This window comes from Brevibacterium daeguense, assembly GCF_021729135.1.
In the GTDB taxonomy this organism is placed as follows: Bacteria; Actinomycetota; Actinomycetes; order Actinomycetales; family Brevibacteriaceae; genus Brevibacterium; species Brevibacterium daeguense.
In genome coordinates this window covers 1-89,255 of record NZ_JAJTWW010000002.1, presented here as the reverse complement: position 1 = coordinate 89,255, position 89,255 = coordinate 1, and the positions used below count along the sequence as shown (strand labels likewise).

At 67.2% G+C, this 89,255-nt stretch carries 71 protein-coding genes, 4 tRNA genes and 1 pseudogene; 25 read left to right on the top strand and 51 right to left on the bottom strand.

From position 1 onward, the window contains the following. Positions 1-38: 38 nt before the first annotated feature. The 5 genes from LXN01_RS03660 to LXN01_RS03640 all read right to left on the bottom strand — a co-directional run bounded on the left by LXN01_RS03660 (position 39) and on the right by LXN01_RS03640 (position 1,902). A complete protein-coding gene (locus LXN01_RS03660; protein ID WP_236863212.1) occupies positions 39-1,280 on the bottom strand; it encodes a DUF308 domain-containing protein in 1,242 nt (413 codons plus the stop codon). 240 nt (positions 1,281-1,520) lie between these two features. After that, positions 1,521-1,592, bottom strand: a tRNA-Val gene (locus LXN01_RS03655). Positions 1,593-1,637: 45 nt separating this feature from the next. Continuing rightward, a tRNA-Val gene (locus LXN01_RS03650) sits at positions 1,638-1,709 on the bottom strand. Positions 1,710-1,733: 24 nt separating this feature from the next. After that, positions 1,734-1,804, bottom strand: a tRNA-Cys gene (locus tag LXN01_RS03645). Positions 1,805-1,829: 25 nt separating this feature from the next. Further along, positions 1,830-1,902, bottom strand: a tRNA-Gly gene (locus LXN01_RS03640). A 141-nt stretch (positions 1,903-2,043) separates the two neighbouring features. Between LXN01_RS03640 and LXN01_RS03635 the strand changes: the two genes are divergently transcribed. Then, positions 2,044-2,514 (top strand): PGPGW domain-containing protein, encoded by a 471-nt coding sequence (locus LXN01_RS03635; protein ID WP_236863211.1) that lies wholly within the window; start codon positions 2,044-2,046, stop codon positions 2,512-2,514. Positions 2,515-2,565: 51 nt separating this feature from the next. Here the strand turns inward: LXN01_RS03635 and LXN01_RS03630 are convergent, their stop codons facing one another. The 10 genes and pseudogenes from LXN01_RS03630 to hrcA form a co-directional block, all read right to left on the bottom strand. After that, complete coding sequence (locus tag LXN01_RS03630; RefSeq protein WP_236863210.1) at positions 2,566-3,477, bottom strand: PPK2 family polyphosphate kinase; 912 nt, start codon at positions 3,475-3,477, stop codon at positions 2,566-2,568. Beyond that, entirely contained in the window at positions 3,474-4,490 is a 1,017-nt protein-coding gene (zapE, locus tag LXN01_RS03625; protein ID WP_236863209.1) for a cell division protein ZapE, read from the bottom strand. Before zapE ends, LXN01_RS03630 begins: the two co-directional genes overlap by 4 nt. Further along, positions 4,487-4,621: pseudogene (locus LXN01_RS16470) on the bottom strand (hypothetical protein); the annotation flags it as partial. The gene zapE and the pseudogene LXN01_RS16470, both read right to left, overlap by 4 nt. Positions 4,622-4,630: 9 nt before the next feature. Then, positions 4,631-5,569 (bottom strand): GTPase Era, encoded by a 939-nt coding sequence (era, locus tag LXN01_RS03620; RefSeq protein WP_236863208.1) that lies wholly within the window; start codon positions 5,567-5,569, stop codon positions 4,631-4,633. Continuing rightward, complete coding sequence (locus LXN01_RS03615) at positions 5,566-6,825, bottom strand: hemolysin family protein (protein ID WP_236863207.1); 1,260 nt, start codon at positions 6,823-6,825, stop codon at positions 5,566-5,568. Before LXN01_RS03615 ends, era begins: the two co-directional genes overlap by 4 nt. A gap of 3 nt (positions 6,826-6,828) precedes the next feature. Then, entirely contained in the window at positions 6,829-7,308 is a 480-nt protein-coding gene (ybeY, locus tag LXN01_RS03610) for an rRNA maturation RNase YbeY (RefSeq protein ID WP_236863206.1), read from the bottom strand. Next, positions 7,305-8,135, bottom strand: coding sequence for a PhoH family protein (locus LXN01_RS03605; RefSeq protein WP_425547682.1), 831 nt, complete (start codon positions 8,133-8,135; stop codon positions 7,305-7,307). Before LXN01_RS03605 ends, ybeY begins: the two co-directional genes overlap by 4 nt. 228 nt (positions 8,136-8,363) lie before the next feature. Next, positions 8,364-9,149 (bottom strand): 16S rRNA (uracil(1498)-N(3))-methyltransferase, encoded by a 786-nt coding sequence (locus LXN01_RS03600; protein ID WP_236863205.1) that lies wholly within the window; start codon positions 9,147-9,149, stop codon positions 8,364-8,366. Further along, positions 9,146-10,261, bottom strand: coding sequence for a molecular chaperone DnaJ (gene dnaJ / locus LXN01_RS03595; protein ID WP_236863204.1), 1,116 nt, complete (start codon positions 10,259-10,261; stop codon positions 9,146-9,148). Before dnaJ ends, LXN01_RS03600 begins: the two co-directional genes overlap by 4 nt. A 12-nt stretch (positions 10,262-10,273) precedes the next feature. Then, complete coding sequence (gene hrcA / locus LXN01_RS03590; RefSeq protein ID WP_236863203.1) at positions 10,274-11,284, bottom strand: heat-inducible transcriptional repressor HrcA; 1,011 nt, start codon at positions 11,282-11,284, stop codon at positions 10,274-10,276. Between the two features lie 251 nt (positions 11,285-11,535). On the opposite strand from hrcA, the gene LXN01_RS03585 reads away from it, so the two are divergent. The 3 genes from LXN01_RS03585 to LXN01_RS03575 all read left to right on the top strand — a co-directional run bounded on the left by LXN01_RS03585 (position 11,536) and on the right by LXN01_RS03575 (position 13,672). Then, positions 11,536-12,405 carry a DUF3097 domain-containing protein gene (locus tag LXN01_RS03585; RefSeq protein WP_236863202.1) on the top strand — a complete coding sequence of 290 codons (870 nt, stop codon included), beginning with the start codon at positions 11,536-11,538 and terminating at the stop codon, positions 12,403-12,405. A gap of 261 nt (positions 12,406-12,666) precedes the next feature. Next, a complete protein-coding gene (locus tag LXN01_RS03580) occupies positions 12,667-13,377 on the top strand; it encodes a DUF4870 domain-containing protein (protein WP_236863201.1) in 711 nt (236 codons plus the stop codon). 145 nt (positions 13,378-13,522) lie between these two features. Continuing rightward, entirely contained in the window at positions 13,523-13,672 is a 150-nt protein-coding gene (locus LXN01_RS03575; RefSeq protein WP_236863200.1) for a hypothetical protein, read from the top strand. Here LXN01_RS03575 and hemW read toward each other — a convergent pair. Further along, the gene (gene hemW / locus LXN01_RS03570) at positions 13,665-14,897 is read right to left on the bottom strand and encodes a radical SAM family heme chaperone HemW (protein ID WP_236863199.1); all 1,233 of its coding nucleotides are present in this window, start codon (positions 14,895-14,897) and stop codon (positions 13,665-13,667) included. The two genes, LXN01_RS03575 and hemW, sit on opposite strands and share 8 nt — an antisense overlap. A gap of 61 nt (positions 14,898-14,958) precedes the next feature. After that, positions 14,959-16,821 carry a translation elongation factor 4 gene (gene lepA / locus LXN01_RS03565; RefSeq protein WP_236863198.1) on the bottom strand — a complete coding sequence of 621 codons (1,863 nt, stop codon included), beginning with the start codon at positions 16,819-16,821 and terminating at the stop codon, positions 14,959-14,961. 122 nt (positions 16,822-16,943) lie between these two features. Between lepA and LXN01_RS03560 the strand changes: the two genes are divergently transcribed. The 3 genes from LXN01_RS03560 to rpsT all read left to right on the top strand — a co-directional run bounded on the left by LXN01_RS03560 (position 16,944) and on the right by rpsT (position 19,101). Further along, positions 16,944-17,768 carry an endonuclease/exonuclease/phosphatase family protein gene (locus tag LXN01_RS03560; protein ID WP_236863197.1) on the top strand — a complete coding sequence of 275 codons (825 nt, stop codon included), beginning with the start codon at positions 16,944-16,946 and terminating at the stop codon, positions 17,766-17,768. Positions 17,769-17,893: 125 nt separating this feature from the next. Next, positions 17,894-18,667: a type II toxin-antitoxin system PemK/MazF family toxin gene (locus LXN01_RS16080; protein ID WP_272902172.1), complete on the top strand. Its 774-nt coding sequence runs from the start codon at positions 17,894-17,896 to the stop codon at positions 18,665-18,667. Positions 18,668-18,840: 173 nt separating this feature from the next. Continuing rightward, positions 18,841-19,101: a 30S ribosomal protein S20 gene (gene rpsT / locus LXN01_RS03550; RefSeq protein ID WP_236863196.1), complete on the top strand. Its 261-nt coding sequence runs from the start codon at positions 18,841-18,843 to the stop codon at positions 19,099-19,101. A 140-nt stretch (positions 19,102-19,241) separates the two neighbouring features. Here rpsT and holA read toward each other — a convergent pair whose 3' ends face one another. The 5 genes from holA to LXN01_RS03525 form a co-directional block, all read right to left on the bottom strand. Continuing rightward, a complete protein-coding gene (gene holA, locus LXN01_RS03545; RefSeq protein ID WP_236863195.1) occupies positions 19,242-20,228 on the bottom strand; it encodes a DNA polymerase III subunit delta in 987 nt (328 codons plus the stop codon). A gap of 161 nt (positions 20,229-20,389) precedes the next feature. Then, on the bottom strand, positions 20,390-22,501 hold the full coding sequence (locus LXN01_RS03540) for a ComEC/Rec2 family competence protein (protein ID WP_236863194.1): 2,112 nt from the start codon (positions 22,499-22,501) through the stop codon (positions 20,390-20,392). Between the two features lie 383 nt (positions 22,502-22,884). Next, on the bottom strand, positions 22,885-23,706 hold the full coding sequence (locus tag LXN01_RS03535) for a ComEA family DNA-binding protein (protein ID WP_236863193.1): 822 nt from the start codon (positions 23,704-23,706) through the stop codon (positions 22,885-22,887). 267 nt (positions 23,707-23,973) lie between these two features. After that, positions 23,974-24,927 carry a DegV family protein gene (locus tag LXN01_RS03530; RefSeq protein ID WP_236863192.1) on the bottom strand — a complete coding sequence of 318 codons (954 nt, stop codon included), beginning with the start codon at positions 24,925-24,927 and terminating at the stop codon, positions 23,974-23,976. Then, complete coding sequence (locus LXN01_RS03525) at positions 24,924-26,234, bottom strand: UDP-glucose dehydrogenase family protein (RefSeq protein WP_236863191.1); 1,311 nt, start codon at positions 26,232-26,234, stop codon at positions 24,924-24,926. The genes LXN01_RS03530 and LXN01_RS03525 overlap by 4 nt, the downstream gene beginning before the upstream one ends. 106 nt (positions 26,235-26,340) lie before the next feature. On the opposite strand from LXN01_RS03525, the gene LXN01_RS03520 reads away from it, so the two are divergent. Then, complete coding sequence (locus tag LXN01_RS03520; protein ID WP_236863190.1) at positions 26,341-27,024, top strand: hypothetical protein; 684 nt, start codon at positions 26,341-26,343, stop codon at positions 27,022-27,024. A gap of 69 nt (positions 27,025-27,093) precedes the next feature. Here the strand turns inward: LXN01_RS03520 and nadE are convergent, their stop codons facing one another. Next, complete coding sequence (gene nadE, locus LXN01_RS03515) at positions 27,094-27,921, bottom strand: NAD(+) synthase (protein ID WP_236863189.1); 828 nt, start codon at positions 27,919-27,921, stop codon at positions 27,094-27,096. A gap of 133 nt (positions 27,922-28,054) precedes the next feature. Then, complete coding sequence (gene leuS / locus LXN01_RS03510) at positions 28,055-30,931, bottom strand: leucine--tRNA ligase (RefSeq protein WP_236863188.1); 2,877 nt, start codon at positions 30,929-30,931, stop codon at positions 28,055-28,057. Positions 30,932-31,206: 275 nt separating this feature from the next. On the opposite strand from leuS, the gene LXN01_RS03505 reads away from it, so the two are divergent. Beyond that, positions 31,207-33,018, top strand: a complete 1,812-nt coding sequence (locus LXN01_RS03505; protein ID WP_236863187.1) for an AMP-dependent synthetase/ligase — start codon at positions 31,207-31,209, stop codon at positions 33,016-33,018. Between the two features lie 175 nt (positions 33,019-33,193). Here the strand turns inward: LXN01_RS03505 and LXN01_RS16290 are convergent, their stop codons facing one another. Further along, positions 33,194-34,261 (bottom strand): FUSC family protein, encoded by a 1,068-nt coding sequence (locus tag LXN01_RS16290; RefSeq protein WP_236863186.1) that lies wholly within the window; start codon positions 34,259-34,261, stop codon positions 33,194-33,196. Between the two features lie 233 nt (positions 34,262-34,494). Between LXN01_RS16290 and LXN01_RS03495 the strand changes: the two genes are divergently transcribed. Further along, a complete protein-coding gene (locus tag LXN01_RS03495; protein WP_236863185.1) occupies positions 34,495-35,538 on the top strand; it encodes a glutathione S-transferase family protein in 1,044 nt (347 codons plus the stop codon). 122 nt (positions 35,539-35,660) lie between these two features. Here LXN01_RS03495 and LXN01_RS03490 read toward each other — a convergent pair whose 3' ends face one another. Beyond that, positions 35,661-36,428, bottom strand: a complete 768-nt coding sequence (locus tag LXN01_RS03490; protein WP_236863184.1) for a DedA family protein — start codon at positions 36,426-36,428, stop codon at positions 35,661-35,663. A gap of 172 nt (positions 36,429-36,600) precedes the next feature. Here LXN01_RS03490 and LXN01_RS03485 point away from each other — a divergent pair, with 172 nt between their 5' ends. From LXN01_RS03485 to glpK, 3 genes are all read left to right on the top strand, one after another. After that, positions 36,601-37,335 (top strand): DNA-3-methyladenine glycosylase, encoded by a 735-nt coding sequence (locus LXN01_RS03485; protein ID WP_272902171.1) that lies wholly within the window; start codon positions 36,601-36,603, stop codon positions 37,333-37,335. 177 nt (positions 37,336-37,512) lie between these two features. Next, a complete protein-coding gene (locus LXN01_RS03480) occupies positions 37,513-38,955 on the top strand; it encodes a glyceraldehyde-3-phosphate dehydrogenase (protein WP_236863183.1) in 1,443 nt (480 codons plus the stop codon). A gap of 2 nt (positions 38,956-38,957) precedes the next feature. Next, the gene (gene glpK, locus LXN01_RS03475) at positions 38,958-40,454 is read left to right on the top strand and encodes a glycerol kinase GlpK (protein WP_236863180.1); all 1,497 of its coding nucleotides are present in this window, start codon (positions 38,958-38,960) and stop codon (positions 40,452-40,454) included. A gap of 186 nt (positions 40,455-40,640) precedes the next feature. Here the strand turns inward: glpK and LXN01_RS03470 are convergent, their stop codons facing one another. The 7 genes from LXN01_RS03470 to dusB form a co-directional block, all read right to left on the bottom strand. Further along, positions 40,641-41,306 carry a hypothetical protein gene (locus LXN01_RS03470; RefSeq protein WP_236863178.1) on the bottom strand — a complete coding sequence of 222 codons (666 nt, stop codon included), beginning with the start codon at positions 41,304-41,306 and terminating at the stop codon, positions 40,641-40,643. Then, positions 41,303-42,178 carry a D-2-hydroxyacid dehydrogenase gene (locus LXN01_RS03465; RefSeq protein ID WP_236863177.1) on the bottom strand — a complete coding sequence of 292 codons (876 nt, stop codon included), beginning with the start codon at positions 42,176-42,178 and terminating at the stop codon, positions 41,303-41,305. Before LXN01_RS03465 ends, LXN01_RS03470 begins: the two co-directional genes overlap by 4 nt. After that, a complete protein-coding gene (locus LXN01_RS03460) occupies positions 42,165-43,859 on the bottom strand; it encodes an MDR family MFS transporter (RefSeq protein ID WP_236863175.1) in 1,695 nt (564 codons plus the stop codon). Before LXN01_RS03460 ends, LXN01_RS03465 begins: the two co-directional genes overlap by 14 nt. A 59-nt stretch (positions 43,860-43,918) precedes the next feature. After that, complete coding sequence (locus LXN01_RS03455) at positions 43,919-44,596, bottom strand: TetR/AcrR family transcriptional regulator (protein ID WP_236863174.1); 678 nt, start codon at positions 44,594-44,596, stop codon at positions 43,919-43,921. Between the two features lie 250 nt (positions 44,597-44,846). Beyond that, positions 44,847-47,021, bottom strand: coding sequence for a DNA primase (dnaG, locus tag LXN01_RS03450; protein WP_236863173.1), 2,175 nt, complete (start codon positions 47,019-47,021; stop codon positions 44,847-44,849). A 43-nt stretch (positions 47,022-47,064) separates the two neighbouring features. Then, positions 47,065-48,360 (bottom strand): deoxyguanosinetriphosphate triphosphohydrolase, encoded by a 1,296-nt coding sequence (locus LXN01_RS03445; RefSeq protein ID WP_236863172.1) that lies wholly within the window; start codon positions 48,358-48,360, stop codon positions 47,065-47,067. Continuing rightward, positions 48,357-49,490, bottom strand: a complete 1,134-nt coding sequence (gene dusB, locus LXN01_RS03440) for a tRNA dihydrouridine synthase DusB (RefSeq protein WP_272902180.1) — start codon at positions 49,488-49,490, stop codon at positions 48,357-48,359. Before dusB ends, LXN01_RS03445 begins: the two co-directional genes overlap by 4 nt. Before the next feature lie 468 nt (positions 49,491-49,958). On the opposite strand from dusB, the gene LXN01_RS03435 reads away from it, so the two are divergent. Next, complete coding sequence (locus tag LXN01_RS03435; RefSeq protein WP_236863171.1) at positions 49,959-51,545, top strand: L-lactate permease; 1,587 nt, start codon at positions 49,959-49,961, stop codon at positions 51,543-51,545. Between the two features lie 167 nt (positions 51,546-51,712). Here LXN01_RS03435 and LXN01_RS03430 read toward each other — a convergent pair whose 3' ends face one another. After that, positions 51,713-53,095, bottom strand: a complete 1,383-nt coding sequence (locus LXN01_RS03430) for a glycine--tRNA ligase (RefSeq protein ID WP_236863214.1) — start codon at positions 53,093-53,095, stop codon at positions 51,713-51,715. A gap of 465 nt (positions 53,096-53,560) precedes the next feature. Here LXN01_RS03430 and LXN01_RS03425 point away from each other — a divergent pair, with 465 nt between their 5' ends. Further along, positions 53,561-55,552, top strand: coding sequence for a DEAD/DEAH box helicase (locus LXN01_RS03425; protein ID WP_236863170.1), 1,992 nt, complete (start codon positions 53,561-53,563; stop codon positions 55,550-55,552). A gap of 180 nt (positions 55,553-55,732) precedes the next feature. On the opposite strand, the gene LXN01_RS03420 is transcribed toward LXN01_RS03425, so the two are convergent. The 4 genes from LXN01_RS03420 to LXN01_RS03405 all read right to left on the bottom strand — a co-directional run bounded on the left by LXN01_RS03420 (position 55,733) and on the right by LXN01_RS03405 (position 59,910). Then, positions 55,733-56,509: an isoprenyl transferase gene (locus LXN01_RS03420; protein ID WP_236863169.1), complete on the bottom strand. Its 777-nt coding sequence runs from the start codon at positions 56,507-56,509 to the stop codon at positions 55,733-55,735. Further along, entirely contained in the window at positions 56,506-57,234 is a 729-nt protein-coding gene (recO, locus tag LXN01_RS03415; RefSeq protein WP_236863213.1) for a DNA repair protein RecO, read from the bottom strand. Before recO ends, LXN01_RS03420 begins: the two co-directional genes overlap by 4 nt. 158 nt (positions 57,235-57,392) lie before the next feature. Beyond that, positions 57,393-59,153: a 2-isopropylmalate synthase gene (gene leuA, locus LXN01_RS03410; protein WP_236863168.1), complete on the bottom strand. Its 1,761-nt coding sequence runs from the start codon at positions 59,151-59,153 to the stop codon at positions 57,393-57,395. Positions 59,154-59,397: 244 nt separating this feature from the next. Further along, the gene (locus tag LXN01_RS03405; RefSeq protein ID WP_236863167.1) at positions 59,398-59,910 is read right to left on the bottom strand and encodes a DUF6636 domain-containing protein; all 513 of its coding nucleotides are present in this window, start codon (positions 59,908-59,910) and stop codon (positions 59,398-59,400) included. Positions 59,911-61,318: 1,408 nt separating this feature from the next. Here LXN01_RS03405 and LXN01_RS03400 point away from each other — a divergent pair. After that, positions 61,319-62,068 carry a L,D-transpeptidase family protein gene (locus LXN01_RS03400; protein WP_236863166.1) on the top strand — a complete coding sequence of 250 codons (750 nt, stop codon included), beginning with the start codon at positions 61,319-61,321 and terminating at the stop codon, positions 62,066-62,068. A 126-nt stretch (positions 62,069-62,194) separates the two neighbouring features. After that, on the top strand, positions 62,195-62,998 hold the full coding sequence (locus tag LXN01_RS03395) for a dihydrofolate reductase family protein (RefSeq protein ID WP_236863165.1): 804 nt from the start codon (positions 62,195-62,197) through the stop codon (positions 62,996-62,998). A 350-nt stretch (positions 62,999-63,348) separates the two neighbouring features. Here LXN01_RS03395 and LXN01_RS03390 read toward each other — a convergent pair whose 3' ends face one another. Further along, positions 63,349-64,593: an alpha/beta hydrolase gene (locus tag LXN01_RS03390; protein WP_236863164.1), complete on the bottom strand. Its 1,245-nt coding sequence runs from the start codon at positions 64,591-64,593 to the stop codon at positions 63,349-63,351. Positions 64,594-64,946: 353 nt separating this feature from the next. On the opposite strand from LXN01_RS03390, the gene msrB reads away from it, so the two are divergent. Continuing rightward, complete coding sequence (gene msrB, locus LXN01_RS03385; RefSeq protein WP_236863163.1) at positions 64,947-65,375, top strand: peptide-methionine (R)-S-oxide reductase MsrB; 429 nt, start codon at positions 64,947-64,949, stop codon at positions 65,373-65,375. A gap of 361 nt (positions 65,376-65,736) precedes the next feature. Further along, the gene (locus tag LXN01_RS03380; RefSeq protein ID WP_236863162.1) at positions 65,737-66,285 is read left to right on the top strand and encodes a GNAT family N-acetyltransferase; all 549 of its coding nucleotides are present in this window, start codon (positions 65,737-65,739) and stop codon (positions 66,283-66,285) included. Positions 66,286-66,606: 321 nt separating this feature from the next. Here LXN01_RS03380 and LXN01_RS03375 read toward each other — a convergent pair whose 3' ends face one another. From LXN01_RS03375 to hemE, 4 genes are all read right to left on the bottom strand, one after another. Continuing rightward, complete coding sequence (locus LXN01_RS03375) at positions 66,607-68,262, bottom strand: HNH endonuclease signature motif containing protein (protein ID WP_236863161.1); 1,656 nt, start codon at positions 68,260-68,262, stop codon at positions 66,607-66,609. A gap of 345 nt (positions 68,263-68,607) precedes the next feature. Further along, positions 68,608-69,318: a hydrogen peroxide-dependent heme synthase gene (gene hemQ, locus LXN01_RS03370; protein WP_236863160.1), complete on the bottom strand. Its 711-nt coding sequence runs from the start codon at positions 69,316-69,318 to the stop codon at positions 68,608-68,610. A 260-nt stretch (positions 69,319-69,578) separates the two neighbouring features. Continuing rightward, entirely contained in the window at positions 69,579-71,009 is a 1,431-nt protein-coding gene (hemG, locus tag LXN01_RS03365) for a protoporphyrinogen oxidase (protein ID WP_236863159.1), read from the bottom strand. Beyond that, positions 71,006-72,136: a uroporphyrinogen decarboxylase gene (hemE, locus tag LXN01_RS03360; protein ID WP_236863158.1), complete on the bottom strand. Its 1,131-nt coding sequence runs from the start codon at positions 72,134-72,136 to the stop codon at positions 71,006-71,008. The genes hemG and hemE overlap by 4 nt, the downstream gene beginning before the upstream one ends. Positions 72,137-72,346: 210 nt before the next feature. Between hemE and LXN01_RS03355 the strand changes: the two genes are divergently transcribed. Together LXN01_RS03355 and LXN01_RS03350 are read left to right on the top strand one after the other, a co-directional pair. Next, the gene (locus LXN01_RS03355; RefSeq protein ID WP_272902170.1) at positions 72,347-72,991 is read left to right on the top strand and encodes a DUF3000 domain-containing protein; all 645 of its coding nucleotides are present in this window, start codon (positions 72,347-72,349) and stop codon (positions 72,989-72,991) included. Further along, the gene (locus tag LXN01_RS03350; protein WP_236863156.1) at positions 72,988-74,208 is read left to right on the top strand and encodes an HRDC domain-containing protein; all 1,221 of its coding nucleotides are present in this window, start codon (positions 72,988-72,990) and stop codon (positions 74,206-74,208) included. The genes LXN01_RS03355 and LXN01_RS03350 overlap by 4 nt, the downstream gene beginning before the upstream one ends. A gap of 132 nt (positions 74,209-74,340) precedes the next feature. Here LXN01_RS03350 and dxs read toward each other — a convergent pair whose 3' ends face one another. The 3 genes from dxs to acnA form a co-directional block, all read right to left on the bottom strand. Then, on the bottom strand, positions 74,341-76,281 hold the full coding sequence (gene dxs, locus LXN01_RS03345; RefSeq protein WP_236863155.1) for a 1-deoxy-D-xylulose-5-phosphate synthase: 1,941 nt from the start codon (positions 76,279-76,281) through the stop codon (positions 74,341-74,343). Positions 76,282-76,494: 213 nt separating this feature from the next. Then, positions 76,495-77,745 (bottom strand): SLC13 family permease, encoded by a 1,251-nt coding sequence (locus LXN01_RS03340; protein WP_236863154.1) that lies wholly within the window; start codon positions 77,743-77,745, stop codon positions 76,495-76,497. Positions 77,746-78,315: 570 nt separating this feature from the next. Further along, positions 78,316-81,000 (bottom strand): aconitate hydratase AcnA, encoded by a 2,685-nt coding sequence (gene acnA / locus LXN01_RS03335; protein WP_236863153.1) that lies wholly within the window; start codon positions 80,998-81,000, stop codon positions 78,316-78,318. A gap of 377 nt (positions 81,001-81,377) precedes the next feature. Here acnA and LXN01_RS03330 point away from each other — a divergent pair, with 377 nt between their 5' ends. Further along, positions 81,378-81,584, top strand: coding sequence for a hypothetical protein (locus tag LXN01_RS03330; RefSeq protein ID WP_236863152.1), 207 nt, complete (start codon positions 81,378-81,380; stop codon positions 81,582-81,584). A 21-nt stretch (positions 81,585-81,605) separates the two neighbouring features. Here LXN01_RS03330 and LXN01_RS03325 read toward each other — a convergent pair whose 3' ends face one another. Both LXN01_RS03325 and LXN01_RS03320 read right to left on the bottom strand, forming a co-directional pair. Continuing rightward, positions 81,606-82,916 carry a class I SAM-dependent RNA methyltransferase gene (locus LXN01_RS03325; protein ID WP_236863151.1) on the bottom strand — a complete coding sequence of 437 codons (1,311 nt, stop codon included), beginning with the start codon at positions 82,914-82,916 and terminating at the stop codon, positions 81,606-81,608. Between the two features lie 234 nt (positions 82,917-83,150). Next, positions 83,151-85,067: an APC family permease gene (locus tag LXN01_RS03320; protein ID WP_236863150.1), complete on the bottom strand. Its 1,917-nt coding sequence runs from the start codon at positions 85,065-85,067 to the stop codon at positions 83,151-83,153. Positions 85,068-85,206: 139 nt separating this feature from the next. On the opposite strand from LXN01_RS03320, the gene LXN01_RS03315 reads away from it, so the two are divergent. Further along, positions 85,207-85,875: a potassium channel family protein gene (locus LXN01_RS03315; protein WP_236863149.1), complete on the top strand. Its 669-nt coding sequence runs from the start codon at positions 85,207-85,209 to the stop codon at positions 85,873-85,875. Between the two features lie 33 nt (positions 85,876-85,908). After that, entirely contained in the window at positions 85,909-86,571 is a 663-nt protein-coding gene (locus tag LXN01_RS03310) for a potassium channel family protein (protein ID WP_236863148.1), read from the top strand. A gap of 120 nt (positions 86,572-86,691) precedes the next feature. Here the strand turns inward: LXN01_RS03310 and LXN01_RS03305 are convergent, their stop codons facing one another. From LXN01_RS03305 to dut, 3 genes are read right to left on the bottom strand one after another with little or no spacing between them, the layout of a single operon-like run. Further along, positions 86,692-87,057: a single stranded DNA-binding domain-containing protein gene (locus LXN01_RS03305; protein ID WP_236863147.1), complete on the bottom strand. Its 366-nt coding sequence runs from the start codon at positions 87,055-87,057 to the stop codon at positions 86,692-86,694. A 20-nt stretch (positions 87,058-87,077) separates the two neighbouring features. Further along, positions 87,078-87,935 (bottom strand): DUF3710 domain-containing protein, encoded by an 858-nt coding sequence (locus tag LXN01_RS03300; RefSeq protein ID WP_236863146.1) that lies wholly within the window; start codon positions 87,933-87,935, stop codon positions 87,078-87,080. A gap of 33 nt (positions 87,936-87,968) precedes the next feature. Further along, entirely contained in the window at positions 87,969-88,415 is a 447-nt protein-coding gene (gene dut, locus LXN01_RS03295; RefSeq protein WP_236863145.1) for a dUTP diphosphatase, read from the bottom strand. A 211-nt stretch (positions 88,416-88,626) separates the two neighbouring features. On the opposite strand from dut, the gene LXN01_RS03290 reads away from it, so the two are divergent. Next, positions 88,627-89,079: a DUF3093 domain-containing protein gene (locus LXN01_RS03290; RefSeq protein WP_236863144.1), complete on the top strand. Its 453-nt coding sequence runs from the start codon at positions 88,627-88,629 to the stop codon at positions 89,077-89,079. The last annotated feature ends 176 nt before the right edge of the window (positions 89,080-89,255 follow it).

Here is an 89,255-nt window from a genome sequence, read left to right as displayed (position 1 = left end):
CCCCCCCCCCCCCCCCCGACCCTCGGAGCTGCGCGCTCTCAGCCCTGGGTGAAGACGTACGGCGCCTCGTAGCCGTTGTCGGATCCGTCGATGTAGAACTCCAGCTCCATCGAATCGATCTCGCCGTGCGGCACCCCGAAGCCCATCTTCACCTCCAGGCTCTCGCCCGCGGGAACTGGCTCGAAGCCGAGGGCGCCGCTGTAGTCGCCGCCGTCGAAGATGTCCTCGCAGCTGCCACCGGAGTAGGAGCACTCCACCAGCGGGAACCCGGGATCGAACGACGAATCGCTGTCATTGGTGATGGTCACGACGACCTCGGCGATCTCGCCATTGGTGGCCTCCGCGCCCACCGCGTAATCCGGAACAGTGGCCTCGCCCACCGACACCTGCATCGACACTCCCTCAGTGAGGGTGACTGCCTCGCCCGAGGCGGCGTCCGGCTCAGCATTCGGCTCCTCCACAGGAGCCGTGTCCTCCGGGTCGGCCTCGCCGGCGGGGTCGGTGTTCGGTCCGCCTGGTGCGGTTGGCACGGTCGGTGCCTCGGCGGCCTCGGAATAGGCGGATTCAGCCTCGTTGACGATGTTGACGCTCCAGATCGAGCTGAGGATCACGAAGATGATCGACAGCAGGATCGACAGGGCGCCGAGGATCAGCCCGGTGAGACTCAGGCCCTTGTTCGAGGCTCTGCCCTTCTTCGCGGCGTTGAGCCCGACGATGCCGAAGATCAGGGCGAGGACGCCGATGACGAATGCGATGATCCCCAGCACGGGGCCGACGAACGGAATCAGGCCGAGGAAGGAGCCGAGCAGCGCGAGGATGCCCGCGACCAGGGCGAGAACGCCCCAGATGTTCTTCTCCTTGGGGTTGTCACCGCCGTAGCCGTAGCCGCTGCCGTAGGCGCCGTACTGGTGGTCCGCTCCGTACGCGGGTGTGAACTGGTCGGATGATCCCTGCTCGTAGGCTCCCGCGGTCTGGTAGGCCGGCGGCTGCTCACCATAGCCACCCGGCTGCGAACCGTACTGCGGCTGACCGTAGCCGGACTGGTCCCCGTAGCCGGGCTGGCCCCCGTATCCCCCGGGCTGCTCACCGTAGCCGCTCGGCTGTGAACCGTACTGCGGCTGACCGTAGCCGGCCTGGTCGCCGTGATCTCCGGGCTGCGAACCGTACTGCGGTGCCTGGGGACCCTGGTCCGAGCCGCCGTACCGGGAAGAGCCGCTCGAGTCGTCTGCACCGCCGTAGGGGTTGTTCGGATCCGAGCCGTAAGGATGGGATGAAGACATCTGAGAAGTCCACTTCTCTTGCAGGGGAATGTGTCTGACTTGTCCAGCCTAGCGGCTCCGGGGCGAGCGGCTCAGGGGAGCGCGTTGCGAAACGAGCACATCTCGACCACCGCGCCTGCCCGCCGCACCCGACGTCGGCGACTGACCCGCCGCGTCACCGACCGGTCGCCGCGTCACCGGCCGGCACTGTCATGTGAATGAGCGAAGTGCCGGATGTGAACATCCGGCACTTCTGTCGTGTGCGCGATACTGGGATCGAACCAGTGACCTCTTCCGTGTCAGGGAAGCGCGCTACCGCTGCGCCAATCGCGCTCGTGCCACCGGAGTGGCTGTGCACTGAAGGCCCGAAGGCCTTCGTGCGCGATACTGGGATCGAACCAGTGACCTCTTCCGTGTGAAGGAAGCGCGCTACCGCTGCGCCAATCGCGCCCTGCCCGCGAACGGGCCGAACTGAGGTGGAGACGGGATTCGAACCCGCGTATACGGCTTTGCAGGCCGCTGCCTCGCCTCTCGGCCACTCCACCGTGAGACGGTTTTGACCTATCCCCGAGCGGACGACGGGATTCGAACCCGCGACCCTCACCTTGGCAAGGTGATGCTCTACCAGCTGAGCCACGTCCGCACTGCCGCCGGATTTCCCGGCAACGAGAAATCACTCTATCCGGTTCCCGCCGCGATGCCAAATCCTCTGGTGGTGACGGTCGTCACAGCTTTCGCCTGCCGGTTTCAGCGTTCTTTCACCGGCGATTCATACACTGATTCCGTGAGCGCACGCAGGAGCCGACCAGCCGGATGGCTGTCTCGTCATCACAAGCAGGGCCGACCCTGGTTCCGCCGCATCCGCCTGAGCTTCCTGCGCTGGCGCGCCGTCACCCTCCGGAATCCGCGGACCGCATTCCTCTACAAGTGGTTCGTCGGATCGCTGGGTGCCCTCATCATCGCCGTGGGGCTCATCATGGTCCCGTTCCCTGGTCCGGGCTGGCTGGTGGTGTTCCTCGGCGTCGCCGTCATCGCCTCGGAGTTCGAGTGGGCGCGCACGCTCCTGCTCTGGGGACGCGCCACGCTCTATCGCTGGACCCGGTGGCTCGCGCGCAGCCACTGGTCGATCAGCGCGTCGATCGGCCTGCTGACGTTTGCATTCGTACTCGGCGTGGTCTGGGTCAGTCTGCGCGTCGTCGGAATCCCGGAGTGGGTGCCCGGCTGGGTCGTCCCCGGCTGGCTCGGCCTCGACTGATCCCGAAACGCACCTCAGCAGGCGACGTCTCAGCAGCCGGCGCGGATCTGGTCAACGGCGACGCGGATCGCTCTTCTCGAGCAGAGCGAGTTCCACCTCGGGGTCGAAGGTGCCGCGGGGCCATTGGAGGTCGAGGTCCTGCAGCCGGTCGATCAGCAGCCGAACCACCGCCCATCGCGAGTACCACTTGCGGTCGGCGGGCACCACGTACCACGGGGCGCTCTCGGTCGAGGTCCGCTCCAGCAGGTCCTGGAACGCCTCGGTGTACTCATCCCAGTCCCGCCGGTCCTCCAGGTCTCCGCGCGAGTGCTTCCACTGCTTGTCGATGCGCACGATGCGGTCTCGCAGGCGCTCGGCCTGCTTCTCGGGCGAGATCGTGAGCATCACCTTGATGACATCGACTCCGCTCTCGGCGAGGCCTTCCTCGAACTCGTTGATGACGTCGTACCGTTCCTGCCAGACCCTGGGCGGCGTCAGGCCCCGCACCCGCGGGACGAGGATGTCCTCGTAGTGGGAGCGGTCGAAGACGGCGATCGTCCCGAAGCGCGGCAGCTTGCGGTAGATCCGCCACAGGAAATGGTGGGCGGCCTCTTCTTCGGTGGGCACTCCGAATGCAGCAGTCACCACCCCGTGAGGACTGACCGCGCCGGCCACATGCCTGACGATGCCGCCCTTGCCGGAGCTGTCACGCCCCTGCAGGACCAGCACAAAAGCCCTCTTGAGCCCGCCCGCCTTGGTGTTGGCGAAGAGGCGCTCCTGCAGATCCTTGAGCACCGCGTTGTCGAGGTCATGGGCGGCCCTGCCGTCGGCCTTGTCGCCGCTGAAGCCCGGCGTGGATTCCGCATCCACCGCCGCGAAGGACTGACCGGGCCGGAATTCCAGCAGCTTCGCGAGCTCACCGGGAGCGGCCTGCTCGACGTTGTCGGCCAGCCGTGGCACCTCGGCCGGTTCGATGATGGTCATCTCTCCTCCTGGCTCGCCAGCGCTGTCAACCGCGACAGGCACCGAAGGTACTTCTTCTTGTAGCCGCCGGCCAGCATCTCGGGAGTGAACACCTCGTCGAGGCGGACGCCGGAGTTGTGGATCTCGACGTTCCGATCGTACATCCGGTCCACCAGTGCCACGAAGCGCAGGGCGACGCCCTCGTTGTCGATGGTGTCGACACCGTCCCACAGCACTTCGTCGACGTCGCCGAGCATTCGGCCGTAGCGGGAGGGATGGACTGTCGCGAGATGATCGAGCAGCACGGGGAACTCGTCGCGGGCGACGACTCCCGCGGCGGTTGCGGCGCACTCGTCGAGCCGTGCCCGGGTCACCGGCGCCGGCGGTGTCGGCGCACCGCGGTGCCGGTAGTCGTCGCCGTCGATGCGCTGGACCGAGAACTGATCGGCGAGTGCCTGGATCTCGCGGAGGAAGTCCTGAGCGGCGAATCGCCCCTGGCCCAGCGCGCCGGGCAGCGTGTTGGACGTCGCGATGATCTTCACACCGGCATCGGTGAGCTCCCGCATGAGGCGAGACATCATCACCGTGTCACCGGGATCATCGAGCTCGAACTCGTCGATGCACACGAGCTTCATCGTCGAGAGCTGGTCCCGGGCCCGCTGGAAGCCGAGCGCTCCGATCAGATTGGTGTACTCGACGAAGGTGCCGAAGGTCGCCGGCTTCTCATGCGCGTGCCACGCCGAGGCGAGGAGGTGGGTCTTGCCGACCCCGTACCCGCCGTCGAGGTACACGCCCTTGGCAGCGACCTGCCTGCCCCCGAAGAGCTTCGACAGCAGACCCTGCTTGGGGGTGCGGGCGGTGAAGTCCCGAAGTGCGTCGCGGGCCTCGGACTGCGAGGGCTGCGCCGGATCAGGGCGGTACGAGTCGAACGAGACGTCTTCGAAGTGCGGAGGCGGAACCAGTCCGGTGATCAGCTCCTCAGGAGAGACGCGCGGGTTCCGGTCCGTCAGCTGGACGATCTGCAGGGTAGTCACAACGTCCAAGCATACAAAGCCGGACGTCCGCACCCGAGCGGGGCGGACCCGAAGATCGACCCGCTCGACAGGATTCGGCAGCCGCGCCCGATTCGGCAGCCGGGTCCGATTCTGCAGCCGGGTCCGATTCGGCAGCCGCGTCAGGAGAAGTCGAAGCCGAGGCGGCCGAGCTGCTTGGGGTCACGCTGCCAGTCCTTCGCGACCTTGACATGGAGGTCGAGGTAGATCGGCGTCCCGAGGAGCGCCTGGATGCCCTGGCGGGCTCGCGTGCCGATCTCCTTGAGTCGGGCGCCCTTCCGGCCGATCACGATCGCCTTCTGGCTGGGCCGCTCGACGAAGATGTTCACGTGCACGTCCCACAGCGGGCTGTCGTCCGGCCGCCCTTCCCGGGGATTCATCTCCTCGACCTGCACTGCCAGCGAGTGAGGCAGCTCATCCCGCACGTCTTCGAGCAGCGCTTCCCGGACCAGCTCCGCCACCATCACCGATTCCGGCTCGTCGGTCAGGTCTCCGTCCGGGTAGAGCGGCGGTGACAAGGGCAGGAACTTCGCGAGCACCTCGTCGACGGTGTCGACCTGGAAGTCGTCCTTCGCCGACACCGGCACGATCTCGGCGAAGTCGCCGAGCTCAGTGACCGCCATCAGCGCCGCGGCGACCTGCTCACGCTCGACCTTGTCGACCTTGGTGAGCAGCGCGACCACGGGAGTCCGGGAGGCGACCTGTCCGAGCTGCTCGGCGATGTAGCGATCGCCGGGCCCGATCCTCTCATCCGCGGGCAGGCAGAAGCCGATCACATCCACCTCGGCCAGGGTGGACACGACGAGGTCATTGAGCCGCGCCCCGAGCAGGGTGCGCGGCCGGTGCAGGCCGGGGGTGTCCACGAGCACCGTCTGGTGGTCGTCACGGTGGACGATCCCGCGAATGGTGTGGCGGGTGGTCTGCGGCTTCTCCGAGGTGATGGCGATCTTGGCGCCGACCAGTGCGTTGGTCAGGGTCGATTTGCCGGTGTTGGGACGCCCGACGAAGCAGGCGAAACCGGCCTGGTGGTCTTCGGGCACATCTGTCCGGAACATGCTCATGATGGCGCTCCATCCTCTTCCCTGGTGACTGTGAGATGCGTGATGCGGTGCCGCCGTCCCTGCCCGGGCAGGGCCTGCAGGCGAAGGCCCGCGATGACGGCGGTCGAACCCTCGATCGGCACTCTGCCGATCTCCTTCGCCAGCAGTCCGCCGACTGTCGAGACCGTCTCGTCCTCGATCCGGACGTCGAAGTGCTCGGCCAGGTCCTCGATCTGCATCCGGCTGCTCACACGGAACACCCCGGGCTCCTGCTCGACGATGTCCTCGTCGGACTGGTCGTGCTCGTCGTCGATCTCGCCGACGATCTCCTCGACGATGTCCTCGATGGTGACGATTCCCGCGACTCCCCCGTACTCGTCGATCACGACTGCCACATGCCTGCTCTCCAGCTGCATCTGCCGCAGCAGCTCGTCAACGGGCTTGGTCTCCGGGACGAAGACGAGCGGCCGGGCGAGGTCGTCGACGGTCAGCTCGCTCTCGCCGGGGTGGGTGTGGAGGCGGCGCGCGACGTCCTTGAGGTAGAGCAGGCCGAGCACGTCGTCGACATCCTCGCCCACCACCGGGACGCGGGAGAATCCCGAGCGCAGGAACAGCGACATGGCTTTGGGAAGCGTCGTGCCGCTGGCGACGGTGACGAGATCCGGTCGCGGGACCATGACGCGGTGGGCGCGGGTGTCGCCGAGGTTGAACACGCTCTGGATCATGTCCCGCTCCTCCTCCTCGATCACCTCCGACCGGTCCACGAGATCGCGCAGCTGCTCCTCAGTGACGAAAGGTCCGTCTCGGAACACCTTGGCGGGAGTCAGCATGTTGCCCAGCCACACCAGGACGCGGGCGACCGGACCCAGGCCTGTGCGCAGGCCGGTGATCAGCCAGCCCAGCCCGAGCGACACGGACAGCGAGCGACGCCGGCCGATGGTGCGCGGAGACACTCCGGCGATGACGAACATCGCGATCGAAGCGGTCAGCACGGTGAACAGCACCATCTGCCATCCGACGCCGAGCACTCTCATGTACGCCATCGCGACGAACACCGTGCCCATCGCCTCGAAGAACTGCCGGAGGAAGGTCAGCACGTTCACGTGGGTCGGCAGGTCGTCGAGGATCCGGGCCACGTGCGCGGCACCGCGCTGGTTCTCGGCGACGGCGTCGGCGACCTGATGGTGGGAGACGCTCGACACCGCCGCCTCCCCGGCAGCCAGCAGCGCAGCGCCCGCCACGCAGACGAGTGCGAGCACGAAGAATCCGACCGTCACCGCTCAGTCCTCGGTCGGTTCCGGAACGGACGTCCGGCCGGGCTCCCGATCCGCGAACCAGGTCAGCAGGAGATGCCGCTGGAGGCCGAACATCTCCTCCTTCTCCTGCGGCTCGGCGTGGTCGTAGCCCATGAGGTGGAGCAGTCCGTGGGTGGTCAGCAGCAGGATCTCGTCGCTGAGGGAGTGCCCGGCCGTGACCGCCTGGCGTGCGGCGACGCCGGGGCAGATCACGATGTCGCCGAGCACCCCGTCGACCTCGTCGCCCGGTGTCAGCTCGTCCATCGGGAAGGACATCACATCCGTGGGCCCCGGCAGGCTCATCCACTGCTCGTGAAGCGCGCTCATCGTGTCCTCGTCGGCGAACCGGATGTAGACCTCCGCGGCGGGGTGGATGCCCATCCGGTCGAGCACATGCGCGGTGAGCTCCTCCACCTCCGTCAGCGAGATCTCGAACTCCGTCTCGTTGCCGACCTCGATGCTCATGAGCGGACCTCACGCGGCGGGCGGCTCTGGGTGTCGGCAGTCGAGTTCCACAGGTCGTAGGCTTCGACGATCGCGGAGACGAGTGCGTGACGAACCACGTCTTTGCTCGTCAGCGTGCAGAACTCAATGTCCTCGAGGCCGGACAGGATGTCCTGGACGACCTTGAGTCCGCTCCGGGTCGACCCGGGCAGGTCGATCTGGGTGGTGTCGCCGGTGACGACCATCCTGGAGTTGAAGCCGAGCCGGGTGAGGAACATCTTCATCTGCTCGGGTGTGGTGTTCTGAGCCTCGTCGAGGATGATGAACGCGTCGTTGAGGGTGCGGCCGCGCATATAGGCCAGCGGCGCCACCTCGATGGTTCCCGAGTCGAGCAGGAGCTTGATCCGGTCCGGGTCGATCATGTCGTGGAGCGCGTCGTAGAGCGGCCGTACGTACGGATCGATCTTCTCGTCGAGTGTGCCGGGCAGGAAGCCCAGCTTCTCACCGGCCTCGACGGCGGGTCGGGTGAGGATGATGCGCGAGACGTCCTTGTGCTGCAGCGCATTGACCGCCATCGCCATCGCCAGGTACGTCTTCCCGGTGCCGGCGGGCCCCAGCCCGAAGGTGATCGTGTGGTTGCGGATCGCGGTCACGTACTGGTGCTGGCCGTAGGTCTTCGGGCGCACGGTCCGACCGCGGGAGGACAGGATGTTCTCCCCCAGCACCTCCGAGGCGCTGGCCCCCGGCACGTCCATGGTGTGCACCCGCCGGACGGTCTCCACATCGATCCGGTGCCCGGCGTTCGCCAGCTTCTTGAGCTCGCCGATGGTGGCCACGAGCGCGCCCACTACGTCCTCGGGGCCGCCGATGGTGATATCGCGCTCGCGGCAGTGGATGTCCGCCTCCGGCGCGAGCGCCTCGAGCTCGCGCAGGTTGGCCTCTGCCGGGCCGAACAGCGCAACGAGGTCGATGGTGTCGGGGACTGACAGGCGGACCTGCGTGGTGCGGGAATCGGAGTTCAGTGGGTGTCCTTTCGGGCTGCGATGTCAGGAGATGCTGTGTCCACCGCAGTCATCCTATCGGCCGGAAGCGTGATCGGCGGCACTGTCGGCGTCATCCCAGCGTCCCAGCAGGAGCTGACACAGCGCCAGCCCCACCGGGCCGGCCGACGAGGCGCGCAGCACCGTGTCGCCGAGCCTCACCGGCAGCGCTCCGACCGCCTCGAATGCGGTGATCTCCTCCGCGGAGATGCCGCCCTCGGGACCGACGACGAGGATCAGGCGCTCGACATCCTCCGGCGCCGCGGCGACTGCGGCCGGCAGCCGCACCGTTGCCTCCTCGTGCAGGACCAGCACGTGGTCACCGGTGCCGAATCGCTCGCGCAGCGCATGCCCGCGCGCCAGATCGTGCAGCAGCGGCACCCGAGCGCGGCGGGCCTGGAGCGCAGCCGCCTGGAGGGTGTTGGCCCATTTGGCTGCCATCTTGCCGTGCTTCTTGGCCGGCCAGTCCGCGATCGACCGAGCGGCCGCCCACGGAATCACTTCGTCGACACCCACCTCGGTGGCGGCCTCGATGGCCTGCAGGTCGCGCTCCTGCTTGGCCAGTGCCTGCACCAGGACGAGCCGGGGCCGAGGCGCCGCCTCGCGATCGACACCGGTGACGGTGACCGTGAGCGAATCCGGTGCCGCTTCGGCGATCGTGCCCGTCACCCGGGTTCCCGACCCGTCGATGAGCTGCAGGTCCTCCCCGGCGCTCATGCGGCGCACCCGGACGGCATGCCCGGCCACCTCCGAGCCGCAGTCGAGCAGGACGCCGATCCGGGCCTGCTCGAGCCCCGAGGCGAAGAAGACAGGCAGGGTCACCGGCCGGAGAACTTCTCGCGGATGCGGCTGAAGGGTCCGCGCGCGTGGTTGCCGACCAAGGGCTCGGGCTCGACCTCGTCCCGCTCGGCGGCGAGCTGCTCGAGCAGCTCGCGCTGCCGGGCGTCGAGCTTCGACGGGGTCTGCACGACGATGGTCACGAGCAGGTCTCCGCGCGAGCTGCGACGCAGGCGCGTGGCTCCGAGTCCGGGCAGGCGCTTGACGCTGCCCGACTGCAGCCCGGGCTCGATCTCGACCGGCTGCGTCCCGTCGAAGGTCTCGATCTCGATGGTCGAGCCGAGTGCGGCGGCGGTCATGGGGACGGTCAGTGTGCACCGGAGGTCGTCGCCGTCGCGGCTGAAGACCTCGTGCTCGGTGACGCTGATCTCGATGTAGAGGTCGCCGGCCGGTCCACCGCCGGGCCCCACTTCGCCCTGTCCGGCGAGCTTGATCCGGACTCCGTCGGAGACTCCGGCGGGGATTCGGACCGGCAGGGTCCGCTCGGCCCGCACCCGTCCGTCTCCGGCGCAGTTGGGACAGGGGTCGGTGATGATCGTGCCGTAGCCGCCGCAGTTGTTGCAGGTCTGGTTGGTCACCATCTGCCCCAGCAGAGTGCGGGTGATCTGCTGGACGCTGCCGGAGCCGTGGCACAGGCTGCAGGTCTGCACCGAGGTTCCCTCCCGGGTGCCCTCGCCATGGCAGGTCTCGCACACCTCGGCGGTCACCAGGGAGATGTTCTCCGTGCCGCCGAACACAGCGGTCTCCAGGTCGATCTCCACGTCGATCAGGGCGTCCTTGCCGCGGCGCCTGCGGGACGCCGGCTGCGTGCGGCCACCGCCCATGCCGCCGCCGAAGAAGGTCTCGAAGAGGTCGGAGAAGCCCCCGAAGTCCGCGCCGCCGAAGCCCTGGCCCGAACCGGAGCCGCCCATGTCATAGTTCCGTCGCTTGCTGGGGTCCGACAGGATCTCGTAGGCGACCGCGACCTTCTTGAAGTCCTCTTCATGGCCGGGGTTGACGTCGGGGTGCAGCTTTCTGGCCAGCTTGCGGTAGGCCTTCTTGATCTCGTCCTCCGAGGCTTCGGGGGACACGCCAAGAGTTTCGTAGTGGTTGCTCACTTATGTCCTTTGCTATTCCGAGAGAATCACGGAGACGTACCTGGCCACGGCGCGCACCGCCGCCATCGTGGTCGGATAGTCCATGCGAGTGGGGCCCAGCACGGCGAGCTTCGCCTCCGAATCGTCGGTGCCGTAGCCCGTCGCGACCACGGAGGTCGAGGCGAAGGACTCCACCGGGTTCTCGCGTCCGATCCGCACACTGACCCGTCCGGTCTCAGCAACCATCGACGTCAGCAGCTTCAACAATACGACCTGTTCCTCAAAAGCCTCCAAGAGCGGACCGATGTGCTCGCCGAAGTCACGTCCGGAGCGCGCGAGGTTGGCGGTGCCGGCCATCACGAGACGGTCCTGCCGGGAGGACCGGGCGAGATCGACGACGACCTCTGAGATCGCCGACGCCCACTCACGCAGCTCCGGAGCGACGCTGATCCGCTCCAGTGCAGAGCCGACCCGGCTCAGCCGAACCTGGTGGAGCGCGTCATTGAAGGCGTCGCGCAGCGCTGCGATGCCGGCCTCGTCCAGTGGACTGCCGGCGTCCACGATGCGCTGCTCGACCTGGCCCGAATCGGTGATGAGGACCACAAGCAGCCGGTGGGCGGCGAGATCGACGAACTCGAGATGGCGGACTGCGGTCGTGGTCGCCATCGGGTACTGCACGACCGCGACCTGGTGGGTCAGCGACGCCAGCAGCCGCACGGTCCGGTCGAGCATCTCGTCGATGTCGACGGGACGCTCGATGATCCGTGCGATGGCGCGCTTCTCCGCGGCCGACAGCGGCTTGACATCATCGATCCGGTCGACGAACTCCCGATAGCCCTTGTCTGTGGGAACCCGGCCTGCGGAGGTGTGCGGCTGGGCGATCAGCCCCTGCTGCTCCAGCGCGGCCATGTCATTGCGGATGGTGGCGGGCGATACCTGAAGTCCGTGCCTCTCGACGAGGGCCTTCGAACCGACGGGCTCGTTCGTGGCGACGTAGTCCTCGACGATCGCGCGAAGCACCCGAGCTCTGCGCCCCTCATTCATCCGTCCTTCACCCCCTGGCACTCGACACATATGAGTGCCAATTCTACGCGCGTGCCGGAACTGACCAAAACCACCCCCTGCCGCAGCACCTCTCTGCCGGTTCAGCGCCTTCCTCCCGGTCCGGCGCCCCCGTCCGACTCTGCACTGCTCGTCACCGCTCAGCCGACACGGCGCCGCCTCCCCGAGACACACGGCCGGCGACGAGACCGATGTGCCCGACCGGCGGCCCCAGCCGTGGCTACAGTGACGGCATGACCTATTCAGACCCCTATGGGCGGGACGTTCTCAGCGGCGCCTCTCCCACCGCTCGCCGCCGCCCGCAGTCCCGCGAAGTCCCGGTTGCCCCGGGCCTTGTCGTCGAGGACGCCGAAAGCGGCTGGGTCGGCGCCGTCGTCGGATTCGAGAAGACCTCGGTCGGCCACGTCGTCCACCTCGAGGACCGGCGCGGTCGCAGACGTCCCTTCCCCCTCGGCCCCGGCTACCTCATCGACGGCAAGCCGGTGGCGCTCACCCGGCCGCAGGCCAAGCGACCCGCCGCCCGGGCCCGCACCGCCTCGGGATCGGTCGCGGTGCCCGGGGAGCGCGCGCGGGTGGCCCGCGGTTCGCGCATCTGGGTCGAGGGAAAGCACGACGCCGAGCTCGTGGAGAAGATCTGGGGAGACGATCTGCGGATCGAGGGAGTCGTGGTGGAGCCGCTCGGCGGCCTCGACGACCTCCCGGAGAAGCTCGCCGAGTTCGGGCCCGATCGCTCCCACCGGGTCGGCGTGCTGGCCGATCACCTCGTCGACGGCTCCAAGGAGACCCGGATCGCCGAGGCGGCACTCGCCGACCGACGCAACTCCGGGGTGGTGCACATCATCGGGCATCCCTACATCGACATCTGGCAGGCTGTCCGCCCCGGGGTGGTCGGGATCCGCGAGTGGCCCGAGGTGCCCCGCGGCGAGGACTGGAAGACCGGCGTCCTGCGGCGCATCGGCTGGCCGGCGAATGACCACCGGGACGTCGCGCGCGCCTGGCAGCGGATCCTGCGGTCGGTGACGACGATCGCCGACGTCGAGCCGGCGCTGTCCGGCCGCGTCGAGGAGCTCATCGACTTCGTGACCGTCGAGCAGACCGGCTGAATCCGTCAGCAGGCTGCCGGATCGGGGAACGGGCAGCTCGCGCCGGTTGTCGTGGCGGCTTCGCCGGCCGGAGGAGTCAGCGCAGCGACCAGCCGTCCGGACCGGGCTCGCGCCGGTTGTCGGCACCTCTCAGCCGGCTGGAGGAGTCATCGACCACCGGATGTGTCTAAATCGGTACACCAGCGCAGTGCATCCGCGGTGCACCTCGCATAACGTTGACTCTGTCGCATCATGCGCAGGCAATTCTCTGAAAGGATCCCCATGTCGCAGCAGCCTCACGACGAGCAGAACGGCCGTCCCATGCCGCCCACCTACGGCTCCGGAGCACAGTCTCCGTACGGTTCGCAGCCCGGCGGTTCGCAGCCCTACGGCTCTCAGCCGGGCGCGCAGTCGTACGGCGCTCAGCCCGGTGGAGCGCAGCCGTACGGCGCCGGCGCGCAGCCGCCGTACGGCTCGGGTCCTCAGCAGCCATACGGTTCCGCCCCCCAGCAGCCCTACGGCGCTCAGCCCGGACAGCCGTACGGCGCCTCCCCGTACGCGCAGCAGCCGGGTCGCCCGGCAGTGATCCCGGGTCAGCCGCTTCCGGAGAACGCCTATGGCGAGGGATCGGCAATATTCTGGCAGCCGACCGACTCCGAGCGCCAGGCCGCGATGTGGACGCACATCGGCGCGATCTTCATCAGCTGGCTCATGCCGCTGATCATGTTCCTGGTGAAGAAGGACGAGTCCGCCTTCGTCCGCGAGCACGCCCGGCAATCGCTCAACGCCCAGATCATGAACACCATCGCGATCATCGCGCTGACCGTCATCGTGACGATCATCGCGGTCCTCACCCTGGGAATCGGCGGGCTGCTGACACCCCTCATCTACGCGCCGTGGGTCTTCTACACGATTCTGGAGATCATCGCGGCGGTCAAGGCGAACAAGGGCGAGGGCTACCGCTTCATGCTGGCCCCCGACATGGTGAAGTGATGCCGCAGCGCGCGTGACCGGACACGGTCACGACGGCCCGCGGCGCAGCATCGGGTCCGCCTGCAACGCCCATGCAGCCTCAAAGACGCCCACCAGTGCGCGGGGGGGCGTCGTCGTGTCGGGTGCGGGGCGCCTCGTCAGGGTTGTGACGTTCCCCGAGGGCATCGTCGTGTCGGGTGCGGGGCGCCTCGTCAGTGTTGTGACGATCCCCGAGGGCATCGTCGTTTCGGGTGCGGGGCGCCTCGTCAGTGTTCCGGCGCTCGGCACGGGCGTTGTCGCAGTCGCGATCAGATGACGAAATCGGTGAGCCGGCGGACCATGTGGTCCGCGAGCAGCCTGCCCTGCAGGGTCGGTGTCCAGAAGCCGGCGTCCGCCTCGGCGGGGTCGAGCAGGCCGGAGTCCTGGAACTCCCGGATGAGACCTGCGGAGCTCTCAGGCAGCGAATCCAGCAGCAGGCCCCTGTGGATGCGCGCGCCGAGCAGCAGGCGTTCGATCTCCCGGGTGGTGTCGTCGAGCACTTCCCGGCCGACTGCCGGCGACCGACCCGCCCGCAGCCTGTCCGACCAGGCGCGCGGGTGTTTGGCATTCCAGAACCGGACGCCGCCGATATGGGAGTGCGCCCCCGGGCCGTAACCCCACCAGTCGGCATTGCGCCAGTAGGCGAGGTTGTGCTCGCACCGGTGCTTCTCATCGATCGCCCAGTTGCTCACCTCGTACCAGCCGAATCCGGCACTGGCGAGGAGTGCCTCGGCCAGTTCGTACTTGTCGGCCAGATCGTCCTCGTCCGGCATCGGCAGCTCGCCCCGGCGGACCTGCACTCCCATTCGGGTGCCCGGCTCGACGATCAGCGAATAGGCCGAGATGTGGTCGGGACGGCAGGCGAGGGCGGCTTCCACGCTGGTGTGCCAGTCCGTCAGGCTCTCCCCCGGCGTTCCGTAGATCAGGTCGAGGCTGACGTCCAGACCGGCGTCCTTGATCCACTGCACGACCTCGGGAATCCGCTCCGCCTCATGGGTCCGGTCGAGTGTGCGCAGCACGTGGGGAACCGCGGACTGCATGCCCAGAGACACGCGCGTGAAGCCGGCGTCCGCGAGCGCGCGGACATAGGCCGGGCTCAGGGTATCGGGGTTCGCCTCGGTGGTGACTTCCGCCGCAGAGTCCAGCTCGAACCGCTCCCGGATGTCGCCGAGCACTCCTGCCAGTTCCTGCGCATCCAGCATCGTCGGAGTGCCGCCGCCGAAGAAGATCGTCGACACCGCGCGCGGTTCGAGCTGTGCTCGTCCCATGACGCCCAGCGAGAGATCGAGCTCAGCGGCGACGGTGGCCCGGTAGTCGCTGCGGGAGGCGCCGGGTCCGAGCTCTGTCACCGTGTACGTGTTGAAGTCGCAGTAGCCGCAGCGCGTTCGACAGTACGGCACATGGACGTAGAGGCTCAACGACCGATCCGCTGCGCCCCCGGCGACCTGCGGCGGCAGGGAGCCATCGGCGGGCGGAGTCTCTCCATCAGGTTGGGCGGGCATCTGAATATGGTTTCACACTCGCGAAGAGCGAGCGCCGGCACCTCTCCGGGGCCGACGCAGGCTACTTCTTGTCGGAGGTCGGAGCGTCGGTCGAGAGCGCGGCGATGAACGCCTCCTGCGGGACTTCCACGCTGCCGACCATCTTCATGCGCTTCTTGCCCTCCTTCTGCTTCTCGAGCAGTTTGCGCTTGCGGCTGATGTCGCCGCCGTAGCACTTGGAGAGCACGTCCTTGCGGATCGCCCGCACGGTCTCCCGGGCGATGATCCGCGAGCCGATGGCGGCCTGGATCGGCACCTCGAACTGCTGGCGCGGAATCAGCTCCTTGAGCTTGCCGACCATCATCACGCCGTAGGAGTACGCCTTTTCGCGGTGCACGATGGAGGAGAACGCGTCGACCGGGTCTCCGTGGAGCAGGATGTCGACGCGGACCAGATTCGCCGTCTGCTCGCCGTCGTTGTCGTAGTCGAGCGAGGCATAGCCCTTGGTGCGCGACTTGAGCTGGTCGAAGAAGTCGAACACGATCTCCGCGAGTGGCAGCCGATAGCGCAGCTCCACCCGATCCTCGGACAGGTAGTCCATCCCCAGCATCTGACCGCGCTTGGACTGGCAGAGCTCCATGACGGTCCCGACGAAGTCGCTGGGGGTCAGCACCGTCGCCCGGACCATCGGCTCGCGGACCTCGCGCACCTTGCCGTCCGGGAACTCCGAGGGATTCGTCACCTCGTGCTCGGTCCCGTCCTCCATCGTGACCTGGTAGACCACGCTGGGTGCGGTGGAGATGAGGTCGAGGTTGAACTCCCGTTCCAGCCGCTCGCGCACGATTTCCAGATGCAGCAGGCCCAGATAGCCGCAGCGGAATCCGAAGCCGAGCGCGACGGAGGTCTCCGGCTCGTACACCAGCGCTGCGTCGTTGAGCTTGAGCTTGTCGAGCGCGTCGCGCAGCACGGGAAAGTCCGAGCCGTCGATCGGGAAGAGTCCGGAGAACACCATCGGCTTCGGATCGCGGTACCCGCCGAGCGCCTCGGTGGCCCCGTTCCGAGTCGTCGTCACGGTGTCGCCCACGCGCGACTGGCGGACGTCCTTCACGCCGGTGATGAGGTAGCCGACCTCGCCGACTCCGAGACCCTTGCTGGGAGCCGGCTCCGGGGACGAGACGCCGATCTCCAGCAGCTCGTGCGACGTCTGCGTCGACATCATGGTGACCTTGTCCCGCGGCGACAGCTGGCCGTCGACCACCCGCACATAGGTGACCACGCCGCGGTACGTGTCGTAGACCGAGTCGAAGATCATGGCCCGCGCGGGCGCCTCGGGGTCGCCCTCCGGTGCCGGGACCTCGGCGATCAAGCGGTCGAGCACCGCCTCGACGCCCTCACCCGTCTTGCCCGAGACCCGGAGGCAGTCGTCCGGATCGGTGCCGATCAGATTGGCGAGCTCCTCGGCGTACTTCTCCGGCTGAGCCGCGGGCAGATCGATCTTGTTGAGCACCGGGATGATCGCCAGGTCGTTCTCGAGCGCCAGATACAGGTTCGCCAGCGTCTGCGCCTCGATGCCCTGGGCCGCGTCGACCAGCAGCAGCGCGCCCTCGCAGGCAGCCAGCGAACGGGACACCTCATAGGTGAAGTCGACGTGGCCGGGCGTGTCGATCATGTTCAGCGCGTAGGGCGTGTCCCCCACGGCCCACGGCATCCGCACGGCCTGAGACTTGATGGTGATTCCGCGCTCACGTTCGATGTCCATGCGATCGAGGTACTGGGCCCGCATGTCGCGGGGCTGCACGACTCCGGTGACCTGCAGCATGCGGTCGGCCAAGGTGGATTTGCCGTGGTCGATGTGCGCGATGATGCAGAAATTGCGGATCAGCTCCGGCGGGGTCGCTGCGACCGCGATCCGGGAGGCAGCGGAATCACTCACCTGAGGGGCCATGAACGTGTGTTCCCTTTCTTCTGGACCAGACCCCTATTCTTCCACACGGCGCACCGGTCGGACCCACCAGCGCGACGGTCGGACCCACCAGCGCGGGGGTCAGGCCAACTAGACTGGCACCCATGCCCGATCAGCCCCCGGCTCCCGAGCCGCTGGCGGTCATGTGCTTCAATCTCCGCTACCCGGCTCTGGACCGCAATCCCTGGCACCGTCGACTGCCGGAGGCAGCTGCGCTCATTGCGGACGCGTCCCCGCATCTGATCGGCACTCAGGAGGGCGTCCTGAAGCAGCTCAGCAGACTGACCGAGGCGCTGCCGGCCCGGTACGCATGGCTGGGTGAAGGGCGTCAGGGCGGCGACGCAGGCGAGTTCACCGCCGTCATCTACGATTCCGAGCGCATCGCTGTCGATGCGGTCGCAGTGCGATGGCTCTCGGAGCGCCCTGCTGCTGCGGGTTCGATCTCGTGGGGCGCACGTCATCCGCGCACCGTGACCGTGGTCGACTGCACCGACACGGAGAGCGGAACGCGGATCCGATTGCTCAACACCCACCTCGACCACAAGTCTGAGCGGTCCCGGCACCGTTCCGCGGAGGCGCTGCGTGACCTCGCTGCGGAAGCCTCCGGCGAGGTGCTGGTCACCGGAGACTTCAACGTCGCGCAGGGCTCGGAGGTCCACCGGATGCTGACCTCGGGACCGCTGCTGTCCGACGCCGTTGAGACCTGCCCCGCCGCGGATTCGGACATCAGCACCTTCCACGGGTACCGAGGACCGAAGCGGGACAACCAGCGCATCGACTGGATACTCCACTCCCCCGGACTGGTGCCGATCCGCACCGCCGTCAACCTCCATGGCCGCGGGCGTCAGTACCCCTCCGATCACTTCCCCGTGCAGGCCGATTTCACGGTCCCCGATGCCCCGCCGGGGCGGGACGGCCGTGCCGGCTGACCGCACGGTTCCCGAGGCGTCGCCCGCGCGGGATGACCAGGCCGCTTGACTGCACAGTCCCCGAGGCGTCGCCGGCCCGGGATGACCAGGCCGACGGCCCAGCGCCGAACTGTAGGCTGGAGCTCATGGTCCTGAAACGATTCGCCCAGCAGGCGATGCGCGCCGGAGCGCGCCGAGCCGCTGGTTTTGTCACCCGGAAACTCGCCGATCCCGAGGCCCGCAGCGCAGTGACCTCGCTGCTCACCGGACAGCAGCCGACGCGCACGCTCAGCAAGCAGCCTGTCTCGCAGGCTGAGTCCCGGGGCGGGAGGCCGGGCCGCCGGCAGTCGTCGAAGAATCAGCCTTCGAAGCAGTCGGAGCAAGCACGTCCCCCAGCCGAACGGCCTGCAGCAGCCGCTCCCATCGGCGCGGATCCTCGCGGCGGAGAGTTCACCCCGGCACGGCAGGCCTCACGCACTCGTCCCCGGCAGAACTTCCCTCGTCGGCCGTCCGGTGGCTACCCGGGCGACTACGTCGGCCGGGTTCGTCCCGTGTACTCCCCGGACCTCGACGGTGAACCGGATCCCGGGGAGATCGTCTGGGGCTGGGTGCCGTTCGAGGAGGACCACAAGCGCGGCAAGGATCGGCCCGTGCTGATCATCGGACGCGACGATCGCTGGCTGCTGGCGCTGATGCTCACGAGCAAGGACAACGTCCCCGGCGCCGTCGGAGAAGTGTGGGAGGACGAGCACGCCCGCTACATCAACATCGGAGCCGGCGACTGGGATTCTCAGCGCCGGCCTTCCGAGGTGCGGCTGGACCGGGTGGTGCGCATCAGCGATGACGCCGTCCGGAGGGAAGGCTCGGTCATGCCGATGGAGCTGTTCTCGCGGATCGTGTCCGAGGTGCGGCCCGGCTGATTTCCGTGTACAGTTGACCGCTGTGTGTTCGCCGCGGTGCGTGTCTCACCGAGGTCGGGCGAACATACACCCGAGAGCCGCAGCGGAACGCGTGTTTCCCCGCGCCTTCATGACCAGGCTTCCGGGAAGCCCTCACGACCACTGAAGATGACTCACACGAAAGAGTGTTGAACTTGGCAAACATCAAGTCACAGATCAAGCGGAACATCACCAACGAGAAGGCGCGACTCCGCAACAAGGCGGTTCGCTCCGAGGTGAGGACTGCTGTCCGCGCCGTGCGCGAGCGGGTCGCGGCCGGCGACGCCGCTGAGGCACAGGCCGCCCTCAAGGTTGCTTCGCGCAAACTCGACAAGGCTGTGTCGAAGGGCGTGCTGCACAGGAACAACGCGGCGAACCACAAGTCGAAGCTGGCCAAGCAGGTCAACGCCGTCTGACGTTCGTGCCATTCGCACAGCGGGGCCGCTGCTCATCCTTGTGAGCAGCGGCCCCGCTGTTTCTGATGAACCCGCCGCCCGTCGCCGCCAGTGAGCTCGCCGCCCCCGCTGTTTCCGAAGAACTCGCGGCCCCGCTGCCGCTAGTGGACCCTCGCCTGCGCGCAGACAGTCGTGACCAGGCGCTCCACCGCGTACACCGGGTCTCGACCCGCGCCTTTCACGGCTTCGTCAGCCCGCGCGGCTTCCAGCATCGCCCGGCCCAGCGCCACGTCGTTCCACGAGCGAAGATCGCGGCGGGCGCGATCCACCTGCCAGGGCGCCATCTTGAGCTCACCGGCGAGCTGACCCGAGCTGCCACCCAGCCCCTGGACCCGAGCCATCGAACGGAGCTTGAGCGCGATCGCCGCGACCAACGGCACCGGATCCGTCCCCGTGGCCAGCGCGTGACGCAGCAGCGAGAGCGCCTCCGACGTGCGTCCGGCGACCGCCGCATCAGCGACTTTGAACCCGGTCGCCTCCACGCGACCCCCGTAGTAGCGGTCGACGATGTCCGCGGTGATGGTCCCCGAGGTGTCCTGGATGAGCTGCTCGACCCCGGCGCTGAGTTCGGAGAGGTCAGCGCCGAGGGCGTTCATCAGGGCCGTCATGGCCGCCCGCTCCACGGTCCGACCCGCGGCCTTGAACTCTGCGGCGGCGAACGCCTGCCGGTCTCCTTCGCTCTTGAGCACCTGCGCGTCGATCCGCGGGTAGCCGGCCTTGTCGATCGCAGTCAGCAGCTTCGAGCCGCGATTGCCGCCACTGTGCCGCAGCACGACGACGGCGTCCTCGTTGACCTCCTCGACGTAGCGCAGAGCGTCCTTGAGGAAGTCATCGGAGCATTGAGCGACCGCTTCGACGATGACGAGTTTGCGGGTGGCGAACAGCGACGGTGCCGCCGCCAGCAGCAGGTCCCCTGCCTCGTAGTGGGCTGCGTCCAACCGGGTCGTCTCCAGATCCTTGTGCTTCCGGCAGGCCGTCACGATCTTGTCCTGGGCCTTGCGGATGAGCACGGCCTCACCACCGGAGATCACCACGACCGGCGCCGGCTTGGCGCGATTCCACGGGATCAGCTTCTGCTTGGGTGCCACGGCTGTACTCTACCGGGTGCCTCGGACCGGGCCCCAGCGCTGCCGGGCACCTCGGACAGGGCCCAAAGCTGCCGGGTGCCTCGGACCGGGCCCCAGGGCTGCCGGGCATCTCGGACAGGGCCCAGCGCTGCCGGGCGCCTCGAATGCGGCTGAGGATCGGCTCAGCCTTCGCGGACCGTCGGGTGGACGACCGGAACCGCGCAGCCGACGCGCTTCTCGGTGACGCTCACCTGAAGTCCGGCGTCGATGGCAATGGTGCCGCACTCGTCCGTGCGCAGGACGGGGACCCGGGCAAAGGCCTCGAGGCTCCGGCTGCTCGGATGTCCGTAGGAGTTGTCTGCGCCGACCGAGACGATCCCCAACTGCGCGTCAGCGGCGGCATAGAAGTCCTCGCTGAGATCGCCGGAGCCATGATGGGGAGCGATCAGGACATCGGCCGGTGACAGCCGAGGCGCCAAGCGGCGCTGCTCGGCCTCGCCGATATCGCCGGGGACGATCATCGTCAGCTCCGGTGTCACAACCCGGACCACCACCGACATCGCATTCGACTCCTCGGAGTCACCTCGTGCCCCGGGCTCCGGCCACAGCACCTCCCACGACACCTCACCGAAGCGGAAGACGTCGCCGGCGGCGACTTCGGTGACTGGCACATCGGGCACCCGCTCCTCCATTGCGAGAGCCCGCCGGTGCTCGCCGGCCGACTCCGAGCGCTGGACAGAACCGAGAGAGCGGCCCGTCAGCACACCCGGGTAGCCGGCCGAGTGATCAGCGTCGAAATGGGAGATCAGGAGGTGCACTGTCTGCGCGCCGGCCTGCGCGAGGCAGCCATCGACAGTCTGCCGTTCTGGTCCCGTGTCGATGAGCAGCACGTGCCGGTCCGGAAGTCTGACCACGGTCGCACTGCCCTGCCCGACATCACACACCAGCACCCGCCAGTCCCCGGGAACCTGCCGATGCAGCACGGGAACCAGCGTGCCGACGACCAGGCACGCAATGATCACGGCGGATCCCACCGGCAGCGCGCGTCGGTGCCGGACCAGCACCGCCACGGCAAGACCTGCGGCCATTCCGACGGCGAGCACGATCCCTGTCGCTCCGTGCGGCCACGGCCACACGGCAGCGGGCAGATTCGCACCGACCCGAGCCAGCCGCGCGATCCACCACGCGCACCAGCTCGCTGGAGCTGCGACCACCCCACCCAGCAGCCCGAACCACTGGGCGACGGAGTCCGGCGGTGAACCCGGCAATGCGAGCACCCCGGCTTCGACGGCGCCGAGCAGCAGGACCAGCAGACCGAGCACAGTCGCCGGTGCCACCAGCGGAGCCGCGAGGATGTTGGCCGGCACGGCCCAGGCGCTCATCGTCCCGCCGATGCCCAGCAGCACCGGAGTCACTCCGATCTGCGCCGTGATCGGGACCGCCAGCGCTGCCGCGGCGAAATAGGGCACGCCGAATCTGACCAACAGCTCCGTGAGCCGCGGTGCCGCCGTCACCAGCGCGGCCGTCGCCGCCACCGACAGGTGGAAGCCAGGACTGGACGCGAGGCTCGGCTGGTAGATGAGCACACCCATCACGGCGGAGGACAGCACCGCCAGCCCGCGGGTTCCGCTGCCGCGGAGAAGCACCGCGGCCCCGACCAGCCCCATCGCCGCAGCCCGAGTGACGCTGGGCTCGGGGCCGACGACGAAGACGTAGGCCGCAGTCACGGCGACGGCGGTGCCGAGTGCAATCAGCCGCCTCGGCGTCACCCGCGCCACGAGCCACATGACGGCCAGAGCGACGATGGTGATGTTGGAACCGGATACCGCGGTCAGGTGCGACAGCGACACGGTCCGCATGTCCTCCTCGAGGCCCGGCGCGAGCCCTCCCGTCTCCCCCACGACCAGCCCCGGCACCAGCCCGGAGCCGTCATGAGCGGCACCGGACGCGACGACGAGGAACTCCCTCACCGTCGCGCGGAGCCGCCAGAGACGGGCCGGTTCGGACGTCGGTCGCGCTGAGTCGACGAAGGCCGAGGCGCCGGCCGTGTCGACCCGCACCTGCGCCCGCAGCTGGATGCGGGTTCCAGCCGGCGGCAGCGGCTCCCGCGAGATCACCGTGACCTGTCCGATGCCGGTGTCCGCCGCCGCCGTATGGGAGCCGGACGGCCCCGCTCGCGGGTCGGTGAGCACGATGGCGGCACCCGAGTAGTCCTGCGGCTCGCCCGGCACTGTGGTGCGCGCTGTGCTCACGCCGGTGCCGGCCGCCCCCGCGATGAGGACGACCGATAGCACCCACTGCGACCATCCAGGCGGTCGTCCAGCCCGACCGACCGCAGACGGGCGCCCTGGATTCCTCGGGGACCGGCCGACAGCGTCTCCGTGAAGTCGCTGTCGCGTTCGATGGCGATCCGCGTCCCGGCGGTGCACCGGCTCTCCGCGACGCCTCGCGCTGCTGCGGCGAGCCGCGAGCATCGACGATCCCGCAGCAGTGACCAGCCCGATATTGAGGGCCAGGAGGACATCGGCGCCGGGGATGAGCGCGACGATCCAGGCCCACCCCGCGGCGATGAGCAGCCTCAGGGTGCCCGCCCGGCCCATCATCCACACAGCTGCCGTGCGCAGCGAGCGCGACCAGTCCCGAGCGAGCCGTGTGCGCCGGCGCCTGCCTGGGCGCATCACACGGTCACGAGATCCCGCAGCCGTTCCAGCGTCGCCTCACCGATGCCCGGAACGTCGAGCAGCTGCTCGACGCTGGTGAAGGGTCCGCTGTTGGTTCGGTATTCGATGATCGCGTTGGCTGTCGCCGGCCCGACGCCCGGCAGGACGTCAAGACCCGCCGCATCGGCAGTGTTGATATTGACCTTCTGCCCCGGTGCCGCGGGTTGTCCGGGTCCCGGCGGCTGCCCCGGTCCCGCTGGCTGCCCCGGCCCTGCCGGCCCGGCCCCCGGTGCTGCTCCGCCCCCTTCCGCCGGTGCTGCGGCAGGATTCCCGGAAGTGGATTCGGTGCGCACCGGAACGATGATCTGCTCACCGTCGACCAGCACACGCGCCAGGTTGACCGCGCCGGTGTCGGCCTTGGCAGTCGACCCGCCCGCGGCGTCGACTGCATCGGACACACGGGCTCCCGGCGGCAGGCTCACCACCCCGGGCCGATTGACTTCCCCGACGACGTGAACGGTGACCTCGGCGGCCTCACTCGTTGAGTTCTCCGGCTCCGATTGCACCGCGGTCGGGTCATCCGCACCGGCGACCGAACCGTCGACTGAACCGGCGGGCGGCTGCGAGGTCGGTGAGACGAGCACGAAGACGATGACGCCGGCCAGCGTCAGCGCTGCGATCCCCCAGACCGCCCAGCGACCGGGGAACGGGCGGGTGCGCGGCTCCTCACCGTCGTCGTCATCCAGGTCGTCGTCCAGGTCCTCATCCTCGGGAACCCAACCGCGGGAGGAACCGCGACTCACGAGCAGCGAGAACCGGTCATCGGGTGAAGGTGCCATGCGGCGAGATTAGACAGGAAGTCGGCCTCGACTCATTCGCGCAGCGGCCCTGTGGACGCCTGCTGAGCAGTCCACAGGCTGCCGACGCACCCTCGCCGGTCCTGTGACCTGCCGATGGCACCGCGCCTGTCCGACAGCCGATCGATCGCGCCCGGCCCGCACAGGATCGCGACCTCTCCCGTCCCACGAACGAGCGACCGCGACCGCACCTGTCCGGCAGGCAACCACAGCGGTCGAGTTCCGCCCGGCTAACGGCCGCGCCGGCGCCTAGGGTCGGGTCTGCACGGTGACGCCGAGTGCGCCCGGACCGACATGCGCGGTGATCACCGTCGAGAGGACCTCGGTCCTGATCTCGGGGTCGCCGTGCAGCTCTGCGTGCGCGAGCAGATCGAGGACGCGCTGCAGGGCTTTGCCCGCCGCCCCCGGCGTCGACTCGGGGTGCTGGACCACGACTTCGAGCCGCACCTCCGAATCGCGTTCGGTGAACTCCGCGCAGGTTTCCGCCACCAGTCGGACCAATCGGTCGTGTGCCTTCTGCGCAGTCCGCACGCGGGCCAGGGGCACAACCGATCCGGCCCGCAAGCCGAGGACAGGGGTGATCGCGAGGGCTCTGCCGAGCAGGGATGCGGCAGTGCCGATCCGGCCACCGCGCCGGAGGTATTCCAAGTCCTCGGGAATGAAGAACGTCCGAGTCTCCGCCGCACACCAATCCTCGATCTCCCCTGCCACGGACGCTGCGGACATCCCCGATGCGATGCCTGCCACACCGATTGCGGCCGCGCCGGCCAAGCCGGCCGAGGTGGTCCGGGAGTCGATGACGTGAATCTCGATGTCGGGATAGTCCGCAGCCGCGGCGACCGCGGCGGAATGGGTGCCGGAGAGCACCGAGGGAAGGGTCAGGATCAGCACGGACTTCGCGCCTGCGGCGATGAGCTCATCGAGTGCCTCGCCGAAGGCCTCGACACCCGGCAGCGACGTGGTCACCGAGGTGCCGGCCCGCATCTGGGCGCAGATCTCGTCGGCGGACCAATCCCGGTCGGGGCGCTCCTGGTCACCGACGGCAACGGTGAGATCGACGACGCCGAACAAGCCTGAGAGCGCAGCACGGTGGCCCGCGGCGCGCTCAGCGGACAGCTGCGCAGTCGAGTCCACCAGCAGGCCGGTCGGCGTGGCCTGTCCCCCGCCGGTGCCGGGTCCGGTGCTGCTCGGATCGGCGGTCATGGTCGGCCCAGTGCTCGGTAGATCCAGCCGGCGGCCCGCCACTGCACCGGATCGAGCACGTTGCGGCCATCCAGGATCGCCTTCGACCGCACCAGGGACGCCGCATGCTCCGGATCCAGCTCCCGGTACTGCTGCCACTCCGTCAGCAGCAGCACCGCATCCGCACCCGACAGCGCCGCCTCCAGATCCCGCTCATACCCCAGATCCGGGAACAACCTGCGGGCATTGTCGATCGCCTCCGGATCACTCACCGTCACCGACCCGCCCTGCAGCGCGATCAGCCCGGCCACCGCCAGCGCCGGCGAATCCCGCACATCATCGGAATTCGGCTTGAACGCCGCCCCCAGCACCGTGATCCGCTTCCCGATGAACGACCCATCCACCACCTCGCGGGCCAGGTCCACCATCCGCACCCGCCTGCGCATATTGATCGAATCGATCTCCCGCAGGAACGCCACCGCCTGATCAGCACCCAGCTCCCCGGCCCGGGCCATGAACGCCCGAATGTCCTTCGGCAGACACCCACCCCCGAAGCCCAGCCCCGCATTCAGGAACTTCCGCCCGATCCGATCATCCATCCCGATCGCATCCGCCAGCACCGTCACGTCACCCCCGGCCGCCTCACACAGCTCCGCCATCGCATTGATGAACGAGATCTTCGTGGCCAAGAACGAATTCGCCGCCGTCTTCACCAACTCCGCCGTCGCGTAATCCGCGACCAACCGCGGCGTGCCCGCCGCCAGAATCGGCGCATACACCTCATCCAGCACCGCCACCGCACGCTCACCGGCCGCGCCAGCAGGCACCCCGTACACCAGCCGATCGGGAGTCACCGTGTCCTCCACCGCATGCCCCTCCCGCAGGAACTCCGGATTCCACGCCAGCTCACCCCCGGCATCCCGCACCGACTCCGCCAACCGGGCAGCCGAGCCCACCGGCACCGTCGACTTGCCTACCACCAGATCGCCCGCCGACAGCACCGGCAGCAACGACTCCACCGCCGCGTCCACATACGTCATATCCGCGGCGAACTCACCCTTGCGCTGCGGTGTGCCCACACACACGAAATGCACCGACGCCCCCGCAGCCGCGGCGAACTCCGTCGAGAACGACAACCGCCCCGACTCCAACCCGGCAGCCAGCAGCTCCCCCAGCCCCGGCTCGAAGAACGGCGCCCGCGCCGCCGACAACGCCTCGATCTTGGCCGCATCCACGTCGACACCGCACACCTCATGACCCAACGACGCCATCGCCGCAGCATGCACAGCCCCCAGATAGCCACAACCGATGACCGAAATCCGTGTCATTTCCCTAATCAATTCCTTGTCGTCGACGATCCGGACGGCTCTTGGAGAGCTTCACTCAGCATAGATCCAGCAGAATCGACTGCCGGCATTGACTACTCTGGGACATGTGAAGCGTCTCGGAGATTTCCTGCTGAATTCACCTGCCGCCACCGTGCTCGCGGGCACCGCCGCAGTGTGCCTGGTCGTCTACCTCATTCCTGGCCTGCACTCAGTGGCCTGGATCATCGGCCTGGTGTCGGTAGCAGTGATGCTGGGCGTGCTGATGCTGCTGCAGCAGCAGTGGTCGCAGGAGCAGGCCCGGATCGATGACCTCAACGCGCGCCTCGCCGAGGCACGCGGGGCGATCGGCGGCGTCACCCTGAGCGCACCTGCAGAGGACGAACCCGGGGAGGACACCAGGCGCGCGGACCGGATCCGGGAGCTGTTTCCGACGACATCGGGCCTCGTCCAGCAGATCCGCCTGGAGTCCGGCTTCAGCGAACTCGATCCCCAGCTGCTGGTGCCGCTGCGCACCTTCCTGGACGAGTTCTCGCACACGAGCTTCGAGAATCAGGCTTCGCACTTCGCCTTCATGGACTTCTACCGTGCGGGCAAGGCGTTCGCGGAGTGGGTGGATGCCGAAGCGCGCGAGGAGAACGGATTGCTGGAGGTCGTCCCGGGCGACGAACGCCCTGGCGGCTGGCGATCCTTCTCTGATGCCCGCGAGATCGGTGAGCGCCGGATCGATGCGTTCCTCCGCACGCGGCAGTCCTTCGAGCGCATCGCGCTGGAGAACAGCGTCATCTCCTGAAGCCGACGGCAGCGGCGGCTCCGTCAGAAGCCGCCGCTGCCGTGCACATCACTTCGGAGTTCAGTCCGGTCAGTGCCGAATCCACCAGGTGTCGTCCGGTCCGGGCGGCATCCGGCGCTTGTGCTCGGTCGAGCGGAAGCGCATCTCGATGCGATCGGCGACGTCGTCGGGCACGTCCTTGCCCTCGAGGTAGTCATCGATCTGCTCGTAGGTCAGCCCCAGCGAGCTCTCGTCGGTCTCTCCCGGATTCTCATCGAGGAGATCGGCGGTCGGCACCTTGGTGTAGAGCTGCTCGGGAGCGCCGAGGTGCCTGAGCATCGCCTTCCCCTGGCGTTTGGTCAGGCCCGCGAGCGGCAGCACGTCGGCTCCGCCGTCGCCGAACTTGGTGTAGAAACCGGTGACCGCCTCGGCCGCGTGGTCAGCGCCGATGACGAGCAGACCGTGGTCGGCACCGATCGCGTACTGGGCGATCATCCGCATCCGCGCCTTCACGTTGCCCTTGTCGAAGTCCGTCATCGGCTGCCCGAGCGCCTTGTGGAACTCCTCCGCGATGCCGTCCGTCCCACCGGCGATATTCATCGTGATCTCGTGATCGGCGCCGATGAAGTCGAGGGCGGCCTGCGCGTCGTCCTCATCGTGCTGAACCCTGTAGGGCAGCCGAACGGCATGGAATTCCGCCTGGTGGCTGCGTCGCCGCAGCTCCTCAACGGCCAGCTGCGCGAGCTTCCCCGCCAGCGTCGAGTCCTGCCCGCCGGAGATGCCGAAGACGAAGCCCGAGGCGCCCGCGGTCAGGCAGTAGTCGACGAGGAACTGGACACGCCTATCGACCTCGACCCGGGGGTCAATCTCGGGCACCACGCCGAGCACTGTGCGAATATGCTGAGAAAATGAGCTCATGACCCCAGGCTACCGCGCCAGCGTTTCGCCAGGGTTTCGCGGCGAGGATTGATTGTTCACCGGTGTTTCGCCGCGGGGATTGATTGTTCACCGATGTTTCGCCGCGGGGGTTCGTTGCGCTCAGCGCTCGGGCTCAGGCGTCGGGGACGATGTTGACCAGCTTCGGTGCGCGGATGATCACCTTCCGCACTCCGGCGCCGGCGAGCGTTCGCTGCGCCCCGTCGGATGCCAGCGCGAGGCGTTCGAGCTCCTCGGCGCTGATGCCAGGGTCCACCTCGAGCCGATCGCGCACCTTCCCCTTCACCTGCACCACGCAGGTGACGGTGTCGGGAACCAGGTACTGCTCGTCGTGATCCGGATAGTCCTGGTAGGTGATGGTCTCCCGGTGGCCGAGCAGCTCCCAGATCTCCTCCGCGAGGTGCGGTGCCAGCGGGGCGAGCATGATGGTCAGCGGCTCGATGACTTCCCGCGGTGCGGTCCCCTGCTTGGTCAGGTGGTTGGTCAGCACGATGAGCTTCGACACGACGGTGTTGAACCGGAAGTTCTCCATGTCCTCGCGGACCCCGGCGATCGTGGCGTGCAGGAGCTTGCGGGTCTCCTCGTCTGCCGGGTCGTCGGTGATCAGCGTCTGCCCGGTCCGCTCGTCGACGACGAGGCGCCAGACTCGCTGCAGGAACCTCTGGGCACCGCTGACCGCGCGCGTCTCCCATGGCCGCGAGAGCTCGAGCGGGCCCATCGACATCTCGTACACGCGAAAGGTGTCGGCGCCGTACTCGGAATACATCTGATCCGGCGTCACCATGTTCTTCAGCGACTTGCCCATCTTGCCGTACTCGCGCTCGACCTGGTCGCTTCCGTGCCAGTAGGTCGTCACCCCGGCATCGTCGGTCTTCTCCTCGACCTCGTCCGCCGGGACGTAGACCCCGCGCGAGTCCGTGTAGGCGAAGGCCTGGATGTAGCCCTGGTTGATGAGCTTGTGGAACGGCTCGAACGAGCTGATGTGACCGAGGTCGTAGAGGACCTTGTGCCAGAACCGTGAGTACAGCAGGTGCAGCACAGCATGCTCGACGCCGCCGACATACAGGTCCGCCCCGCCCGAGGTGCTCGTCTCGTCCGGTCCCAGCCAGTAGGCCTCGTTGACCGGATCGACGAGCTGCTCGGCGTTGCGCGGGTCCGCATAGCGCAGCTGGTACCAGGACGAGCCGGCCCAGTTCGGCATCGTGTTCGTCTCGCGCCGATAGGTCTTGGGACCGTCGCCGAGGTCGAGAGTGACGTTGACCCAGTCCTGGTTGCGGCCCAGCGGCGGCTCGGGGTCACTCTCGACGTCGTCGGCGGCGAAGGTGCGCGGCGAGAAGTCCGAGACCTCGGGCAGGTCGACCGGAAGCTGCTCGTCCGGCAGCGCAATCGGAGTGCCCTCCTCGTCGTAGACGATCGGAAAGGGCTCGCCCCAGTAGCGCTGGCGGGAGAACAGCCAGTCGCGCAGGCGGTACTGAGTGGCGGCGCGGGCCAGGCCTTTGGCGGTCAGCCAATCCAGCATCCGCTCCTTGGCCTCTTCGACCGAGGTGCCGTTGAGATCGATCTCCGCATTGGCGGAGTTGATCTTGGGGCCCTCGCCGGTGAAGGCGGCGTCCTCGTCATGATCGGGTCCGGGCTGCACCGTGCGGACGTAGGGCAGACCGAACTCCTTGGCGAAGTCCCAGTCCCGCTTGTCTTCGGCGGGCACACCCATGACCGCCCCGGTGCCGTAGCCCATGAGCACGTAGTCGGCGACGAACACCGGCAGCTCGCGGCCATTGGCGGGGTTGACCACCGTGGTGCCGGTGAAGACGCCGGTCTTCTCCGGATTCTCCTGCCGCTCTGCCGGAGTCATGCGCGCCGCGTGGGCCTGGTAGGCGGCGACCGCCTCGGCCGGGGTGTCCGCTGCACCGCGCCACTTCTGCGGCACGTCTGCGTCCCACTGCTCGGCGGTGAGCGCCTCCACCAGGGGATGCTCGGGGCTGAGCACCATGGACGTGGCGCCGAAGAGGGTGTCCGGTCGGGTGGTGTAGACCTCGATGTCCAGACCGTCGCGAACCGGGAACGTCAGAACTGCTCCGGTCGAGCGGCCGATCCAATTGCGCTGCATGTGCTTGACCGCCGCTGGCCAGTCGACGGTGTCCAGGTCGTCGTCGAGCCGGTCGGCGTAGGCCGTGATGCGCATGTTCCACTGCTTGAGCTTGCGGGTGAAGACGGGGAAGTTGCCCCGTTCCGACCGGCCCTCGGCAGTGACCTCCTCGTTCGCGAGCACGGTCCCCAGACCCGGGCACCAGTTGACCGGCGATTCCGAGACGTAGGCCAGCCGGTGCTGCTGCAGCACATCCTCGCGCTCAGCACCGCTGAGCTCCGTCCAGGGCCGACCGATGCCGGTGTCGCGACCGGCCTCGAACTGCGCGACCAGCGTCTCGATCGGCCGGGCGCCGCCCTTGCCGTCGCGCGCCTCGGGGTCGTACCAGGAGTTGAAGATCTGGAGGAAGATCCATTGGGTCCACTTGATGAAATCCGGATCAGTCGTGGAGAAGGTGCGCCGATCATCGTGGCCGAGTCCGAGCCGGCGCAGCTGCCGGCGCATATTCGCGATGTTCTCCTCGGTCGTGATGCGCGGGTGCTGGCCGGTCTGGACCGCGTACTGCTCGGCGGGCAGGCCGAAGGAGTCGTAGCCCAGAGCGTGCATGACGTTCTTGCCGAGCATCCGGTTGAAGCGCGCGTACACGTCCGAGGCCAGATAGCCCAGCGGATGGCCCACATGCAGCCCCTTCCCGGACGGGTAGGGGAACATGTCCATGATGTACACCGGCTCGAGGTCCTGAGCCTTGACTCCGCGCGGCACCTCGGCGAGCTCCCCGACCGGATTGGGAGCCGCGAAGGTCCCCTCCCGCTGCCACCGCTCCTGCCACTTCTCCTCGATCCGACCCGCAAGATCAGCGTCATAGCGGAAGTCGACGGAATCGGGCTGCTCAGCGGCAGAGCTCATGGGTGTCCTTTCACATGCGGTTCTACGCGGAATTCGCCAGTTGGTCGCCGATCAGCGGTATGCGACAATCCAGGTGACTCAACCCAGCCATGGTACTCCCTGGGATCGCGGCCCGTGAAAAGGTCGAGAAACCGCAACGATTCCCGGATGACGACGCCCTGCAACGCACCCCGGACCATAGGATCGAAGGCAGCAGCCCCCGATCGCCGAGTCGCCCGCGGAGTGCCACTCCCCGACGACAGCACCCGCACGAAGCATCCGAAGGAGACATGCCGATGTCAGCGCACACCATGCCCCAGTCCGTCACCCCGGTCACCGGCTACGAGGTCGACACGACGTCGACCACCACCGACACGCTGCTCGCCCGGGTCTCCGTCGATCCCAGCGCGACTCTGCTCGCGCGGCCGGCGGGTGACGGCTGGGAGGATGTCTCCGCTCAGGAATTCCTCGACGATGTCCGCGCAGTGGCCAAGGGGCTCGTCGCATCCGGAGTCGAGGTCGGACAGCGGGTGGGACTGTTCGGACAGACGGCATACGAGTGGACGCTCGCCGACTATGCGATCTGGTTCGCCGGCGGCATCTCCGTCCCCTTCTACGACACGGCATCCCACGACCAGCTCACCTGGATGATCGAGGACGCGGGCGTCGACCGCGGCTTCGTCCAGTCGAGCGCGCATGCCGACCGCGTCCGGGCCGCGGTGGGCGGTTCACCGGTGACGATCTGGGTCTACGAGGAGTCCGGCCTGGACGACCTCCGCGCCGCCGGTTCCGGGATCTCCGACGCGCAGCTCGAGGCGCGGCGGGCCGCCGTCACCTCGGACTCGGTGGCGACGCTGATCTACACCTCGGGCACCACCGGCAAGTCCAAGGGCTGCGTCATCACCCACGCGAACTTCGTGCAGACCGCGCAGGCCGCCCAGGTGCAGATTCCCGAGGTCGTCCGGCCGGGCGCCCGGTGCCTGTTGTTCATCCCATTGGCGCACGTGTTCGCGCGGTTCATCCAGGTGCTCGCCATCAGCTCGGGCGTCGTGCTGGCCCACAATTCCGATCTGACGAAGCTGACCGACTCCCTGGCGTCGTTCAAGCCGACGTTCATCCTCGGCGTCCCGCGCGTCTTCGAGAAGGTCTTCAACGCCGCGCTGGCGAAGGCGGAGAGCGGGGGCCGGGGCGGCATCTTCCGCCGGGCCGAGGCGGTCGCCGTCGCGTACTCGAGAGCGCTCGACGAGGGACGCGTGCCGATGGGAATCCGTCTCCAGCACGCGGTGTTCGACAGACTCGTCTACTCGAAGCTGCGCGCCGTGATGGGCGGGGACGTCGGGCATGCTGTCTCCGGAGGCGGACCGCTCGGCGAGCACCTCGGCCATTTCTACCGCGGCATCGGGCTCGTCGTCCTCGAAGGCTACGGGCTGACCGAGACCACCGCTCCCATCACCGTGAACGTCCCGAGCAAGGCGAAGATCGGGACGGTCGGAGTGCCGCTGCCCGGCTGCGCGGTTGCGATCGCCCCGGACGGCGAGGTGCTCGCCAAGGGAGTCTCGGTGTTCCGGGAGTACTGGAAGAACGAGAAGGCCACCGCCGAGACATTTGTCGACGGGTGGTTCGCCACCGGGGACATCGGCGAGCTCGACGAGGACGGCTACCTGCGGATCACCGGCCGGAAGAAGGAGCTGATCGTCACCTCGAGCGGCAAGAACGTCGCTCCTGCTCCGCTGGAGGACTCGCTCCGCAGGCATCCGATCATCGCCCAGCCGGTCGTGCTCGGCGACAACCGCAACTTCATCTCCGCGCTGATCTTCCTCGACCCCGAGATGCTGCCCGGCTGGCTGGAGAACAAGGGCCTGCCGGCGATGACGCTGAAGGAGGCGGCCTCCGACGAGCGCGTTCGAGATGCGGTCGCCCGGGCCGTCGAGCGGACCAATTCGACTGTGTCGAAGGCGGAGGGGATCAAGGAGTTCCGGATCGTGCCGGTTGAGCTGACCGAGCAGAACGGGTATCTCTCAGCGAAGCAGTCGGTGAAGCGTCACCTGATCGACCGCGATTTCGCTGAGCTGATCGACGAGATCTACGCCGGCCAGCCCGTGCGCTGAAGCGCGCGACAGATGACGGCAGCAGGATAGTCACCCGGTAGCAGCCGGGGACCGGCAAGCGCGCGGCAGAAGACGGCAGCAGGGCGCCCGGGACCGGCAGAGCGCGAGTCCCGAGGCGCCTCGGGCCCGGCCGGGCGGGAGGCCGGAGGAGCCGCGGGTCGGTCAGGGAGGCTGCTCAGGTGTGGGCCTGGGCAGCCTCCGCTCGGTACTGTTTCCACGTGACTGCGGCTCCGGTTCCGGCCAGCACCAGGACCAGCGCGACCATGCCCCCGATCGTGGTGTCGAGCACCCGGTCGGTGAGGATGACGCCCACCGGGGCCGGTGCCGACAGCTGCCCGACCAGCAGCGCCAGCGGAGTGATGAAGAGCAGCGCGAACCAGTAGACCTTGCCGACGAACAGCTCGACCATGAACTGGCAGAATGCGGCGATCACGATGACGACCCACACGGGCGGACCGGTCAGCAGGATCAGTCCGGTGACGACGACGCCCAGCGCGGTCCCGATGACTCGGTGGATGATGCGGGTCACTTTGCGCGGCGCGTAGGGGCGAGGCACGCAGGCGGCGACGGCCACGGCAGCCCAGTAGGAGTGGCTCAGACCCATGCCGGCGGCGATGAGCAGAGCCACGACGACACCGAGGGCATTCTCCCCGGCGTGCAGCCAGACGATCCCGTCGCGCCAGGCACCGGGCCGGCGCTCGACCTTCCGCAGTCGGCTCAGCACGGCCTGATGTCGTCCGGGTGCGCGCCGGATCAGCCAGCCGGCCATGGCCACGATCCAGCAGAACACCACCGTGGCCACCGAGATCGAATATCGCGGGAGGTACTCCTCCGCGGTCACCGGGATGCTGGAGATCACGCTGAAGGAGAAGACGTAGAACACTGAGCCGAACGGGATCCAGCCCATATGGGAGGACAGCACCACGCCGAGCGCGGAGACGATGAACAGGCCGACAGCGATCGTGATCACGCCGCCGCCGAGCATCGCGACCACCATGGCCACGGCGATGATCACCAGGAAGCTGATGCCGGCGACAACGACAGTCACCAGCCTCGAGCGGTAGGCCTCGTACCGCCCGTAGAGGGAGGTGAAAGCAGCGAATGCGACGTAGGCGGACAGCTGGGAGAGCCCGGCGAACAGGAGCACCAGCAGCGGCACGAGCACGCAGATTCCGGCGCGCACTCCCGCTTCCACGTCCAGCCGACCGAGCTTCCCCGGCCGCATCCACCTCGGTGCTTCCACTGCCCTCACTGTCTCCCAATCCTCCTTCTCGCACCATGCGGCTCGCAATGGCGACCTGCTGATGTCGACCTGGTGATGTCGAACCGCCGGCGACGCGCGAGTCCGCTGGACCGCATGCGACGAGCGGCTCCTCGGGCGAAATCCCCGCCATGCAGCACACAGACTCCGACGACGTGAATGTGCCAGACTCGAGAGTTCAACCACGCTCGCCACCTGACGCCGGGAGGCACATCTTGAAAGATCAGTACGACACCAAGGGCAGCTATGTCACCGAAGGACAGGAGTTCAAGAGGGACACGAACTACATCACCGACCGGATCCTGGCCGATCCCGAAGCCGAATGGCCAGTGGAATCGGGCCGCTACCGGCTGATCGCGGCGCGCGCATGTCCGTGGGCGAACCGCACGATGATTGTACGCCGCCTCCTCGGGCTGGAGGACGCGATCTCGATCGGAATGCCGGGACCGACGCACGACAAGCGGTCGTGGACATTCGATCTCGACGAGGACGGCAGGGACCCGGTGCTCGGCATCGAGCGGCTCCAGGAGGCGTACTTCGCCCGGTTCCCCGACTATCCGCGCGGGATCACCGTGCCGGCGATCGTCGACATCCCATCGGGGGCTGTGGTGACCAACGACTACAACCAGATCACCCTCGACCTCTCTTCGCAGTGGCGCGAGCATCATCGGCCCGGGGCACCCGAACTGTATCCGGAGCATCTTCGCGCGGAGATGGACCCGCTCATCAAGCTCATCTTCACCGAGGTCAACAATGGGGTGTACCGATGCGGGTTCGCCGGATCCCAGGAAGCGTACGAATCGGCGTTCACCCGCCTGTTCGACGCCCTCGACACACTCGAGGACCGGCTCGAGTCCCGCCGGTTCCTGATGGGCGAGACGATCACCGAGGTCGATGTGCGGCTCTTCACCACTCTGGTCCGCTTCGATGCCGTGTACTACTCGCACTTCAAGTGCAACCGCCAGCGCCTTGTCGACTTCCCCAACCTGTGGGCCTACGCCAGAGATCTGTTCCAGACTCCCGGGTTCGGTGACACGGTCGACTTCGTCCAGATCAAGCAGCACTATTTCATCGTGCACACCGACATCAACCCGACGCAGATCGTGCCGGTGGGCCCGGACCTCTCCGGCTGGCTGAGCGAGCACGGCCGCGACGAGCGGTTCGGCGGCTCGCCCTTCGGGGAGGGCACCCCTCCCGGACCGCCCAGCGCCCACGATTCCGTGGACCCGGCTCACACGGCTGAGGCCTGGATCAGCTGAGGCCTGGATCAGCAGAGCCTGACCCAGCCTTGTGGCACGCTGGAGTCGAGCCCCCGCTCGTGGTCGGATCTCCGATCTCGAGCGGGGGGCTCATCTCCTGTTCAGCGCGGCGAGGCGCCTGATCACTGCGGTCGGCGCCCGTCCTCGGAATCGTGCCGGCCGAATCGGTGCTGATCGGATTCGCGCTGGTCGGATTCGTGCGGGTCGCCTGCCTCGATCTCCGCGGCGAGTCGACGCTCGACCCGGTTGCGGCGAATCCGCCGTTGCACCCACCAGACGACGGCGATCAGCACCAGGGCGATGACGATCCGCTGGAACCAGCCCGCATAGTCCTCGACGAGCTGCCAGTTCTCGCCGAGAAGGTAACCGGCGACGACGAAGATCGAGTTCCAGATCAGGCTGCCGAGAGTCGTGAACAGCATGAAGACGGACAGGCGCATCTTCTCGACCCCGGCCGGGATCGAGATCAGCGACCGGAACAGCGGGATCATTCGGCCGAAGAAGACTGCTGCCGGCCCGTGCTTGGCGAACCACGAGACCGTCTTGTCGATGTCGACGACGTCGATGAGGGGGATCTTGGACGCCCAGCGGCGCAGCCGCTCCAGTCCGAAGGCGTAGCCGAGGTAATACAGTCCGAGGGCACCGACGACTGAGCCCACGGTCGCGAAGACGATCGCGCCGAAGAGGTTCATCGAGCCCTGGGATGCGGTGAAGCCCGCCAATGGGAGAATGATCTCGCTGGGGATCGGTGGGAAGATGTTCTCCAGCGCGACGAGGAGTCCGACGCCGGCCACTCCCAGGGTCTCCATCACCGAGACGACCCAGCCGGTGAATCCGGTGAGTGCTCCTCCGGAGCTTGCTGCCAGCTGCTCGGTCGCGTGTGAAGTCATGACGGCAAGCCTATAGTCGGTGTCTGGGATTTTTCGCAATCGCGGCATCCATGCCGCGTCGAGTAGCCTCGACCGAGAAGCCCACCGCCATCACCAGCCTGCTCGTCCTCGCTCTGCACCACCTTCCACGAGATGCAGCAGGACCAGGACACGAGGAAGGAGCACCGCCTCTTTGAGCAGCACTCCGCTCACCGGTGAATCCACGGGCACCGCCCCTGCGGCATCACGCACCGGAACGAATTCGACCGGTGCACGAGACCATGGCTCGGCCCCCGTCGCCACCGACGGCAGACCTCCCATCAGCAGAGCATTCTTCGAGCGCCCCGTTCTCGAAGTCGCTCCCGAGGTGCTGGGAGGCGTTCTCACCCGACGCATCCCAGGACTGCCGGAGGTGGCCGTCCGGATCACCGAGGTCGAGGCGTACGACGGCCGCATCGATCCCGCCTCCCACGCCTATCGGGGCAGGACTCCGCGCAACGCCTCGATGTTCGGGCCGCCGGGGCATCTGTACTGCTACTTCATCTACGGCATCCACTACAGCCTGAACATGGTCTGTGAGCCGGAGGGCGAGCCGACCGGTCTGCTGGTACGGGCCGGAGAAGTCGTCGCAGGCCATGAGCTCGCGCGCGAGCGCCGCTCGGTCCGGCGCCGCACCCCTCCCACCGATCGCGAGCTGGCCCGCGGGCCCGGCTGCGTTGCCCAGGCCCTCGGCGCGACCACGGAATCGGACGGTGCGGACCTGTTCGGCGATGAGTGGGCATTCACTCCCCCAGCATCGCTGTCAACTTTCGCCGTCGGTCCGCGCGTGGGCGTCAGCGGCCCCGGCGCAGATCCCGAGGCGTTCCCGTGGCGCTTCAGCATTCCGGGAGATCCGACAGTCTCAGCGTTCGTGAAGGGACGCGGGTGAGCTCCGCACAGGGTTGGACGCAGACTCCGCACCGAGTTGGACGCAGACCGCGCCTTGGACCGGGTGCCCGCATCGTTCGACAATGGGTAAAATCCAAGCAAGCAACGGATTTCCACAGCGGATCATCGAGCTTCCGCTGCGGAACATCGCAATTTCTGCAATGAAGGGGACTGTCAGGTGACTGATCAGACGACCGCAACAATGGACGAGTGGGCAGCCAAGCAGGATGCCGCTGAGAGGATGATCCCGGTCGTGGGTCGCCTCTACCGCAACAATGACGTGCTCCTGACGGTGTACGGCCGCAGCCTGCTGAACAAGTCGGTCACCGGAATCCTCAAGGCGCACCGCTATGCCCGGCACTTCGACGGCGCCGAGCTCGACATCGCCGAGACCGCAGCCATCGTCAACGAGCTCGAGGCGCTCAACCTCGGCACCAGCAGCATCGACCTCGGTCGCCTGGCAGCAGGCTTCCGCAGCTCCGACCAGTCCGATCTCGTGGCTTTCCTCCGCAGTGAGCTCGCCGACGTCGTGGATGGTGTGGGAGAGACGCCCGGTGAACCGCGGGACGTCGTGCTCTACGGCTTCGGACGCATCGGCCGTCTGCTTGCTCGGATCCTCGTCGACCACGCCGGCGGCACCGGTCTGCGCCTGCGGGCGATAGTCGTGCGCAAGAACAGCGAGAACGACATCGTCAAGCGCGCCTCCCTCCTTCGCCGTGACTCCGTGCACGGCAAGTTCGACGGCACCATCATCGTCGACGAGGAGAACAACACGATCCAGGCCAACGGCGTCCTCATCCAGGTGATCTACTCCGGCGACCCCTCGCAGGTCGACTACACGGAGTACGGCATCAAGGATGCGATCGTCATCGACAACACCGGTCGCTGGCGGGACGAGGAAGGTCTCAAGCAGCACCTCGACTGCCCCGGCGTGTCGAAGGTGCTGCTCACCGCACCGGGCAAGGGCGACATCAAGAACATCGTCTACGGCGTCAACAACTCCGACATCCGGCCGGACGACACGATCCTGTCGGCCGCCTCGTGCACGACCAACGCCATCACCCCGGTCCTCCAGGTGATCAACGACGAGTTCGGAGTGCGCAACGGCCACGTCGAGACCGTCCACTCGTTCACCAATGACCAGAATCTCATCGACAACTTCCACAAGGGGTCGCGTCGCGGTCGTGCGGCCGGCCTCAACATGGTGCTCACGGAGACCGGTGCGGCGAAGGCCGTGGCCAAGGCCCTGCCGGAGCTGAAGGGCAAACTGTCGGGCAATGCCATCCGCGTCCCCACCCCGGACGTGTCGATGGCGATCCTCAACCTCAACCTGGAGCGGGAGACCACGGTCGACCAGCTCAACGGCTTCCTGCGGGAGACCTCGCTCCACTCGCAGCTGCGCAATCAGATCGACTACATCGCCTCCCCCGAGGTCGTGTCGACTGATTTCGTCGGCTCCAAGCGGGCAGGCATCGTCGACGGTCTGGCAACAATCGTCGACGGGGACCGTGTCGTGGTCTACGTCTGGTACGACAACGAGTTCGGCTACTCCTGCCAGGTCGTCCGCTGCGTGGCTGACATGGCGTGCATCGACACCCCGTCGCTGCCCAAGCGCGTCTGACCATGGGCCACATCCTCGCGCTCGACGAGGGGACCACGTCCACACGTGCGGTCATCTTCTCCGAAGATGGCCGCACTGTGGCATCCAGCGCCCAGGAATTCCGACAGCACTTCCCCGGCACCGGGCTCGTCGAGCATGACGCCGCCGAGATCTGGCGAACCAGCCGCGAAGTCATCGGGCGCGTGCTCGGCACCGCTTCTCTCACTGCCGCTGACATCAGTGCCGTCGGAATCACCAACCAGCGCGAGACCACCGTGCTGTGGGACAGGCGGACCGGTGAACCCGTCCACCGGGCGCTCGTGTGGCAGGACACCCGCGGCGGTGAGTTCGTCACCCGGCTCACCGAAGCGGGCCTGGCCGACGAGATCCTCGGCATCACCGGGCTGCCCGTCAACACCTATTTCTCGGCGGTCAAGCTCATGTGGCTCCTCGATTCCGATCCTCGGATCCGCGAGCGCGCCGAGGCGGGTGAACTGCTGTTCGGAACGATCGACAGCTGGCTGATCTGGAACCTCACGGGAGGTCCGCGGGGCGGTCTGCACCTCACGGATGCGACCAACGCCTCCCGCACGCTGCTCATGGATCTCGCGTCCCTGCAATGGTCGCCACGCATGCTCGAGATCACCGGGATCCCGGAGGCCGTGCTCCCGGAGATCCGCCCCTCGATCGGCGAATTCGGGCGGGTCGACGCGAACCAGCTCCTGGGCGGAGTGCCGATCACCGGTGTCCTCGGAGATCAGCAGGCAGCAGCCTTCGGGCAGTGCGCATTCTCCCCCGGCGACACCAAGAACACCTACGGCACCGGCTGCTTCCTGCTGACCAACACCGGGACGGAGATCCGCCGGTCCTCGCATGGCCTGGTGAGCACCGTCGGGTATACCATCGCCGGGCAGCCGCCCAGCTATGCGCTCGAGGGCTCGATCGCAGTCGCGGGATCCGTGGTGCAGTGGCTGCGCGACGAGCTGGGGCTGATCTCCTCCTCGGCGGAGATCGAGGAGCTGGCCGCCAGTGTCCCGGATTGCGGCGATGTCTACTTCGTGCCGGCATTCTCGGGGCTGTTCGCCCCGCGGTGGCGCCCGGATGCTCGCGGGACGATCGTCGGCCTCACCCGCTTCACCACCAAAGCTCACATCGCCCGCGCGGCTCTCGAGTCCACTGCATTCCAGACCGCCGAGGTGCTCTCCTCGATGCGGTCGGATTCCGGTTTCGAGATCGAGCGGATCTCCGCCGACGGCGGGATGAGCGTCAACGACACCCTCATGCAGTTCCAGGCAGATGTGCTCGGGTGTGAGGTCGTCCGGCCTCGCATCGTGGAGGCGACGGCACTCGGAGCCGCTTTCGCCGCTGGGATCGGGGCCGGAACCTATGCGGACACGCAGGAGGTCGGCCAGTTCCGATCAGTCGCCCGCAGCTGGACGCCGCAGATCGATGCCGGCGAGCGAACTCGCATCCTGCGACGATGGGATGACGCCGTGCAGCGGTCTCTCGGCTGGGTCTGAGGATCCCGGCGGCGCGTGAGAACCCGCCGAGATCGAGGTTCACTGGCGCAAGTCGTGGTCGGACGCGGATCAGGACAGTCAGCTCCCGGTCCGACCACTCAGCTCACGACAGGACGATCGGCTCCCGACAGACCGGTCAGTCCCCCGACAGACCAGTCAGCTCCCGACAGGACAGTCAGCTCCCGGTCAGGGCTCCGAGGTGTCCGCGGGCGGGTCGATCCGCTTGGCGAAGCGCTCTTTCCTGGCCTCGTTGCGACGCCGCTCGAGGGCCCGGTCCGTCAGCGCGTCGTGCACCCAGATCGGCACCGTCGAATCCACTCGCTCCCGGAGTGCCGGATCCTCAGCGAGCTGAGAGTCGAGGTCGCGCTCACTCCACTGGAAGCAGGCCGCCGAGGCGGGTCCGATCAGGCCGAGGAAGACGAATCCCACCAGCACTCCGCTTGCCATGGCGATGGACTCGCTGAGCAGCAGGAACGCCAGCAGGATGCCCACCAGGATCGCGACGACGAGGACGCTGACGCCGGCGGGCATGTTGCGGGGTGCGCGGGTCTTCTTGGGCCGGGTCAGCTGCAGCGCGTCGAGCGGATCCCTGTGCAGTCCGCGTGTGCTCAGCACAGCGCCCACGGCAGCTACCACCCCGACCATCGTCATCGTGGTGGCGATGAACAGCATCACCGAGTCGGCCGGGGTCGATCGGAAGGCGGCGATCGCAGCACCGACGGCGACCGACAGCATGGCGAGCGCAATCAGCAGATACGCGAAGAATGCCGAGGTCCGCAGTCCCATGACTGTCGCGACCTCCTGGCGGACGAGCTGCCGTCGCTGCTCGTCGTAGCGCTCATCCTCGATCATGAGCGGACGTAGCCCCTGCTCAGATCCACGACGTTGAGAAGCGGCTCGTCGGCCAGGAACCGATCCCAGTTGTCCATGAACTGATCCGCCAGCCGGTCGGTCCAACCGTGGGTGTCGCCGCTCATGTGGGCGGTGACGACGGCTCCCGGGCACTCCCACAGGGGATGACCGGCAGGCAGCGGCTCAGGATCCACTACGTCGAGCCCGGCGCCGGCGATCTCACCGGACCGCAGAGCGGCCACCAGGTCCTCGGTGATGACCGAGGCGCCGCGGCCGACGTTGATGAGCCGAGCCGACGTCGGCAGGGCGGCGAGCACCTCGGCGTCGATGAGCCCGGTCGTCGCGGGAGTCAGCGGGGTGACATTGATGAGCCAGTCGACGTCGGCGACGTGCGAGGCGAGCTGGGCCGAGTCGGTGATGTCGCCGAACACCGGGTCGTTCGAGCGCGCGTAGGACCCGGCACCGCGCACCTCGATTCCCACCGCCACGAGCAGGCGTGCGATCTCACGGCCGATCGAGCCGGTCCCGACCACGAGGGCGCGCGTGCCCGCGATGTTCTCGGTCTCCCGCCGGTGCCAGGTGCGCTGGGCCTGCAGCTCCAGTGACTCCGGCATGTCCTTGGCGAACAGCAGAATGAAGGCCAGCACGAACTCGGCAATCGGGCGGTCGAAGATGCCGCGGGCGTTCGTGAGCACGATGTCGGACTCCCGCAGCGCCGGAAACATCAGGGTGTCGACTCCGGCCGACGCGGCATGGATCCACCTGAGGTCGCCCGCCGAATCGAATGCGTCCTCCAGTGCGGTGGAGAAGAAATCCCACATCAGCAGGGCATCCGCTCCGACGAGGGCCTCTGCGAGCTCAGGGGCGGTCACCCACCGGACTTCTGCGCTCTCCGGCAGTCGATCGAATTGAGCGGGTCGCGGCTTGTCCTCCGCCGTCAGAATCGTCAGCACCGTCATCGTCGCGCTCCTCGTCCTCTGCGTCCTCGGCCGAGTCCACTGTATCCAAGGACGCATGGGCCGGGTCCGCCGGTGCTTTCGCCACGACTGCGCGAGGAGGAACGCTCGCCCGGTCGATTCGCGTCGCCAGCGGGATCTCCTTGATGAACAGCACGAACACCAGCCCGATCAGCGGCAGCGGCGCCACCCAGAGGAACAGGGGCATGAGCGCGTCGTTGTAGCCGGTGACCACCGCGTCGTGGAGGCGCCCGGTCATCTGGGAGACCGCCTCGGGAGTGAGCCGGTTCGCGCTCTGCGCGCCGGCACCCGTCGGCATCACTGCAGACAGGTTGCTCATCAGCCGACTGGTGAACAGTGCGCCGATCACAGCCATGCCCAGGGTCGCCCCGATCTGGCGGAAGAAGTTGTTCGCAGCCGTGGCAGTGCCGACGATTGCGATCGGGAAGGAGTTCTGCACGATGAGAACCAGCAGCTGCATGCTCAATCCCAGCCCCAGTCCGAGCCCGGCCAGGTGCAGGATCGACCAGACGGCATGGGAGTCGGCCTTCATGAAGGACATGAACACCAGAGCGGTGACGATCAGCACCATGCCGACGATCGGGTACGCCTTGTATCTGCCGGTGCGGGCGACGATGAAGCCGACGGCGGTCGACGACACGAGCATCGTGCCCATCATCGGCACCATCATCAGGCCGGCCACCGTCGCGTCGATGCCGTGGACCATCTGCAGGTAGGTCGGCATGTAGCTGAGCACGCCGAACATCGCCACGCCGATCGTCAGTCCGGCACAGGTGGCGAGCACGAAGTTCCTGTCGCGGAACAGCGTCATCGGGATCACCGGCTCGCTGACCCTGCGCTCGACGAACACGAACGCGATGCCGGCCACGAGGGCGGCGGCGATCATGCCGAGGATCACCGGCGAGTCCCATGCGTACTGATGTCCGCCCCACGCCGAGACCAGGATGACCGAGGAGGTGAAGATCGCGACCAGCACCATTCCGCCGATGTCGATCTTGGGTCGCTTCTCGTGGGTGACACGCGGAATCTTCAGGAACAACGCCGCAGCGACGATCGCGAAGATGCCGAGCGGGAAGTTGATGGCGAAGGCCCAACGCCATCCCGGTCCGTCGGTGAGCCAGCCGCCGATCAGCGGTCCGGCGACAGAGGAGACGGCGAACACAGAGCCCATGATGCCCATGTACTTGCCGCGCTGGCGGGCGGGCACGACCGCGGCGATGATCGCCTGCGACAGGATCATCATCCCGCCACCGCCGATGCCCTGGAACACACGGCCCGCGATGAGCAGCATCATGTCCTGGGCCAGCATTGCCAGCAGCGAGCCGAACATGAACATCACGATGGCGAAGATGAACAGCGGCTTCCGGCCGAACAGGTCACCGATCTTGCCGTAGACGGGCATCATGATCGTCGAGGCGAGCATGAACGCGGTCGAAACCCAGAGCATGAGATCCACGCCGTCGAGTTCGCCGACGATGGTCGGCAGCGCGGTGGCCAGCACCGTCTGGTTGAGGGAGAACATGAACATCGACACCATCAGGCCGATGAAGAGGAGCAGGATGGCGGTCCTGCTCATCTCTGCACCGGCGGTCGCCTCGGGTCCCGACGCGGGGGGCTTTCCGCTGCGCGCAGCCGTCATTTCCTGGGTCCCTTCACGACATCGAGGAACAGGCGCACGGAGCGCTCGAAGATCTCCGTCGAATAGTCCTCTTCGAGGTCCGCGCGCTCCTTCTGCGCGATCCGGCGGGCAGTGGCACGCAGCGGGGCGACGCAGACCAGCACCAGCATCCGCGCCACCTCCTCGAGCGGCTCCTGCGAGTCGTATTCGAGGCCGTGCTGACGGATTCGTGAGGCGACGACCTCGGTCACCTGATCCTCAAGACGTTCGTTCTTCTCGAACTGCCGGCGCAGGAGCGCGGGATGCTGAGCGAAGATTCGGCGCCGACCGGTGGCCACCTCGTCGTCGTTGAACGTCAGCATGAAGGCGGCGTGGATGAGGCGGGCGATGTCCTCGACGAGGGCCTCGGGTTCCAGCGGACGTTCCAGGAACTCCGCGATCTGCTCGTCGTCGAGGGTGCGGTCGGTGAAGCCGACGATCGCGTCCTCTTTCGAGGAGAAGTAATTGAAGAAGGTGCGGGTCGATACGCCGGCTTCAGCGGCGATGTGCGCGACGGTCGCATTCTCCAGTCCTTGGTCCAGGACTTGGTGAACAGCGGCGACATGGATCGCTCGGCGGGTCAGCCGAGCCTTTCGGTCCCGGTGAGACTCCTCTTCCGGGGCAGCACAATTCGTGGGATTCTCGGCAATGCTCATGGTGCAATTTTGCATCTCATGCAACTTTTCGTCAAATGCATTTTTGCACGAGTGCAGAACCGTGACGGGCGCCACCGCAGGTCGAGACAGGTCGGGGCGGATCGAGACAGGTCGAGGCGGGGCGAGACTGGAGCTGCGCGGCGAGGCGCTGCAGGGCGAGCAGGCCCCAGGGCCGCGGCGATCGAGAGAGACCCTGCAGGTCCAGATCGACCTTTCGGTCCGGCTTCCCGTCGATGCGACGCCGGCCGAGCTACATCATCGAGCGCAGGCGGGCCCGCTGACGCTCGAGGATCTGCAGCTGATCGAGCAGGCGCGCACTGGTCTCCACGTCGGTCGGGTCTGTGCGCTGCAGCCGCGAGTGCAGCTCTCCCGCGATCCGCACCATGTCCTTGTCGAACAGCCGTGCGATGATCCCTCGGGAGTACCGCTCGACTCCCTGGCTGTCAGTTGCCGGGATCGGTTCGACGGCCAGCTCGCCGACCAGGCCGCGGACCTCATCCGGAGCGGCTTCGAGCACCTTCTCCGGCCAGTTCGCCGGATCGGACAGCCCCACCCGAATACCGCCGGCTTCCTGCATGGCGCGGTGGACCAGGCGATGCGCGGGATCACTGAATACCTTCACATTCAGGCCGTCGAACAGCTTGGCATTGACGAAGCCGGGCTGCTGGAGCGCAACCTGCAGGGCCCCTCGCTCCACTTTGAGTCCGGTGACGTCCACCGGCGCTCCCCCGAGCTCGGAGGCATAGGCCTCCACCGCGGCCGAGGTGTCCGCAACATCGTCCGACCCTGTGGGTCGTGCACTGCTGCGCACACCGTCCCGGCCCTGCCGGCCGTGTCGGCCTCCCTGGCCCTGCCGATCCTGCGAGCCTCCCTGACCGGACTGGCCCCGCTGACCCTGCTGGCCCCGTGAGTCCTGTCGACGGCCCCGATCCTGACGATCGGGAACGTCGGATTCGCCCGGTCGACCCCACGGCTCCTGCCGAGGTCGGCTCCGCTGGCCCGACTGCTGCCGGTCATACTGCCCAGCAGGGTGCTGACCGCGTTGGTCCTGTTGGCTCGGTCGGCCCGGCTGTGTGGCAGTGGACGACCCGGGACCCGAACTCTTGCGGGCCGCGCGAACCGCCCGTGCCACCTCCGCGGGGTCGACGCCGAGGTGGCCGGCCACGAATCGCTCATAGCCGGGTCGCAGCGCAGCATCCCGGATCTGCGCGATCACCGGCGCAACGGCGCGCATTGCTCCGACCCTGCCCTCGACGGTGCTCAGGTCGAACCGGTCGACAGTCGAGGTGATGGCGAACTCGAAGAGCGGTCGGCGCGACTCGATGAGCTCGCGGACTGCGGAGTCTCCCTGAGCGATTCGCAGGTCACAGGGGTCCATTCCGTGCTTCTCGACGGCCACGAAGGTCTGGGTGACGAAGCGCTGGTCCTCCTCGAAGGCCTTGAGAGCCGCCGCTCGGCCGGCCTCGTCGCCGTCGAAGGTGAAGACGACCTCTCCGCTGTGGGTCGAGTCGTCACCGAGCAGACGCCGGGCGATCTTGACGTGCTCGGCGCCGAAGGCGGTTCCACACGTCGCGACTGCCTGCTGGACTCCCGACAGGTGTGCGGCCATGACGTCGGTGTAGCCCTCGACGATCACGATTCGCTTCGTCTTCGCGATCGACCGCTTGGCGAGGTCGAGGCCGTAGAGGACCTGATTCTTCCGGTAGATCGGCGTCTCCGGTGTGTTCAGGTATTTGGGCCCCTGATCGTCGTCGAAGAGGCGGCGCGCGCCGAATCCGATAGTGCGCCCGGTGACGTCGCGGATCGGCCAGACCAGTCGTCCGCGAAAGCGGTCGTAGATCCCCCGTCGCCCCTGGCTGACCAGGCCCGAGGCGATGATCTCCTGGGTCTCGAAGCCCCGACCGCGCAGGTGGTTGAGCAGGGCGTCCCAGGATTGGGGAGCGAAGCCCACGCCGAAGGTCGCGCACGCGTCGGCATCGAATCCGCGCTCATCGAGATACTGCCGTCCGATCTGGGCAGCCGGACCCTTCAGCTGCTCGCGGAAGAAGCCCTCGGCGACCTCGTGCATGTCGATGAGCCGCTGCCGCCGGCCGACGGCCTCACGATCGGGCCCCTTGCCCTCCTCGTACACGAGCTGCACGCCGACCTTCTCCGCCAGCCGCTCCACCGACTCCGCGAAGGTCATGCCGTCGATCTTCTGCAGGAAGGAGAAGACGTCCCCGCTCTCTCCGCAGCCGAAGCAGTGGTAGAGCCCCACCTGGGGACGGACGTGGAATGAGGGGGTGCGCTCGTCGTGGAACGGGCACAGCCCCTTCATCGAGCCCACTCCGGCGTTCTTCAGGGTGACGTATTCGCCCACGACCTCGTCGAGGCGTGCGCGCGCGCGCACTTCGTCGATGTCCTCACGGCGAATCAGACCCGCCATTGCAGACTCCCGGCCGGCACCCGAAGCGCCCGCTCTCCCCGCACTACAGCAGGCTCGCTTCGTCAGCCTGCATGCGGTGATACGCCGTCCATGCGGAGTGGTCCGTCAGCGAGGCGACCTGGTCGACCACCACGCGGAGTCGGTCAGCGTCGGTGTCTGCCTCCTGATGGTCGAGGAAGAACATCCGATCCATCGCCTCGGGGCGCTCGGAGAAGTATTCGCACAGGGTGGACAGCACCCGGGCCTGGATCCGCTGCAGGCGCAGCCGATCCTCGGCGACCATCACGGTGACTGTTGCGAGCCCCTTGAGCACTGCGATCTCTGTGCGGGTCGCCTCCGGCACCACGAGGCTGCCGTCGTAGCGGCCCAGCGGCTCCCATCCGTACTCCTCGCGAGTCGCTGCCTCCGCAGCTCCTGCGAACCGTCCGATGAGCTGGCTGGTCATGTGCTTGAGCCCGGCCTGAGCACGCCGCGATCCGTCGTAGCGCTCCTCAGGCCAGTACGCCGCCGACTGCAGCCGGTCGAGCGCCTTGACGATGTCCCCGTCACGCGCCTCGGGCAGGTACCAGGACCGCGTGATGTCGATCAGGCCGCCGAGCGCATGATCGTGCTCGTAGGCGAAGAGGTCGAGATGGCCGGAGAACACCGCGTCCTCGACGTCGTGCACCGAGTAGGAGATGTCGTCGGCGAGGTCCATCAGCTGGGCCTCCAGGCACCGCTCACCGTCGGGATGACCGTCCCGGAAGAAGTCGAAGACCTCGCGGTCATCGTCGTAGACGCCGAACTTCCGCACCGGTGCGCCCGTCTTCCCTGACGGCGCGTCGTCGCGTGACCAGGGGTACTTGGTGCAGGCGTCAAGTGTTGCGCGGGTGAGGTTGAGACCCGCGGGACGGCCGTCGGTGCTGAGCACCTTGGGCTCCAGGCGGGTGATCACCCGCAGAGTCTGCGCATTGCCCTCGAATCCGCCGATGCCGGAGCAGATCTCGTCGAGCACCGTCTCCCCGTTGTGCCCGAACGGCGGGTGGCCGAGGTCGTGGCTCAGACAGGCGGTGTCGACGATCTCCGGATCACAGCCGAGGTATCGCGCGAGCTCGCGTCCGACCTGAGCGACTTCCAGCGAGTGGGTGAGCCGAGTGCGCACGAAGTCGTCACTGCCCGGGGAGACCACCTGGGTCTTCGCTCCCAGCCGCCGCAGCCCCGAGGAGTGGAGAACCCGGGCGCGGTCACGCTGGAAGGCGGTGCGGCGGGGGTTCTTCGCCGACTCCGCGACCCACCGCTCCTGATCGTGGGCGGAGTAGCCGGCCACCCCGGCCGACACGACAGCGTTGGCCACCCTCATCCTCCGGACACGTCGAGTTCGGCCAGCGCCAGCTCGGCTTTCCGGGAGTCCTCCATGTACCGCGAGTCGAGCCAGCCTTCCGGCAGGTGGGGCTTCTTGGGGCGGGTGGTGCGCCCGCGGGAGCCCTCGGCATCGGCGCCCGGGTACGGCTGCGCGCGGTCGAGCCCGGCGAGGAGTTCTCGCAGCTCAGCCAGCGAGGACACCATCGCCATGCTGCGTCGCAGCTCACCGCCGACGGGATAGCCCTTGAAGTACCACGCGATGTGCTTGCGCAGGTCCCGAACACCGTAGAACTCGTCGGCGTAGTACTCGGCGAGGTACTCGCCGTGAGTGCAGACGGCGTCGGCGACTTCTCCGAGGCTGGGTCGGATCCGCTCAGGACGACCGGCGAGGGCGTTCTGAAGGTCGCCGAACAGCCACGGACGTCCCTGGCAGCCGCGGCCGATGACGACGCCGTCGCAGCCGGTGGTGCGCATCATCTCCACGGCGTCCTCGGCGGCGAAGATATCGCCGTTGCCGAGGACCGGAACAGTGTCGCCCAGTGATTCCTTGAGACGGGCGATCGCATCCCAGTCGGCGGTTCCGGAGTACAGGTCCGCCGTGGTCCGCCCGTGCAGGGTGATCGCGGCGACTCCTGCGTCGCGGGCGATGCGTCCGGCGTCGAGGTACGTGAGGTGTTCGGCGTCGATGCCCTTCCGCATCTTCACGGTCAGCGGAATGTCCCCCCGGGACGCCTCTCGGACTGCGGTGCGGACGATCGAGGTGAACAGGTCGAGCTTCCACGGCAGGGCGGATCCGCCACCCTTGCGGGTGACCTTCGGGACGGGGCAGCCGAAGTTCAGGTCGATGTGGTCGGCGCGGTCCTCCTCCACGAGCATCCGCACGGCCTGTCCGATGGTCTCCGGGTCGACGCCGTACACCTGCACGGACCGAGGGGTTTCGTACGGCTCATGGTGAATGATCCGCATGCTCTTGGGCGAGCGCTCGACGAGCGCTCGGCTCGTCACCATCTCCGTGACGTAGAGACCGGCGCCGTACTCGCGGCACAGCCGACGGAAAGCGGTGTTGGTGATTCCCGCCATCGGCGCGAGCACAACGGGTGAGGCCAGCTCGATGTCGCCGATGCGCAGGGTCCGCGGCGCGAACTCGGCGTCTGCGGTGGACCCGGGCACAGTTTCCGCGAGTGTGCCGTCTGCGGATGCGCCGTCCGCGGATGCGACATCCACGCGTGCGGCGCGCGTACCCTCGGCGGGCAGCCGAGGCGGCGCGACAACGGGCCCGCCAGCAGCGGACACGCCGACAGCGGCAGCAGTCGGCACCTTCGCACCGACAGGTGCAGCGGGCGAAGCAGCCGCGCCGACAGAGGCAGCGGGAGACGCAGCGGACGCACCGACAGGTGCAGTGGGCGACGCTGCCGCCGACACGTGGGGCGCCTCGGCGGGTTCGACGGCACCGGCCGGGGCGGCGCTTCTCAGGACAGAGCTCGGAATGGTCATCATCAGCATTATTCCAGCATCCGCGCGGGAACTCACGTTCTCCACAGTGAGATGACGCAGGCGCGGGCGGATTGCCCCTGGGTGATGGGGTAGAAGGGAACCATGACGCTTCTCCTCGGCACTGTGCCCGCGCTCGCCGCAATTCTGTGCCTGCTGCTGCGCCGCGGTCCGGTCGTGGCGGCGGCGATGGGGCTGGCTGCGGCGGTTGTGCTCACTGCGGCGGGTCCGTTCGACCTCGAAGTGCAGCCTGCCGGCGCGATCGCCTACGGGGGTCTTGTCCTCGAAGTGCTCACCATTCTGCTCTTCGGCATGATCCTGGCCCGGCTGCTGCAGGACGCCGGCGCGATGGACCGGATCGGCGCAGTGATCGAGCAGGCGGCACCGTCTCGGGTGGCGGGCACCGCACTGGTGGTCTTCGGTGTCGTTCCCTTCGCCGAGGCGGTCACCGGGTTCGGCATCGGCGTCACCGTGGGCGTTCCGATCCTGCTGTCCCTCGGTCACCCCGCCGCTCGGGCTGCGCTGCTCGGCCTGCTCGGCCTCGTCGCTGTGCCCTGGGGCGCCCTCGGGCCCGGCACCGCGGTGGCCGCATCGCTGGCCGGGCTCGAACTGGATGCGCTCGGAGTAGCCACCGGCGTCGTCAACATCGTGCCGACGCTGGTGGCGGCGGTCGCGGTGCTGTGGCTGTGCCGTTCGGAGCGGGATCCGGTGGGCGGCGCTGTGGTTCTGGGGTCAGCGGTGCTGCTGTGGGCCGCGATTCTCAGCGCCAACATCCTCTTCGGCACGCCGCCGGCCGGGATCGTCGGCGCGCTGGTCGTGATCATGGTGCTGCTCGCAGTGTTCCGACTGCGGGGGCGCCGCATCACCGGGGACGCGGTGCTTGCTCGCTCGCTGGTGCCGTACAGCGTGCTGACGGTCGGGCTGCTGGCGGCACGTGGCCTGGTGCGAGGCGGCGAGCACCCTCTTGCTCAGGTGCTCGCCTCCCCCTCCACGTGGCTGGCCATCGCCTGCCTGATGGTGCCGCTGGCCCTCCCCCGGACCACTGACCGGCACACCGTGCGGGCCGCAACACGTGCGTGGGTGCCGGTGGGTCTGTCGACCGCGGGGTTCATGCTCATGGGCTGGCTCATGTCGGTCAACGGCATGAGCCAGGTGATCGGAGCAGGGGTGGCGTTCGCCGGGACTGCCCCGGGCCCGTTCCTGAGCGCTCTCGGGGCCGTGCTCACCGGATCGAACACCGGAGCGAACGCGATGTTCGCCTCCACCGTGCTCGCTCTGGCCGAAACCGCCGAGGCGAATCCGCTCGTCGCGGTCGCGCTCGCGAATGCAGCCGGGTCGTTCGCTGCGCTGGCGGCTCCCCCGCGCGTCGCGATGGCCGTCGGGCTGGCTGCCGCCTCTCCCCCGTCCCGATCCAGCAGTCCCCATTTCGGGAACGAGCACGCCCCTTCCGGGAACGAGCGCGCCGAATCCGGACAGCAGGGTGCCGATCCCGGACAGCAGAGAGCCGAATCCGGACAGCAGAGAGCCGAATCCGGACAGCAGGGTGCCGAATCCGGCATTCCGGATCTGCAGGCGATGACGGCGCGCACGCTGGTGTCGGCGCTGGGGATCGTCGCCATCAGCACCGCGCTGATGGCCGCGCTGGGCCCAGCGGGCCTGCTGGACCCAGCCGTCGGGCTGCTGACGGACTGAGACCAAGCCGCTTCGGGCACGACAAGCCGGCTCGGCAGCTCATGACGGCCCCGATCCGCATCGCATCCGACAAGGCAGCCCGGCAGTCCCGACAACCCCGGCCGGCCCTGCGGACGACACAGGCCGCCGGGCAGGCCATGACGACCCAGCCGGCGGCCTGTGCACGTTCAGCAGCCGAGCGCCTCGGCGAGGAACGGCACCACCTCGGGAACGGCGATCCGCTCCTGGGACATGTCGTCGCGCCTGCGGACGGTGACCGAATCGTCGTCGAGCGTGTCGAAATCGACGGTGATGCAGAAGGGAGTGCCGATCTCGTCCTGACGACGGTAGCGGCGACCGATGGCGCCGGCGTCGTCGAACTCGACGTTCCAGCGCTTGCGGAGGTCTGCGGCGAGGCCCTTGGCCTTGGGCGACAGCTTCTCGTTGCGGCTCAGCGGCAGCACGGCCGCCTTGACCGGCGACAGTCGCGGATCGAGCTTGAGGACGGTGCGCGTGTCGACTCCGCCCTTGGTGTTGGGCGCCTCGTCCTCCGTGTAGGCGTCGACGAGGAACGCCATGAGCGAGCGCGTCAGGCCGAATGAGGGCTCGATGACGAACGGCGTGTACCGGGAGCCGCTCGCCTGGTCGAAGTACTGCATCTTCGAACCGGAGTTCTCGGTGTGGTTGGACAGGTCGAAATCGGTGCGGTTGGCGATGCCCATGAGCTCACCCCACGCCGAGCCCTGGAACCCGAACTGGTACTCGATGTCGATAGTGGCCGCGGAATAGTGCGCGCGCTCGTCGTCGGGAACATCGAAGCGACGCATGTTGTCGGGGTCGATGCCGAGGTCGATGAACCAGTCCCAGCAGGCCTCCACCCACTCGGTGAAGAAGCGGTCGGCATCGTCCGGGTGGGTGAAGAACTCGATCTCCATCTGCTCGAATTCGCGGGTGCGGAAGATGAAGTTGCCCGGGGTGATCTCATTGCGGAAGGCCTTGCCGATCTGGCCGATGCCGAACGGCGGCTTTCGGCGGCTGGCGGTGACCACGTTGTTGAAGTTCACGAAGATTCCCTGCGCCGTCTCCGGGCGCAGATAGTGGAGACCCTCTTCGTTGTCGACCGGCCCCAGGAAGGTCTTGACCAGGCCCGAGAACATCTGCGGCTCGGTCCAGCTGCCCTCCTGACCCGTCTCGGGATCGCGGATGTCTGCAAGGCCGTTCTCCGGCTCCTTGCCGTGCTTGGCGACGTAGGCCTCGATGAGGTGGTCGGCACGGTAGCGCTTGTGCGTGTGCAGGGACTCGACGAGCGGATCGACGAAGGTCTCGACGTGGCCGGAGGCCTCCCAGACCTTGCGCGGCAGGATGATCGACGAGTCCAGACCCACCATGTCATCGCGGCCGCGGACGAAGTTCTGCCACCACTGCGCCTTGATGTTCTCCTTGAGCTCGACGCCCAGCGGCCCATAATCCCAGGCCGAACGGGAACCGCCGTAGATCTCTCCAGCTTGGAAGACGAAACCACGTCGCTTGGCCAGGTTGATGACGGAATCCAAAGTCGATGCCACGCAAATCTCCTTGAGTCGAGGGCGAACGGCTGGCTGTCGTTCGCATGCGCGTCCAGCGTATCGGACCCGTGGTGAGTCCAGCCGCACCGGCGAGCAGGAGAAGAAGCGAGCTGGAGGGGAAACCGACAGATCCCCGACCTCACCGGATGGGCCGGCCAGGTGAACCCGAGGCGAACCAGATCGTGCCCTTCCCGCTCCTCCGGCTCGCCCCTTCGGCTTCTCCTCGTGCGTGTGTCTCTCCTCACCACTGCCGGAATCTGGCTCAGGGGATCAGCACGACCATGTAGACTGGACGCACACCCAAACCTTTCAGGCCGTTATGGCGCAGGAGCTCCTTACTCCGGTGCGAATGCTCGTCGGATACGCCGTTCGCCGGTAATGCTCACGCAAGCGCAGCTCGGGCCGCATGGGTCGATCGCCAAACCAGTCACCTGCGATCAAGTGTGTGCTGAACCGTGAAGAGAGTTACCGATGTCCTTCGAGACCTCACTCAATCCTGCCCTCAACGCCTCGACTCCGAATCCCTCCGCCTCGGCGCCTGCTGACGCAGACGCCGCCCAGCCGGCGACCGCCTCGGTGGCTGCCGAAGCCGCTCCTCAGGCTGCTGAAGCCGGCGCTGCCCAGCCCGCGACCGCCTCGGCAGACAAGCCCGCGACCACCTCAGGCGCTCCGGCCTCGACACCTCCGGCCGACCGGTCGAGCGACGAGCTGCCCCTCTTCTCCGAGTTCGACCTCGATGAGAAGGTGCTGGCGGCCGTGTCCGACCTCGGCTACGAGCGGCCCTCTCCCATCCAGGCCCAGACCATTCCGCTGCTCACGGCCGGCCGTGACGTGATCGGACTCGCGCAGACCGGAACCGGCAAGACCGCAGCCTTCGCTCTCCCGGTGCTCAGTCATCTGGCGCATGCCGGGCGAGCGGACGACGGCCCCTTCGCTCTCGTCCTCACGCCGACTCGCGAGCTCGCGCTGCAGGTCGCCGAGGCGTTCACCAGCTTTGCGACGCATCTCCCGGACTTCTCGGTGCTGCCGATCTACGGCGGTCAGTCGTACGGCCCGCAGCTGTCCGGCCTCCGCCGGGGCGCGCAGGTCGTCGTCGGCACCCCCGGTCGTGTCATCGACCATCTCAAGCGGGGATCGCTCCGGCTCGGCAGCCTGCAGCACCTCGTGCTGGATGAGGCCGACGAGATGCTCAAGATGGGCTTCCAGGAGGACATCGAGGAGATCTTCGCGGCAACCGGCACCGAGCGCCAGGTCGCGCTGTTCTCTGCGACCATGCCGCAGTCGATCCATCGGATCACGGGGAAGTACCTCGACAACCCGGCCGAGGTCAGGGTCAAGTCGAAGACCACCACCGGGGCGAACATCCGGCAGCGGTTCCTCACGATCATGCATTCGCACAAGCTCGATGCGCTCACCCGGATCCTCGAGGTCGAGGAGTACGACGGCATCATCATGTTCGTGCGCACGAAGCAGGCCACGGAAGAGCTCGCGGACAAGCTGCGCGCGCGCGGGCTGTCGGCCGCCGCGATCAACGGCGACATCCCGCAGCAGGCACGCGAGCGGACCGTGGAGCAGCTGCGCTCCGGGGCGATCGACATCCTCGTCGCCACCGACGTCGCCGCCCGTGGCCTCGACGTCGAGCGGATCTCCCTCGTCGTCAACTACGACATCCCGCACGACACCGAGTCCTACGTCCACCGGATCGGCCGCACCGGCCGCGCGGGCCGCTCGGGTGAGGCGATCCTGTTCGTGACGCCCCGCGAGAACCACCTGCTGCGCGCGATCGAGAAGGCGACCCGACAGAAGGTCGAACCGCTGAAGCTGCCGACGGTCGAGGAGCTCACCAACAATCGCATCGAGCGCTTCCAGCAGCGCATCACCGATGCGCTGGCGACGCTCGACCTGACTGAGGTGCGCCCGGTGATCGAGCAGTACCAGCAGATCCACGATGTGCCTGCTGATGAGATCGCCTCGGCCCTCGCAGCGCTGCTGCTGGACGGGGACACCCTCACCGCTCAGCCGCTGCCGGAGCCCAAGGCGCGCAACCAGCGTGACCGGAACGAGCGCAGCGACCGCGGGCCGCGCGCTCCTCGCTCCCGCGAAGGCATGCGCACCTACCGCATCGCAGTGGGTCGCAACGACCGTGTCGCACCCGGCGGCATCGTCGGCGCGATCGCGAACGAAGGCGGACTCACCTCGGGACAGATCGGCCATATCGACATCCGGTCCAACCACACTCTGGTCGACCTGCCCGATGACCTGCCGCAGTCGGTGTTCGACCGCCTGTCGAGCACCCGGGTGCAGGGCAAGCGGATCGACCTCCGGGTCGACAGCGGCAGGCCCGGCCGTTCCTTCCCCAAGAAGAACTTCGACAAAGGCCCCGGCGACAACCGCAACTTCCGCGGTGACAAGCGCGGCGGCGGGCGCGATCGCTACGAGGGCAAGAAGTTCCGTCGCGACTGAGACTCACCACTGAAGAGTCATGAGGTTGCTGCTGGGAAGTTGCTGCCGTCGGGTGCACCGAGGTGCAGCACTTGTTGCCGCCATCAGGCGCAGCTGAGGCGCAGCGCGCAGCTGCTGCGCCCGGCTCGCGCGACTGAGGCCGGCCCACTCGGGCCGGCCTCTGTCGCGTCTTCCGGACCGTCATGAAGAAGCCAGATCGACCGCCCCTCCGAATCGGCGGTCCCTGGAGGCGTACTCAAGGATCGCCGCCCACAGCGTGCGGCGGTCGACATCCGGCCACAGCACGTCCTGGAACACCAGCTCGGCGTATGCCGACTGCCAGAGCAGGAAGTTCGAGGTGCGCTGCTCGCCGGAGGAACGCAGAAAGAGGTCGACGTCGGGCACCTCGGGCGAGTAGAAGCGGCTCTCCAGAACTCGTTCGGTGATCTTGCCGGGCTTGATCCTGCCCTCGGCAACCTCGTGGGCGATCTGGTTCACCGCGTCGAGGATCTCCGGTCGACCGCCGTAGTTCACGCAGAACTGCAGGACCAGGCCCGTATTGTCCTTGGTCAGCTCCATCGCGTCCTCGAGTTCGGTGATCACCGACTTCCAGAGTCGTCCGCGGCGCCCCGACCACACGATGCGCACGCCGAGCTCGTTGAGCTCGTCACGACGTCTGCGGATCACATCCCGGTTGAAGCCCATGAGGAAGCGAACCTCCTCGGGAGATCGCTTCCAGTTCTCCGTGGAGAACGCATACGCGGACAGATACTGCACACCGATCTCGATCGCGCCGTGGATGACCTCCAGCAGCGAGTACTCTCCGGCCTTGTGCCCCTCGGTCCGCGGCAGACCCTGCTGATTGGCCCAGCGGCCGTTGCCATCCATCACCACCGCCACATGTCGCGGAATGAACTTCGCATCGATCGCCGGCGGACGCGCGCCGGAGGGGTGGGGCGGTGGTGCGGGATAGCTCATGCATTCTCCAGGATTGAAAACGACTTGACGTGGCGCTCCAGGTGCCACTGCACGTACATCATGACCAGCCGAGACGCCTCGGCGGAATTGTGCTCCGCCGTCGCCTCGGCCCGGTTCCAGTCCCCGCTCAGCAGCGCTGCGAGATGGATGATGGTCTCGGTGGTCGGCAGGGCCGTCCCCTGAGGTCGGCAGGCCGAGCACACTGCTCCGCCCAGCGCAGGGGAGAACGCTCGATGCGGTCCGGACTCACCGCACTGCGCGCAGTCCATCAGGCTCGGGGCCCAGCCGGCGACGGCCATGGCGCGCAGCAGGTACGCGTCCAGACTCAGCCGTGGTGGGTGCTCCCGATTGCACAGCGAGCGAACCGCCGAGACCAGGAGCAGATACTGCGTGCGCGTGCGAGGTTCGGCCTCGGTCAGCCGAGTTGCAGTCTCCGCCATCACACTGGCTGCGGAATAGGCGTCGTAGTCGGCGGCGATCGCCCGTGCGAAGGGGTCGATGAGCTCGACCTGGGTCACGATGTCGAGATTCCGGCCGACGTGGCACTGGAAGTCGATGAGCATGAAGGGTTCCAACCGGGAGCCGAAGCGCGATTTCGTCCGTCGAATCCCCTTCGCGACCGCACGGACCAGGCCGTGATTGCGGCTGAGGATCACGATGATGCGATCGGCCTCTCCCAGCTTGTGGCCTCCGACCACAATGCCTTCGTCCCGATAAGTCCTCATCATCAGACCATTATCGCGCACATTCCCATGGCGTCGAAGTCACCACGCACACCTCGCCGAAGCGCCATACACCCCTCGCTCTCGCCCATCCGCGGCGTCGGCCCGGCTCCCGCCATGCGAGCGGGCCCGACGCTCTCCGGAAGCGAATGCAGGTCGTGTCAGCGGACCGCGCGGTTCACGGCGCTGATGACCGCCTTGAGCGAGGACTTGGTCGAGTTGGGATGGAGGCCGGCTCCCCACAGCACTCGATCCCCCACCGCCAGCTCCACATAGGAAGCTGCGACGGTGTCTGCCCCCGTCCCCACCGCGTGCTCGGAGTAGTCCTGGAGCCGGATGTCGATGTCGAACTGCTCCGTGAGCAGGGTGACCAGAGCATCGATGGGTCCGTTGCCCCGGCTCTCGTACGTCCGATCCTGACCGTCGACGACGAGATCGATCTCGATCATCTCCGTGTTCTTCGGCGAATCGACCTCTTCGCCGCTGATCGAGGCGGTGCGCAGACCCTGGATCCGGAAGCGTCCCCAGACGTCGTCGGACGTGTCGGTCGGCAGGTACTCGTCGCTGAAGATTCGCCAGATCTCCTGCGGAGTGACCTCTCCACCTTCTTCAGTGCGCGACTGCACAACCTGGGAGAACTCCACCTGGAGCCTGCGCGGCAGATCCAGTCCGTACTCCGACTTCAAGATGTAGGAGACTCCGCCCTTGCCGGACTGGGAGTTGACGCGGATCACCGCTTCGTAGGTGCGGCCGAGGTCCTTCGGGTCGACCGGCAGGTACGGCATGTCCCATTCCATCTCCTGGATGGGCACCCCGGCCTCGGCAGCGCGACGCTCGCGGTCAGCGAACGCCTTGTTGATCGCATCCTGGTGAGAACCGGAGAACGAGGTGAAGACGAGGTCGCCGCCGTAGGGGTGCCGCTCGTGCACTCCGATCTGGTTGCAGTAGGTGACGGTGCGGATGACCTCGTCGATATCGGAGAAGTCGAGCTCCGGATCCACCCCCTGCGAGTACAGGTTCAGGGCGACTGTGACGAGGTCGAGGTTACCCGTGCGCTCCCCGTTGCCGAACAGGCATCCTTCGATGCGGTCCGCGCCCGCCATCATGCCGAGCTCCGCTGCGGCAACGCCGGTGCCGCGGTCGTTGTGCGGGTGCAGGGAGATCGCAACATCATCCCTGTACGGGACGTTGCGACAGAACCATTCGATCTGATCCGCGTAGGTGTTCGGGGTGCCACGCTCGACGGTCGCAGGCAGGTTCACCACGGTTTCCCGCCCTGCTGCCGGCTGCCACATGTCCAGCACGTTGCCGACGATGTCGAGGGCGAACTCCGGCTCCGTGTCGACGAAGATCTCCGGCGAGTACTGGTACCCGAAGTCCGCGTCGCCGAGCAGGCTCTCTGCGTGCTTCATGACCGCCTGCGTCCCGCGCAGGGCGATGTCTCGGGTCTGGTCGTAGCCGTCGCCGTCGAACCCGAACACGACCTTCCGGAACACCGGGGCGGTGGCGTTGTAGAGGTGGACCGTGGACATCTTCGCGCCGACCAGGCTCTCCACGGTGCGTTCGATGAGGTCCTCGCGCGCCTGGGTCAGGACGGAGATCCGGACGTCGTCGGGAATTGCGTCCTGTTCGATGATCTGGCGCACGAAATCGAAGTCCGGCTGGCTGGCGGCGGGGAACCCGACCTCGATCTCCTTGAATCCCAGCTTGACGAGGAGGTCGAACATCTTGCGCTTGCGGTCGGGGGTCATCGGGTCGATGAGGGCCTGATTGCCGTCACGCAGGTCAGTGCTCAGCCACCGAGGCGCCTGCGAGATTCGCTGGTTCGGCCAGGTGCGATCGCTCATGTCGAGCTGAATACGGTCGAAGAAGGACTTGTACTTCTGAAAGGGCATCGGCGAAGGCTTCTGCAGGTTGGTCATTTCGGCTTCCTCTGTGTTGATTGCGAAGGTTTCGACCGACAGCACAGACTCCGCGACGAGGATGCGGCCTGGATCAGGCCTCGCCGCGGCGGGGAAGGAGGAGCACATGCCAACTCATGCCCTTCACCTTATGCCTTCTGATCGGGCATTTCCGAACGCATCGTCCGAATGGCGGACAGGAGGCAGGGCGGTTTCCGCCGCCGCCACGGAAAGCCGGCCTGGTCAGAGCACAAAGCTCACCCCGTCATGGCAAGAAGCTCACCCCGGCACGGGCGACCGTGAACCCGGTACCCGAGTCAGTTGCGACGCAGGTCATTCCCTCACGCTGCGACGTGCACTTGATGCCATGCGCTTCGATGGACTCCCCGTAATCGAGCATCTGCGCCTTGGGCGCTTCGGGAGCCTCCAGACAGGAGAACCCTGCCCCGTCACTGTTGGCCACGATCACGCCGCCCCAGTTGTCGATTGCGCAATCCTCCGGCTCCTCAGGTGGCTCGTAGTCGAAGCTGGAGATCACGCAGCGTGCACGCTCCGGCTCGATCGTGCACGAGATGTTGCCCGACGGCGAGGCGAAGGAACGCACGTCGCCGCTGGCAGCGGCGGACGCCTCGGGATCCCCCGCTGCATCTTCTGCGGCAGGGGGCGGCGCCGGCATCGACTGCGGGCCGCCCGAATCCGAACCGGTCAGGGAGTCGACAAGGATGTACCCGACGATGCCCAGCACGATGAGCGCGACAAGGACGAGCAGCGCTACCACCCCCGCCGGCTTCTTCTTCCCATCCGTACGCGAACGGGCACCGGCAGCGCCGGGGGCAGCGGGGGCCCCGGCTATACCTGGGGCAACCACAGCACCGGGGGTACCAGCCGTACCTGGGGCACCGGCAGCGGGGGTGCCAGCCGTACCTAAGGCAGCGCCGGGGGCAGCGTGGGCGCCGGGGGCAGCGTGGGCGCCAGCCGTACCTGGGGCAATCGCAGCGCCGGGGGTACGGGCCACGCCGAGGCCGCCTGACGCTCCAGGGACGCCGCCCGAGCCGGAGAGAACCGAGGAGTCGGCCATGCGCGACGATGCCGGCGCTGCTGCGTGCGCCGTCGGCCGGGTACCCGGCTGAGGCGGCATCGTCGGCGAAACTGCTCCCTGAGGCACTGCTCCCTGAGGCACGCTGCGCGGGTAGCCGGCGCCATCTCCGAAGTGCTGTGATCCTGACGATGAGGACGCCACTGCATCGACATCGGATGCCGCCGCACCGGTGAAGCGAGGTTCAGGCGCATTCAAGTGAGGATGCGGGTGATGAGATCCCGCGACGGGCGGTGCGCTGGGAGGCGGAGGCACCATCGGAACGCCGGCGGAACCTCCGGACCCGGCAGCTCCCGGCCAGCGGGACGGCTGCGCCATCTCCTGAGCGCGCTCGGCGTCTGCGCGGGTTGCCTTCGACGCGTCGCGATGCACCTCCGCGCGCGGACCGTCGAGGCGGTCGTCATGGGTGTCGGCGGCGAGCTGCCGGAGCTCCTCAAGGGTGAGCATCCGGGTCGAATCGCCCTCGTTCGAACCTGCCACCCCGGCACTGCGATCTGTCGCCCGTGCGCTGCGCAGCGCCTCCATCTGATCCGGGCTCCAGGCCTGGGTCTCGGCGGAACCCGCCTGCTGCTTCGGCTGACCGACGAAAAGCTGAGTCGTCAGCGACTCCGCGGGATGATCGTCCTGCGGCTGCCGCCGCTGAGGACGATGTTCAGGGGGCGGTGGAACACTCATGGGTCACCAGTGTAGACATCGGCCGAGTTCAGGGGCATCAGGACCTTCTCAGACCGGAGCCGACCGTGGCGAGTCCCCGGCGAGTTCTCGGCGAGTTCCCCGGCTAGTTCCCCGACGCGCCGAGCTCTTCGTTCACCTGCTTCGGGATCCGTGGAAACATGGAAGCATGGTCGCGCTCTCCGCCGCTCGGTTTCTCGCGGCACTCTCTGGAGTCCTGCTGCTCGGCATCGCCTGCTCGACAGTGCCGGCCGAGGCTTCGAACGCATCTGCGTCGAAGGCTGAAGCCGGCTCATTCGCGTCCCCTTCGCAGATCCGACCGACCGATTTCCCGGCCCCCGCTCTGCTCAGTCCTGACGAGTCCGGTCAATCGGGCCGAGGCGGCGAGGCGAACCCAGAACATTCGGACAGGGGCGAGATGTCGGACCCAGCACGCTCTCCCGGCACCGCCAGCCCCGGTGGTCCCGCCTCGCCGTCGGCCGGCCCCGGTGGTCCCGCCTCGCCGTCGGCCGGCCCCGGTGGTCCCGCCTCGCCGTCGGCCGGCCCCGGTGGTCCCGCCTCGCCGTCGGACAGCCCCAGCCTCCCGGGGCTCCCGGGGATCGGCCCCGAGACGATGGCAGAAGTGCCTGCGGAGTCCTCGCAGGTGCTCATCTCGACTACGCCGGGCATCGAGGACACCAACGCGACGACTGCACTGTACGAACGCAACGGAGAAGCCTGGACCGAGGCCAGGCGCTTCGTCGGTCACCACGGCGGCAATGGCTGGCGCGAGGATCGGAAGGAGGGTGACCGCACCTCTCCGATAGGAGTTTTCGCTCTCACCGATGCGGGAGGATACCTGCCCGACCCCGGTTCGAAGCTGCCCTACACACAGGACGATGCGCTGCGGTCCGGTGCTGCGGCCGTATATGGAGAGGACTGGGCCGATGTCTTCAGCTACGTCATCGCCATCAACTACAACCGCGCGGCCGGAACCCCGCCGACCGACGACACCCGACCGATGGGCTGGGATGCAGGAGGCAAGATCTGGTTGCATGTCGATCACGACTCTCCCACTCAGGGCTGCGTGACTATGCAGGCAGAGGACATGGAGTTCCTGCTGCGGACTATGGATCCCGAGCGCACACCACACATCATCATGGGACCCGCCGACGCCATCGGCAGGTGAGGCGGCGCTGGCCGCCCACACCAGGCCGAGCACGGCAGGTGAGACGATGGGCGCGCCCGGCGACCTGACCCTGATCGACAGCTGAGCCCCAGTCAGCACATCCCCACCGCGTGAGGAGACGCATCGATGAAATCGTCAGAGGTAGAACTGACCCAGCTCATCCCGGAGGTCCGCTCGATCCCTCCGGCGCCCGGCGAACCGGCTCTGGTCGAGCTGTATGATTCCGGCCCGTTGGACGGTCATACCGCGGGCATGAGAGTGCAGGTCAACATGGTGGTCACAGCAGATGGGGCGGTCACCGGCAGGGACGGACGCACCGGGTCCATCTCGTCTCCTGCCGACATGCGGGTATTCTCTGTGCTCCGCGCGCTGGCCGACGCAGTCGTCGTCGGGGCCAGCACAACACGTATCGAGCGATACACCCGCCTTTCGGAGAAGCCCCGGTACGTCGAGCAGCGCACGGCCCGCGGTCAACGGCCCGTTCCCATGCTGGTGATCATCTCCCGGTCCGGGCGGCTCGACTTCGAGCGCCTCGCGGAGAAGGGCACATCGGACGTCGTCGTCCACACCTCGACGACGGACGCGGAAGTGCTTGCAGAGCTGCGCGACTTCTGCGGAGCAGAGAACGTCGTCTCCCACCAGGATTCGGTGACCCCTGAAGAGGTGCTCCGCGACCTCCGCGCCCGAGGCGCCCGCCGGGTTCTCTCGGAAGGCGGGCCGACCCTGCTGGGTGAGTGGGTTGCCGCTGGAGTCGTCGATGAGCTGTGTCTGACGATCTCGCCGCTGCTCGCCGGGGAGACTGGGATCGGACCGACCGGTCTGCTCAACGGCACCCGCCTCGCCAGCCCCCTCGAGCTCACCCCACTGAGCCTGCTCACCGATTCGAGGACCTACATTCAGCGGCTGGCCATCCACTCCGCGACGGACTGAGGACGGCCACGCTGTCCGGTTTGCAGTGACGGCCAAGCTGTCCGGGAGCGAAACGGACGGTCCCCTGCTCGGGTTGGAGCGGGCAGGCCCTGGCTGAGGCTGGAGCGGCCGCCCCCAGCCCGCTCTCGAACGGGCAGCCGCCAGTCGGTTTGGAAGTCCCCCTGCCAGGAACGAAATGGTCCTTCACTCTGCCCAGGAGCCGAGTCACGGGCGTGCTGCCCGGGTTGGAACGCATCTCGCGGGCAAGGTCGCCCCTGCTCCCCCGCTGAGGATGCGGCGTCAGGTGTTGAGGATGCGGCTTCAGGTGAGGCAAGCCCACGTCAGACGCCGGCCATCTGCTGCCCGACGGATCAGTCGGCAGCGCTGTCGTTGACCAGCACCTCGGACTCGATGAAGCTTGCGACTTCATCGTTCCAGCGCTCAGGATCGATGTTCCATTCCTTGGTGTGGCGCGCTCGGTCGTATTTCGGCATGGTGACGAGATCCCGCCGCACGGCGGCCAGCGCATGTGACGGACCCGACGGAACGAACTCATCGTCGTCGGAGTGGATGAGGAGAACGCGCTTGTCGAGCTCTGCAGCTCGCCGCACCCAGTCCATGCGATTGAGGTCGAGTGGGGTCTCCAGCCCGGTGATCGGGCGAGCCCAAGGGCGGGTCAGCATGTCGAGAGCGAGGCGGGCGACCGGGGTGGGCAGGAAGTTGATCCGGGCCTGATGATCGAGGACGTCGTACCAGTCGACCACTGGGCCGTCCAGGACGAGACCGGCGATATGACGCCGGTTGCGTCCGCGCGACGCAGCCTGGAACGTGATCGCCGCCCCCATCGACCAGCCGAATACCACGACCCGCTGGGCACCGTGAGCGAGCGCATAGTCAATGGCGACGTCGACATCCAGCCATTCCGTATCGCCCAGGCCGTAGCGCGAAGCGTTGCCGACGCGCACCTCGGCGTCATTCCGGTACGAGATCGCCAATGTGGGCATCCGGAGCGCTTCGAGGACCGGGACGGCTTTGAGGCCTTCGGATCGCGATCCACCGCGACCGTGCACCAGGATGGCCCAAGTGTCACGGGGAGCTTCCGAGCTCGTGGGGAAGAACCAGGCAGGCAGCTCCCCAACATCGGAGGTCAGGGTGATCTCCTCGTACTGCAATCCCAGAGTCTCAGGGTGCGGGTAGAACACTCCTGTCCATCGTCCCCACCGTGCAGAGCGGAGATCACCGGAGGTCACAGCAATGACTTCCCGGGACACCGTCCGGGAGATGGGATCGTATTCGAGGATGTCGCCGATCTGGGCATGGCCGGCACCGGAGTCGAAGTAAAGGCCGTAGCAGCCGCTGACCACCGTGTCCTCATTGGCAGCGAGCTGAACGCGCATGTCGTAGTCGAAGCCGTCGACATGGAGAATCTCGAGCTCCTCGGGAGCCTGCTCGGGGATCACGATGCGACGAGCGAAGTAGACCGCCAGACCTGAGGTGGCGATCGAGGCGATCAACCCGATTCCCGCGCCCACTCCCAGACCCGCCAAGGCGAGTCGCACCGCGCGAGCGGTTGAATCGGGGACGCTCTTGGACATCGACACTCGAATCACCTCCATCGAACAATCCTACTGTTCGGTCCGCGACCCTACTGGCCGGCCCGCACCGTTTCTCCGGAACGCTCATGAGACTTCGTCAACAACGCAGGATACTTGGTCGAAGCAATACACGAGACTTCTGCCGGACAGCTCATGAAGCTTCTCCGAGCAACTCAGGAGACTGATCTGCGGAACATCTCAGGCGTCTTGTTCGTTACGCTTCAGGGACCGACTTGCGGTAGAACCCAAGCATCCCACAGAAGCTGCTCCGCATAGCAGGGAGCACTGTTCACCAGGTGCACCGCTCATCGGAGGATGCCGAGTTCCGTGAGCTGGACCAGCCAGGCGACGGATGAACCAGATGAGGAGTACTGATGGAATCCGAGAATTACACCCCCGCAGTGAAGCGATCAGAAGTTGAGTGGCAGGAGATCCTCTCTCCCGAGGAATATGCAGTGCTGCGCCAGGCGGGCACCGAACGGCCCTTCACCGGCGAGTACTACACCACAACAGCACCGGGCTCCTATCGTTGCCGCGCGTGCAATGCGGTGCTGTTCGAGTCGGATACGAAGTTCCCATCGCACTGCGGCTGGCCGACCTTCTACGCGCCGCTGGCAGAGGACCGCGTTCGATATCTGCGCGACACGACGATGGGAATGACCCGGACCGAGGTGCGGTGTGCCAACTGCGATTCGCACCTGGGGCATGTTTTCGAGGGCGAGGGCTACGACACTCCCACGGATCTGCGCTACTGCATCAATTCGATCAGCCTTGTGCTCGACGAGGATGCGGCAAAGGCGTGAGGGCATGTCAGCACCCGAAGCACCAGGTCTCCGAACCCCGGCGCATGTGACTTCAGCGTCTCGGTCTCCCGATTATGCTCGAACTCCCGATCATGGCGACAAGGGGATGTGTGCCTCCACCGAGGCTCTCAGCAGCGGCGCCGGGTGCGATGGCGATCGCCGTGGGGACAGGTGCGATGGCGATCGCCGTGGGGACAGGTGCGCGGGAGAGCACGGCGGGGACGGGCACGCGGGAGAACATGAACCGCCATCTGCCGACACCAGCGCCTTTGGCGAAGGTCTCCGGGCGATCTCTTCGGCCGGCGCGTCGCCCCTGCAGGTCGAGCGGCAGGCCCGGTGCGCCGGCGCCTCACTGCATCAGGTGGACCCGCGAACTGACTTCACCGGCGCCTCGCCGAACCAGGTGGAACTGAAGGCATTCGAGCACCTCACCGCTCAGGAGCTGTACGGAATCCTGCAACTCCGCGCCGAGGTGTTCGTCGTCGAGCAGAACTGCTCCTACCTCGATCTCGACGGCGTCGACCTGTACCCCGAGACGGTGCACGCTGTGGTGCACGGAGCTGGTTCGCCCGCGCCCTACCATGATTCCCACGGTGGGGAGACCGGTCTGACAGTCAAACCTCGAGGGTACGCACGGGTGCTGCCCTACGGTCTGATCGACGGTCCGGCGGGTGATCCCGAGGGTCGAAGCATAGGGCGCGTTGTCTGCGATCGGCGGGAACGATCTACAGGCATCGCCTCAGCCCTCATCAGTCGGCTGGTCGACGAGTTCGGTGACGGACTCCTGACCCTGAACGCCCAGGCGCACTTGAGGGACTTCTACGGTCGGTTCGGTTTCAGGCAGTCCGGGGATCCATTTATTGAGGATGGCATCCCTCACCTGCCGATGCGGCGAATACCGGGGCGCTGAGCTCTATGACCGAACGCGGTCGGCAAAGCCCGCAACGTTCGGCGCCCGCGGAGACCGCCGCACCCGGCAGCGTTCGACACTCGCGGAGTCCATGGCATCGGGCAGCGTTCGACGCCCGATGAGACCGTTGCACCCGGCATACCGTGACGCTCCTGGAGTTCACCGCACCCCCGCAACTTTCGACGCTTGCGGAGTTCATGGCACCCGGTCACGTCTCGAGGTCCCGAAGCTCATGGTGCGCAGCGGTAAGCGCTCGCGAAGTCGCAGAAGGGCGGCTCGTCGGACCAGCCGGTCAAAATGGCGGCTTGTCGGTTCCGCCGGTCAGAATGGCGGCTCGTCGGTTCGGTCAGAGCGAGCCGGCTCGCTCCGGGTGAGCAGCGGAGGCAACTCGAGCAACATCGATCGAAATCTGGAATGGAATACGGGGTGACGTTGCGGGTCGATGCAGGCGGGAGGAATCCACCCCGGGAGGCCGCCCACCATTGTGGCTTCCCACCCGCGCTTCTCATGCCAATGGTGGTGGAAGGAACATGCCAGAGTGAGGTTGTTGATATCTGTCGACCCACCCATGGCATACGGAATCATGTGGTGGGCGTCGCACCAACCGGGAGGGATATCGCAGTCGGGGAACGTGCATCCGCGATCGCGCGCCAGCAGCACCGCCATCTGATTTGCGGTAGCAAACCGGCCCTCAGTGCGGACACTGACTGTTCCCGTGCCCTTCTTGGTCGAATGGTAATAGAACTGCCCTCCAGCAGAAAGATTCAGCACCTCTTCCAGTCGGACCCGAGTTCCAGCTTGAGTGGTCGCTTCGCCCTTGCCGATCGCCACCTGCTCGGCGGTTGCTGATATCACCAATGCGTAGGCCGCGCCGTGCTGCTTGCGCTCGCGTGCACCTGACATCACGATGGCAGTGAACCGCTCATGGCGCCTGACGCCGTCCGGGCGAATGTCCTTCGGCACCTGCTGAATGACATCGGAGCCGTCTCCCAGTACCCCGGTGGGAGACGGCTCGAAGAATTCGAAGACGTCCTCGCCTTGTCCGGGGCGCGGGTCCATCGACTTATCAGCTGTGTTCCCCTCGGCCGGCTCAGCGCCAGCACGGTCGGCCTTCGCTCGATCAGTCAGCATCGCATGGAGAGCAGCACCAGTGGTCGCCGTGAGCAGACCCGACAGGCTCCAGTCCCCATTGCGCCTGGGAGTGACAGTCACGTGATAGGTGTCAGGATGCGTTTCCTCCCGCGGGCATGCCCCATCCGGGTCCAGGTAGTCGAGGACTCGGATTCCCAGCGTGTCGATGTCCTTCACCTGCACCGAGTTCAGATTGTCAGCGAACATCTTCTCAAGGTCTTCCTGGTGAGCTGCTCGCGAAGCCGGAGGCAGACGACGAAGCGCTTCTGCTGTCCCGAGCACCTGGCAGGTCGAGAATTCGGCCTCATGTATTCCAGAGGCGACGACCGGCAGCTCCGGCCCCAAGACCTCGCCGGTGAGACCGGTGCGCGAACCGACCCATGCCGCGAGCTTGTCTCTCCGACCTGCTTCCGCCGACGACAGCTTCAGCTGCTCACGCAGCAGAGACCGCAAGTTGCGTGCACCGTATGACTTGGGGTCGCCTTCGCGAGCGAAGATCGCGGTGGCCTCTGCAGACAAGCCATCAAGCCGGCGCCGCACATCCTCCAGCACCCGCACGGCCGCAAGAGCCTCCTCCGGAGCCAAGCGTCGTTCGCCCGCACGTATATCGCCCGAGACGCGGGCCACGACACTGAGGACGTGGAGCAGCTCCGGAAGCTTTTCCTCAACGCATTCCACATCCATGGCGGTGGCAAGAACCGGGGACGGCCGGGCCAGATCGTCCGGCTCCTCAGCAGATGGACCGAAACGAGACGAGGAGGTCGAGACACCAGCTATCAACTCCTCGTCCCCCGCTGAAGAGTAGTACACGGCGCTCCCCTCGTCGACAGTGACTGCAAGAATCACGTGCTCAGTTCAATTATCCTCATTGATTCGAACATCGTCAAGAGGATTCGAACAAATACAAAGAAAAGCGCACAGAACATGAATCGACACCGGAAACCGCCATGCCAATCGCGCGTGGACTCCGTGCGTTCGAGAGCCGAGAGCGGACAGCGAAACAGCCAGAGGCCCGCAGCGATGCCGCTGCGGGCCTGACGAATACTCCTTGCCGCGGTCGGCGGCCAGCCGATGTGCTACCGATCAACAGGCACCAGAAGACTGCTGCCCCGTACCGTGGCCGCGAGCTGCCTGAGCAATCAGCACCAGCCGCCTGCGCTCCTGCTCAGCGTCAGCCCCTTTGACTCCTGCTCAGCGCCAGTTGCTGACGATCTCGCTGAGCTCGCGCAGCGGTCCGGTGAAGAACGGGATCTCCTCCCGCACGTGGAGGCGAGCCTGGGTATCCCGAAGGTCACGCATGAGATCGACGATGCGGTCCAACTTCGGCGCTTCGAAGGACAGCAGCCACTCGTAGTCGCCCAAGGCAAAGGCCGAGATGGTATTCGCCTTGACATCCTTGTAATCGATCGCGGCCATACCGTGTTCGCGGAGCATCTTCGAACGCTCATCAGCGGGCAGCACATACCACTCGTACGAGCGAACGAACGGGTAGACGCAGATGTAGTCGCCCGGCTGAGAATCGGTCAGGAACGCGGGCAGATGGGCCTTGTTGAACTCAGCAGGACGGTGCATGCCCATCGCGGACCAGACGGGGTCCAGAATCGAGCCGAGTTGGGAGTTGCGGACCACCGAGTACGCGGCTTGGATCGCCTCGACGGTCGGAGCATGCCACCAGAACATCACGTCGGCGTCGGCCCGGAACGCGGAGACGTCGTACACCCCACGCACCACCAGTCCCTGCTCTGCCAGCGCCGAGAGCTTCTGGGTGATCTCCTCGGCCAGCGCGGCGCGATCCTCATCGCCGATCTCTCCCGCCACCGAGAACACGCTGTAGCAGGCGTAGCGAATCTCCTGGTTGAACTTCTCGATCTGCTCAGGAGTCGGCTGCACGTACGTCGTCATCTCTTCCTTCTTTCTTTGCTGTGCTCATTGGTCGTCTCGTAGCTCATTGTTCCTGTCACTGCCGGCCCTCCTGTCAACGCGGCCTCACTGTCACCGCCGCCGGCCGCCCTGTCGTCACTCGGCCCGCTGACCTCGCGACGGCATCCGCGTCCCGCCTCCCGACGGCACTCGCGTCTCGCCTCCCACGGCACCCGTGTCCAGCCTCGCGACGGCACCCGTGTCTGCACCCGCGACGTGGCAGGAAGGATCCCGCGAAGAGGTCATGGGGCCGAGGCGGACGCAGGATCGAGGAGACGGGCCACCTCGCGCTCTGCCCTGCTGATGCAGGCGGGGATACCCACACCCTCGTAGGCAGAGCCCACCAGCCCCAGACCACCGATCCCGCTCAGCCTCGCGTCGATGCGCGCTGCTCGCTCAAGATGACCCGGGAAGTACTGGGGAAGCGCAGCGGTCCACCGCTGCACTTCAGCATGGTGCAGCGGAGCCCTTCGCCCGGTGATCCGGCGCCAGTCCGCCATCGATCGGGCGATCAGCTCCTCATCGCCGAGTTCGGCCCACACCCCGGGATGGTCACCGAAGCGCCCGACGCTCATCCGCACGACCGCTGTGTCCGACGGCAGCATCTCCGCGAGCCACGGCCACTTGTTGGAGGCGAACGTCGACGCTTTGATGAACGCGTCCTCGGTCGGCGGGAGCAGGAACCCGGAACCGGGGAGGGGCGCCTCGGCGATGTCGACGACCGCAGTCACGACTGCGGACGACGCGTACTCGACGCCCCGCAGCAGGTTCGCGGCCTCCTCGTCGACGGATCCGAGCAGCTCACCGGCCGTGGGTGCCGGCACAGCCAGAATCAGCAGGTCGGCGGTGAGGGCTGCACCGCCGAAGCGAACAGTCCACTGCCCCCCGGCCCGCTCGACCCCGCGCACCGCTGTGTTCAACTCGAACACCGCACCGAGTTCCCTGAGCCGCTCGGCCAGCGCGTCGGTGAGCTTGGTGATCCCACCGCGCAGCGACATGAAGACCGGCGGAGAATCAGCACCCTGCGAGCCCGGCACGTTGGCACCAGCCGTGCGCCGGGCCTTCGCCTCCTGCACCCGCGCGACCGCCTCGAGCACCGAGGTCCCGACTTGAGCAGCCGGCAGCAGTGCCGGGATCGTGGCTGCGAGGGACAGATCGCGGCAACGTCCGGAGTAGACGCCGCCGAGCAGCGGGTCGACCACCGTATCGACCAGAGCGCCGCCCAGGCGTGCTGACAGGAAGTCGCCGACGGACACATCACCGGTCACGGCCGGCGTCAGCCGCTCATTCCGCACGCGGTCCACTTCGTCGTCATTGAGCAGGCCGCGCACCGATTCCGGATCGGCGGGAACACCCATGAGCGTCCCATTCGGCATTCCGTGCATCCGGCCTCGTGAGTAGATCTGCGAGCTGTGCCGCCGCGACGGGAACTCGAGTGGGAGCCCGAGCTCTCGGCACAAGCCGGCCGTTTCGGGCCGCACGTACAGGCTCGCCTCGGCGCCCACATCGGCACCGACGGCAGCGAATCCGCCCAGGTCTGAGGACTTGAGGCAACCGCCGAGGCGCCCGCGGGATTCGAGAATCGTCACCGATGCATCGGGCTGGGCCTCGAGAATCCGGTAGGTCGCGACGAGTCCGGAGATTCCGCCGCCGACGACAACGACTCGGCTCACCGCACGCCGCCCCCAGCAGACTCTCCGGCCTCGGGCTGTGAGGCCTGCACCGACTGCGAAGCCGACACTGACCGTGAAGCCTGCTCCGACTGCTCGGCCAGCACCTCGCGTGAGACTCGGTGGACTTCCTCGACCACCAGGCCCGGTACGGCCGGGTCCGTCGCAGGCAGCACGCCGTGGCCGAGGTTGAAGACGTACCCGTTCGGATGCGAAAGCCCAGCACGCACGATCGCCTCGACTCGCGGCCGGAGCACGTCCCACGGCGCGAACAGCATGGCCGGGTCCAGGTTGCCCTGCAGAGCCTGCCCCTGCTTCACCCGTGAGGATGCAGCGGCCAGATCGACCCGGAAATCGACCCCCATCACATTGGATCCCGCCTCCGCCATCGACGACAGGAGCTCTCCGGTCTGAACCCCGAAGTGGAAGCTGGGCACGTCGTGGTGACGCAGCGCGTCGAGCACCGACGTCGAGTGCGGCAGCACCGACTGCCTGTAGTCCGCCGGGTTGAGATAACCGGCCCAGGAGTCGAACAGCTGGAAGGCGCTTGCACCGGCGGACAGCTGCACATCGAGGAAGGTCGTCGACATCCGAGCCAGCTTGGCCAGCAGATCGGAGAACAGCTCCGGGTCCCCGAGCATCATCGCCTTGGTCTTCTCGTGGTTCTTGCTCGGGCCGCCCTCGATCAGGTAGCTGGCGAGGGTGAAGGGCGCTCCCGCGAATCCGATCAGCGGGGTCTCCCCCAGGTCGGCCACCAGTCGGGTGACGGATTCGGTGATGTCGGGGAGCGCCTCGGCGTCGAGGTCCGGGATCCGGTCGAGATCCGCGCGAGTTCGCACCGGAGTGGCGATCACCGGACCCACACCCGGCTCGATGACCACGTCCACACCTGCGGCCTCCAGCGGGACCACGATATCGGAGAAGAAGATGGCCGCGTCGACCTTGTGGCGACGCACCGGCTGCAGCGTGATCTCCGTGACCAGATCGGGAGTCCGACACGCCTCGAGCATCGCGTTGTCCTTGCGAAGCTCTCGGTACTCCGGAAGCGAGCGGCCAGCCTGCCGCATGAACCAGACGGGGGTGTGTTGAACGGGCTGCGAAAGGGCAGCGCGCACGAGTGTCGAAGCCATTTCCCCATGATCTCACCTTCCGAGCGGCCGGGCGAAACCGCCCGAAACCCAGGACAGGCGATCTCACCGGCTCGGGCCCGGCCGATGGACAGGGCGGCTGAATTCGCCTCGCCCAGGCCTTGCCGGGCGGCAGATTCCGCCTCGTCCTTGACGGTTGCCGACGTCACCTCGACCCCAAGTCTCAACGGTGCCCGGCGTGGATGCTGGGCGATGTCTGAGCTTGGGCCTAATCTAGATCACGTGGTAATCCCATCGCCGCTGATTCGGAATCCAGAGCCCTTTGCGCGGGCATCGTCGGTCCTGCGCGAAGTGACGAGCACTCCGCAGGTCTCGATCACCGAGATCCCGGCGCCGAGCAAACTCGCCCCCTACGCCCTCGCCCTCGGTGCTGAAGTCCATGCCGATGAGGAGTTCCTCGCCGCCACCGGCGAGAACATCAGCGAGCTCGCCACCGGTCGGATGGTCGTCCTCTATGACCCTGACCGCCCAGCAGAATGGGACGGTGAATTCCGGATCGTCAGCTACATCCGCGCGGAACTCGAACGGGAACTCGGCAACGAGGCGATGCTGGGTTCAGTCGCCTGGTCCTGGCTGACGGAATCGCTGGAGAACAACGACTGCGAAGTCCGCAACGCGGGCGGAACCACCACCCGCGTGCTGTCCGAGAGCTTCGGAACTCTGGCCGACCGGCCCTCCACGATCGACTTGGAGCTGCGCGGCTCCTGGACGCCGGTCCTGGCCGAACCCGAGGACATCGGCAGCCACGTCTCCGCCTGGGTCGAACTGCTGTGCACGGTCGCGGGACTGCCGCCGCTTCCCGAAGGCGTCACACCGCTGCCGGGGCGGCGCCGGTGAGTTCCACCCACACGGACGAATCGCTGCCGCTGCTGTCCGCACCAGCTGACGGAGTGCCGGACCTGGTCGACACTCCGCACGCCCTGGCCGCAGCTGTCGAGTCCCTCGCCGCCGGCACCGGCCCCGTCGCAGTCGACGCGGAGCGCGCATCCGGCATCCGCTACGGCAACCGCGCTTTTCTCATCCAGCTCCGCCGCCGAGGCGCCGGCACAGTTCTCATCGACCCCGAGGCGCTCCCGGACCTCTCGAGTGTCGATGAGGCGTTGCGGGATGTGGAATGGATCCTGCATGCCTCGACCCAGGATCTGCCCTGCCTCGCCGAACGCGGGATGACGCCCGACGCGCTGTTCGACACGGAGGTGGCGGCTCGCCTGCTGGGATACGAGCGGTTCGGCCTCGCGGCCGTCGTGGGTGAGACGCTGGGCGTTCGGCTGGCGAAGGAGCACTCCAATGTGGACTGGTCGACGCGGCCCCTGCCGCGAGACTGGCTCAACTACGCGGCGCTGGACGTTGAGCTGCTCATCCCCGTCCGCGAGGTGCTCGTCGAGCAGCTGACCGACTCGGGCAAAGCCGAGTTCGCGCGTCAGGAGTTCATTCACCTGCTCTCGTTCGAGCCGGCAGTCTACTCCGAACCGTGGCGCAGAGTGAACGGCTTCGGTGCAGTGCGATCGCGGCGGGCGATGGCGCGGGTTCGTTCGATGTGGAATCTGCGTGACCGCCTCGCCCGCCAGCAGGACGAAGCGCCCGGCCGGATCCTCCGGGACAAGGTGATGGTCGAGCTGGCCGGCGCGCGAGTCAAGAAGCCGGAGGACCTGCGTCGCATTCCCGGTGTGTCGGGGATGACGAAGGCCGCCCTCTACCGGTGGTACAAAGCCATCACGGATGCCGACGCCCTCCCGGAGGCGCAACTGCCCTCGCGCCGCTCGCCCGATTCGCCACCGCAGCCCCAGGTCGATCGCGCAGTGATCAAGACGCGGCTGGAAGCCATGAAGCCCGTCGTCAACCAGATCGCGCAGCAGCTCGACATTCCGCATGATCTCGCCGTCGCTCCGCGCCTGGTCAAGGCCCTTGCCGCCGGCAGCACCGTGGGCACGCCGACCGAGGTCGAACGGTTCCTCCGCGAACACGGCGCGCGCGAATGGCAGATCGAGCTGACGGCACGAGCGCTCTCCGAAGCCGGCGCACGCGCAGACGCAGCAGTCACAGCGGCGGGCTGAGCAGACACACCAGGTGTGCCGGCGCGTCGGTGGTGCCGGCTCAGCAGGTGTGCCCGCGCAGCAGTCACAACGGCAGGCTGAGCAGCAGGGGTGCCGGTGTGCCGGCGGATCGGCCACTCGCCGAAGGCCGGACTACACGGCGGTTGTCGAAGTGCGCGCCACCCGACGCGCAATGTCCTCCGGCAGCATATGGACGATCTTCTCGACCATGCTCGGCACGGACAGCCCTGCGTACTCCAGGATCTCGTCGCGGGTTCCGTGCGGAAGGAATTCGTCGGGCACGCCGAGTTCGAGCACGCCGGTGCGGGAGTCATCGTCGCGCAGATCCTGTCGGATCTGGGAGCCGATCCCGCCGATCTTCACACCATCCTCGATGACCGCGACCAGCGCGTGCTTCTTGCCTCCCTCGAGCACCGAATCCGGCACGGGCAGCACCCACCTGGGGTCGACGACAGTCGCGCCGATGCCGCTCCGGCGCAGTTCCTCGGCAACCTGAAGAGCCCTGTCGGCCAATGCGCCGACCGACACGATGAGGACGTCGCGCGGCATTCCCGCAGGCACCTCGACGAGCACGTCGACGCCGTCCGACGTCCGGCGGATCGCGTCGATGTCGGTGCCGACCGAGCCACGGGAGAAGCGGACGACAGTGGGAGCATCGGCCACCTCGACCGCTTCGTGGAACTCCTCGGCCAGTCGAGTGGCGTCGCGCGGAGCGGCCAGCTGCAGATCCGGCACGATCTGCAGCATGGCCATGTCCCAGATTCCGTGGTGACTGGCACCGTCCGGACCGGTGACACCGGCACGGTCGAGCACGAAGGTCACGCCCTGCTTGTGCAGTGCCACATCCATGAGCAGCTGGTCGAATGCGCGGTTGAGGAAGGTCGCATACAGGCAGACGACCGGATGCAGCCCGCCGTACGACAGTCCAGCTGCCGAAGCCACTGCGTGCTGCTCGGCGATCCCGACGTCGAACACCCGGTCGGGGAACTCCTCGGCGAACTTCTGCAGTCCGACCGGAATCAGCATCGCCGCGGTGATGGCGACGATGTCCTTGCGCCGTCGAGCGACCTCGACGATCTCATTGCCGAACACCGAGGTCCACGAAGTGGAAGTCGACGGCTGAGCCTTTCCGGTGACCGGATCGATGACTCCGACAGCATGGAATTGGTCGGCCTCATCCTCGAGAGCCGGAGCGAATCCGCGGCCCTTCTGGGTCAGCGCGTGGACGATGACCGGGCCCTGGTCGTAGCTCTTGGCTCGCTGAAGCGTCCGCTCCATGATCTCGAGGTCGTGTCCGTCCACGGGACCCAGGTACTTGATCCCGAGCTCGTCGAACATGCCGGTCTGCGGCGCCGCAACCATGTCCTTGATGCCCCGCTTGACGCCGTGCATAGCGCTGTAGGCGGCACGGCCGGGAGGACCCGACTGCTGCAGCCGCTCCTTGCCCCAGGTCAGGATCCGCTCATAGCTGCTGTTCGTCCGCAGCGAATCGAGGTGTCGCGCGAAACCGCCGACTGTCGGCGCATAGGAGCGGCCGTTGTCGTTGACGACGATGATGAGCTTGCGGGGCGGCTGCGACTGATCTGCCGCGATGTTGTTCAGAGCTTCCCAGGCCATTCCGCCGGTCAGCGCTCCATCGCCGATGACGACGACGACGTAGCGTTCGGTCTCTCCCTTGAGCTGGTGGGCCTTCGCGATCCCGTCCGCCCAGGAGAGTGCCGCCGAGGCGTGGGAGTTCTCGATGACATCGTGCTCGCTCTCGGCCCGAGACGGATATCCGGAGAGTCCCCCGCGCTGGCGAAGGGTGCCGAACTCGGCGTACCTCCCGGTGAGAAGCTTATGGACATACGATTGGTGGCCGACATCGAACAGGATCGTGTCGGTCGGCGAATCGAAGACGCGGTGCAGGGCAGTCGAGAGCTCTACGACGCCGAGATTGGGGCCGAGGTGGCCGCCGGTCCCTGCGACGGTGGTGATGAGGTGGTCCCGGATCTCCTTGGTGAGCACCTGGCATTCGGCATCGGTCAATGCCTTCACGTCCGCCGGGGACGTGATGTTCTCCAGGAAAGTCATGCGATTCGCTGCTCCTTAGGCACTCGGCAGAACCCCGAGCACTGCGGTTCTTCAGTTGCTTCAGACTAACAAGCGTAACCGCAATGCCCTGAACCCACTCGGCGGGGCACCGGCCCGGTCAGCAGCTCCGGCCGAGTCTGCTTGGCAGAGTGCTGGTGCAAGGCGAGCCTCCTCGGCGGTCGAGCGCCGGCCCCGGCAACAGCAGGATCCGCGTCAGCCGGCAGCCCATGTCGGCACCGCCGCGATCAGCCAGGCCGCTCCGGGCCCGACCGCGCACATCACGCCCGCGTAGGCGAGCATGCCGCGATAGTAGTCGTCACGCACCGAGCTGTGGACGTTCGCCAGCAGCATCGCGCCATTCGTGGAGAAGGGGCTGATGTCAACGATCGTCGCCGCAATCGCCAAGGCCGCGACGAAGCCGGCGACATGCACATCTCCCGAGGCGAGGAAGGGGCCGGCCAGCGCCATCACCACTCCGATGATCCCGAGTGACGATGCCAGGGCGGACACCAGTCCGGACATGTAGAACAAGAGCAGAGCGGCCAGAAGCGGGACCCCGATCGCGCTGATTCCCTGCGACACCCAGTCCACGGTGCCGGCCTCCTGCAGAACATGGATGTAGGTGAGGACGCCCGAGATCAGAATCACCACGGACCACGAGACGCGGGACATTGCCGCCTTGCCGGCCGCCGGGTTGACGAAGGCCAGCACGACCGCCAGTGAGATCGACACGATGCCGATGTCCCAGCCGACGACGATCACCGACACGGCCATCGCTGCCAGGACCACCAGCGTCAGCGTCTGGAATCCGGTGAGCCGCTGCGGCCCCTCTGCCGTGAACTCGATATCAGCATCCCCAGCAGCCCGTGGACCGGGCCGGCGACGCATGACGAGGAAGGTCACTGTGGCGAACACCAGGTTGAAGAGGAATGGTGCGAGGAAGAGACTCAGCGGATCGTTCTCGAACCCGCTCTGATTCAGGTAATCGGAGATGAAGACGCCGTAGACGCTCAAGGGCGAGAATGCGCCGGCCAGCGCACCGTGGACGACCAGCAGCCCGGTCAGGAACTGGTTGAGACCATTGCGCCGGGCGAACGTCAGCGCCAGCGGGGCGACGATTGCCACCGCGAAGAGTGCGCCGAGCGCGATCAGGACCGCGGTGAGGAAGAAGAATATCCACGGCGCTATCGCAAGTCTCCCCCGAACCAAGCGCATCGCCCAGCGCACGATCACGTCGATCGCCCCATTGTCCTGAGCGAAGCCGAACAGGTATGTCAGCCCCACCAGGGTGACGAAAAGATCGACCGGGAACCCTGCCAGGGACTCATCAAGGTCGAAACCGAGAACCCCCGCGCCGAGTGCTACGGCTGCGATGAAACCGAGGAAGCCCATGTTGACGTCGCGCCAGGTGGCGATCACGAACATGAGGATGAGGAGGACGATGGAGATGATTTCGGGTGTCACGGGCTTTCCTGAGGTGCAGACGACGGGACTCTGAAGGAAGAGCGACGCGTCACGCGCCGGAGGGCGGGCAGATGGAACCCTCCGACCACCGAAGAGCTGCGGGATGGACGCAGCTTGGTAGCGCCTTTCGTAACCGATTTCGCTCATGCTCCGCGGGATCGCCGCATTCGCAACCGTTCGAGTTTAGACAGCTGATTGTGCCGCCGCGCGTCGGTCTCACAGTGCGGCAGGGACCGGCGCTCCGCGCCTGAGGCGAGCGAATTCAGAACGCCTGCGCCTGAGGCGAGCGAATTTCGAAGCTCCGCGCCTGGGCCCAGCGAATTCCGACCGCCGCCCACCGGCAGTCAAGAGAAGACACCAGCACCCGAAAAGGGCACCAGCAGCCAAGAGAAGCAGGTCCCTGAGCACAGCAGTGGGCCGGGCCTCCCGAAAGGGAGTCCCGGCCCACTGTTCATGGTTTCAGCGCACCGTCAGTCGCCTGCTGGTCGGACTGGGTGCACTGACCGCACTTCGTGCCCTGATCGGACGAACGGGGCACTGATCGGACTCAGTGCACTGTCAGTCGCAATATCAGGCCTCGACGAGCTGCCGCAGCACGTACTGCAGGATGCCGCCGTTGCGGTAGTAGTCGGCCTCGCCCGGGGTGTCGATCCGAACAACGGCGTCGAACTCGACGACGTTCCCGTCACCCTTGGTGGCCTTGACCTTGACCGTCTTCGGGGTCGTGCCGTTGTTGAGCTCGGTCACGCCGGAGATGTCGAAGCTCTCGGTGCCGTCCAGTCCCAGGGTGTCAGCCGACTCCCCTGCCGGGAACTGCAGCGGCAGCACGCCCATGCCGATGAGGTTCGAGCGGTGGATCCGCTCGAAGCTCTCCGCGATGACCGCGGACACGCCGAGCAGCTTGGTGCCCTTGGCCGCCCAGTCGCGCGAGGAGCCGGAGCCGTACTCCTTGCCACCGAGCACGACCAGCGGGACACCGGCCTCCTGGTAGTTCACCGAGGCATCGTAGATGGTCGTCTGCGGACCACCGTCCTGGGTGAAGTCACGGGTGAAGCCGCCCTGCACGTTGTCGAGCAGCTGGTTCCTCAGGCGGATGTTGGCGAAGGTGCCGCGGATCATCACCTCGTGGTTGCCGCGGCGCGAGCCGTAGGAGTTGAAGTCCTTGCGCTCGACGCCGTGCTCGATGAGGTACTTGCCCGCAGGGGTGTCGGCCTTGAACGAGCCCGCCGGGGAGATGTGGTCGGTGGTGACCGAGTCTCCCAGCTTGACCAGCACCCGTGCGCCGGAGATGTCCTCGACCGCCTCCGGATCCTTGGACATGCCCTCGAAGTACGGGGGCTTGCGCACGTAGGTGGACTCGGAGTCCCACTCGAAGGTGTTGCCCTCCGGAGTGTCGAGCTGCTGCCAGCGCTCGTCGCCGTCGAAGATCGTTCCGTACTGCGTGTCGAACATCGAGGTGTCGATCGACGAGCCGATCACCGACTCGATCTCCTCAGGGCTGGGCCAGATGTCCTTGAGGTAGACGTCGGCGCCCTCGGTGTCCTTGCCCAGCGGCTGGTTCTCGAAGTCGAAGTCCATGGTGCCTGCCAGCGCGTAGGCGATGACCAGCGGCGGCGAGGCCAGGTAGTTCATCTTCACGTCGGGGCTGATGCGGCCCTCGAAGTTGCGGTTGCCGGACAGCACCGCGGTCACCGAGAGGTCGTTCTCCTGGATCGCCTGGGAGATCTCGTCCTCGAGCGGACCGGAGTTGCCGATGCAGGTGGCGCAGCCGTAGCCGACGACGTAGAAGTTCAGCGCCTCGAGATCGTCCATGAGGCCGGACTTCGTGTAGTAGTCGGTGACGACCTTCGAGCCGGGGGCGATCGAGGTCTTGACCCACGGCTTCGAGTTCAGGCCCTTCTCCCGGGCGTTGCGCGCCAGCAGACCGGCAGCCATCATCACCGAGGGGTTCGAGGTATTGGTGCAGGAGGTGATCGAGGCGATCGCCACCGCGCCGTTGCTCAGCTCGAAGGCACGGCCATCAGCGGTCGAGACCTCGCTCGACTTGTTCTCCTCGCCCGGCTTCGCGTAGTTGTGGATGTCCTTGGCGAACTGCGACTTGGCGTCGGTGAGCTCGATGCGGTCCTGCGGACGCTTCGGCCCGGAGATCGACGGCACCACGGAGGACAGATCCAGCTCGAGGTACTCGGAGTACTCGACCTCGGTGCTGGGGTCGTGCCACAGGCCCTGCTCCTTGGAGTAAGCCTCGACAAGGGCGATCTGCTCCTCGGAGCGGCCGGTCAGGCGCAGGTAGTCGAGAGTCACGTCGTCGATCGGGAAGATCGCGGCGGTGGAGCCGAACTCCGGGCTCATGTTGCCGATCGTGGCGCGGTTGGCCAGCGGCACCGAGCCGACGCCCTGTCCGTAGAACTCGACGAACTTGCCCACCACGCCGTGCTGGCGGAGCATGTCGGTGATGGTCAGCACCACGTCGGTGGCGGTGACGCCGGACGGGATCTCGCCGGTCAGCTTGAAGCCGACGACGCGCGGGATCAGCATCGACACCGGCTGGCCGAGCATCGCGGCCTCTGCCTCGATGCCGCCCACGCCCCAGCCCAGCACGCCGAGGCCGTTGACCATCGTGGTGTGGGAGTCGGTGCCGACGAGCGTGTCGGGGTAGGCACGCACGACGCCGTCGACTTCACGGGCCATGACGACGCGGGCCAGGTACTCGATGTTGACCTGGTGGACGATGCCCATGCCCGGGGGAACGACCTTGAAGTCGTCGAATGCAGTCTGGCCCCAACGCAGGAACTGGTAGCGCTCGCCGTTGCGCTGGTACTCGATGTCCATATTGCGCTCGATCGCGTCAGCGGTGCCGAAGGCGTCGATCTGGACCGAGTGATCGATGACGAGCTCAGCCGGAGCGAGCGGGTTGACCTTGGCGGGATCACCGCCGAGCTCCTCGACCGCCTCGCGCATGGTGGCGAGGTCGACGATGCAGGGGACTCCGGTGAAGTCCTGCATGACCACGCGGGCGGGAGTGAACTGGATCTCGGTGTCGGGATCGGCCGACGGATCCCACTGCGCCAGGGCGCGGATGTGGTCGGCGGTGATGTTGGCACCGTCTTCGGTGCGGAGCAGATTCTCCAGCAGCACCTTGAGGCTGAACGGCAGCTTCTCGGATCCCTCGACCGCGGCAAGGCGGTAGATCTCGTAGGACTTGCCGCCGACTTCCAGGGTGCCCTTCGACTCGAAAGTGTCGACGTTGCTCACAGTGACTCTCCTGTTCGTTGGCACGCGATATCTTCTGCAGCGGAAACCCGACCGATTCAGTCTCTTGTGCGGCATTTAGCCCACACAAACGTTTCCGAAGATATCTTGACGTCGAGATAAATCTTACCGGATTCAGCAGTGGGTATCCACCGCGGCCGGCGGCCCGGCGGCGTGCCGACCACCACACCTCGGACAGCTGCAGCAGCCCGGATCCCGCACCGACGGATGCTGTCCCACCCGGGGCTGTCCGCGGACGGGCAGCGTGAGTGGGCGATCGGCGGGAAAACCCCCGTGCGCGGAATTCCCGGACGCGGGACAATTGTTGACTGTGATGCGAACCGCGAACCTGCGCGGTCATCGGAGAGAAGGAGTGCTGCATGGACCCGATAACACTCGGTGCCGGATTCGGGCTGACCGCGATCGTGCTGGGCCTGCTGTTCGGCTGGATCTGCCGCAAGGTGGCCGGACGCAAGAGCCGCTCGAAGTTCTGGTGGGGCATCTGGGGATTCTTCTTCACCTGGGTGGCCCTCATCGTCCTGGCACTGCTCGACAGCAAGGCACCGGAGACCACCTACCGCTACTGACGCCTCGCCCCAGGTGGAGAGTCACCGCGTGAGAACAGAGACGAACTCCGTGTGCGCCGTCAGCGGGAAGTAATCGTGCGCTTCAGTGCTCGCCAGCCGGAAACCGTGCTCGGCGAGCGCTTTGGCGTCACGGGCGAACGTCGCGCCGTCGCAGGACACATAGACGATCCGCTCCGCCGCCGAGGCGCCCAGCAGCCCCGTGACCGCAGCACCTGCCCCTGACCGGGGCGGGTCGAGCACCACGGTGTCGGCCATCGGAAGCTCGGGCAGCTGCTCGATGCGCGCCACGGTGAACTCGGCGCCCAGTCCGGCGGCGTTGGCCGTCGCCGACTCGACGGCCGGGGCGGACCCTTCGATGCCGTGGACGGGGATCCCGTGGGCAGAGGCGATGGCGACGCTGAACAGACCTGCTCCGCAGTACAGGTCGAGCACCGACGCGGACCCTGCTGTCAGCTCGACCACCCTCGCCGAGAGCTCGTCGGCAGCGTCGACGTGGACCTGCCAGAAGCCATCCGCCCGGAGGCGGAAGCTCCGGTCGATGCCCTTCACCGTCTCGATCACCTCGCCGGTGCCGCGCAGGACTAGCAGGCTCCCCGAGGCGCCGCCTCGACGGTTGCGGCCGGCGCCTCGTGAGCGGACCAGCAGACTCCACTCCCCCGGTGCGTCCGCGAGGGCACTCTCGAGCACCTCGAGCGTCTGCGGGTTCGCCTGGCCATGCGCCACCAGGGCGCCGCACTGATGGCCGGCGGCCAGCTCGATGCGCGTCAGGCCCGGCAGCGACAGGTGGTGCACACCGAGTTCGGCGAGGGCCGGGACTGCCAGCGGCAGCTCGCGCACCGGGAGGACGGTGTGAGAGCGCGCGGCGTACATGCCCGGTCTGCCGGTCGTGTCGACAGCCAGCTGAATCCGAGTTCGCCAGTCCAGCCCGGAGCCGCCTGCCGCCTCGCGGGCGGCAGGCAGCACGTCCGGGGTCAGGTCGAGCCCGCCGAGGCGGGTGAACTGGTCGGCGGCGGCCTGGCGCTTGAGTTCGCGCGAGTGCGCGAGGTCGACGTGGGAGTACTCCATTCCGCCCACCCCGTCGGCTCCCAGCGAAGCCCGACGGTCCGGGACTCGGAATTCCGAGGGCTCCAGCACCTCGATGACGTCGGCGCGGAGCATCCGCTTCTTCTTCTCCGTGATCGCGGCCCGAACGGTTTCGCCGGGGATCGCGCCGCTGACGAACACGACCTGGCCGTTGTGACGAGCAATCGATTCGCCTCCGGCTGCGGGCGATTCGACGAGGAGATCCATGACCTCTGTCGATTCGGCGGTCTCTCCGTTGGTTTCGGTCATGCGGCTGTCCAGCCCTTTCCCGGGACTTCACCCCGACCGTCGTCACGCGTTCGTCGAACCAGCAGGTTACCCCAGACCTCCGCCCGATGGCGCGGCCGGGCGTTCGGCAGATTGAGCGCCGGTCTGCCGAAGCCGGCTCGGTCCAGCGCAGATTTGCCGAAGCAGGAGCGCTTTCGCGGCTGCACTTTGCCGAAGGCGCCCGCCGCACCCGCTGCTCCGTGGGCTTGCTCCCGCTCAGTGCTCCGTGGGCTTGCTCCCGCTCGGCCCGACGCGCCGATTGCGCTGGTCACGGGCTCGGTGGAACGAACTCAGACGCCACGGAACGCTCGCGACGACGACGTTCGGCACGTTGAGCAGCTGCGTCTTCAGCCGCAGCGAGGTCTGGTTGTGCAGCAGGTTCTCCCACCACCTGCCGACGATGTACTGCGGGAGGTAGACGATGACCAGATCACGAGGGGTCCGCTTGCGGATGCCCGTGATGTAGTCCATCACCGGCCCGTTGAGGTCCCGGTAGGGAGAGTCGAGGATCGTCAGCCGCACTGGCAGACCCATCGCATCCCACCGCTCCTGAAGACGCTGCGCACCGTCCTCGTCGACTGCGACGGTGATCGCGTTGACGAAGGTCGGCCGGCTGGCTCGGGCATAGGCCAGAGCTCGCAGCGTCGGCTTGTGGATGGCGGTCACCACGACCACTGCGTGGGTGTTCGAAGGGAGGGTGCGGGCGGAGTCGTCGTCCGCCTCGGGCGTCAGCTCCGCATCGACGCGGGAGTAGTGGCGCCGGACGAGGCCCATCGCCACGTAGAGGATCGCGATGGCGGCCACGGCGATCCACGCGCCGGCGAAGAACTTCGTGCTCAGCACCACGACGAGCACCAGACCGGTCAGCAGCAGGCCGAGCCAGCCGACCAGGCGGTTGAGCTGCATGCGCCGCCGGAGCGGTGAGGTGACGAGCGTCCGGATGCGCACGGTCCAGTGTCGGATCATCCCGGCCTGGCCGAGCACGAAGGCGAGGAATACCCCGACCAGGTACAGCTCGATGAGATCCGGGACCCGAGCCTGAGTGGCGACGACGAGGACGATCGCCGCGGCGGCGAGGAGCAGGATGCCGTTGGAGAATGTCATCCGGTCCCCGCGGCTGGCCAGCTGCCGCGGCAGGAACCCGTCGCGCGCCAGCCGCGAGGCCAGGCCCGGGAAACCTTCGACCGCAGTATTGGCCGCGACGAGCAGCACGAGCGCTGCGACCGCTGCCACGACGTAGAACATGAACGGGAATCCGGAGAACACCGCCTGCGCGAGCTGTCCGAGGACGGGGTCCTGGTCGAAGTCCCCGACCGGCGAACCGCTGCCGGTCACCAGCTGTTCCTCCGGCCGGGCGACGAACTTGATGCCGATGACCGCGGACAGCCACGTGATCCCGACGAGCATGATCGCCGACAGCAGCCCCGTGACGAGCAGTGTGCCTGCGGCATTGCGGCCGCGCGGCGGACGGAAGAGCGGAACAGCGGTGGCCACCGTCTGCACACCGGCCAGCGCGACCGAGCCGGAGGAGAACGCCCGGAGCACGATGAAGACTGCGGCGAACCCCGTGAGCAGCGTCTCCTCGTCGCTGCCGGGCAGCGCCAGGAAATCACTTGTCACCGCCTCGGGCGTGTCTCCGCTGAGCACTCGGATGAAGCCGACGGCGAGAGTCAGCAGCACCGCGCCGACGAACAGGTAGGTCGGCACCGCGAGCAGACCGCGAGTCGCCCAGCTGCCGCGCAGCCCCGCCAGCGTGACCAGCCCGATGCCGATGACGGCGATGAGCACCCGGTACGGCTTGAGATCCGGGAACATCGCTCCGATGTAGCTCGCGAACACCGTCAGCGACACCGCGAGCGTGAGCACGAAGTCGACGAGGAGCGAGGCCGCCACGACGAGCCCGGCCCTGGTCCCGAGGTTCGTGCCGGCGACCTCGTAGTCGCCTCCGCCGGAGGGGTAGGCCTGCAGGTTGAGGCGATAGCACAGCACGATGACGAGGATGACGACCGCGACCGCCAGCCCGATCCAGGGAGAGACCGTCAGGGCGACGATCCCCGACAGCGACAGCGCAAGCAGGATCTCATCCGGGGCGTAGGCCACCGACGACAGCATGTCGGAGGCGAAGACGGGCATGGCAAGCCGCTTCGGCAGCGCTTCGCGACGAAAGTGATCACTGCGGAACGGCCGTCCGACGAGTAGTCTCTTGACGGTATCGGAAAAACTGCTTGCCACGAGCACCAATGGTAGGTCACGAGTGAGAGGGACGGCGGGGATGCACTTCGTCATCATGGGATGCGGCAGGGTCGGCGCCTCCCTGGCCCGCACGCTCGACTCGGCCGGTCATACGGTTGCAGTCGTCGATCGCAACCCCGACTCCTTCCGCCGGCTCGGCGGGGACTTCTCCGGGTCGACGATCACCGGGATGGGCTTCGACCGCGATACCCTGACCCGGGCGCGAACGGGAGAAGCGTACGCCTTCGCGGCGGTCTCCTCCGGCGACAACTCCAACATCCTGGCGGCCCGAGTCGCGCGGGAGACCTTCGGCGTGGCCAACGTCGCCGCCCGCATCTACGATCCGCGGCGCGCGCAGATCTTCGAACGCCTGGGCATTCCGACCGTGGCCACCGTCCGCTGGACCGCCGATCAGATGATGAGACGGATGATCCCCCAGGGCGCGGTGAGCCAGTACCGGGAGCCGTCCGGCCGGCTGGTCCTGGCGGAAGTGCACCTCCATCCGGACTGGATCTCCCGGCCCATCGCCGACATCGAAACCGCAGTCGAGGCGCGTGTCGCCTACGTCACTCGGCTCGGCGAGGGGATGCTCGCCACCCCGGACATGCTGGTTCAGGAGGGAGACCTCGTCCACGTGCTCTGTGCTGTCGTCGATCTCGATGACATCGTGCGCGCACTCGACCGGCCGATCCCGGAGGCGGAGGCGTGACGAGGGTGGAGTCGCTGTGAGAGGGGAAGCGCGGTGAGGGTCGCGATCGCCGGCGCCGGATCGGTGGGTCGGTCAGTGGCCCGCGAGCTGCTGGGCAAAGGCCATGAAGTCGTCCTCATCGAGGAGCGCAGGGACGCTTTCCAGCAGGACCGAGTGCCGGGTGCGGCGTGGGTGCTGGCCGACGCGTGCGAGCTCAGCGGCCTCAACGAGGCCGGGCTGGACCGGGCGGACGTCGTGGTCGCCGCCACCGGTGACGACAAGACCAATCTGGTGCTCAGCCTGCTGGCGAAGATGGAATTCGGGGTTCCCCGAACAGTGGGGCGGGTCAACGATCCGCGCAATGAATGGCTGTTCGACTCCAACTGGGGCGTCGACGTCGCGGTGTCGACGCCCCGACTGATGACCGCCCTCGTCGAGGAGGCGGTCGAAGTGGGCGGTCTGGTGCAGCTGATGCATCTGGAACGGGGCCAGGCTGCGCTCCTGGAGTTCACCGCACAGGACACCACTCCGGTGCGGGGCAGGCGCATCGGCGAGATCGCCTGGCCGCCCGACGCAGTGCTGGTGGCGATCGTGAGGAACGCGAAGGCGTTCGCGCCGTCTCAGGACGATGTCATCGAGTCCGGGGACGAACTCTTCTTCATTGCCGATCCGGATCAGCAGGAGTCGCTGCTGCGTCTCCTGCGGTCCGGCGACTGAGCAGCCGGCCCGACCGGCGCAGGCCAGCAGGCCCGGCCGCTCAGTGACCAGCAGGCCCGGCCGCTGCGGGTCGGCGGAGAGGGGGATGACCGGCACGACCAGGCGCGGAGCAGCCGGCGTTCAGTCCGGTGGGGCTCCGACCAGCTGGTACGCGGGGTTGAGAGTCAGTAGCTGCCCATCCTGGATCCCGAACCGCCCCTCGAGCGCGACCACGCGACCGGGCAGCACGCCGGCGATCTCACGCCTGCCGAGGAAGCGGGCGGCCACCGCGCCCGTGCCGTCGCGGATGATGATGTCGAGCTGAGGTGCCGACTCGGGCAGGGACCGGGTGACGGCGACTACGACTCCGGCCACTCGCACGCGGGCGCGGGGCACCACGTCTGCCAGCGCGACGGTGTCGGGAACCGCACTGGCGCGCTGGATGTCGGCCGCCGCCTCGGCGTCTCTGGAGCCGAAGCGCTCGATGAGCCGGCTGACGATGCCCATGGGCCTGCCGATGGCGTCGATCAGCGGACTTCGGTGATCTCGGGCCCGCGCTCGAACGGGTTGATGTCATCGTCCTTCTCGGCGTCCTGGTCGTCCGCTCGCGCGGCGGCAGCCTTGGGCTCGGACAGGACGAGGAGCTCTCGAGGCGGCATCGCCTCGATGCCGCGGTTCACGATCGTGCCCCGGAAGAGCGCAGTGAGTTCGGCGCGCACCTCGTCATCGGTGATCGCCTTGCCGCTGAAGACGCCGCGGATGAACCAGCGCGGCCCGTCGACGCCGGCGAACCGTGCGACTCGAGCTGCAGCGCGGCCGTCCGACGTGCGCGCGGGGATCTTGGTCAGGAGTTCGTGGCCGAGCTCGGTGTAGAGCTCTTCGAGCGTGCCGCCCTTCTGGGTCACGTTGTCCACGATCTGCTTCCGAACAGTGTTCCACAGGCCTTCGCCGCGAGGTGCGGCAAAGGCCTGCAGCTGCAGTGCACCGCCCTTGTGAACGAGCGTCACGGCGAGAATCCGTCCGGTCTTGTCCTCCGCGTCGAGGCGCACCTGCATCCCGTCCCGAACCGGCACCCGAAGCGCGCCGAGGTCGACCCGGTTCTCCTCCCCGGCGTCCTCATCCGCATCCCAGGGACCATTCTCGAGGCGGTCGAGCGGAGCCGCCTTGGCGAACTCCTCCTCGTCGCCGAGGTCGTCGCCTTCAGCGGCTTCGGCTGTCTCAGTGCCGTCGACGTCCTCACCGAGGTTGGTCTCACCGAGGTCGTCGTCATCGGAGTAGACGTCGTCATCGGAGGTGTCGTCGGCATCATCGACATCCGCCTCGACATCGTCGAAGTCCTCGCGATCGTCCTTCTTGGACTTGCGGAAACGGTCGAACAGGCCCATGGTGTCCTTCCCTCTGGTCTGGTGTGCTCAAGTCTAGACCCCGGTGGAGCCGAACCCTCCGGTCCCGCGGACGGTGACGCTCAGGTCAGCGACAGGAGTGAATACAGCATGTACCACCCGCTGGATCACGAGCTGTGCGATCCGGTCGCCGCGTTCGAGCACGATCGGCTGATGAGCATCGAGATTGACGAGCGGCACCTTGATCTCCCCGCGGTACCCGGCATCGATCGTGCCCGGGGCGTTGACGATCGACAGACCGCTGCGCACTGCCAGCCCCGAGCGGGGGTGGACGAAGGCCGCGAAGCCCTCAGGAACGGCGATCGCGATCCCAGTCCCCACGAGCCGCCGCTCGAATGGCTGCAGAGTGTGGTCCTCGCTCACATGCAGATCAGCCCCGGCGTCGTCCAGATGCCCGTAGGCCGGCAGCGGCAGGTCGGGGTCAAGCTGTCGGATCTCGATGTTCAGGTTTTCGATAGCCACAGTGCCGCACTCTATCCCGCCGGGATGCTGCACTCTATCCCGACAGCGAGCTCTGCCCTGTCCCGCCCGCGAGCGGTGCCCTGTCCTGCCTGCGAGCTGCACTCCACCCCGCCCAGCGAGCTCTGCCCTGTCCCCGTGCCCTGACCCGCCTGCGAGCCGGGCTCCTCAGGCGAGATGCCGTGCGCAGAATCCGCTGTGGGAGAATCGACGTATGACTTCTGCGACCAATACGAGCGTGAGCTATCGGGAGAAGGTGTGGCCTCCCATCAGCTGGTGGATCGTCGCAGCGGCGCTGTCTGCGATGACCGCCGGAATGGTCTATCCGGTGTGGGCAACCGGTGCGGTGATCGTTCCCATCGTCATCTTTGCGGCAGTGGTGCTGTGGCTGCGCTCCGCCTCCCCCACTCTGCTGGTCACGGACCAGGAGTTTCTCGCTGGACCCGCTCACATCGAGCGTCGATTCATCACCGGGGCAGAGGCGATGGATCCTGCTGAGTCGTTCCTGGCGCGCGGCGCGCAGCTGGATGCACGCGCATTTCTCGTCATCCGTCCGTGGGTGAAGACAGTTGTCAAGGTCACGATCGATGACCCGCAGGACCCGACACCATATTGGCTCGTATCCTCGAAGCAGCCCGCCCGATTGGCTGCCGCGCTTCAGCAGTAGCTCGCAGCAGTTCGATCGGGCGGCGTTCGCCGGTGTTTCGGCGCGCTGCCCCTGAGCCGGCGTCTGCGGCGTTCCGGGGGCGAGACCCTTGACAATTTGGTCCGATACCCTTGACGGTTCGGTCCGATGCCCTTGACGACGACGCCGGGCGTCCGCCGATCGGCGGACGCCCGGCG

Bases quoted from the DNA above. Each gene is read 5' to 3' on its own strand.
- LXN01_RS03660 (WP_236863212.1), bottom strand. From the start codon at position 1,280: ATGTCTTCATCCCATCCTTACGGCTCGGATCCGAACAACCCCTACGGC.
- leuA (WP_236863168.1), bottom strand. From the start codon at position 59,153: ATGACCAACCTGCAGAAGCCTTCGCCGATGCCCTTTCAGAAGTACAAG.
- nadE (WP_236863189.1), bottom strand. From the start codon at position 27,921: ATGAGCTCATTTTCTCAGCATATTCGCACAGTGCTCGGCGTGGTGCCC.
- LXN01_RS03305 (WP_236863147.1), bottom strand. From the start codon at position 87,057: ATGGGCATCGTCAGCCGGCTCATCGAGCGCTTCGGCTCCAGAGACGCC.
- LXN01_RS03300 (WP_236863146.1), bottom strand. From the start codon at position 87,935: ATGGGCCTGTTCGACCGTTTCCGCAAGTCCAAGAAGGACGATCGCGAG.
- LXN01_RS03355 (WP_272902170.1), top strand. From the start codon at position 72,347: ATGTCTGAGCTTGGGCCTAATCTAGATCACGTGGTAATCCCATCGCCG.
- hrcA (WP_236863203.1), bottom strand. From the start codon at position 11,284: ATGAATGAGGGGCGCAGAGCTCGGGTGCTTCGCGCGATCGTCGAGGAC.
- glpK (WP_236863180.1), top strand. From the start codon at position 38,958: ATGGGCCACATCCTCGCGCTCGACGAGGGGACCACGTCCACACGTGCG.
- LXN01_RS03420 (WP_236863169.1), bottom strand. From the start codon at position 56,509: ATGAGCTATCCCGCACCACCGCCCCACCCCTCCGGCGCGCGTCCGCCG.
- lepA (WP_236863198.1), bottom strand. From the start codon at position 16,821: ATGGCCCCTCAGGTGAGTGATTCCGCTGCCTCCCGGATCGCGGTCGCA.
- leuS (WP_236863188.1), bottom strand. From the start codon at position 30,931: ATGAGCTCTGCCGCTGAGCAGCCCGATTCCGTCGACTTCCGCTATGAC.
- LXN01_RS03425 (WP_236863170.1), top strand. From the start codon at position 53,561: ATGTCCTTCGAGACCTCACTCAATCCTGCCCTCAACGCCTCGACTCCG.
- LXN01_RS03390 (WP_236863164.1), bottom strand. From the start codon at position 64,593: ATGGAGGTGATTCGAGTGTCGATGTCCAAGAGCGTCCCCGATTCAACC.
- LXN01_RS03455 (WP_236863174.1), bottom strand. From the start codon at position 44,596: ATGAGCATTGCCGAGAATCCCACGAATTGTGCTGCCCCGGAAGAGGAG.
- LXN01_RS03330 (WP_236863152.1), top strand. From the start codon at position 81,378: ATGGACCCGATAACACTCGGTGCCGGATTCGGGCTGACCGCGATCGTG.
- hemQ (WP_236863160.1), bottom strand. From the start codon at position 69,318: ATGACGACGTACGTGCAGCCGACTCCTGAGCAGATCGAGAAGTTCAAC.
- LXN01_RS03395 (WP_236863165.1), top strand. From the start codon at position 62,195: ATGAAATCGTCAGAGGTAGAACTGACCCAGCTCATCCCGGAGGTCCGC.
- LXN01_RS03490 (WP_236863184.1), bottom strand. From the start codon at position 36,428: ATGACTTCACACGCGACCGAGCAGCTGGCAGCAAGCTCCGGAGGAGCA.
- era (WP_236863208.1), bottom strand. From the start codon at position 5,569: ATGAGCATGTTCCGGACAGATGTGCCCGAAGACCACCAGGCCGGTTTC.
- LXN01_RS16080 (WP_272902172.1), top strand. From the start codon at position 17,894: ATGGTCCTGAAACGATTCGCCCAGCAGGCGATGCGCGCCGGAGCGCGC.
- LXN01_RS03445 (WP_236863172.1), bottom strand. From the start codon at position 48,360: ATGAGGGTGGCCAACGCTGTCGTGTCGGCCGGGGTGGCCGGCTACTCC.
- msrB (WP_236863163.1), top strand. From the start codon at position 64,947: ATGGAATCCGAGAATTACACCCCCGCAGTGAAGCGATCAGAAGTTGAG.
- hemW (WP_236863199.1), bottom strand. From the start codon at position 14,897: ATGCCCGCCCAACCTGATGGAGAGACTCCGCCCGCCGATGGCTCCCTG.
- LXN01_RS03580 (WP_236863201.1), top strand. From the start codon at position 12,667: ATGTCGCAGCAGCCTCACGACGAGCAGAACGGCCGTCCCATGCCGCCC.
- LXN01_RS03585 (WP_236863202.1), top strand. From the start codon at position 11,536: ATGACCTATTCAGACCCCTATGGGCGGGACGTTCTCAGCGGCGCCTCT.
- LXN01_RS03470 (WP_236863178.1), bottom strand. From the start codon at position 41,306: ATGATCGAGGATGAGCGCTACGACGAGCAGCGACGGCAGCTCGTCCGC.
- LXN01_RS03525 (WP_236863191.1), bottom strand. From the start codon at position 26,234: ATGACACGGATTTCGGTCATCGGTTGTGGCTATCTGGGGGCTGTGCAT.
- LXN01_RS03315 (WP_236863149.1), top strand. From the start codon at position 85,207: ATGCACTTCGTCATCATGGGATGCGGCAGGGTCGGCGCCTCCCTGGCC.
- recO (WP_236863213.1), bottom strand. From the start codon at position 57,234: ATGAGGACTTATCGGGACGAAGGCATTGTGGTCGGAGGCCACAAGCTG.
- LXN01_RS03460 (WP_236863175.1), bottom strand. From the start codon at position 43,859: ATGAGCAGGACCGCCATCCTGCTCCTCTTCATCGGCCTGATGGTGTCG.
- dxs (WP_236863155.1), bottom strand. From the start codon at position 76,281: ATGACTTTCCTGGAGAACATCACGTCCCCGGCGGACGTGAAGGCATTG.
- LXN01_RS03530 (WP_236863192.1), bottom strand. From the start codon at position 24,927: ATGACCGCCGATCCGAGCAGCACCGGACCCGGCACCGGCGGGGGACAG.
- hemE (WP_236863158.1), bottom strand. From the start codon at position 72,136: ATGGCTTCGACACTCGTGCGCGCTGCCCTTTCGCAGCCCGTTCAACAC.
- LXN01_RS03320 (WP_236863150.1), bottom strand. From the start codon at position 85,067: ATGCCCGTCTTCGCCTCCGACATGCTGTCGTCGGTGGCCTACGCCCCG.
- LXN01_RS03325 (WP_236863151.1), bottom strand. From the start codon at position 82,916: ATGACCGAAACCAACGGAGAGACCGCCGAATCGACAGAGGTCATGGAT.
- dnaG (WP_236863173.1), bottom strand. From the start codon at position 47,021: ATGGCGGGTCTGATTCGCCGTGAGGACATCGACGAAGTGCGCGCGCGC.
- LXN01_RS03290 (WP_236863144.1), top strand. From the start codon at position 88,627: ATGACTTCTGCGACCAATACGAGCGTGAGCTATCGGGAGAAGGTGTGG.
- LXN01_RS03435 (WP_236863171.1), top strand. From the start codon at position 49,959: ATGACGCTTCTCCTCGGCACTGTGCCCGCGCTCGCCGCAATTCTGTGC.
- LXN01_RS03535 (WP_236863193.1), bottom strand. From the start codon at position 23,706: ATGGCACCTTCACCCGATGACCGGTTCTCGCTGCTCGTGAGTCGCGGT.
- LXN01_RS03560 (WP_236863197.1), top strand. From the start codon at position 16,944: ATGCCCGATCAGCCCCCGGCTCCCGAGCCGCTGGCGGTCATGTGCTTC.
- LXN01_RS03400 (WP_236863166.1), top strand. From the start codon at position 61,319: ATGTCGGACCCAGCACGCTCTCCCGGCACCGCCAGCCCCGGTGGTCCC.
- ybeY (WP_236863206.1), bottom strand. From the start codon at position 7,308: ATGAGCATCGAGGTCGGCAACGAGACGGAGTTCGAGATCTCGCTGACG.
- LXN01_RS03630 (WP_236863210.1), bottom strand. From the start codon at position 3,477: ATGACCATCATCGAACCGGCCGAGGTGCCACGGCTGGCCGACAACGTC.
- LXN01_RS03505 (WP_236863187.1), top strand. From the start codon at position 31,207: ATGTCAGCGCACACCATGCCCCAGTCCGTCACCCCGGTCACCGGCTAC.